At 58.6% G+C, this 115343-nt stretch carries 99 protein-coding genes; 38 read left to right on the plus strand and 61 right to left on the minus strand.

Annotated elements, in window-relative coordinates; translation table 11 throughout:
* Positions 1-132 precede the first annotated feature (132 nt).
* The 4 genes from ABIQ96_RS22130 to rpsM form a co-directional block, all read right to left on the minus strand.
* Positions 133-1311 (minus strand): FtsW/RodA/SpoVE family cell cycle protein, encoded by a 1179-nt coding sequence (locus ABIQ96_RS22130; protein WP_348216823.1) that lies wholly within the window; start codon positions 1309-1311, stop codon positions 133-135.
* A gap of 251 nt (positions 1312-1562) precedes the next feature.
* On the minus strand, positions 1563-2174 hold the full coding sequence (rpsD, locus tag ABIQ96_RS22135) for a 30S ribosomal protein S4 (protein WP_348216824.1): 612 nt from the start codon (positions 2172-2174) through the stop codon (positions 1563-1565).
* A 24-nt stretch (positions 2175-2198) separates the two neighbouring features.
* Positions 2199-2762 carry a 30S ribosomal protein S11 gene (gene rpsK / locus ABIQ96_RS22140; RefSeq protein ID WP_348216825.1) on the minus strand — a complete coding sequence of 188 codons (564 nt, stop codon included), beginning with the start codon at positions 2760-2762 and terminating at the stop codon, positions 2199-2201.
* A gap of 11 nt (positions 2763-2773) precedes the next feature.
* Positions 2774-3142, minus strand: a complete 369-nt coding sequence (gene rpsM / locus ABIQ96_RS22145; RefSeq protein WP_348216826.1) for a 30S ribosomal protein S13 — start codon at positions 3140-3142, stop codon at positions 2774-2776.
* Positions 3143-3397: 255 nt separating this feature from the next.
* On the opposite strand from rpsM, the gene ABIQ96_RS22150 reads away from it, so the two are divergent.
* The 13 genes from ABIQ96_RS22150 to ABIQ96_RS22210 all read left to right on the plus strand — a co-directional run bounded on the left by ABIQ96_RS22150 (position 3398) and on the right by ABIQ96_RS22210 (position 22376).
* Positions 3398-4420, plus strand: a complete 1023-nt coding sequence (locus ABIQ96_RS22150) for an AAA family ATPase (RefSeq protein WP_348216827.1) — start codon at positions 3398-3400, stop codon at positions 4418-4420.
* Entirely contained in the window at positions 4417-4851 is a 435-nt protein-coding gene (locus ABIQ96_RS22155) for a four helix bundle protein (RefSeq protein WP_348216828.1), read from the plus strand. Before ABIQ96_RS22150 ends, ABIQ96_RS22155 begins: the two co-directional genes overlap by 4 nt.
* Positions 4852-4874: 23 nt before the next feature.
* Positions 4875-5765 carry a DUF58 domain-containing protein gene (locus tag ABIQ96_RS22160; RefSeq protein WP_348216829.1) on the plus strand — a complete coding sequence of 297 codons (891 nt, stop codon included), beginning with the start codon at positions 4875-4877 and terminating at the stop codon, positions 5763-5765.
* A gap of 46 nt (positions 5766-5811) precedes the next feature.
* A complete protein-coding gene (locus tag ABIQ96_RS22165; RefSeq protein WP_348216830.1) occupies positions 5812-6081 on the plus strand; it encodes a type II toxin-antitoxin system Phd/YefM family antitoxin in 270 nt (89 codons plus the stop codon).
* Between the two features lie 4 nt (positions 6082-6085).
* Positions 6086-6400, plus strand: coding sequence for a type II toxin-antitoxin system RelE/ParE family toxin (locus ABIQ96_RS22170; RefSeq protein WP_348216831.1), 315 nt, complete (start codon positions 6086-6088; stop codon positions 6398-6400).
* Positions 6401-6480: 80 nt separating this feature from the next.
* Entirely contained in the window at positions 6481-8460 is a 1980-nt protein-coding gene (locus ABIQ96_RS22175; protein WP_348216832.1) for a BatA domain-containing protein, read from the plus strand.
* 25 nt (positions 8461-8485) lie between these two features.
* Positions 8486-9031 carry a GNAT family N-acetyltransferase gene (locus tag ABIQ96_RS22180; RefSeq protein ID WP_348216833.1) on the plus strand — a complete coding sequence of 182 codons (546 nt, stop codon included), beginning with the start codon at positions 8486-8488 and terminating at the stop codon, positions 9029-9031.
* A 20-nt stretch (positions 9032-9051) separates the two neighbouring features.
* On the plus strand, positions 9052-11250 hold the full coding sequence (locus ABIQ96_RS22185; RefSeq protein ID WP_348216834.1) for a hypothetical protein: 2199 nt from the start codon (positions 9052-9054) through the stop codon (positions 11248-11250).
* 672 nt (positions 11251-11922) lie between these two features.
* On the plus strand, positions 11923-15450 hold the full coding sequence (locus ABIQ96_RS22190; RefSeq protein ID WP_348216835.1) for a hypothetical protein: 3528 nt from the start codon (positions 11923-11925) through the stop codon (positions 15448-15450).
* A gap of 33 nt (positions 15451-15483) precedes the next feature.
* Positions 15484-16164 (plus strand): hypothetical protein, encoded by a 681-nt coding sequence (locus tag ABIQ96_RS22195; RefSeq protein ID WP_348216836.1) that lies wholly within the window; start codon positions 15484-15486, stop codon positions 16162-16164.
* A gap of 619 nt (positions 16165-16783) precedes the next feature.
* The gene (locus ABIQ96_RS22200; RefSeq protein WP_348216837.1) at positions 16784-20482 is read left to right on the plus strand and encodes a hypothetical protein; all 3699 of its coding nucleotides are present in this window, start codon (positions 16784-16786) and stop codon (positions 20480-20482) included.
* 31 nt (positions 20483-20513) lie between these two features.
* Entirely contained in the window at positions 20514-21203 is a 690-nt protein-coding gene (locus ABIQ96_RS22205; RefSeq protein ID WP_348216838.1) for a hypothetical protein, read from the plus strand.
* Between the two features lie 93 nt (positions 21204-21296).
* Positions 21297-22376, plus strand: coding sequence for a M42 family metallopeptidase (locus ABIQ96_RS22210; RefSeq protein WP_348216839.1), 1080 nt, complete (start codon positions 21297-21299; stop codon positions 22374-22376).
* Positions 22377-22400: 24 nt separating this feature from the next.
* Here the strand turns inward: ABIQ96_RS22210 and ABIQ96_RS22215 are convergent, their stop codons facing one another.
* The 17 genes from ABIQ96_RS22215 to ABIQ96_RS22295 all read right to left on the minus strand — a co-directional run bounded on the left by ABIQ96_RS22215 (position 22401) and on the right by ABIQ96_RS22295 (position 44284).
* Positions 22401-23342, minus strand: coding sequence for a LamG domain-containing protein (locus ABIQ96_RS22215; protein ID WP_348216840.1), 942 nt, complete (start codon positions 23340-23342; stop codon positions 22401-22403).
* A 205-nt stretch (positions 23343-23547) separates the two neighbouring features.
* Positions 23548-25038 carry a DUF1501 domain-containing protein gene (locus ABIQ96_RS22220; RefSeq protein WP_348216841.1) on the minus strand — a complete coding sequence of 497 codons (1491 nt, stop codon included), beginning with the start codon at positions 25036-25038 and terminating at the stop codon, positions 23548-23550.
* Positions 25035-27821: a PSD1 and planctomycete cytochrome C domain-containing protein gene (locus ABIQ96_RS22225; RefSeq protein ID WP_348216842.1), complete on the minus strand. Its 2787-nt coding sequence runs from the start codon at positions 27819-27821 to the stop codon at positions 25035-25037. Before ABIQ96_RS22225 ends, ABIQ96_RS22220 begins: the two co-directional genes overlap by 4 nt.
* Before the next feature lie 113 nt (positions 27822-27934).
* Positions 27935-28786: an endonuclease/exonuclease/phosphatase family protein gene (locus ABIQ96_RS22230; RefSeq protein WP_348216843.1), complete on the minus strand. Its 852-nt coding sequence runs from the start codon at positions 28784-28786 to the stop codon at positions 27935-27937.
* A gap of 40 nt (positions 28787-28826) precedes the next feature.
* Positions 28827-30176, minus strand: a complete 1350-nt coding sequence (locus ABIQ96_RS22235; RefSeq protein ID WP_348216844.1) for a C39 family peptidase — start codon at positions 30174-30176, stop codon at positions 28827-28829.
* Between the two features lie 186 nt (positions 30177-30362).
* Positions 30363-31256, minus strand: coding sequence for a hypothetical protein (locus tag ABIQ96_RS22240; protein WP_348216845.1), 894 nt, complete (start codon positions 31254-31256; stop codon positions 30363-30365).
* A gap of 102 nt (positions 31257-31358) precedes the next feature.
* Positions 31359-33116, minus strand: coding sequence for an alpha-L-rhamnosidase C-terminal domain-containing protein (locus ABIQ96_RS22245; protein ID WP_348216846.1), 1758 nt, complete (start codon positions 33114-33116; stop codon positions 31359-31361).
* A gap of 32 nt (positions 33117-33148) precedes the next feature.
* On the minus strand, positions 33149-33313 hold the full coding sequence (locus ABIQ96_RS22250) for a DUF4250 domain-containing protein (RefSeq protein WP_348216847.1): 165 nt from the start codon (positions 33311-33313) through the stop codon (positions 33149-33151).
* Positions 33314-33384: 71 nt separating this feature from the next.
* Entirely contained in the window at positions 33385-34143 is a 759-nt protein-coding gene (locus ABIQ96_RS22255) for a hypothetical protein (RefSeq protein WP_348216848.1), read from the minus strand.
* 84 nt (positions 34144-34227) lie between these two features.
* Positions 34228-35889, minus strand: a complete 1662-nt coding sequence (locus tag ABIQ96_RS22260; RefSeq protein ID WP_348216849.1) for a beta-xylosidase — start codon at positions 35887-35889, stop codon at positions 34228-34230.
* Between the two features lie 19 nt (positions 35890-35908).
* Complete coding sequence (locus ABIQ96_RS22265) at positions 35909-38095, minus strand: glycoside hydrolase family 3 C-terminal domain-containing protein (protein WP_348216850.1); 2187 nt, start codon at positions 38093-38095, stop codon at positions 35909-35911.
* A 9-nt stretch (positions 38096-38104) separates the two neighbouring features.
* The gene (locus ABIQ96_RS22270) at positions 38105-38977 is read right to left on the minus strand and encodes an NAD(P)-dependent oxidoreductase (RefSeq protein WP_348216851.1); all 873 of its coding nucleotides are present in this window, start codon (positions 38975-38977) and stop codon (positions 38105-38107) included.
* A gap of 4 nt (positions 38978-38981) precedes the next feature.
* Entirely contained in the window at positions 38982-39983 is a 1002-nt protein-coding gene (araD1, locus tag ABIQ96_RS22275) for an AraD1 family protein (protein WP_348216852.1), read from the minus strand.
* Positions 39980-41158 (minus strand): L-rhamnonate dehydratase, encoded by a 1179-nt coding sequence (locus ABIQ96_RS22280; RefSeq protein WP_348216853.1) that lies wholly within the window; start codon positions 41156-41158, stop codon positions 39980-39982. The genes araD1 and ABIQ96_RS22280 overlap by 4 nt, the downstream gene beginning before the upstream one ends.
* 8 nt (positions 41159-41166) lie before the next feature.
* The gene (locus ABIQ96_RS22285) at positions 41167-42060 is read right to left on the minus strand and encodes a hypothetical protein (protein ID WP_348216854.1); all 894 of its coding nucleotides are present in this window, start codon (positions 42058-42060) and stop codon (positions 41167-41169) included.
* Positions 42057-43301, minus strand: coding sequence for an MFS transporter (locus ABIQ96_RS22290; protein WP_348216855.1), 1245 nt, complete (start codon positions 43299-43301; stop codon positions 42057-42059). The genes ABIQ96_RS22285 and ABIQ96_RS22290 overlap by 4 nt, the downstream gene beginning before the upstream one ends.
* Positions 43298-44284, minus strand: a complete 987-nt coding sequence (locus tag ABIQ96_RS22295; protein WP_348216856.1) for a PQQ-binding-like beta-propeller repeat protein — start codon at positions 44282-44284, stop codon at positions 43298-43300. The genes ABIQ96_RS22290 and ABIQ96_RS22295 overlap by 4 nt, the downstream gene beginning before the upstream one ends.
* Positions 44285-44436: 152 nt before the next feature.
* Here ABIQ96_RS22295 and ABIQ96_RS22300 point away from each other — a divergent pair, with 152 nt between their 5' ends.
* A complete protein-coding gene (locus ABIQ96_RS22300) occupies positions 44437-45189 on the plus strand; it encodes a GntR family transcriptional regulator (RefSeq protein WP_348216857.1) in 753 nt (250 codons plus the stop codon).
* Between the two features lie 12 nt (positions 45190-45201).
* On the opposite strand, the gene ABIQ96_RS22305 is transcribed toward ABIQ96_RS22300, so the two are convergent.
* On the minus strand, positions 45202-45699 hold the full coding sequence (locus tag ABIQ96_RS22305; RefSeq protein ID WP_348216858.1) for a hypothetical protein: 498 nt from the start codon (positions 45697-45699) through the stop codon (positions 45202-45204).
* Positions 45700-45808: 109 nt separating this feature from the next.
* A complete protein-coding gene (locus ABIQ96_RS22310) occupies positions 45809-46057 on the minus strand; it encodes a hypothetical protein (RefSeq protein ID WP_348216859.1) in 249 nt (82 codons plus the stop codon).
* Positions 46058-46391: 334 nt separating this feature from the next.
* Here ABIQ96_RS22310 and ABIQ96_RS22315 point away from each other — a divergent pair, with 334 nt between their 5' ends.
* Both ABIQ96_RS22315 and ABIQ96_RS22320 read left to right on the plus strand, forming a co-directional pair.
* On the plus strand, positions 46392-48572 hold the full coding sequence (locus ABIQ96_RS22315; RefSeq protein ID WP_348216860.1) for a PQQ-dependent sugar dehydrogenase: 2181 nt from the start codon (positions 46392-46394) through the stop codon (positions 48570-48572).
* Positions 48569-49978: a glycosyl hydrolase gene (locus tag ABIQ96_RS22320; protein WP_348216861.1), complete on the plus strand. Its 1410-nt coding sequence runs from the start codon at positions 48569-48571 to the stop codon at positions 49976-49978. The genes ABIQ96_RS22315 and ABIQ96_RS22320 overlap by 4 nt, the downstream gene beginning before the upstream one ends.
* A gap of 9 nt (positions 49979-49987) precedes the next feature.
* On the opposite strand, the gene ABIQ96_RS22325 is transcribed toward ABIQ96_RS22320, so the two are convergent.
* From ABIQ96_RS22325 to ABIQ96_RS22340, 4 genes are all read right to left on the minus strand, one after another.
* Complete coding sequence (locus tag ABIQ96_RS22325; protein ID WP_348216862.1) at positions 49988-51586, minus strand: hypothetical protein; 1599 nt, start codon at positions 51584-51586, stop codon at positions 49988-49990.
* A gap of 35 nt (positions 51587-51621) precedes the next feature.
* The gene (locus ABIQ96_RS22330) at positions 51622-52827 is read right to left on the minus strand and encodes a hypothetical protein (protein ID WP_348216863.1); all 1206 of its coding nucleotides are present in this window, start codon (positions 52825-52827) and stop codon (positions 51622-51624) included.
* A gap of 101 nt (positions 52828-52928) precedes the next feature.
* On the minus strand, positions 52929-53342 hold the full coding sequence (locus ABIQ96_RS22335) for a hypothetical protein (protein WP_348216864.1): 414 nt from the start codon (positions 53340-53342) through the stop codon (positions 52929-52931).
* A 254-nt stretch (positions 53343-53596) separates the two neighbouring features.
* Positions 53597-54712 carry a DEAD/DEAH box helicase gene (locus ABIQ96_RS22340; protein ID WP_348216865.1) on the minus strand — a complete coding sequence of 372 codons (1116 nt, stop codon included), beginning with the start codon at positions 54710-54712 and terminating at the stop codon, positions 53597-53599.
* Between the two features lie 151 nt (positions 54713-54863).
* Here ABIQ96_RS22340 and ABIQ96_RS22345 point away from each other — a divergent pair, with 151 nt between their 5' ends.
* Both ABIQ96_RS22345 and ABIQ96_RS22350 read left to right on the plus strand, forming a co-directional pair.
* Positions 54864-56171 carry an amino acid permease gene (locus ABIQ96_RS22345; RefSeq protein ID WP_348216866.1) on the plus strand — a complete coding sequence of 436 codons (1308 nt, stop codon included), beginning with the start codon at positions 54864-54866 and terminating at the stop codon, positions 56169-56171.
* Positions 56172-56206: 35 nt separating this feature from the next.
* Positions 56207-57316: a hypothetical protein gene (locus ABIQ96_RS22350; RefSeq protein ID WP_348216867.1), complete on the plus strand. Its 1110-nt coding sequence runs from the start codon at positions 56207-56209 to the stop codon at positions 57314-57316.
* Here ABIQ96_RS22350 and ABIQ96_RS22355 read toward each other — a convergent pair.
* The 4 genes from ABIQ96_RS22355 to ABIQ96_RS22370 all read right to left on the minus strand — a co-directional run bounded on the left by ABIQ96_RS22355 (position 57306) and on the right by ABIQ96_RS22370 (position 61222).
* Entirely contained in the window at positions 57306-58277 is a 972-nt protein-coding gene (locus ABIQ96_RS22355) for a serine hydrolase (protein ID WP_348216868.1), read from the minus strand. The two genes, ABIQ96_RS22350 and ABIQ96_RS22355, sit on opposite strands and share 11 nt — an antisense overlap.
* A 104-nt stretch (positions 58278-58381) precedes the next feature.
* On the minus strand, positions 58382-59308 hold the full coding sequence (locus ABIQ96_RS22360; protein ID WP_348216869.1) for an AEC family transporter: 927 nt from the start codon (positions 59306-59308) through the stop codon (positions 58382-58384).
* A 15-nt stretch (positions 59309-59323) separates the two neighbouring features.
* Positions 59324-60439 carry a DUF5009 domain-containing protein gene (locus tag ABIQ96_RS22365; RefSeq protein ID WP_348216870.1) on the minus strand — a complete coding sequence of 372 codons (1116 nt, stop codon included), beginning with the start codon at positions 60437-60439 and terminating at the stop codon, positions 59324-59326.
* 6 nt (positions 60440-60445) lie between these two features.
* Positions 60446-61222: a ThuA domain-containing protein gene (locus ABIQ96_RS22370; protein WP_348216871.1), complete on the minus strand. Its 777-nt coding sequence runs from the start codon at positions 61220-61222 to the stop codon at positions 60446-60448.
* 126 nt (positions 61223-61348) lie between these two features.
* On the opposite strand from ABIQ96_RS22370, the gene ABIQ96_RS22375 reads away from it, so the two are divergent.
* Entirely contained in the window at positions 61349-62035 is a 687-nt protein-coding gene (locus ABIQ96_RS22375; protein ID WP_348216872.1) for a DUF1080 domain-containing protein, read from the plus strand.
* Positions 62036-62085: 50 nt separating this feature from the next.
* Here ABIQ96_RS22375 and ABIQ96_RS22380 read toward each other — a convergent pair whose 3' ends face one another.
* Positions 62086-62280 carry a hypothetical protein gene (locus ABIQ96_RS22380; protein ID WP_348216873.1) on the minus strand — a complete coding sequence of 65 codons (195 nt, stop codon included), beginning with the start codon at positions 62278-62280 and terminating at the stop codon, positions 62086-62088.
* A gap of 524 nt (positions 62281-62804) precedes the next feature.
* Between ABIQ96_RS22380 and ABIQ96_RS22385 the strand changes: the two genes are divergently transcribed.
* Positions 62805-64871, plus strand: a complete 2067-nt coding sequence (locus ABIQ96_RS22385; RefSeq protein ID WP_348216874.1) for a CAP domain-containing protein — start codon at positions 62805-62807, stop codon at positions 64869-64871.
* On the opposite strand, the gene ABIQ96_RS22390 is transcribed toward ABIQ96_RS22385, so the two are convergent.
* From ABIQ96_RS22390 to ABIQ96_RS22425, 8 genes are all read right to left on the minus strand, one after another.
* Positions 64868-66016 carry a pyridoxal phosphate-dependent aminotransferase gene (locus tag ABIQ96_RS22390; RefSeq protein ID WP_348216875.1) on the minus strand — a complete coding sequence of 383 codons (1149 nt, stop codon included), beginning with the start codon at positions 66014-66016 and terminating at the stop codon, positions 64868-64870. The two genes, ABIQ96_RS22385 and ABIQ96_RS22390, sit on opposite strands and share 4 nt — an antisense overlap.
* 75 nt (positions 66017-66091) lie before the next feature.
* Positions 66092-66370: a hypothetical protein gene (locus ABIQ96_RS22395; RefSeq protein ID WP_348216876.1), complete on the minus strand. Its 279-nt coding sequence runs from the start codon at positions 66368-66370 to the stop codon at positions 66092-66094.
* Positions 66371-66481: 111 nt separating this feature from the next.
* Complete coding sequence (locus ABIQ96_RS22400; protein ID WP_348216877.1) at positions 66482-66745, minus strand: hypothetical protein; 264 nt, start codon at positions 66743-66745, stop codon at positions 66482-66484.
* 50 nt (positions 66746-66795) lie between these two features.
* Positions 66796-68205, minus strand: a complete 1410-nt coding sequence (locus tag ABIQ96_RS22405; protein WP_348216878.1) for an AMP-binding protein — start codon at positions 68203-68205, stop codon at positions 66796-66798.
* A gap of 692 nt (positions 68206-68897) precedes the next feature.
* Positions 68898-69335 (minus strand): hypothetical protein, encoded by a 438-nt coding sequence (locus ABIQ96_RS22410; protein WP_348216879.1) that lies wholly within the window; start codon positions 69333-69335, stop codon positions 68898-68900.
* A gap of 39 nt (positions 69336-69374) precedes the next feature.
* A complete protein-coding gene (locus tag ABIQ96_RS22415; protein WP_348216880.1) occupies positions 69375-69947 on the minus strand; it encodes a hypothetical protein in 573 nt (190 codons plus the stop codon).
* A 172-nt stretch (positions 69948-70119) separates the two neighbouring features.
* Entirely contained in the window at positions 70120-70485 is a 366-nt protein-coding gene (locus tag ABIQ96_RS22420) for a superinfection immunity protein (protein ID WP_348216881.1), read from the minus strand.
* Between the two features lie 336 nt (positions 70486-70821).
* A complete protein-coding gene (locus ABIQ96_RS22425; RefSeq protein ID WP_348216882.1) occupies positions 70822-71547 on the minus strand; it encodes a class I SAM-dependent methyltransferase in 726 nt (241 codons plus the stop codon).
* Between ABIQ96_RS22425 and ABIQ96_RS22430 the strand changes: the two genes are divergently transcribed.
* On the plus strand, positions 71546-72358 hold the full coding sequence (locus tag ABIQ96_RS22430; RefSeq protein ID WP_348216883.1) for a threonine/serine exporter family protein: 813 nt from the start codon (positions 71546-71548) through the stop codon (positions 72356-72358). The two genes, ABIQ96_RS22425 and ABIQ96_RS22430, sit on opposite strands and share 2 nt — an antisense overlap.
* Positions 72355-72846, plus strand: coding sequence for a threonine/serine exporter family protein (locus ABIQ96_RS22435; RefSeq protein ID WP_348216884.1), 492 nt, complete (start codon positions 72355-72357; stop codon positions 72844-72846). The genes ABIQ96_RS22430 and ABIQ96_RS22435 overlap by 4 nt, the downstream gene beginning before the upstream one ends.
* On the opposite strand, the gene ABIQ96_RS22440 is transcribed toward ABIQ96_RS22435, so the two are convergent.
* Genes ABIQ96_RS22440 through ABIQ96_RS22455 form a run of 4 tightly spaced genes read right to left on the minus strand, consistent with a single transcriptional unit; the run spans position 72830 to position 79626 of the window.
* Positions 72830-74056 (minus strand): class I SAM-dependent RNA methyltransferase, encoded by a 1227-nt coding sequence (locus tag ABIQ96_RS22440; RefSeq protein WP_348216885.1) that lies wholly within the window; start codon positions 74054-74056, stop codon positions 72830-72832. The genes ABIQ96_RS22435 and ABIQ96_RS22440 overlap by 17 nt on opposite strands.
* Positions 74057-74102: 46 nt before the next feature.
* Complete coding sequence (locus tag ABIQ96_RS22445; protein ID WP_348216886.1) at positions 74103-74744, minus strand: PEP-CTERM sorting domain-containing protein; 642 nt, start codon at positions 74742-74744, stop codon at positions 74103-74105.
* A gap of 20 nt (positions 74745-74764) precedes the next feature.
* On the minus strand, positions 74765-78763 hold the full coding sequence (locus ABIQ96_RS22450; protein ID WP_348216887.1) for a PQQ-dependent sugar dehydrogenase: 3999 nt from the start codon (positions 78761-78763) through the stop codon (positions 74765-74767).
* Entirely contained in the window at positions 78760-79626 is an 867-nt protein-coding gene (locus ABIQ96_RS22455) for a thrombospondin type 3 repeat-containing protein (protein ID WP_348216888.1), read from the minus strand. The genes ABIQ96_RS22450 and ABIQ96_RS22455 overlap by 4 nt, the downstream gene beginning before the upstream one ends.
* A 272-nt stretch (positions 79627-79898) precedes the next feature.
* Here ABIQ96_RS22455 and ABIQ96_RS22460 point away from each other — a divergent pair, with 272 nt between their 5' ends.
* The 6 genes from ABIQ96_RS22460 (at position 79899) to ABIQ96_RS22485 (ending at position 85725) form a co-directional block, all read left to right on the plus strand.
* A complete protein-coding gene (locus ABIQ96_RS22460) occupies positions 79899-81389 on the plus strand; it encodes an MBOAT family O-acyltransferase (RefSeq protein ID WP_348216889.1) in 1491 nt (496 codons plus the stop codon).
* 4 nt (positions 81390-81393) lie between these two features.
* On the plus strand, positions 81394-82239 hold the full coding sequence (locus ABIQ96_RS22465; protein ID WP_348216890.1) for a hypothetical protein: 846 nt from the start codon (positions 81394-81396) through the stop codon (positions 82237-82239).
* A gap of 90 nt (positions 82240-82329) precedes the next feature.
* Positions 82330-83619 (plus strand): histidinol dehydrogenase, encoded by a 1290-nt coding sequence (gene hisD, locus ABIQ96_RS22470; protein ID WP_348216891.1) that lies wholly within the window; start codon positions 82330-82332, stop codon positions 83617-83619.
* Positions 83616-84230, plus strand: coding sequence for a TPM domain-containing protein (locus ABIQ96_RS22475; RefSeq protein WP_348216892.1), 615 nt, complete (start codon positions 83616-83618; stop codon positions 84228-84230). The genes hisD and ABIQ96_RS22475 overlap by 4 nt, the downstream gene beginning before the upstream one ends.
* 5 nt (positions 84231-84235) lie before the next feature.
* Positions 84236-84991, plus strand: coding sequence for a TPM domain-containing protein (locus tag ABIQ96_RS22480; protein ID WP_348216893.1), 756 nt, complete (start codon positions 84236-84238; stop codon positions 84989-84991).
* A 2-nt stretch (positions 84992-84993) separates the two neighbouring features.
* Complete coding sequence (locus tag ABIQ96_RS22485; protein ID WP_348216894.1) at positions 84994-85725, plus strand: hypothetical protein; 732 nt, start codon at positions 84994-84996, stop codon at positions 85723-85725.
* 80 nt (positions 85726-85805) lie between these two features.
* On the opposite strand, the gene ABIQ96_RS22490 is transcribed toward ABIQ96_RS22485, so the two are convergent.
* The gene (locus ABIQ96_RS22490) at positions 85806-86306 is read right to left on the minus strand and encodes a PEP-CTERM sorting domain-containing protein (RefSeq protein WP_348216895.1); all 501 of its coding nucleotides are present in this window, start codon (positions 86304-86306) and stop codon (positions 85806-85808) included.
* A gap of 169 nt (positions 86307-86475) precedes the next feature.
* Positions 86476-87348 carry a dihydropteroate synthase gene (gene folP, locus ABIQ96_RS22495; protein WP_348216896.1) on the minus strand — a complete coding sequence of 291 codons (873 nt, stop codon included), beginning with the start codon at positions 87346-87348 and terminating at the stop codon, positions 86476-86478.
* 86 nt (positions 87349-87434) lie between these two features.
* Here folP and aroC point away from each other — a divergent pair, with 86 nt between their 5' ends.
* The 3 genes from aroC (at position 87435) to gatB (ending at position 90972) form a co-directional block, all read left to right on the plus strand.
* The gene (gene aroC, locus ABIQ96_RS22500) at positions 87435-88514 is read left to right on the plus strand and encodes a chorismate synthase (protein WP_348216897.1); all 1080 of its coding nucleotides are present in this window, start codon (positions 87435-87437) and stop codon (positions 88512-88514) included.
* A 97-nt stretch (positions 88515-88611) separates the two neighbouring features.
* Positions 88612-89403 carry a hypothetical protein gene (locus ABIQ96_RS22505; protein WP_348216898.1) on the plus strand — a complete coding sequence of 264 codons (792 nt, stop codon included), beginning with the start codon at positions 88612-88614 and terminating at the stop codon, positions 89401-89403.
* Positions 89404-89520: 117 nt separating this feature from the next.
* Positions 89521-90972, plus strand: a complete 1452-nt coding sequence (gatB, locus tag ABIQ96_RS22510) for an Asp-tRNA(Asn)/Glu-tRNA(Gln) amidotransferase subunit GatB (RefSeq protein WP_348216899.1) — start codon at positions 89521-89523, stop codon at positions 90970-90972.
* A gap of 243 nt (positions 90973-91215) precedes the next feature.
* Here the strand turns inward: gatB and ABIQ96_RS22515 are convergent, their stop codons facing one another.
* Positions 91216-92040, minus strand: coding sequence for a DUF475 domain-containing protein (locus ABIQ96_RS22515; RefSeq protein WP_348216900.1), 825 nt, complete (start codon positions 92038-92040; stop codon positions 91216-91218).
* A 181-nt stretch (positions 92041-92221) separates the two neighbouring features.
* On the opposite strand from ABIQ96_RS22515, the gene ABIQ96_RS22520 reads away from it, so the two are divergent.
* Positions 92222-93124 (plus strand): AraC family transcriptional regulator, encoded by a 903-nt coding sequence (locus ABIQ96_RS22520; protein WP_348216901.1) that lies wholly within the window; start codon positions 92222-92224, stop codon positions 93122-93124.
* 15 nt (positions 93125-93139) lie between these two features.
* On the opposite strand, the gene ABIQ96_RS22525 is transcribed toward ABIQ96_RS22520, so the two are convergent.
* The 5 genes from ABIQ96_RS22525 to ABIQ96_RS22545 form a co-directional block, all read right to left on the minus strand.
* Positions 93140-93943, minus strand: a complete 804-nt coding sequence (locus ABIQ96_RS22525; RefSeq protein ID WP_348216902.1) for a type II secretion system protein — start codon at positions 93941-93943, stop codon at positions 93140-93142.
* Positions 93940-95055, minus strand: coding sequence for a hypothetical protein (locus tag ABIQ96_RS22530; protein WP_348216903.1), 1116 nt, complete (start codon positions 95053-95055; stop codon positions 93940-93942). Before ABIQ96_RS22530 ends, ABIQ96_RS22525 begins: the two co-directional genes overlap by 4 nt.
* The gene (locus tag ABIQ96_RS22535; RefSeq protein WP_348216904.1) at positions 95048-95683 is read right to left on the minus strand and encodes a PEP-CTERM sorting domain-containing protein; all 636 of its coding nucleotides are present in this window, start codon (positions 95681-95683) and stop codon (positions 95048-95050) included. Before ABIQ96_RS22535 ends, ABIQ96_RS22530 begins: the two co-directional genes overlap by 8 nt.
* Before the next feature lie 23 nt (positions 95684-95706).
* The gene (locus tag ABIQ96_RS22540) at positions 95707-96624 is read right to left on the minus strand and encodes a DUF6607 family protein (RefSeq protein WP_348216905.1); all 918 of its coding nucleotides are present in this window, start codon (positions 96622-96624) and stop codon (positions 95707-95709) included.
* Between the two features lie 112 nt (positions 96625-96736).
* On the minus strand, positions 96737-97645 hold the full coding sequence (locus tag ABIQ96_RS22545; protein WP_348216906.1) for a hypothetical protein: 909 nt from the start codon (positions 97643-97645) through the stop codon (positions 96737-96739).
* Between the two features lie 80 nt (positions 97646-97725).
* Here ABIQ96_RS22545 and ABIQ96_RS22550 point away from each other — a divergent pair, with 80 nt between their 5' ends.
* The 3 genes from ABIQ96_RS22550 to ABIQ96_RS22560 all read left to right on the plus strand — a co-directional run bounded on the left by ABIQ96_RS22550 (position 97726) and on the right by ABIQ96_RS22560 (position 101944).
* Positions 97726-99528: an Hsp70 family protein gene (locus tag ABIQ96_RS22550; RefSeq protein ID WP_348216907.1), complete on the plus strand. Its 1803-nt coding sequence runs from the start codon at positions 97726-97728 to the stop codon at positions 99526-99528.
* A 63-nt stretch (positions 99529-99591) separates the two neighbouring features.
* A complete protein-coding gene (locus ABIQ96_RS22555; RefSeq protein WP_348216908.1) occupies positions 99592-100806 on the plus strand; it encodes a hypothetical protein in 1215 nt (404 codons plus the stop codon).
* 10 nt (positions 100807-100816) lie between these two features.
* Entirely contained in the window at positions 100817-101944 is a 1128-nt protein-coding gene (locus ABIQ96_RS22560) for a hypothetical protein (RefSeq protein ID WP_348216909.1), read from the plus strand.
* 4 nt (positions 101945-101948) lie between these two features.
* Here the strand turns inward: ABIQ96_RS22560 and aroE are convergent, their stop codons facing one another.
* From aroE to ABIQ96_RS22585, 5 genes are read right to left on the minus strand one after another with little or no spacing between them, the layout of a single operon-like run.
* A complete protein-coding gene (gene aroE / locus ABIQ96_RS22565) occupies positions 101949-102851 on the minus strand; it encodes a shikimate dehydrogenase (protein ID WP_348216910.1) in 903 nt (300 codons plus the stop codon).
* Between the two features lie 22 nt (positions 102852-102873).
* Positions 102874-104184 (minus strand): glutamate--tRNA ligase family protein, encoded by a 1311-nt coding sequence (locus ABIQ96_RS22570; protein ID WP_348216911.1) that lies wholly within the window; start codon positions 104182-104184, stop codon positions 102874-102876.
* A 54-nt stretch (positions 104185-104238) separates the two neighbouring features.
* Complete coding sequence (locus ABIQ96_RS22575) at positions 104239-104970, minus strand: spermidine synthase (RefSeq protein ID WP_348216912.1); 732 nt, start codon at positions 104968-104970, stop codon at positions 104239-104241.
* A 45-nt stretch (positions 104971-105015) separates the two neighbouring features.
* Positions 105016-106065 carry a thiamine pyrophosphate-dependent enzyme gene (locus ABIQ96_RS22580; protein ID WP_348216913.1) on the minus strand — a complete coding sequence of 350 codons (1050 nt, stop codon included), beginning with the start codon at positions 106063-106065 and terminating at the stop codon, positions 105016-105018.
* A gap of 21 nt (positions 106066-106086) precedes the next feature.
* Positions 106087-106644: a sugar O-acetyltransferase gene (locus ABIQ96_RS22585; RefSeq protein ID WP_348216914.1), complete on the minus strand. Its 558-nt coding sequence runs from the start codon at positions 106642-106644 to the stop codon at positions 106087-106089.
* 56 nt (positions 106645-106700) lie between these two features.
* Between ABIQ96_RS22585 and ABIQ96_RS22590 the strand changes: the two genes are divergently transcribed.
* A complete protein-coding gene (locus ABIQ96_RS22590) occupies positions 106701-107225 on the plus strand; it encodes a GNAT family N-acetyltransferase (protein ID WP_348216915.1) in 525 nt (174 codons plus the stop codon).
* On the opposite strand, the gene ABIQ96_RS22595 is transcribed toward ABIQ96_RS22590, so the two are convergent.
* The gene (locus ABIQ96_RS22595) at positions 107209-109737 is read right to left on the minus strand and encodes a CapA family protein (RefSeq protein ID WP_348216916.1); all 2529 of its coding nucleotides are present in this window, start codon (positions 109735-109737) and stop codon (positions 107209-107211) included. The genes ABIQ96_RS22590 and ABIQ96_RS22595 overlap by 17 nt on opposite strands.
* On the minus strand, positions 109694-111007 hold the full coding sequence (locus tag ABIQ96_RS22600; RefSeq protein WP_348216917.1) for a hypothetical protein: 1314 nt from the start codon (positions 111005-111007) through the stop codon (positions 109694-109696). The genes ABIQ96_RS22595 and ABIQ96_RS22600 overlap by 44 nt, the downstream gene beginning before the upstream one ends.
* Positions 111008-111093: 86 nt before the next feature.
* Here ABIQ96_RS22600 and ruvA point away from each other — a divergent pair, with 86 nt between their 5' ends.
* Together ruvA and ABIQ96_RS22610 are read left to right on the plus strand one after the other, a co-directional pair.
* On the plus strand, positions 111094-111690 hold the full coding sequence (gene ruvA, locus ABIQ96_RS22605) for a Holliday junction branch migration protein RuvA (protein ID WP_348216918.1): 597 nt from the start codon (positions 111094-111096) through the stop codon (positions 111688-111690).
* A 136-nt stretch (positions 111691-111826) separates the two neighbouring features.
* On the plus strand, positions 111827-113272 hold the full coding sequence (locus ABIQ96_RS22610; protein WP_348216919.1) for an MFS transporter: 1446 nt from the start codon (positions 111827-111829) through the stop codon (positions 113270-113272).
* On the opposite strand, the gene queG is transcribed toward ABIQ96_RS22610, so the two are convergent.
* On the minus strand, positions 113269-114303 hold the full coding sequence (gene queG, locus ABIQ96_RS22615) for a tRNA epoxyqueuosine(34) reductase QueG (protein WP_348216920.1): 1035 nt from the start codon (positions 114301-114303) through the stop codon (positions 113269-113271). The genes ABIQ96_RS22610 and queG overlap by 4 nt on opposite strands.
* Entirely contained in the window at positions 114300-114851 is a 552-nt protein-coding gene (locus ABIQ96_RS22620) for a shikimate kinase (protein WP_348216921.1), read from the minus strand. The genes queG and ABIQ96_RS22620 overlap by 4 nt, the downstream gene beginning before the upstream one ends.
* Between the last annotated feature and the right edge of the window lie 492 nt (positions 114852-115343).

Below are 115343 nucleotides of genomic sequence, written 5' to 3' on the forward strand. Positions count from 1 at the left end.
TGAGCCTCGTTTCGCTGTCCGGAGTTCAATCTTTAGATTGCCTCTTCAAGAGCACGGTAAACCGTGAACTCCGGACCGCTCTCGGGTGGCACGCGTCCAAGTGAGTTTCGGAAATGACTTCTGGCAATCGGTCTAAGCTTCGGCCTTTTTCACCTTGGGTTCCGGTTTCCAGTTCCGGTGAATCCAGACGCTCTGCACCAGACCCAACAGGAACATACAGATCACCACGAAGGTTCCCGAGTAGCTAATCAGCGGCAGCGGAATGCCCGTCACCGGCATGATCAACACGCACATGCCGATGCTTTCGAAGATGTGCGCGAAGAACAGCGCCACCACCAGACAGACCAGCAGCCTCCCGGTCAGATCACGGCTATAAAACGCAATGAATAGTCCCTGGATCATCAAAAGCGCAAAAGCAGTTAGCAGGAGCAGACTGCCGCGGAAACCCAGTTCCTCGCCGATCACGCCGAAAATGTAGTCGTTGTGCGCTGTCGTTTTCGAGCCGAACCCCTTCGCCAGCAACCCGCCGTTCTCAACGGTCGCTTTGTAGCCGACGCCTTTCCAGCCAGCCTTTCCAACGGCCATCGAAATATAATAAGGCGCATAGGCATCTCCGAGAATGTCCACTTCGCGGCCTTCCATCATCCGCAGCCAAGTGTCGATCCGTTCGGGCCCGCGTTTCGACACCAGCGGCAGAGCCACGAAATATAACAAGGGCAGCATCCCCACACCGATCAACGTCATGCAGGAGAGATAGCGGAAAGGAATTCCGCCGATTAGAAGTGCGACGATTGAAACCGGAATCCAAACCAGCGCCGATCCCATGTCGCCCATTTTCATCACCATCAGGAACGGAATCGCAGCCACCACCCCGATAATGCCAATGCGGATGAACGGCGCGCCAAACCATCGATGCAGCTTCGGCAAATCCTGCATCAGCCATGCGATCATCAGAATCCCGGTCATGATTCCCAACTGAGCCGGTTGGAAAACAAGACCGCCAGGAAGCGTCAACTGGTAAACGTCCTTGTCCTGCCCGGTCACCATCACCACCGCCATCAAGCCAAGACTCAGCAGATAGAACGGAATCCCCAGCCATCGGATCCACCGATAGTCCACGAAGGCTGCCGTGAAATACGCGATGCTTCCGATCAGGATGAAACTCTTTTGCTTCGAGGCGAAATAGGCCCCCGCGCTGCCGAATTGATCCATGGCCGCTTTCGACACAGTGAGATGCCGCGCCGCGCTTTCGATCATGAACACGCCGAAGACCAGGAGCCCGTACATCACCAGCACGAGCACCCAATTCATCCCCAGGATTTTCCTTAAAAACGGCGTCATGACTGGCTCGGCGGCGACCATACGCCGTCCGCATCCCATAGCAAGGAAGGCGTGAAATTTCCTCGTGATGAATGTGGAGGTCCGGATCGGAACAATTCTAACACAGCTCCATTTTCCGTTTTAGATTTCGTTGCGTTTGCTACCAAATTTCACCCGGAAAACAAAAAACGCCCGGACTTTCGTCCGGACGTTTTTGAAAACCAATTTCGGCGAATGCCGGATCAGCGGGAGTAAAGTTCGACGATGAGCTGCTCGTTGACGAGCGGGTCGATGTCGGAACGCTCGGGGACACGGGAAACCGTGGCTTCGAGCTTGTCCTTGTTCGTGTCGAGCCAATCGACACCCGGGGAAGCCTGGGTGAGGTCGGTCATGCGAAGCACGAGCTGTTGGGAAGAAGGCTTGCCACCGACTTTGATCACGTCACCTGGCTTCACTTGGAAGGAGGCGATGTCAACGGTGCGGCCATTCACGAGGATATGGCCGTGGTTGACGATCTGGCGGGCGGATTGGCGGGTGTTGCCGAATCCAGCACGATAGACCACGTTGTCGAGACGGGTTTCAAGGAGTTGGAGAAGGATGACACCGGTCACACCACGGCGACGGGCGGCTTCTTCGTAGTAACCACGGAATTGCTTTTCGAGCACACCGTATTGGAAACGAAGCTTCTGCTTTTCACCGAGAGCGACGGAATATTCGCTCTTCTTTTTGCGACCGGCACGGACACCGTGCTGGCCTGGTGGGAAATTGCGGCGTTCAAATGCCTTGGAAGGGCCAAAGAGGGAGACACCGAAGCGGCGGCTGATCTTTGCGCGAGGTCCTGTATAACGTGCCATATAAGAATTTCTAAAAAGGTTGGATTAGACGCGGCGAGCCTTTTTAGGGCGGCAACCGTTGTGAGGAATCGGAGTCACATCGCGGATCGAGAGGATTTCAAGACCGAGACCTTGGACGGCACGCACGGCGGATTCACGGCCGGAGCCGGGACCTTTGACACGCACATCAACTTCCTTGAGACCGTGTCCCATGGCTTGACGGCAGGCGTCTTGCGAAACCACCTGAGCGGCGTAAGCCGTGCTCTTGCGTGAACCCTTGAATCCCATCTTGCCGGCGCTGGACCATCCGATGGCATTGCCACTGGCGTCGGTGACGCTGACGAGGGTGTTGTTGAAAGTCGCGGTCACGTGGACGATACCGCGGGTGATATTCTTCGAGCCTTTGGCCTTGTGAATCTTAATTTCTTCCTCGCCTCCGCCGATTTCGGCGAAGATGTCGCGCTTCGCTTCCTTTTTCGGCGCGCCTTCAACGGCGGCGGCTTCAGGAGCGGCTGCTTGCGCAGCGACAGGAGTGGTGGCGGGTGCTGGAGCTTCTTTCAGCTCAACCGCCGGAGTTTCGGCGGAATTTGGTGTGGTTTCTTCAGACATGATTCAAAAAATTACTTCTTAACGCCCACGGTCTTTTTCTTGCCCTTGCGAGTGCGAGCATTGGTGCGGGTGCGTTGGCCACGAACCGGCAAACCGCGCTTGTGGCGGATGCCACGATAGCAGTTGATGGAGGTGAGGCGCTTGAGCTGCGATTGGCGTTCACGGCGGAGGTCACCCTCGACAATGATGTTTTCAGCCTGGATCACCTGGGAGATGCGAACGAGTTGGTCCTCGCTGAGCTGGCCGGTGCGGATGTTCGGGTCGATCCCTGCGTGTTCAAGGATCTTCGCCGCCGTCGGGCGACCGATGCCAAACATGTAGGGCAGAGAAGCTTCGATGCGCTTCTCATTGGGAATTTCAATGCCTAGGATACGTGCCATAATGTGCGTGATTTCGCGTGACCACGCGGAAGTCCGGATTTCTCCGAAGACTCCGCGGGGCGGGTGATTTAGCAGAGTGCCGGGGGCTGGCAAGCGGTAAATGGAAATTTTCTCCGAACTCCGGCGGTTTCGGACGTCAATCGCCCTGAAAACTCCCCATTCCCCGCCAAGTATGGAATCCAGCCTCTTTGCCGGACTTCCCTTCTGGACAAAACAGGGACGCTTCATAGCTTCGCTTGCACTTGCAGATCACCCATGGATTCCATTCAAGACCCCGGCCATCAACTCCCACCCGATGACGTCGCCGCCATCGACGAACTTGGAAAAACCTACCAATCCTTCCGCGCGGAACTCGCCAAGGCGATTGTCGGCCAGGAGCAAGTGATCGAGCAACTCGCGATCTGCCTTTTCGCACGTGGCCACGCCCTGCTAATGGGGGTTCCGGGCTTGGCGAAAACCCTGCTGGTTTCCTCGGTGGCCCAGACTTTCGATCTCTCGTTCAACCGCATCCAGTTCACGCCGGACCTGATGCCTGCCGATATCACCGGCACCGATATCATCCAGGAATCCGGTGTCGGTGGACGGCGTGAGTTTGAATTCATCAAGGGCCCGGTGTTCGCGAACATCGTCCTCGCCGACGAAATCAACCGGGCTCCGGCAAAAACCCAGTCGGCGATGCTGGAGGCGATGCAGGAAAACAAGGTCACGGTTCTCGGCAACACCTATACACTACAGCCGCCGTTTTTCGTCCTCGCCACGCAGAACCCGATCGAACAGGAAGGCACCTATCCGCTGCCGGAAGCCCAGCTCGACCGTTTCATGTTTCTCATCGAGGTAGGCTACCCATCTGCTGCCGAGGAAAAGGAAATCGCCCGCGCCACCACCGGCACCGCACGCCAGGTCCTCGGCCATTTGCTCGACGGCGAAAAAGTCATCGCTTTCCAACAACTCGTTCGCCGCGTCCCGGTTCCCGAACACATTTATGACTACGCGGTGAAGATCGTCCGCATGACCCGTCCCGGCGAGCCTGAGTCTCCGCAGTGGATCAAAGACACCGTCGGCTGGGGAGCAGGTCCACGGGCGGTTCAGTATTTGATCCTCGGTGCGAAATCCCGTGCGGCATTGCGTGGTGCGTACATGGCGTCGCTTGAAGACTTGGAAGCCATCGCCTCGTCCGTCCTCACTCACCGTGTCATCACGAATTTCTCGGCGGAGTCGCAAGGGATGACGTCGAAGAAAATCGTCGAGCGCCTGATCAAGGAGATGCGGGAGGATTGAGATTCAAGAAGCAAGAGTCCAGAATCAAGAAAGACGAAGAGCTCCCCATGAATCATAATTTCGAGAATCTGGAAGTTTGGAAGCGTGGCTGTCGGTTGGCGGTCAATGTCTGTGTCGCTTCGCACAAATCGCGGGATTTTGCGCTGAAAGATCAGATTCACCGATCCGCCATTTCAATTCCTTCCAACATTGCGGAAGGGGCAGAGCGATCATCCGAAGCCGATTTCTCAAGATTCCTGAGTTACAGCAAAGGCTCCTGCGGAGAACTTCGCACCCAACTGATGATCCATCGGGAAGTCTGCCATGAGTTAGAGATCCAACCATTCACCAACACCGATGCCATGATTGAAGAAACTCGGGAAATTTCCCGAATGCTCAGTGGCTTCATCGGCCACCTGAAGCCACCGTCTTCACTCTCTCTTGATTCTTGATTCTGGCCTCTTAACTCTAAATCGTGCACGATTTCCTCGACAACACTCTGCTTTCCCGCCTCGGCTCGCTGCCCATCGAGTCGCGCAAGCCGATGATGGGAAATGTCGCGGGCAAGCATCGTTCGCCTCACCGCGGGTCATCCGTCGAGTTCGCGGAGTATCGGAAATATGTTCCCGGCGATGACACGCGCCGGTTGGACTGGAAGGCCTTCGCGCGCTCGGATCGATTTTACATCAAGGAATTCGAAGCGGATACCAACCTCCGCGCCTACTTCGTCGTCGATGCTTCCGGATCCATGAACTTCGCAGGAAATGGTGAGGCGAAAATCCAGGTCGCGCGCCGCATTGCAGCATCGCTCGCCTACCTGCTCGTCAATCAGGGCGATGCCGCCGGGCTTTCGATTTGCACCGACAAGCTCCACATCGAAGTCCCGCCCAGCCGCCGCGCCGCCCACCTCGAACGCTTCTTCACCACGCTCGGCAGCATCCAGCCTTCCGGCGAAACCGGTTTACTAACAGCACTGCATACCATCGCTGAGAAAATCAGCCAGCGTGCCTTCGTCGTGATTCTATCCGATCTCTTCACCGATACCGCCGCCCTCGGCGACGCGCTCCAGCACCTTCGCTATCGCAAGCACGACATCTCGGTCTTCCACCTGATGGATCCGTTGGAAATCGGTTTCGAATTCGACCGCCCGCATCGTTTCGTCGATCTCGAGGATGGCACCGCCCTCGTCGCCGAACCCAACCTCATTGCCGACGAATACAAGGCAGCCCTCCGCGATTTCCTCACCGCGGTCCGCGCGAAATGCCACGACGCCTCCGCCGACTACCAACTTGTCACCACTGACACGCCGTTGGAACCGCTACTGCGCGAGTTCCTGACGGCTCGACTGCCTAAATCAAAACACTAACCTTGCCATTTCATCCGTTTCGTCCATTTTGGATCAAACCGAAGCCATGAAAACCGTCACCGCCAACACCGCAAAACAGCAACTCGGCCAAGTCCTCGACAGCGCCCTCACCGGTCCCGTTTCCATCACGAAACACGGTCGCCCGGCCTTTGTGCTCACCTCCAAAGAGGACTACGATTCCTTGGTGGCGCTGAAATTCGAGCACTTGAAACGCGAGGTCCAAACAGGCTTTGATGCGTTGGACCGGGGAGAATTTTCCGACAAAACCTTCGAGCAAATCGCCGCAGAAGTGATGTCGGAGATCAAACAAAGCTGATTCCGTGGGCAGTTACTGGCTATCCAAATTCGCGGAACGGGATCTTGCCGAAATCCTTCGCTACACCATCAAAACTTGGGGAATGGAACAAGGAGCCGTTTACTTTCAACTTCTTGCAACCGCCAAAACCCGCATCGTGAACAACCCAATCCTCCCCGGCAGCAAAACCAGAGACGATCTAGCCAATGGCTGCCGTGTATTTCGGGTCGCCAAACATCTGATCTTTTATCGAGTGAACGGGAACAGCGTGGAAATCGCCCGCATCCTCCACGAGTCCATGGACTTTTCCCGACACGTCGACGAGGAAACCTTCCCGTAGCCACCATTTCCATGACAACCCACCTTGCATCCCCCTCGCGGCCCTTGGCGATCTCGCCTTTGCGGTAAATCCAGCCACCCATGCTTTTTCTCAATCCATTGTTGTTATGGGGTCTGCTCGCCGCGGCGGTTCCCATTGCAATCCATTTGCTGAACCGCCGCCGCCACAAGACGATCCAGTGGGCGGCGATGCAGTTCCTGCTCAAGGCGACCCGCGAATCACGTGGCAAGAAAAAGCTGCGCCACATCCTGATTCTAACGTGCCGCGCGCTGGCCATCGCCGCTCTAGCCTTCGCCGCCGCGCGGCCGATCGTTTCCGGCCTCATCGGCTGGGGCGGTGGCTCCATCGATACCGTCGTCCTGCTGCTGGACCGATCCGCATCGATGGAAACCAAACCCGGTGACGGTCTGGATTCACGCCGCCAGATCGTGATCGAAAAAGTCCGGGATGCGATGAAAAGCCTCGGCAGTGCCCGGCTCGTGCTGATCGACAGCGCCAGCAAGATGCCGCAGGAAGTCCCATCGCCCGACATCCTTGCGGACCTTTCCTCCACTTCACCCACCGACACCGCCGCAGATTTCCCCACACTGCTCAACCGTGCCGCGGATTTCCTGGCGGACACGCCCGGCCGCGCCGAAGTCTGGCTCGCTTCCGATCTTCAGGCATCCAACTGGCATCCGGAAGACGAACGCTGGGCCGCCGCCCGAGCCAGCCTCGCCATGCTCCCGCAGAAACCGGCGATCCGGGTGCTCTCCCTCACCGGCCCCGCCGCGCCTAACACCGCTGTCCGAGTGCTCGGCTCGCGCCGGTCCGGCGATGAAATCCTGCTCGATCTCGAAATCCTCCGCGCCGAGGACGCACGGGGCACCGCCACCATTCCTCTTACCACCAATCTCAACGGCAGCCGCACCACCGAGACGCTGACCCTCCCCAGCCAGTCCCTCCGCTTTCAAAAGCGCGTGACCCTGCCGGCCGGCAGCGAAACCGGCTCCGGCTGGCTCTCCATCCCCGCCGATGGAAATTCCCGCGACAACTCCACCTTCTTCGCCTACGGCCCCGCCCGCCCGGTCAAATCGATCGTCGTCGCCCCCGCAGGCGAAGCCGCCGATTACCTCGCCCTTGCCGCCGCACCGCCGGGCTTCGGCAATCAAACGGTCGAACGTGTCGATCCCGCCAACGCGGCCACTCTCAAGACCGGAGACGTCGCCACCATTCTTTGGGCCGCTCCGTTGCCCACGGGAACCGCGTATGACATCCTCAATCGTTTCCTAACATCCGGCGGCCACGTCATCTTTTTTCCACCCGGTATTTCGTCCGACGCCACTTTCGTCGATCTGAAATGGTCCAACGCCACCGAAGCTCCCGCCGGGAAATTTTTCATCCTCAAGGATTGGAACCACAACGACGGCCCGCTCCGTGACGGCATCGACGGCACACCCATCCCGGCCGAGCGGTTGAAGTCCATCCGCCGCCAGATTCCCCAGGGAGACGCCGCCGCCCTCGCCCGCTGGGAAGATGGCGAGCCGTTCATCACCCGCCGCATCGTCGATCACGGCACCGCGTGGTTCATCGGCTCGCTGCCCGACTATACCTGGTCTAACATGGGCGACGCCGATGTCCTCCTGCCAGCCGTCCAACGCATCGTCGCCGCCGGAGCCGACCGCTTCGACGCCTCCTACCTGACCACCGTCGGCAGCGATGCAGCCCAACCACTTTCCGGCGAAACCCGCACCCGCCTCGACGACTACGGCACGCCGGATCCCGCCAACGCCGCTTACGAAGCCGGCATCTTCCGCCTCGGCGAGCGGCTGTTAGCTGTCAACCGCCCCGCTCAGGAAGACAACTTGGAAATCATCTCGCGCGAGGCGCTCGACGACGCGCTCGAAGGCACCCATTACACGTTGCTCGACCAAGCCGGCCAAGCCAACGACCCCTCCCTCTCCCGTGACGCATGGCGGGCGTTTCTCATCGCCGTCCTGTTTTTCCTGATCTCCGAAGCCCTCCTCTGTTTACCGAAGAAAACGCATCCGCAGGTGCTGCCGAAAAAAGCAGTTGCCTAATTCCACTCATTGTTAGCCCACGCAAATGATTCCCACCCTGAGTGCCGAAAAGATCATCCTGGCCCCATTTTCAATGGCTGATGCTCCGCTTGTGCAGCTGTATGTGAGTGATCCTGAAATCGCCCGCGTGACGCAACACATCCCGTCGCCCTATCCGAATGGATTGGCGGAAAAGTGGATTTCATCTCACTTGCTCGCTTTTCTGGAGCAGCGCAATGTCGTGTTTTCCATCCGCTCGAAAGAAGGAGAGCTCCATGGTGCCATCAATCTCCATCTGGACGTCAAAAACAAATTGGGAACTCTCGGCTATTGGATGGGACTGCCGTTCTGGAACAAAGGCTATTGCACCGATGCGGCGAGACGGCTGATGCGCTATGGCTTTGAAGAACTGCTTCTCAACAAAATTCACGCACGCCATCTCGCCGCAAATCCCGCCTCCGGACGTGTCATGCAGAAATCCGGCATGACGCAGGAAGGATTTCTCAGACAACACGTCATCAAGGATGGCGCGCCCATGGACATTGTGGAGTATGGCGTCTTCAGAGACGAATTCCTCTCCTCTTCCGTTTAGAATTTATTGCTTAAAATTTAGTGCTCCACCTCTCACCCACTCCCCTCACGCTCTGGATCGGCATCATCGCCTTGATCCTCGTCGGCGTGCTGTCCGTGATTTCATGGAAACGCAGTCCACATCGCGGTCGCACCGCCGTGCTGGAATGCCTGCGTTTTCTAGCAGCGCTCGCGGTGGTCATCCTGCTTTGGCAACCGGAGTGGCTCACCACGCTTCATCCGAATACCAAGCCGCAGATCGCGATCCTCTGGGACGATTCCAAGTCGATGACCACCATCGACGCCACCCTGCCACCGGATCTATCCGAAAAGGCCGAGGTCGTCTCCCGCGCCGACTGGGTGAAGAAGGCCCTTGCTTCCGATCTGTGGAAACCGCTTGAAGCCAAAGGCGCGAACGAAGTCACCACCACCCCTTTCGCCACTCCGCCAGCGGTTGACGGAGCCACCGCCGGCACCGATCTCGAACAACCGCTCGCCGATCTGCTGGCCAAACAAACCAACCTCCGCGCTGTGGTCATGCTCAGCGACGGCGACTACAACTTCGGCCAGCCGCCGGTCGCCGCCGCACAGAAACTCCGCCTTCGCGGCGTGCCGCTTTTCCCGATCCCTGTCGGCAACAAGGTGCGGTTGCCTGATCTCGATCTTCTATCAGTCACTGCGCCGACCTATGGCATCGTCGGGGAAAACGTGCAGATCCCCTTCACCATCCGTTCCTCGCTCGACCGCCAGGTCCGCACCATTGTCCGTCTGCGCGACGAAGCCGGACATGAACGGACCAAGGACATCGTCATCCCGCCAAACTCGGAGACCTACGAATCCATCCTCTGGCGTTTGGAAAAGGAAGGCACTTCCACCTTGGAACTGTCCATCCCCGTGGCCGATGGCGAGTTGGTCGCATCCAACAACTCGCGGAAATTCAACATCGCCGGACGCCCGGAAAAAATCCGCGTCCTGCTGATAGAAACCCTGCCTCGCTGGGAATACCGTTTTCTGAGAAACGCGCTTTCCCGCGATCCCGGCGTCGAGCTTTCGTGCCTGCTGTTCCACCCAGCGCTCGGCATGGGCGAGGGGAAGGATTACCTCAAGGAGTTCCCCGCGAAGATCGAAGACCTCGCCAAATACGACGTCATTTTCATCGGCGATGTCGGCACCGGCCAAATCACCAAGGAACAATGCACCCTTATCCGCGGGCTTGTGGAAAACCAGGCATCCGGCCTCATTTTCATGCCCGGATCGCAGGGCAACCAATTCACCCTGCTGGACACCGATCTAGCGGATCTCATGCCGGTCATCCTGGACGATGCCAACCGAAAAGGCATCGCCGAGTCCATCCCCTCGCCCCTCACCCTCACCACCGAGGGCCGCGCGTCGCTGCTCACCATGTTAGGCGACAATGAGGAGGAAAACCCGGAGATCTGGCGCCGCCTGCCCGGCTTCTACTGGCACGCCGCGGTCATCAAGGCCAAAGGCGGAGCCGAAGTCCTCGCCGTCGATAACAACCGTCGTGGGAAATACGGTCCTACTCCGCTGTTAGTCACCAAGCCCGCGGGGACCGGCAAGGTTCTGTTCATGGGCATCGATTCCGCATGGCGCTGGCGGCGGGGTGTCGAGGATCTCTATCACTATCGGTTCTGGGGCCAGGTCGCCCGCTGGATGTCCTATCAGCGGAACATGGCCGCCGGCCACCGCGTCCGTTTGTTTTTCAATCCGGAGCGGCCGGAACCCGGCGCCACCGTCACCCTCAACGCCAACGCTTTCGATCCCAACGGCGCGCCGCTCAAGGAAGGCAGCGTCACCGTGGACATCACCTCACCCGACGGGCGCTCCCAACGCGTCGAGCTCCAGAAAAATGAAACCGCCTGGGGAGCGTTCAGCGGACGCTTCAAGGCCGACATCCCCGGCGCGTGGAAACTCCGCGCCACCGCCACCGGAGCCGAGGACAAACCGCTCGAAACCACGATCCTCGCCCAGGGCGCGGAACTCGAAAAAACCGGCCAACCCGCGCGACCGGAAGTTCTTGAGGAAATGGCCAAGGTTTCGCGCGGCCGGATCATCCAGCCCGCGCAGCTCGCCGATCTCATCAAGGAAATCACCGCCCTGCCCGAGCCACGTCCGCTCGAAAACCGCATCCCGCTCTGGTCCCACTGGGCAACCGTCGCGGCGTTGGTCATCTTGCTCGGCATTTTCTGGATCGGCCGCAAGCTCAACGGAGCGTTCTGACTTGGCATCCCTCCCCGAGCGTCCGGGGAGATTCTCCATCACTTATTCACGTGATAGGCCATTGCCGGGGAGTTCGGGTCATTTATTTCCCGGATATCCAATCCGTGCACGCTAACCTGGGGCGAATCCCGGTATTAATAAGCAGATCAAGGAACGGGAAATTTTCGCATGCATGAAAATGACGTGTCGGGTTTTGCCAGAGAAACTCGCCATACACTAGGGAGGCGAGTTCCATGCCGCCCTGGACCCACAAAAACACCCGCTCCCATGGATGAAACCCAAAGAATTCTCACCCTTGTCCGCCGGACTCACCTCGCTTCCCACCACTGCGAGTCCGCATGGGAATTAACCTGAATGGGGAATAGTAAAACAATAACGATTGGCTTTTGATGGTTACCTCATCCTGAGAGTTTCGTGCTGTCGAAAAATCCGGGCGGGTAACAATTTGGCTTTTACCATGTAATTACATTGACTCCCGCTTTGATTTATGGATTTGTCCATGAGTCATATTTCATCCGCGGGGAAGGGAGTTGAAAAAAACCCATCGGATTCCGCCCCCCACTTCACGGCTTTCAAATCTGATACCCGTCTTCATTCCACAAAACCCACCTGAGGCTTTTGCCCCTTGGGACCCCTGAATTTCTTTTCCCTTCTTTGGAATCTTCCAAACCCATGAAATCCAAAAAAATCCGCACGCGCTTTCCTCTGCCACCCACTGCGGTTCGCCGCCATCCACGTGGCTTCGCACTGATCGTCACCCTGTCCCTGATGATCCTGCTCACGGTGATTGCGGTCGGCTTGCTGACGCTTTCCAGCATCAGCCTGCGCTCGTCTTCCCAAAATGATGCCATGCAAACCGCGCGTGCCAATGCGCGGGTCGCCCTCATGCTGGCCATCGGCGATCTGCAAAAGCAACTCGGCCCGGACACCCGCATTTCCGCCACCGCAGATCAAGTCACCGGTTCCGATCCATCGGTTTCCACCACCCCTCAGACCCAGCGCCAATGGGCGGGAGTTTACAATTCCTGGCTCACCGCGCTTCCCAATGCGCAACGCCCGACGCCTCAATTCCTGCAATGGTTCGTCTCCGGTGATCCGACCAAAGTGACCAACAAGGACTACGCGGGCACTGCGATCAGCACCAATTCCAAGGACTCCGTCGAAATCGTCACTGCCAACAGCGTGGGCCCCGACAGTGACCCCGTCCGCGTGCCCCTACTCACCCAGACCACCACCAACGGCGTGAAAAGCAGTTACGCCTGGTGGGTCAGCGATCTTGGCACGAAGGGGCTGATCGCTCCAGCCAATGCCATCCCGACGGCAATCGCGGACGCCCGCTTCGACCAGCAAGCGGTGCCCTCCTACAATCTCAAGGCCGCCACCACCGGCAAATCCACGCCTTTTGGAAAGGTCGTCGCCACCGATCCGTTGCTGGCAAATGTCGTCTCGCTGCAAAGCAGTTCGCTGCTCGCGGACAAACCGACAAACGTCCGTGGCTTCTATCATGACTTCACCGCCCAGAGCCGCGGCCTCATCACCAACGTCCGCAAGGGCGGCTTCCGCAAGGATCTGTCGATGGAACTGGAACGGCCTACAAACAGCAGTCAAACGCCCCTGCCCCTCACGAACGCCAACAACGTGCTTTATAAGGTTCAGGGGGAGAACGGGATCAACCTTCAGGAACTATGGGCTTATTACAATCTCTACTCGACCAGCAATACCGCCAACAAGGGCATGAGAAGAGCTGGAACCGCGAACTTCACCACCGGCGGGTCGATGACTTCGGGCACTCCTTACCTTCAGCTTGAAGGCTCAGCCGCAGCCTGCCGGGAAGACGACTGGTTCTATTTCAAACAACCGGTCATCATCAGCTATCAGTTGGTGCTGTCGTTCCAGACCCGTCCCACCAGTACGGGTGAAAATCTTCTCCACATTGTCGCCGATCCGATCATCACCTTTTGGAATCCCCTCGATGTGCCGGTGGTGGTGCCTCAAGGGGTGGTTTTCACGGTCAAATACTGGAGCGTTCCTTATGATCTCAGCATCAAGAAAAATGGCCAGGTGCTGGATTGTCCGATCGCCAGCATTTCAAAGGCCGACAGCAATTTCCTCAGCCTCGAGGTCGGTGCCTTGCAGCAGCTCGTTTTCAAACCGGGAGAAGTCATCAAGATGTCGCAGAGCGGGAACATTCTCGCCAAGGGAACTGACATCCACGCACTCGCGGGCAGCAAGGGTTTCCTTTTCGGCAATGGCGTGGCCATCGAGGCAATGACGCGCGACGGAGTCAAGGTGACGATCGCCGCCGGGGATACCTTGACCTACGCCTCGGCCAAGCCTAACAACCTCACCGCAGGTGCGACGGGATCCGACGGCCATGTTCTGTCAGGTGGAAACATGCACACCCGCCATTTTTCGCTCACCCACCATGAATACTATGTGGGCAAGGATCGTGGAGCCGATAGCCTCGGCATCGGCGGGATGTTTCTCGACTGGGATTTCGGTAACAAGCGCCTGAAGTTCAGTGACCCCATCCGTCTGGAAAAGAAGGAGGAGACGCCCGGTACGAAATCGCCGGGTGATCGCTATTATGCCGACCAACGGCCAAACATTTTCAAGCCCTTCACGGATGGCCGCACGATCCCGACTTCCGGCGCGAAAATGCCGTTCATGTTGTTTTCCTTCAACGCCAAAACGGAGGCGAACTCGGGACTCGGGACCCGCGGTCTGTCACGCTTCAATCCCAAGGCATTGCATGTCGATTTCTACGACCTCAAGGACCCCAAACCCGCCGAGCGGGACTGGCTTCCGTATGAGTATACCGTCGAGGCACTCAATGGCTGGAAAAGCCAAAACGACAGTCTTCAAGTAGACACAACCGGCCGCGGCTACTTCGGTGGCGCGATGAATGCCTCGGATGGCACCAGCTTCGTGACCACCCACTCCGTGCCGCGCGAACCGATCGTTTCCCTCGCCGCCTTCCAGAATTCATTCGCGAATGGCTTCGAGGTGCAAAGACCGAGGTACGGCTACGCCACCCTCAACGCCCGCGAACCATTGCTGCCGCAGATTTCCCACGCCATCGGCAATTCGATGGCCCCGTCGATGATGCCCAAAGGTACCACGGAAGGCACGCTTCCCGGCGGTCGCCCGATGGCAGATCATTCCTACCTCGCGAACCAAGCCTTGTGGGACGATTGGTTCTTGTCCGGCATTGCCCCGCAGAACGTGAACACCTTCAGCAAACCGCGGCCCCAGAAGCAGGTCGCCAAAGATTTCTTCGAGGGTACCACCAAACTCCCGGTCGCCCGTTACGTTGCCGATCTGCGCGGACAGGATCCGACTAAACTGGCCGCCACTTATTTCTCCTCCACCATTCCCACCGCCGCCGCCACCAACAACATCGCCAGCCTGATTCGCGTGGATGGGATGTTCAACGTCAACTCCACCTCCGTCGAAGCGTGGAAAAGCCTGCTCGGCGCGCGTAAGGACCGCCCGGTTCTGGTCCGCGATGCGAACGGCAAGGAATCCGTTCAGGCCGCCACCGCCGACGTCACGCCGGTCAGCGCTCTCCTAGGTCCCCTCGACAAGTCAGTAGCCCAAGGAAGCGGCAATTTCGCCATGAATGACGCCGCCCAGTGGGTCGGACGCCGGGCCCTGAAGGATGACGAGATCGACCGGCTCGCCCGCGGGATCGTGAAAGAGGTCCGCAAGCGCGGCCCGTTCCTTTGCCTTTCCGACTTCATCAACCGCCGCGTCGGATCGGATGTGGATCTCGCCCGCGCCGGAGCAATCCAGAACGCGCTCGACTCGGCGGATACAAAAATCAACGACGCCTATCAGTCCGGTGGCCGGGGTACCAACGCGAGTGCCCGCTTCCCCTTCCCGGAGGCCGAGCAAGGTCCGATGTCACAGGGCATTCCCGGCATCGTCAAACAGGCGGACATCCTCACGCCAATCGCGCCAATTCTATCAGCACGCTCGGATTCCTTCCTCGTCCGCGCCTATGGCGAGAAAACCGACGCCACCGGCAAGGTCATCGCCCGCGCCTGGTGCGAGGCGGTGGTCCAGCGATCCGCCACATTTATTGACTCGGCGGACGCGCCGGAAAAGACCTATACCACTATCAGCACACTCAACAAAACCTTCGGTCGTCGCTTTGAAATCGTCTCGTTCCGCTGGCTGAACGCCTCGGAGGCCTGATCACCTCCTTAACCCAATCCGCACCGGTCTCCCATGTCCCTCCGCCTCTTCATTTTGCTCCTCGCGCTTCTCTCGCCCGCCATCGCCCAGGAAAAACCACCCTCCAAGTCCGCCGCCGGAAATTTGCAAGTCCGACTGTTAGCGGAAGTCGTCCCCGAAAACCTGGGCAAGGTGTTCCTGCTCCTGGGCGAGACCAAATCCGCCGAGTTCGAGCTGCCGGCGAACTTTCTATCAGACCCGGTGGCGGTTTCCTCGCGCGCGATGGTGCTTAAGACGATCAACAAGGAAGTCTCGCTCTGCACCATCGCCCTGCCGGAGCAAGGGAACTCATTCGCCGTCATCCTGGTGACGGCCAAACCTGCCGGTTACAAGGCCATCGTCGTTCGTACCGACGACCCCACGTTCAAGGCCGGCGACGTGTTTTTCATCAATCGATCCGAAAAAACCGTGCTCGGGAAATTGGGAACCTCCCCGCTGATTCTCAAGCCCGGCGAGACCGAAAAATCCCGCCCCACCGGAGCCATAGACAACACCTACTACGACATCGCTTTCGCCACCCGCGAGGAAAGCGGCGACAAGCTGCTGAGCTCCAGCCGCTGGCCCATCGACAATCAACTGCGCAGTTATCTCTTTTTCTTCACCAACGCCCAAGGAAAAACCACCTTCCGCGCCGTTGACGAGTATCTCATCCCCGCAGCTCCGGCCAAGCCGTGACTCGGGACAGAAGGACAGATTGGGTGAGTACTCGGACGACGCTGTGATCACCGTCTGACCGTCGGTGTATTTAGACCGTATGCGAGAATAGATTGCCGAAACCTGTTCCCGGTGATGAGCCTCGTTTCGCTGTCCGGAGTTCAATCTTTAGATTGCCTCTTCAAGAGCACGGTAAACCTTGAACTCCGGACCGCTCTCGGGTGGCACGCGTCCAAGTGAGTTTCGGAAATGACTTCTGGCAATCGGTCTACGCGGAAAATTCAGGACCGGGTTGCAACCGCGCGAGTCGGTCGGCGAGCATGAATCCGGGGAAATCGGCCTGATGATCACCGGTAAAGCCGCTGATTTAAGCGAACTACCGGTGCGGGTAAATTGCCTGATTATCTCTATTTACATTTTTGAGCCGCTTGTTATGTTGCATTTAATTGCAACGAACTGAAGCCCATTTGCCGTAAACAGGATCACCTCATCGGCACCGCTTGCCGACAAAAACCAAGTATCAGCATTTTAGATCCTGTTACCGGAATTTTCTTTACTTTGTAATTACGACTTGCTGCATTTTACATGAACTCGGATTCCTTTTAAACGGTTGAGGGTTCACAAGACATATTTCAAACCCATGAAATCCACGAAACAGTCTAACGTTGGACTCGCATATGACAAACAGCTCCAACCCGGCTTCGCGCTGATCGTGACCTTGTCGCTGATGATCCTGCTGACGGTGATCGCGGTCGGATTGCTGACGCTGTCGAGCATTTCACTGCGTTCGTCGAGCCAGGGAAATGCCATGGCGGTGGCCCGGGCGAATGCGCGTGTGGCGTTGATGCTGGCCATCGGCGACCTTCAGAAAAATGCCGGGCCCGACCAGCGGGTCACCGCGCGGGCCGACGTGATCGATGAAAAAATCGCGAACCCGCGGCTCACCGGTGTTTGGGATTCCTGGGAAATCAAACCCACCACGCAGGCTTCCGACTATGTCAAGACCGCCCGCGATGGCCGGTTCCGCAGTTGGCTGGTTTCCGGCGATCCTACGGAAAACGCCAGGATCGGATTCGCCGGGCAGGCACCGCTCTCCACCAGCGCTCCCGCCAGTTCGCCGCTCGCGGTCACGCTTTGGGGCAAGGGTACGTTAGGGGATGCCGCGGCGGCCGAGGCCATGGTCACGGCGAACAAAGTGCCGATCACCTCGTCTCCCGGAGCCTTGGCGTGGGCGGTGATGGATGAGGGCGTGAAGGTCCGCATCAACACCCACTATGCCGACAACGCCGTCACCAATGCCCAGAAAACCGTCCAACTCGGCACGGGCGAGCGCCCGGGTGTGGAGTTCATCGCCGGGCTCAACGGCCTCGACCGCAAGCTCTTCGAAAAGAGCGCGCCCGACGCGGCAGCCTTGGACAAAGGCATTTCCCCTCTCAATTTCTCACTGGCAGCAGAGCGGCTTGCGGGCAAGACCATCCCGGCCGCGTTGAAGCCTCTCGCCCACGATGTCACCACCGTCTCCAACGGTTTGTTTACCGACACCGCCCGCGGCGGCCTCAGGCAGGACTTCCACCTTATGACCAATATAGCGTTGCCTGCGGAGTATTCGGGAAAAGGCGTTTACGCCTCACGGCAGGTGTTGCCATCCGGAGTTTGTCCGTCCGACCCGCGCTGGGAGTCATTGCAGCAATTCGCCACCGTTTACAAGGACATCGCCAATCTAACTCGTGTGAACAACGTGCCCGTTCTCAAGGCGAAGGCACCTCCCAGTTGGAGCGCGACAACCTTGACGGGAAATCCGCCGACCACCTTCGTAACCCGCGCGCCGCCCGCCGGAGTGGTGCTCATGCCCACCATCGCCAAGGTCCAGATGCTGTTCAGCCTGATCGGCCGCGATATCTATCCGAACCTGCCGGGCAACATCCAAAGACCGCTCACCACTGCCGAGAAGACACCTAACATGCATGGCCCGCAGGACGGATGGTTCAGATCGACAAAGTATAACTACGATCTGCACCTCCTCTACACTCCGATTGTCACGCTCCACAACCCCTACAATGTGGCGATCTCATTCAACTCCCTGCGCCTGGAGTTCATCGGCGTGCCCTTCGCGATGCAGGTATTCCGCAATGATGTGCCGCTGAGCAAAGGCCTCGTTCCCTTCGAATCCATGACCGACGACAATCAGGATTCCCAACAAGGCAAGGTCTTCGGGATGGAACTTAAGACCAAAGTCAACAACCAGGTGGGCGGGTCCCTCTTCACCATGTTACCCGGCGAGGTCATCCTGTTCTCCCCTTACCTAGATCCCAAACGCACCTACGCGCAAGACCTGACGGACCGGAAATTCTGGGATATCCAGCTTGCGACAGGAATCACCACAAAAATGGATTCCATACCCGGCTGGCGAGGCTTCGGAATTGGCTATGACTGCGACTGGCTGGCGGGCAATCAACCCTCCATCGGAAACCCCAGGTCCGAGGACCCCGCAACCGCACAGCCGCCTTACGGAATTTGGAAAGGCTGTTATGGCTTGGCGTGGGATGACAAGATCCACGTCCTCTACGCTCCGTTGAGCATCCCGCCTAACAAAAACAAATTCATCATCCAGATGTCCGCCACGGTGGCGGGGAGCGCGGCTGGCAAAAAGGTGGCCGCCATCGAAATGGATTATGATAAACCCACCGGACTTCAGGAATTCCTCAGCCCGACCGGAGGTCAAACGACCCTGCGCTATCCCAAGGACACCGCCACTAACAAATATGTCATGGGATACCAACTCAGGGATAGTTCCACCACGCCGATCGGTGGCATCCTGAATGCCAAACCCTTCGCCTTGCTGACCGCACAGGCCAAGACCACCTCGGGCGGCAGGGATAGCACGAACAAGGAAGGCCGCTACAGCGGAAAGCCCTGGTCATTTGCCCACGGCATCATCGGGACCTCCTCGCAAAAGGTCATCACCGAGCACCCCGCCAACCACTCGCATGAAATCGATTTGCTGCCGGTGGATGAAAACGACGCGACCCAACTCCTGTCGATCGACTCCCAGGACCGCTCGGTTTTCATCTCCGGCGCCACCAGCACCAACGGCACGAAATTCGGCACCGTCTATGATATCCCGCTGGCACCGGTCCAGACCTTGGCCAGCCTGAATGGCGCGAATCCCGGCGGTTCTTCCGGATACCTCCCGCGTTTCGCCCAACCGATCGGCAATTCATGGGCCCACCCGCTGATCAGTCCCGACAAGATATCTGAAAGCGGACCGACCAGCTATAACTACCTCGATCACTCGTTCCTGCTCAATCTCGCGCTCTATGACGGCTTCTATTTCTCCGGCTTCGCCGACCAGTCCGGCAATTTTGGAACTGCCGGAAGACTCGCCAAAACGGTCGCCGACGACTTTTCCAAAGGCATCCCGCTCGACGATCCGCGACTCACGCTCCGGCTGCCTAACGGAAAATTGGCCGCCGACCTGTCCCCCGCCATCGCCCTGCTCACCGCTTATAAAACCATCGCCGCGTGGGAGACGATGAACGGCGCTTTCAACATCAACTCCACCTCGGTGCAGGCATGGAAAGCGATGCTCGCATCCATCCATGATTCCCAGGCCCTCGTCAACCAACGCTCCACGGCGGCAGCCATCGCCACCAGCCTCGTCGCGCTGAAACCCACGGCCACCACCAAAGTCCGCATCAGCCGGATGCGCCTCCCGGACTCCTCCTCCGCGGCCGATGGTGCCGCTGTTGCCGATGGCTATTGGCTTGGCCCCCGCGAATATTCGGATGCCGAGTTGCAGACCCTGGCGGAAAACATCGTCAAACAAGTCCGTCTCCGCGGCCCGTTCCTTTCGATGGCGGAATTCGTCAACCGTCGTCTCGGATCCGATGAAATGGCCCAATGCGGCGCGCTCCAACAAGCCATCGATGATTCAAATCTTAACAAAAAACTTGCCGACGCCGCCAACGCCGGTTTCGAAATCCCCACCGGCTCGACCGCCAAATACAAATACAAAAACTCCAAGGCCGGCGAAGGCCCCAGCTATCAGGGAGCTCCGGGCTACCTCACCCAGGCCGACATTCTCAATGTCCTGGGAAATGCCGCCACCGCCCGCTCCGACACCTTCACCATCCGCGGTTACGGCGAGTCCCGGGACCGGTCCGGCAAGCTCCTCGCCAGCGCCACCTGCGAAGCGGTCATTCAACGCATCCCGGATTGGATCGACCCCGCCGATGCCGTGGAAACTCCGGTCGCCTCCCTGGTCAGCACCGCCAACAGAACCTTCGGCCGCCGTTTCCAGGTCACCTCATTTCGCTGGCTTAATGCCAACGAAATCTGAATCCTGTCCCGCGACTCCCTTCCGTTTCTCCATGCGCACACTCTCGCTTTGCCTGTTGTTTCTCTATCCGGTTTTCGCCAAGGCCGAGGACGGCCGCAAGGTGGAATGCCGCTTTGTCAGCCTAAATGCCGAGGTCCCTCCGCCCGCCCTGCTAACAGCATCCGCCGACGGCGCCGAAAGCTCCGTCACCGTGCCCACCGGCTCGCTCTCCGCGGCATCCCCCTGTTTCTCCAAGACCAACACCTTCAGCTTCCTCTCCGCCGCCGACCGCACCCCCGCCGCCACCGCAACGATCCCGGCCGACGTGAAGTCCGCCATTCTGGTTTTCGTCGCAGCCCCTAAGACTCCCGGCACCCTCCCGTGGCGGGTTTTCGTCATCGAGGACTCCCCAAAAAATTTCCCGGACGGCGGCGCCTTCGTCGCGAATTTCCACAACCAGGACATCCGTTTCGTGATCGGCGAAAACAAAATCATGCTTCATGCCGCAGGCTCCCACGGAGTTTCACGCCCTAACGAACGCGACGAGTTCAACATGGCCCCCGTGGCATTCCAATTCCTCCAAGGCGACTCCTGGAAAAACGCCAGCGAAAGCATGATGCGCTTCCTCCCCGGCATGCGCTACCTGATGTTCGCCTTCGTCGATTCCGCCTCGGGCCGCCCCCGCGTCGTCACCTTCCAGGACCAGTCCACCAAAGCCGTGGCCCCGGCGCCAACTCCCTGACCCGGCCTCCTGTTTTCGACCCGGCCATTCCGCACGGTTGCTTTTTGCTCCGCCAGACGGAATAAATGCGGCGCACCATCCGAGCGCCTCATCATGAAAAAAGAAGACCGCGATTTCCTGTTCCACCTGCTGGAAACCCCCAGCCCCACCGGTTTCGAAATGCGCGGCCAGCAGGTCTGGGCGGATTGGATCAAATCCTACGCCCCGGAAGTCACTTGCGATTCCTACGGCTCCACCTGGGCCAAGCTCCCGGGAAAATCCGAACGCATTGTCATGCTTGAAGCACATGCCGACGAGATCGGCTACATGATCAAGCATATCGACGACCGCGGCTTCCTCCGCATCGACCGCGTCGGCGGATCGGATGCTGCCACCGCCCGCGGCCGCCGTCTCACCATCCTTGGTGACAAGGGCAGCGTCTCCGGCATCATCGGCAACACCGCCATCCACCTCCGCCGCGACGAGGCAGGAAGTGAAAAATCTCCCGCCGTCCACGACCTGTGGGTCGATGTCGGGGCCTCCAGCGCCTTCGAAGTCGCCACGCTCGGCCTCCGCGTCGGCCATCCCGCCATCTATCAGGACGGTCCGATGGAGCTCGCCAACAAGCGGCTCATCGGGCGCGCCATCGACAACCGCATCGGCAGCTACATCATCGCCCAGGTGATGAAACGCATCGCCGCCGGCAAAAAGAAACCCGCCTTCACCCTCATCTGCCTCAACGCCGTGCAGGAGGAAATCGGCGGCAACGGCGCGATGATGGCCACCTACCGCCTCAAGCCCGATCTCTGCATCTGCCTCGACGTCACCCACGCCACCGACACCCCCGGCATCGATCCCGCTAAATTCGGCAGCGTCAAACTCGGCGAAGGCCCCACCATTTCCCACGGCACCGCCAACCACCCGCACGTCGTGAAGCGCCTCATCGAAGTCGCTAACAAAACCAAGGTCCCCGTCCAGCACGAAGCCAGCAGCCGCTTCACCGGCACCGACACCGACAAGATCTTCCACTCCCGCGAAGGAGTCCCCAGCGCCCTCGTCTCCCTCCCCCTCCGCTGCATGCACTCCGTTGTCGAAACCGCCCACCTCGACGACGTCCAGCACACCATCGACCTCCTCACCGACTTCGTTCTCTCCCTAACCGAGAAAGACGAGTTCGCCCAAAAGCTGAAATAACGCCCCCTCGGACATCTATCAGAATCAGCGGTGCGCCCGGAAAAACAATTTCGGTGTCGCCGGGATCGGGGTCACGGTGTAAGGGCTTGTGACGCTCAAATCCGACCACGATCCCGCCGCCAATGTTTCCGACTGGGATAGAATCCCGGTGAAGGTGACGATCTGATTCAAACCGCTCTTTGCGATGCTGGCGAACGGTGGGTTTTGCTGCAAATACTCCAGCGCGCCGTCCCCGATGACCAAGGCGCTGTAGGTCCCGGCAGTGGGACTGGAGGCAGCGGTGTAATGATCATGGATTTTGGTTTCCGATAGAGCCGAGCCGTAGAAAGCCACCTCGTCCAACAGCCCGTTGTAACCGCTGCTCAATCCATCGGCAATGATCGCCAGAGAAAGCACCGCGGTGGTGCTCGCATTGTAAACCCCGGTCCCGGAGTTGGTGGAACTGGCGAGGACCCCATTCACATAAAGCTTCGCACTGCTGCCATCCCAAGTCGCCACCACATGGCTCCAAGCATTCAGAGTGCTGGTTCCTCCGGTGAGATCCCATCCCAAACCGCTGCCAGTTCCGTTATACATTCGGAAATTCCATCCCGTTCCCGCGACCCGTTGGAAAAATACCCAGCCGGAACGGTTGCCCGCGCTGATCCGGTTGCTCACGGGAGCATCATCGGTGTCCGAACTCGACGGCTTGGCCCAGAACTCAATGGTGAAAGGACTCCCCACAGCCGGATTCAGGGGGGCAAGAAAAGGAACCGTGGTATAGCCGTTCAACGTATAGCCCGACGCCATATCGCCACCCGCGGCAATAGCTCCTGGCTGGTCCAGGACAACAGCATCGGTGTTTGTCCCGTTACCGGCGACACCAAGGCTGCCGGTGTTGTAGGATAGCGTAGTAGCGCTGGCAACCCGTGTCAGATTCGGCAATAGAACGGCGGCGATCAAAAGGGATGAAGCATGCTTGTTCATTGTTGTTTTCAAGGTTGAAGGTCCCTGAAAGATGGGTTTTTGATCCGATTTCACAAGGAAAACCCTAGAAAGGTGAGCCCGCAGCCAATCAAAACGTCCGCTGGTCTTTTCGCCAGAAATTAGCGCCTTCTGTGATTCTATTGGCTCTGAGGAGCAGCCTGCGAGCTGGCAATTTGATTCGGCAAAATGAATTTCATGATCCGGCTCAGGCAATCACGCCTTTAACAATCTTACTGCCGGGCTTGGTGATATTGGTGAGACGCTGTGGAGCACCATTGGATGGGAATGTCAGCTTCTCGTGATCGAAGCCCATGAGGTGGAGCATGGTGGCGTGGAGGTCGTGGATGGAGACCTTGTCCTTGATGGCTTCGTAGCCGATGGGGTCGGTTTCGCCGTAGGAAATGCCGGGCTTCACGCCGCCGCCGGCCATCCAGAGGGTGAATGCGCCGGGGTTGTGGTCGCGGCCGACGAACGGGCTGTCCACACCGCCGCGGTTTTCCTGCATCGGCGTGCGGCCGAACTCGCCGCCCCAGACGACGAGCGTGTCCTCTAGCAGGCCGCGTTGCTTGAGGTCTTTTAAAAGCGCGGTCATCGGCTGGTCCACTTCCTTGCATCGGTCGGAGAAACCCTTGTTGAGAGCCTCGCTGGCGGCGGAGCCGTGGGAGTCCCAGCCCCAGTGGAAAAGCTGGATGTAGCGGACGCCGCGTTCGGCGAGGCGGCGGGCGAGGAGGCAGTTGTTAGCGAACGATTCCTTGCCGGGCTGCGTGCCATAGAGCTGGTGGGTCGCTTCCGATTCCTGTTTCAAATCAAAGGCGTCGGTGGCGTGCATCTGCATGCGGTAGGCCATTTCGTATTGGGCGATGCGGGTGACGGTCTCCGCGTCGCCGACGTCCTCGGCGATCTTCTGGTTGATGCGGTCGAGCGCATCGAGCGAGCGGCGGCGGATGTCGCGGGAGATGCCATCGGGATCGCTCAGATAAAGCACGGGGTCGCCTTCCGACCGGCATTGCACCCCCTGATAGACGGACGGCAGGTAACCCGCGCCCCACACGGATTTACCCGCGTCGGGATTTTTCCCACCGGACGTTAGAACGATGAAACCCGGAAGGTTCTGGTTTTCCGAACCAAGCCCGTAAGTCGCCCATGCACCGATGGACGGTGCTCCGAGGTTCTGGCTGCCGGTGTGGACGAGGAGCTGGGCAGGGCCGTGGTTGAACTGGTCGGTGTACATCGACTTGATAAAACACACTTCATCGACCACGGAGGAAAAATGCGGCAGCCGGTCGGACAACCACGCGCCGGACTGGCCATACTGCTTGAACTCGAACTGCGGACCTAACATTTTCGGCACGCCCTGGATGAAGGCGAACTGCTTGCCTTCGAGGAATTCCTTCGGGCATTCCTTGCCGTTCAGTTTGAGGAGATCCGGCTTGTAGTCGAAGAGCTCGTGCTGCGAAGGCGCGCCGGCCATGTGCAGATAGATGACCCGCTTCGCCTTGCCGATGAACTGCGGCGTCGCCGGTGCCAATGGGTTGGCCGGATCCTTCTGCAAAACACCGGACGATCCCCAGGCGCGGTTCGCCGCGCTGGCGAGCCACATCGCGCCGAGGCCGGTGCTGCACTTCGCGAGGAAATGACGGCGCGTGAGGTGTTCCAATTGCGCATGCTGGAGCCGGGCGAAATGTTCGGGTTTCATCGGGTGAGCGCGGAGTCGAGGTTCAGGATCGTGTTGGCGACGAGCACGAGTGCTGCAGCTTCAGGAGTTTCCCCGAGCTTGGCCGACTCGGCAGGAGCTTGCTGATAGTCGGCGACACAGGAGGCGTGGAGCGAGACAAGTTCGCTGATCGTCGCGGGCGGCGCGCCTTGCTGGGTGGCGAGCAGCATGCCGAAGCCGATTTGCCCGGGCAGATCCGAGGAATGCGCGGCCATGCGTTTCGCCAGCCCACGCGCGGCTTCGATGTGCGCCGGATCGTTCATCGTGACGAGCGCTTGCAACGGTGTGTTGCTGACGATCCGCCGGGCGGTGCAAAGATCGCGGGCCGGCGCATCGAACGTGAGAAATCCCGGAAAGCCGCTGGTGCGCTTCGAATACGTGTAGATGCCGCGACGGTAGCGGTCCTCGCCCTGCGATTCATTCCACTTCGCGCCGTTATAAACCGAGCGCCACACGCCTTCAGGTTGTGGCGGAAAAACCGGCGGGCCGTAGGATTTCTGAGAGAGCAGACCGGCGGTGGCGAGCGCCTGGTCGCGGATCATCTCGGCGGAAAGCCGGTTGCGAGGGCCACGGGCGAGAAGGCGATTGTTAGGATCTTTTTCGACCAGCGATTTCGCCGCATTATGGGTTTGGCGGTAGGTCGAGGAAAGGACGATTTCGCGCAGCATCGATTTGACCGACCACTTGTCCTCGTTCTCAAAACGCAGCGCGAGGTGATCCAACAACTCGGGATGGCTCGGCGGCGTACCGGAGGTGCCGAAGTCTTCCATCGTCTGCACGATGCCGATGCCGAACAGCTCGCCCCACAGGCGGTTCACCATGACGCGGGCGGTGAGCGGGTTTTCCGGACTGGCAATCCACCGCGCCATGTCGAGGCGGCTCATGCCGTCCTTCGACGTGCTGCTGGCTAACAATTTCGGCACGCCGGGAGTAACCACGTTTTCCTTCATCAATCGATTGCCACGGGCGAAGACGCGGGTCTCGCGTGCGGGGCGCTCGGTCATGACCGGGACCATCGGGCCATCGAAAGATTTGTATTGTTTAGCAAGCTCGTCCCGGGATTTCCAGATCTCGACGCGCTTCGGGTCATTGACCAAGGAAGTCCATTCATGACGGTTGGAAACATCGAGCGAGAAGCGTCTCACCGGCGTCGCTTGTTCGCCGGCGGTCTTGCCTTTTTGCTCCATCGAGATTTCCAAGCGTGATCCGGGAATTGGCTCAATCGCTTTTTCCGGCACGAAGACAAACCAGCGAGGGCCATCGAGTTTCGGGAATCCGCCGACGTCGCCGTTAGGATTCGGATCGTTGGGATCGCCGAGATGATCCGCGAAAACCTCCTTCATCGCGACCGGCGTCGCGGCTCCGGCGGCATCGATGAGATTCACATCGAACTTCGTGACCAGCGAACCACGCTCCGGCCATTTTTTCGGGTCGTCGATTTCAGGGAGAATCTTCAATCGCAACGCGGTGAATGCCGCAGCGGGGCCGGAGACCTTGTGCACATTGCCAACCGGAAAAGTTCCCTCGCTTCGGACCGTGCCATCGGTTGATAGAGCAAGCTTGCCGTGGCTCGGCGCGAACGCGTCGGGAGTGAACGGTCTCCAATCGTCTGTGGCTTGTGCGAGTGTGAGTCCGGCTCCGTTGAGTTGTTCGCGGAGGACGCGCAGGGTGATTTCCATGCCGGATGCTTCGGTGCATTTCGCAGGATCTGCAGAGACTTTCATCTTCGGAAAATCATTGTCCTGATCGTAGTCTTCGGTGCTGTTGAAGAAAGCGACGAACTTGTAAAACTCGTCGTGCTCGATGGGATCGTAGGGATGTGAATGGCACTGCACGCAGCCGAACGTCGTAGCCTGCCAAGTCGTCCAGGTGGTGCTCACACGGTCGATCACAGCGGCCATCCGGAACTCCTCGTCGTCGGTGCCGCCTTCGGTGTTAGTTTGGGTATTGCGGTGAAACGCCGTGGCGAGGCGTTGGTCGGCGGTGGCGTTCGGAAGCAAATCGCCGGCGAGTTGCTCGATGGTAAATTCATCATACGGCATGTCCGCGTTGAAGGCACGGATCACCCAATCGCGGAACGGCCAGATGTCGCGGCCGGGATCTTTTTCAAATCCATAGGTGTCCGAATAACGCGCGAGGTCCAGCCAGACGGATGCCCAGCGCTCCCCGAAATGCGGTGATGCCAGCAAGCGATCCACGACGGCGGCGCGGGCGGAGGCAGGATCTTTCGCGAGATCCGTCTGATAGGTGGCGAGTTCCTCGGGCGACGGCGGCAATCCAGTTAGATCGAAGGAAACGCGCCGCAGCCATTCCTCGGGCGGAGCTTCGGGGGATGGTTTGAGTTTTTCGCGGTCGAGGCGCTGGAGGATGAAGCGGTCGAGCGGCGATGACGGCCATTGTTCGTTAGAAAGGCCGGTGACCGGAGTTTCCTTCGGAGGGACGAACGACCAATGATTCTGCCATTCCGCGCCTTGGGTGATCCAGCGTTCGATCAACGCGATTTCATCTTTCGGCAGCGGCGGCCCGTGCTTCGGCTTCGGCATGACCTCGTCGGGATCGGTGCTGCGGAGGCGGCGCAGCATTTCCGATTCGGCGGGCTTGCCGGGAACGATGGGAATTTTTCCCGACTTGCCGGGAGCGAGCGCTTTTTCCCGATAGATGAATGAGATTTCACCCGCCTCCTTCACACCGCCGTGGCAGGCGGTGCAGTGCTTGGTCAGGATCGGCCGGATGTCGCGGTTAAACTCCACGTGCTCCTCGCCCATCGCGAAAGACGAAAGGAGAAGCGGAAAAAAAGAGAGCGGGCGAATCATTGGACGGAGCGACAGTTTACGCTACCCGAGGTATCCCAGCTATCACCCACAAACGGAGTATTGCCCTACGGAATCTTGAAATCCCGGACGACAGCCATGTGCTGCATCATCGGCACGCCACTGTCTTCCTTGCTCACCGGGGCGAGTTTTTCCAATGGCTCGAACACGCGACTGTCGAACACCAGCCCGTGCGAAAATTCCGCATCTGCGAGTTTCACGGGGACCGCGGCCTGATCGAGGGATTTGCTGGCGAGCACCCAGTCGTAAGGCTTGTTGCGCGGGGCGTTGGTGTTGATTTCCCCATGCTGATCGGCAGGCGGGTTCTTCGGAATGACGACGACGTCCGCGATTTCCTTGAAACAGGATTCACCGGTCGAGCGGGTGTTGAAATCGCCGCCGATGAGAAGCATGGCGTCCTTGGGAACCTTGTCGGCGATGAATTTCGCGAGCGCGGCGGTCTGGATTTTCCGCGAAGCGTCGCCTTTGGAATGAAGGTGGACGCTAACCACCCAGAGGTCGCGTTTTTCCGGCAAGCGGAGGTGCGCCCACGCAAATTCGCGGTTGTTCAGGACCGGATCATCCCACGATCCAGACTCGGCGATGGGAAACCGGCTGATGATCCCGTTCGGGATTTGCATGCCTGTTTCCTGAACGAAAACGTATTCCTCGCCGAGCGTCCCATTGATCCACTGCCGCACGGGCACGGTGGTGTTGAACTCCTGAATCATCACGATGTCCGGCTTGAGCGCCCTGAGAATGCGGGCTCCGGCGCCTTCCGGATTGCTGTGATTTCCGTTGTCGGGCGAGTAGGACTGCTTGTTGTCCGAGGTCAGATTCGCCGCAACGGCGCGAATGGCGAGCGGTTCGGCGCGGGCGATGCCGAGGACGAGAAGAACTAGCAGAAAACTCCGGATCACGCCCGAATCATGCAGTTGCGGGGCCAAACGGCGAGCGATTTTAACGCACTGTCGGGAACATCGCGAACAGCCCATGGGTCGCCTTGTAGGCATTGTCCATGGTCATCCGCTTCAGCTCGTGTCCGGCACCCCATGAATCACTGAAGAGGACGCTGCCCGTCTTGTCGTTGTAGCCGATGATCATCCGCATGTGACTGCCGCCCGCCTGCTGGGCGATGGAGGGTTCCTCAGGATACTTGCCGAGTGTTAGACCCCACAGCAGCGGGATTCCTTCGTCGATGTAGTGGTGAATGTCCTTGGCGAACTGTTCCTCGCCGACGGGTTTCCCGACCGTCATTTTGCGCTCGTCCACTTCCACGAGTTCCTGTGACGACGCCATGCAGAGGATCTTGAAACGTGTCTTGAAACGGAAATCGATTTTCCCGAGAGCTTCGGCCATCGCGAGGGAACTCGTGCCCTTCTGCGCATCAGTGCCGGCCACCTGGGCGATCTGATGTTGGTCCGCGGGAATGCCGTAGTATTCGAAAAGCCGTTGTGCCGAAGCCACCACGCAGTAGCCCTTCGGCCCCTGATCGACCATCGGGATGCCCTTGATAAAAGTATCGCCGTTAGGAGTCTTGGTGAGGTTTTTCGGAAGATCGGAAAGTTTCACCGCCGACGACCGGCCTTGGAATGAGGCGGCAATGGTGCCCTTCGCATCGCGCGGGGCGATCTTGAGCCGGAGAAATTCGACCTCGCCCGTATTCGCCTCGGGGTTGTGCTCGAGGGCCGCCATGCCTTTTTGCGAAATCCAGATCCATCCCTCCGCAAGCAATCCCTCGGTCGGAGCGGCCTTCCTCGAACTCGGTTTGACCTGCAACAGCTCGCTCACTTTCTTGCCGCAGAGTTTGAATCTGGTTTGGAAATCCGCCGTGCTGATTTCACCCGAGTCGCCTTTGTTATAAAGTGAGAAGGTGATGCCGTTGAGTTTCCCGTCGAGGAAATCCACCACCACTTCCTCGACCGGCATTTCGCCGCCGAACAAGGTCAGGTTCACCTCCAAATCGGAATAAGGATGCTTCATGAAAACCGCCCGTGTCCGGTCGGTGGTCATCCATTCAAAAAACGGATTCTTCTTCAACTCCACGCCTTTCGGAACGACGAACGCGGCGCTCAACTGATCCGGCGTGAGGCTCCACACTTTGGGAATGTCCATGAGCATGTCGAGCGGGCAGGCCAGTTTGCCGGTTCGCAGTTGCTCGACAAAGGCAGTCGCCGTCAGCTTGGGGTCCGCCGCATTTCCCGGTTTTTCCTGTGCCTGTAAATGGCTGCAACCGATCCATGCGAGACCGAATGCCGTGCGGCAAAGGAGCGAAATCGGATGGGTAAAAAAGCGGGACGATTTCATCATGGCGACCTCGAAGAAACACTTTTCCACCACTTTCATGCAACCCTCAAATTCGGCGTTTCGCAGCACCGAAATATCCGCTAGAGACGATCTCGAAATGTGGTTCTGGATTCCGGAAAACCGGTTCGAGGTCCGGAGATGACAATTGTGAAATCGCCAACTCAACCGAACTGCGGTCATGCCCTCAGCTCACGGCTTTTTCAAGAATGCTTTTTCGGTAATCGTCGTCGGCCCCTCAATGTGGATGGAGACATTTTGTGCAGGTGAGCCACTGATGGTCATGGTTCCGTTGACCTCCACATCAAGGTCAATCATGTCGGCGATGGACCGGTGGGAGAAGGCCTCACCAACGAGGTGCATATCCATGGGAGTTCCACCGTCCTCAGACTCGGAGGTTCCCTTGAAGTCGAATTTTGCTTTAACCACGGCACAACGCACACCTTGAAAATCCGCCACTTCGATCAACTCCACATCATACGTCCCGGTAACGTTTTCCGCATTGCCGAAGTTCAGGAGTTTGCCAGGATCGACGGACCATTTGTCGCCGATTTTGCGCGGAGCATCTCCGTAAGTTTCAAAATCCGAGTCCCTGTCCATCTCCTTGGTGATCTTGCCAAAACCCTTCTGTTGGTCCGGAGTCGGCGTTTCTCCGCTTTCCAAAGTCGCGGACCACTTGCCGCCCTTGCGTTCCACGATCACGGGAATCCCTTCCAGCGGGTCCTCCTTTTCAGGAGTCTCCTGATCCTTCCCGTTCACGGTCATTTTACCGGTGGTTTTCCTGCTAGAGATGACACGCCTGACCTTATCTTTCGCGAGAGTCTCGATCGTTTCCTTATCACTCGTGGTCTGGGTGGCAGTGCCTTCAAGCTCCCGAGGGCCGGCCTTCACCGTCATCGGAGCATTCAACATTTTCATCGTCGTCTCCTTGGTCACGACCGTCCCGACCGGTGGAAGAAAGTGCTTTTCCGCGAGGACGATCGATTCGGCCCCTGTTTGAACTGGCGGTGGATTGACTGCTTTTTTGCCGCAGGCGGTGACAAGCAAGGCAAAGCCGGCGAGGATCGGGAGAGTGGGAAATTTCATAATGAATTCTGGAAAAGTGAACAGATGATAGAGAAATCCGGGATCGGTCGATGACTAATTCGGCTTTTGTGCGTGATGTCGCCGCCATGCTTTCCCTAACTTCTATCGAACCTCGATTCTGGCCGTTCCTGAAACGTCCTTATCGAGTATCCACCAGGCGCCATCGCGGTGAGCGGCGACCGGCTTGCCATTGATCGTAACACCGCCCGATTCACCAACGGCAGGAAGTTCCACCTTCGCGCTCATATCGGACGGCAGCTTGAGGGAAATCGAAAACGACGTGCCGCTTTTCCAATCCACCAGAATCGGACCGCGCGGCGTCGGGATTTTTCCGTTGGCAAAAGTCAGGCCGCCGGGATGAGGCCGGATTTTCGCGCGTTTCCAGCCGGGTGACAACGGCTGCGCGCCGAGGACGAAACGAGGCAGCAGGTTGGCCGGAGCGGCGCCCCAGGCGTGATTCCAGTCCTGATTCGGCTTGTACTGCTGGTCCCATGCCTCCCAGGTGATGGTGGTGCCGCTGTCCACCATGTGCTTCCAGCTCCGGTCGTTAGAGGCGGTGATCAGCCGGATCGCCTGCACGTCCGCTCCATTTTCAAACAGGCCTTCGAGGAGATACTGCGCCGCGTAAACAGAGCAGCCCATGCCGCGACCGGCCACCCAGTCGGTGATGGCTTTTTGCTTTTCGGCAGGTACGAGATTGAACGCGAGAGGGAACAAATTCGCATGGAGGGACGAGTGATTGGTGCCGACGCCGTCTCGATAGAGTCCGGTGGACGAGTCGAAGAGGCTGTCCTGGAATCTGGCTTGAGCCATTGTGACGTTCTCGGCAAATTTCGAAGCATCCGCATTGTTTCCGACGGCCCGCGCGAGCTCCGACATTTTCATTAGGGATCGCAAATGGAACGCGTTGACCACCGTGTTGGTTTTCGTAAACACGTAACCGTCGCGCTCGTCGACGGGCCAGTCCACAATGTCATCCCGCTTGATCTGCTGCCCATTGCTCATCACGAGTCCGCCATCCCCCACCCTTCCTAGCAGAAGCTTCTTCTTGAGCGGCTCGTAGCGCGAGGCCAGCCACCTGGCATCGCCGGTGTGCATCCAATCGGCGTAGGCCATGAAAACCATGTGCGATGCCCATTCGGTCGGCCAGGTCGGGAGCTTCATCAGCCGGTCGAACGTGTCGCGCGCCATCTGAATGTCGTTACTGGTCGCGTAGTGGCTGAGCTGGTTCAGATAGGCGTCGCCCTCGTAGGAAATTCGTTCGCGATCGCCATCGACATACACCCCGGCGAAGGTGGTGGCCTTGATTGAATAGCGGCACAAATCCCAAATCCGGTTGAGCATTTCATCGGACGAATGAAACGCCGCATCGCCGTCATTCCAAGTGGCGGAAAAAGCGGATTGCCTGATGATTCGGGCGGGATCCAATTCGCCGGGCCAGCCTTCGATTTCCACCCAGCGGAACGGCGTCAGCACTCCCCACCGCTCGGGTGTGAGAACGGCTTCCGGTTGCTTGGTATTCCTAACATCGGCTGGCGGCGCGATCACCATCGGCTTGGTGCCTTTGGGTTGCATTTCCACCGACGCATAGCGAACGGACCCCGGAGGATTGCGATCGATCCTGCCATTCCGCAGGGCTTCGCCGAAATGAATTCTGATAGGCCCGGTTTGGCCGACAGGAGGTGTGATCAGCAGGTTGCCGAATGCGACCTTGTCGAAATCCACGAGGATCACGCCGGGGGCGACGGTGGTGATTTTTCCGGGCTTTTCCGGAACGAGGCTGACGGGTGCCGCCGGGAGCCAGGCGGAACCGAGGATGATCACTAACAGAAGCGCGGGAAAATTCACAAAAGCGGACACGATTTCAGACGGGTGGGTTTTTCCAAGCGGGATCAGCGGAATTGCTTTTGCTCCGGCATGTAATCGTAGCCCGCCTCCGCGAGCTTGCCGACGAGCGCGTCGATTTCCAAATGGTGGGTCTTCACCAGATCATCGAGCGACTCGCTATGGTTCCGCAGCTCGGTATTCACGAGCCCCACCAGCAAGTGGGGATCCATGCGCAAGTAATTCGAAAGGTCCATCGCACGCAACCTGCCAAGACGGGCGCTTGCGGGCAAGTCTCTCGAAATTATTTATCCCACTCGAAGGAATCGCCGGTTTTCGCGACGGACTTATCGACCGGCTTGCCGGGTTTCTTCGCAGCATCCGCTTCGGCCACCGCCGCGGCGGCATCCGGATGTTTCGCCAGTTTGCCCAGAGAGTCCTGCAGGCGTTTGTTGCGGGCACCCATATCGACACCTTCGACCTTCATGACGTCCTTCGTTTCCTCCGTGAAATATGCGTCCTCATTGCTCACCTTGGTGGGATCGACCCCCATCGCGACGGATGCCTGGTCGATCTGTTGGCCACGGGCGGCGACGCGGTCCAGCGCCTTCTGATATTTCGCCACCATGCCCTTGATATCACCCACCGAGCGGATGTCCTTCATGGCATCGCTGAAAGCCTGGACCCTGGAGGGAGATTGGATGAACCAGCCGTAACCGCCGCCGGTCAGGCCGAAACAAACCACCAGGGTCATGACCAGCTCACGCCGACGCCTGCGCGCCTTGCGTTTGATCTGAGCATCAAGAAGAGCTCCCAATTCCGTCGCAGTCTCGTGGTCGAGCCCGGCATTGGGCATCGGCTGGACGAGCGGCTCGATCGCGCGGGGGGCAGGAACTTCCACAACTACTGCCGGTTGAACCGGCGCGGGGGATGGGCTCTGCAGAACCGGGGGAGTGACAACCGCCGGCGCCGTTGGGAACGCCCGGGCCAGCGGCTTGGTGCCGTGAGAAGAATCCTGCAGAGCGGCTTGGAAGAGTTGCTGGAGCTTTTCTTTGTCAGTCATGAAAAGACAAATAGCCTGATATTTAAGAAATATGTATTACGTGTTTGCGTAGTTTTTTCAAATTCAGGACATTTTCTGACTGAGTCACTTCCAGTTGAAGACCAGTAGTTCCACCGCTTGTCGCGGCAGCTTCACCTCGACTTTCGCGTGCCCCTGCGTGACGGGAAGAATTTTGGCCGGGCCGAACTCTGCGAGTTGTCCCGCTTTGACAAGCGTGGCGTATTGGTCGGCGTCGGGGGCGGCGGGGGAGCCCATCACCTGCCATTCGATGAACGCGTTGCTGTGTTCGTTGTCGATGCGGTATTGTGTTAGCGTGACCTCGCCTTTTCCGATGGGTAAGCTTGCGAGGGACAACGACACCTGTGCGTCCGGGCCGGGAACATCGTCGTCATGGTAGTGCCAGACAAGCACCCAAAGCTGCTTCTCCGAACGGCTTGCAAACGCGGCGACGTCCGGTTTTCCGCGCACGCCGTTTTTCATCATGTCATCCAGTGACACCGCGCCCGTGCTGTTAGCCTCGACGCGCTTCCCGCTCATTTTTGAGAACATGCGGAAAACATTCATCACCGGCAGGTCGATACCTCGGCTGGCCAATACCCGTTGTCCGGCGAAGAACGGCTGGTCCTCGAACTCGAATGCCCAAGTGAGCGCTGCATCCAGATTCACGCCGTGCCGTGCCGCGAGATCGTATTTGCGGGCGAAACTCGCCGCGGTGTAGCTTGAATACATGTTGGTGTTTCGATAGCCAAGCTGCGGTCCCTGGCAGGCGGCGCAACCGTCCGGATCGGACTCGCCGATCACGATGGCCTTATCCTTCAGCTCGGGAATTTTCCGGATCATGCCGAAGCCGGAATTGATCGCGCGAAGCTGATCGGCAATCCCCATTCTAACATAACCATCCACGAATCCCGGCGAACCCTTCGCGTGAAACGACAGGAAATCCGTCGGCGTTCCGGTTTTGCCCGTGGCGTAGTTCTTGCCGCTGGTGACGTGCTTCATGAAATCCTCCATGAACTTGCCGCCGCTGCCTGCCACGTCCGGCCCGCCCACGCGCGCGGTGGGAAGCGCCCGGCGGACCGCGTCGATGGCATAGTCGTGCAGTTTGAAGAACTCTTCCGGCTTCGCTTTCCAGTAAGCGCCATTAGGTTCGTTCCAGACTTCCCAATACCATTTCTCCACTTCCTCACGCCCGTAGCGCCCGATGCAATGCTTCACCCACTGGAACACGAGTTCCGACCATTTCGCGTAATCCTTCGGCGGGTATGCCCAGCCCGTCTCAATGTCGCTGTATTTCGTGCCCGGCTTCCATTGGTGCTGATAGGGCTGCGGATGAATGGACATCGCCTCCGGCATGAAACCAATCTGGGCATAGGGGTGGACGCCTTTGGCCAGATAGGTGTCGAAAATCCCATCGAGGATTTTCCAATCGTAGATCGGCTTGCCGTCGGCGTCCTCGGAGTAAACACCGGTCGAACCCCACTTCAGCGCGGGCGTCCCGTCGCCGGAGCAAAGCAGGTTGTGCGTTCGGAAGAAGACATCCTTCGGCCGCAATTCGCCCAATTCGCCGATGAGCTTCGTGCCGTCCTTCATAGTCGCATAGTTTGGTTCGTCGGCACCGAACATGCGCCAGATCGGTTTCAAATCGCCGAGGGACTTCGCCGCGTCCACGTCTATCGTGACAGGGAACGGCTCGGTTTGAGCGGCGGCTGATAGGGCCAGGAGGCCGAGGAAAAGTATGGGTTTCATTGGGAGCTGTATTGCGGGACTACGGAGTGACAATCAATTGAGCCCTGGAACGGACGTCCCCGGATGACGCGCCGACCATCACGTCGTAAGCGCCCGGTTCGGTGAGGAAGCCGTGAGTCTTCTCGTCCCAGAACGCCAGCTTCGCGGCTGGCAGGGTGAATGATACGGTTTTCGTTTCCCCGGGCTGCAAGCTGATGCGTTGGAATCCGCGCAGTTCCTTGACCGGGCGTTTCACGCTGCTCTTCTCCGGGTGAACGTAAAGCTGCGCAACTTCATCACCCGCTCGTTTGCCTGAGTTCGTGATGTCCACGCTTACGTCCACACTGCCGTCGGCTTTGGTCTTTTCCGAAGACAGCTTCAGACCACCGTATTTGAAACTGGTATAGCTCAGTCCGTGGCCGAACGGATAGAGTGGTTCGCCGTTCACATACATGTAGGTGAAACCCTTGGTGATATCATATTCGTCCATCGGCGGCACTTGCTTTTCGGAAGCGTAAACAGTGTGGGGCAAACGGCCCGCCGGATTCACGTCGCCGAAAATCACGTCGGCGATGGCATGTCCGCCTTCCTCGCCCGGCCACCACGCTTGAAGCATTGCTGGAACTTTCTCTCTCAACCCCGGCACGGTCAAAGGTCCGGCGCTCATCTGCACGACGACGGTGCGGGGATTCGCGGCGAGAATGGCTTTCACAAGCTCCTCCTGATTACCGGTTAGGCCAAGTGTCTTGCGGTCACGACCCTCCTGTTCAATCGCTGCATTGGTGCCGACGCAGACGATGGCGACATCCGCCGCTTTCGCCATCGCAACCGCCTCTATAATTGCGGTATTGGAATCAATCTTCGACTCGTCGGGGACCTTTGCCCAAGCCCCTCCTTTTCCGCCGATCACGCCGCCCACTGCGTATGAAACTTCCGTGCCCGGCGCGGCGCGGTCTTTGATCCCTTGCAATGCGGTGATCACTTTGCCGGGTGTGCCATTGTAGTTGTTCATGATCACAAAGTCGGCCAACGGTCCAATCACGGCGATGCTCTTGATCTTGGCCTTGTCGAGTGGGAGAAGCTGGTTGCTGTTCTGCATCAGCACGATGGATTGTTGCGAAACCTTGAGCGCGATAGCGCGGTGCTCGGGGCAGCCAACCACACCGGGTGAAATCTTGCTATAAGGCACGGCATCGAACGGGTCGAACTCACCCAGCCGCATCCGTACGCGCAGCACGCGGGTGAGGGCGTCGTTCAGGCGTTCCTCAGTCAGCTTCCCCTCGCGCACGGCGGCCGGGATGTTTTCCTGAAACTCCTTGTCGGAAAAATCACAACCCGCAATCAGCGACTGGGCGACGGCATCGACGTAGGTCATCTGCTTTTTCTCGTGTCCTTCAACCATGGTTTTCACACCACCGAGATCGGAGACGACGAAGCCTTCGTGCTTCCACTCGTTTTTCAGAAGATCGGTAAGTAGCCAACGGTTGATGTTGTTAGGTGTGCCATTGATGGCGTTGTAGCTGGCCATCAGCGAGCATGCCTTGCCTTCGACCACCGCGTCGCGGAAGTGCGGCAGCCAGTATTCGCGGAGCATGCGCTCGGAAACGTTCGAGTTCAGCTTCGTGCGATCCGTCTCCACGTTGTTGACCGCATAGTGCTTCAGTGTCGCCGCGAGTTTCAGATAGCGTGGATCGTCGCCTTGCAAGCCTTTCACATAAGCCACCGCCATCCGTCCGGTGAGGAACGGGTCCTCGCCCCATGCCTCGTGGTTGCGGCCCCAGTAGGGGTTGCGCTCGATGTTGATCACCGGGGCCCGATAAATCAGCCCCTTGTGTTCGCCGGCGGCCTTGGGATCGAGATGCCAGCCGTTGTAAATGGCGCGAGCCTCGTCGGATAGAACCTTGGCGATGTCGTTCTGGACCAGCTCGGTGTTCCAGGTTGCCGCCATTGCGATGCAGGAGGGAAACAATGTCGTCGGGCGGTCCCACTTCACGCCGTTCAGACATTGGTTCCATTGGTCGGCGCGGATATTGAAGCGCTCGACCGTCGGTCCCTTGTGATTCAGTAGCGTGGCCTTCTCTTCCAATGTAAGGCGCGAAATCAAATCCGCGACGCGGGTTTCTACGGGTTGCTTGGTATCGAGATAAGGTGCGTCCTTGGGAATTTCCTGGGCGGTGAGGCGGGCGAGAAGCAGCAGCGCCGCGGTTGCGAAAGTGGAGTTTTTCATGGGGAATTTTCAACGATTTCTAAAAGGCTCGATGATGGCGGAAATGTCCTTTTCGCCATGCCCGCCGGTGATTCCTTGTTGGAAGAGACCGAGTGCCGCCTTGGCTGTCGTGAGATCGACAGAAAGGTTTCCTCCTTCAGCGATGGCGTAATCGAGATCCTTGGCCATCAGGCGCAGCAGAAAATTCGGCGTGAAGTCAGGCGTGGTCATGCGGGTGGAGACCGCCTTGACCAACGGGCTTCCCGGCGCGCCGTTGGTGAGAACTTCGAGCGCAGATGTCCGGTCTAGGTTACTGCGTTCGATCATCGCCAGCGCTTCAGCCAGCGAAGCGATCTGCACGCCGCAGACGAAATTGTTAATGAGCTTGATCAATGCACCGCTGCCCGCAGGGCCGAGATGGGTGACGGATTTACCCATCGCCATCAGGACCGGCCGCGCCTTTTCCAGTGATTCGTTAGATCCGCCGACGAGGAAATTGAGCTCGCCGGATGCTGCCTGAGTCTTGCTGCCGGTGACCGGAGCGTCCAGAAACTCACAGCCCTTTTGCACGACGGCCTCAGCAAGTTCCTTGACCCATTCGACCGTGACCGTGCCGCACTCGATGCAAAGAGTTCCTGGTGCGGCGTTCGCAAGCGCGCCGTTTTCGCCGAGCCAGAGTTCGCGCGACGCGATGTTGTCGGCGAGCATGCTGATAATGACCTTTGCGTGTGTTGCCGCTTCCGCTGGAGTGGCAGCGACGTGGGCGCCTTCCTTGCCGAGCGGCTTTGCCTTGTCCGCATCGCGATTGAAAACGGAGAGCGGATATCCCTTGGTAAGAAGTTGCCGGGCCATGCCGGAGCCCATCAGGCCGAGGCCGAGAAATGCGATGTGGGGTTTGCTCATTGGATTATTTCAGAGATTGGATGTGGATCAAAGGGGCTTGTTCTTTCGCGACATGCAGTGGATTGCGGAGCGCGCGGCCGAAGCCGTTGAACGAAATTTCCATCAAGTCCTTGTCGGCAAGTTCGATGCCGTCACCGAAACTCAAGGCGCAGGCTCCGTAATAATGGACATGCAAGTCGCCGGGCCGGCGGTGGGTTTCGAATTTGAAATGATGCTGCTCGATGTTCCGCAGGCTGTGGCACATCTCGTCCTCGCCGGTGAGGATTTCCTTCGACCACAATTCGCTTCCGCCGCGCTTGAGCGTTACTTTGCCTGCAATCGATCCGAAGTCGGGATCGATGACCATTTCCGGCCCGAGAGAACAGGTGCGGATTTTTGATCCTGCTAGATTCAGGTAATTCTTTTTCTCGAACTTGTGGTCGGAAAACTCATTGCCGATCGCCATGCCGATGCGGTGCGGTTGCCCGTTTGCATCGATCAGATAGACTCCGGCAATTTCCGCTTCCTCGCCGCCGTCGTCGGCGTAAGGCGGGACATCAAGCGGGTCGCCATGGCCTCGCAGGATCGAACCGTTGCCTTTGTAAAACCATTCCGGCGGAATGCCGATTTCTCCGTCTGCGGGTTTGCCGCCTTCGACGCCCCAACGGAACATTTTCATGCTGTCGGTGAGTTGTTCGTCGCCGCCGGTGTGCATGGACTGGCGATTTTTCGCGCTGCCGAGATGGGTGAGTCCGGTACCGGAAACCAGACAGCGCGCCGGATTTTCAGGATGATCGATCGGCAGGAGCAATTGCCACGGTGAGCTTCCCGAGTAAATCGCGTCGTAGTCTAACAGTCCGCCGGTCGCGCGTTCCCGGATCAGTGCGAAAAGGGAGGTTTCGCTTTCGATGGCTTGTTGTGCAAGTTCGTAAATTGACGAGACTCCGGCGAGGATGTGCAAATGGGGTTCTTCGACGAATGCGACGTGGCGGGTCGAACCATTCTGGATTTGGACGAGGCGTTTCATTCGATGACTTCGAAGTTTTTCAGGCTTTCCTCGTTCACCGTTAGGCCGAGTCCTGGGGTATTTTCGTCAAGATCGATGTAGCCGTCTTTAGGAATCGGTTCGCCGTCGAAGCAATACCAGAACAGCTCGTTTCCAACTTCCACATCGACCTTCGGGAAGAACTCGGCCATCGGCGAGTTCAGGCTGGCCATGACGATGTGATAGTTGTGCATCTGCCCGGCGTGGGGGATGACGGGGATCGAATGCGCCTCTGCGAGCGCGGCGATTTTCTTCGCTTGCGTGATGCCGCCGACGCGATTGGTGTCGAACTGGATATAGTCCACCGCACGAGCTTCGATCAGCTCGCGGAAACCGTAGAGAGTAAACTCGTGCTCGCCACCGGCGATGGGAACGCGGCCGTGTTTTTTCAATTCCGCATAGCCGTGGATGTCGTCGGGAATCACGGCTTCTTCGAGCCAGCGGAGGTTGTACTCTTCGAGTCGGGGAATCATCCGTTTCGCGTAATCGAGATTCCAACCCATGTAGGCGTCGGCCATGATGTCCACTCCATCACCGACGGTTTCGCGCACGGTGCGAACGAGATCGAGGTTCTTTTGCATCCCCGCCGCGCCGTCGGTCGGGCCCCAGCCGAAACGCATCTTCATCGCCTGATAGCCTTCGTCCTTGTAGCGCTTCGATTCGCTCGCGAGTTCGTCGAGTGGCGTCGAATAGAGCCGGCTGGCATAGACGGGGATTTTTGGTTTTGTTCGACCGCCGAGAAGTCGATAGACCGGTTGTTTCGCGGACTTGCCGAGGATGTCCCACAGCGCGATGTCCACCGCGCTGATTGCGACCATGCCAATGCCCTTGCGTCCGAACGCCATGGTCTTGCGATACATGTGCTGCCAGAGAAATTCGATGTCCCACGGGTCGGCTCCGATGAGCAGCGGCTTCAGATAGAGATCGATGACCTGCTTGGTCACGCGCGGCGACAGCGCGGCATTGCCGATGCCGACCAAGCCGTCGTCGGTGAAAATTTCCACGATCAGCCAACTGTGGAACGTGAAGGTGCCCATCGTCGATTTGCTCAGCATCGGCGAAACGGCGTCCATCGGATTCGTGCAGAAATGCGGTGGGAGCGGGACGGTTTTGCCGCGCCATTCGATGACGCGGGTGCGGATTTCCTTGATTTTCATGATGTTTGTTAGCGGAGAACTTCGCCCTTGGTGACATCGCCGGGGACGTCGAGCAATTGGATCTGATTGATGGATTTGAAGTTCGCGTGGTCAGCGGATTGCCAGACGATTTTCTTGTCGGGCGTGAGTTCGAACACCTGCGGCTGCTCACCGAGGTGGCCGTGACCGAGGTAATTGCAGAAGACGGTATTGCCGTTAGGAAGACGCTGGCAGCCCGCCATGAGGCGCAGCGGATTGCCCGGCAGATCATTTTCGTTCAACTCCCAAACGATCTTTTCTTCCGCGTCCAACTCAACGACCTTGTGGCCGTCGCCACAGGTGACTAGCAGATGGTGATCGGGCAGTGGCACGACCTCGTGGACGTCGCCGGGCACCTTGATTTCGCGCAGTGATTTGCCATCGCCATCGAGTTCCTGAACCACATGCTCGCCTTTGCGGCAGACGAGATAATGTCCGTCCTGTGTTTTCCGGACACCGCGGAACTGGTCGTGAAGTTTCACGGACTCCGGCGGAGGAGTGAGTTTGATTTCCTTGGCGATTTTGCCGTCATGTCCGATTTCCAACAGCCGGCAGGGTCCGCACTCGACGACGAGCACGAGACCGCAGGGCAAAGGCTGGCAGGCGTGGACTTCGGTATTTGCGCCGGCTTTGTATTCCCAGACGGTTTCCTTGCCGGTTGTCATTTCCAACGCGCCGCCGCTATGGCTGAAGAGATAGTTACCACTCGGCAGCCGCCAGCAATCCTGAGGATGATTGCAGGAATGTTCCCACTCGATTTTTCCCTCCGCGGATACGACGCAGACCTTTCCGGCCACGGAATCGGTACACAGGAAAGGATGATCGGCCCGGGCAAAGGGAGCGACGGAAAGGAGAGCCACTAACAGGATTGATATCGGTTTCACGGATGGGTTTGGATGGGTTGGATTTTGGGGACCAGCAGGCAAATGAGAATGAATGCGGCGACGTGCATCGACCCGGAAATGACCAGCGCGGGCGTATAGCTGTAGCCGTGGTCGCGAAGCCAGCCGACGACCTGACCGAGCAGGACTCCGCCCATCGCGCCGCCGAAGCCGACGAGTCCGGCAAGCGTGCCGACGGCTTTTTTCGAAATCATGTCGGTGGGTAAAATCATCACCAGCGTGGACCATGATTGTTGCCCGAAAAACGCGAGGCTGAAAATGAAAATGACCCAGCCGACGGAATGCAACTGCGGCACGAACATCACCCATGGCATCAGCGCCGCACTCGCACCGAGGGCGATCTTGCGCGAGGCGTTCACCGAAAGCCCGCGCCCGAGCAACCAGCTTGAAAAACTGCCGCCGACCAGACAGCCGACGCCGGATGCGGCGTAAGGAATCCAGCCGATGCTGCCTGCGGTTTTGATATCGAGTTGGAACGCGTCGAACAAATACTTCGGCAGCCAGAACAGATAGAAATACCACGCTCCATCGCTGAGAAATTTCGCACCAACGATTGCCCACGTTTCACGATGCTTCAGCAAACTCGCGAGTGGAATACGGACCTCGCAAACAGGAGCGGAGGAAGGCTGATCCGGTGTTCGATAACCACGCCACCACCAGATCGTCCACAGCAAGCCGAGCCCGCCGGTTAAAAAGAATACCCATCGCCACGGAGCCAGTCCGAGCCAATGACAATGCGTCAGCACCAGTGCGATCAGCGGCGGAGCAATCACCGCGCCGACCGCCGTGCCTGCGTTGATGATGCCCATCGCCGTGGCGCGGTTGTTTCCCGGAAACCACTCCGCCACCGCACGCGTCGCAGCGGGAAATCCACCGCCCTCACCAACTCCTAACAACAATCGGCTCGCAGCCAGCATCACCACACCGCCAGCCAGTCCATGGCTCGCACAAGCGAGCGACCAGAAGATCATGATGACCAGAAATCCCCGGCGCGTGCCCATTTTATCGAGTAGCATTCCGCCACCGACATACATCAGCCCGTAGGTCACCAGAAACGCCGAGTCCAATCCGGCCTTCACCTGGTTGCTGAACGGGATGTCCGCCTGGATTGCCTTGATCGCCCATGGCAAGGTCTGCCGATCCAGATAACTGATCGCGATCGCCACGCTGACGAGAATCGCGATTTTCCAGGCTGCGGATGATGGAGCTGCGGCGGTCGTCATTGTTGCAATCCACCGGTTTCCACCACAACTCCATCATCCAGCAATTGGATGGAAGACGCCGGTCCGAGATCCGGGTCTTTCCATTGGCTCAACGCCCAAACCACTTTTTTCGCCGGTGTTACTTCCAACACCTGCACCGAGCCCGGCCATTTTTCAGGATCTTTCAAATCGACCGGGCACCAGTTGCAGATCACCGTGTTTCCGTTAGCAAGGCGGCGTGCTTCCTGGAAAATGAAACATTGGATGTCCGGCACATCCTTTCCGGAAAACTGCCAGACGATCTTTCCCTGCTTGTCCACCTCGATGACATTCGAGTGATCTCCGGTGATGAGCGTGTTGCCGTTGTCGAGCCGGCTGGCCGACCACGGATCTTTCGTGGCATAAGACCACAGTTCCTTGCCCTCTTGGTCGTATTCGACAACCTTGCGATCATCCAGGTGGGCTGCTAGAAACGTGCCTTCCTTCGTCTGCCGGACGCGGCGGAACTGCAAATGCGGGCGCTCCGGATAAGGAACTGGCAGGGTGATCTCCTTCTCGATTTTTCCGGTCGCCTTCTCGATAACCATCAGCTTTGCAGGATCGCCGTTTTGGGTCACCAGCACCCGGTCGGGTCCGATCGGTTGCACGGAATGGATTTCCGAGCCTTTCGGCGCGGCGAGATCCCAGACAATTTTCTTGTCCGGTGTGACTTCGCTGGCACCCGTTTTGCGGCAGAAGATGATGTTGCCGTTAGGAAGCATGGTGGCGTCGCCAAGCTCCTGCATTACACCGTCGGCGTCCTTGATCGGGATGTCGTAGCTCCACGAAACCTTGCCGTCGCGCACGACAAAAATCGTCTGCGTCGCTTTCCGATGATCCCATTCGCCCGTGTAAAGAAACGCATGCCGCGACAGGCCGGTATCGGCCGGAGCATCGGCGACAGCACGCGTCAGTGGAGCAGCGGCTCCGATGGCTGCAAGAGCCAGCAAAGGAATATTCATCATTGGGTTTAGAATGAAGCCACTGATATATCAGTGATGGACCGTGTCAAGCAGTGATCTGAATCTGGCCTGAAAGTGCTGATTCTTGACAATTGGGGCGGGAAAATTGTTATTTCCCACTGATATTTCACAGCCCGACAAAGTTCAACGAATCCGTGAACAAGAAAACCGCCAAATCCGTTTCTCCCGCTTCTTCCGCCGCGCGAACCCACTCGCTGGCTGAGCGGGCATATTTGGAAATCCGCAACCAGATTCTCAAAGGTGAACTCCCTGTCGGCATGGCGCTGGCCCGGAGGAAACTGGCCGCGGCCTTGGACATCAGCGTGCCGCCTGTCAGCGAGGCATTGCAGAGGTTGGAGCGCGAGGGACTGGTCGAAAGCAAACCACGTGTCGGAACGCGGGTGCGAATTCCGACGCGACAGGACATCGAGGACCGCAGCTTGGTGCGTGAGGCGCTGGAAACCCAAGCGGCGCGGCTTTTTTCCGAACGGGCAACTCGTGATGAAAAACAGGAGCTTCAACAAATGGGACGTCGGGTGGACCAACTCTATGCCGCCAGCGAGGGCTGTGCCGACGACCGTGAATTTTTGTTCTCCGTGAACTCCTATCACATGAAGCTGCATCTCCACATCGCGGAATGCGCGCGCTGCCCCGCCTTGCGGGATGCCATCGAGAAGGAACAGGTGCTGATTTTCAACTGGCTTTATGACACCGCAGTGGAGCGCCGCACGCTTGGCTCCGATTTCCACGCCCGCCTTACCGACACGCTCGCCGACAGCACTCCGGTTCAAGCCGACGAAGCCATGCGCGAGCACATCCGCCGAGGGTTGCAGGAGGTTCTCAGCGGGCTCGAGCGGATGGACGAAAGCACGAACGGCTGGCGTCACAAAAAACCTCCGTCTCTTTGACGAAATACCAATCTATTGGTCCGCACCACCCGGCGGCCGCCCGTCGTCATGCTCCTTCAGACCGAACTCGGACGCCAGGTTGTCGTGGGTGTGATTGACAAAAACCGACGAACCTAACGGACGATGATCACCCATCACCCGGCGAAAGGCACGCCGATAGAGATCCACCACTCTGGCCCCCGCCTCGACCGCCAACCCCATGGACGACGGCGCGGCAGAATGAAGGAAATCCGCATCGCGCTCCATCGAGGATTCCTCGCGCTCGATGTGGTGAAGCAGCGCCTCGATTTTTTCCATCCTGACGGAATCGGGCTCGCCGCGCAGCCGGGATTCCTCGAAATTGCGCTTCAACGCCTTCTCCTCGATTTTCAACATCTCCAGCCGTCGGAGAAGTTCCTGACCGGCAGGTTGACCGATTTCATGAATTTCCTGCTCCAGCTTTTCGAGCTTCGCATCCACCACCGCGATTTTTTCCGCGAGTATCGTTGATTCTTCGGGCGTCGATTTCATAGGTCATTGAAGTTGTTGCTACAGGCTGATTACCACCTTTCACGCTAGCTGACGCCGGGGAGCTTCGCAATTTGTTTTTCCGATCCGGCAAGCCCTCGTCCCCGGGAAATCAATAAACGTCGCCGGACACGCGGAAAGCCGGAGCAACCGTTCTCGGCACCGGTGCGGCACCCGACACGGAACTCCAGTGATTCGACGCAAAAGTTCCCTCCAAATCCGTGTTCTCCGAGGTATCCGGCAACTCGATGGCATTCCGCATTTCATGCAGAATGAAAATCACCGCGACCATTGATGACAGAGCCAGAGAGCCTCCGATGATCCAACCCACCGTGCTGGAGAGCCCCAAAAAATACACCATGGCCAGAGTAATTCCTCCGGTCCACATAAGGCACGAAACGCCCACCACCAAACATGCGGTCAGTGATGGAGACGGGGTTTTCATAATTATAAAGTAAACACAGGCTGCGTTTTTATCAAGATGGAGAATCCAAATTGAAAGGGTCCATGGGTTGGGTGCAGATCGGTAGAAATGAGGGCGCGGTGCCATCAAAGACAAGGTAAAAAACAGAGCGCCTAAGCCCGAATGAGTAACATTTTCCAGCTCTCCCCATTTGGGGGGGTAACAATGATGACACCTGCCGGAATCCAATATTCGATTGACCAAAAATCAACGCAAGCCATCCCTAGAAAGCATGCAATTCCCGAGTCCCCGCCAAGTTCCAATCCGGAGATCACTTCTGGCGTTGATCGCGGTTTTGATCCACTCCCATGCTCTGGCTCAACCTTCCCGAACGTCGGGCCCCGACGGGTTCCGGGAATTCGCTACGGAACACGACGGAAACATCGCCGCCGGCCGAACCCTTTTCACCAGCATGTCCTGCGTGCAATGCCACTCGGTCGATGGCAGCGCCAACAAGGCGGGACCCGATCTATCAGCCGTCGGCGACAAATTCCGGAAGGCAGATCTCATCACCTCGGTTCTTGATCCGTCGTCCATGATCGCCGTTGGCTATGACAACACGGTCCTCACGCTCAAGGATGGCTCGATGGCTTCCGGCGTGATCAAACAGGCCACTGACGATTGGCTCGAACTGATGGGAGCCGATGCCAAGCCAGTCCGCATCGCGACCAAAGACATCGCGAAACGGGAAACCACTCCGATCTCGCTGATGCCCACGGGCCTGCAGGCCGCGGGCTCGCCAGCCGATTTCGCCAATCTCATCTCGTATCTCGGCAGCCTTCACATGAACAATGCAGGGATCGAGCGCGAGGAAATCCCCAAGGCGGGAAATCCGGTTAGACTCGATTCGTTCTTCGACGACGGGATCACACTGAACGAGCCCTTGTGGTTCGGCGAACTGCCTGGAAGGAAAGACGCCCATGTGGTTTTGGAACATCGCGGGATGTCGTGGATCATCGAGAAAAAGCCAAGTGGCGATGTTCAGACGCCTTTCCTCGACCTCACCAAAGTCATCCGCGCCGGTGGTGCGACCGGTTTGTTATCAATGGCATTTCACCCGAAGTTTCCCGAGGATCTCCGCTATTTCCTGAAGTATCAAATCGTCGAAGACGGCAGGATTTCGACCCTCATCATGGAGCGGAGATTCTCGCCCGATCTGAAAGGAGATTCCGGCGCACCCCCACGCCAGCTCTTGAAAATTCCGAGCACCACCCAGGACCACAACGGTGGCTGCGTCGCCTTCGGGCCTGATGGATATTTTTACTTCGGCATGGGCGACACCGGACCGCAGCGGGATCCGCAGGGGCATTCCCAGGACATGAGCCTTTTGTTAGGGAAGATGCTGAGGATCGATGTCGATCATCAGGACGAAGGACTGCCCTACGCGATCCCCAAGGACAATCCTTTCCGCAACCTTGATGGTGTTAGGCCCGAGATCTGGGCCGTCGGTTTTCGCGAACCATGGCGCTTCGGTTGGGATTTGCAAACCAAGGATCTGTGGGTGGGCGATGTCGGGCAGGATCAATACGAGGAAGTTGGGATCGTCCGCATCGGAGAAAACCACGGATGGAACGTCATCGAGGGGTTTCATCCCTACTCGGAGCGCTATCGCCGCGTGGGAGAATTTCTGGTGCCGCCCGTGTGGAGTTATTCCCATCGCCTCGGAAGTTCCGTGACCGGTGGTTTCGTTTACCGCGGAAAGAAAGCCCCGCAAATGTTCGGATGGTATGTCTTCGCAGATCACGAGAGCCGCCGGATCTGGGCGCTCACGCAGACCGACCGCAGGTTGGACAAACTCGTTGAAATCGGCCAGGCGCCGACCCGAGCCGTTTCCATTTCACAAACCCGCGACGGCGAGCTTTACCTTGTCGGCTTCAACTCCGGAAAAATCTATCACCTCGCGCTCGATGTGGTGGATCCCGTTCCACTGGAAATCCACGTGCTCGCCGCGACCGCCGAGAAAGAACCACACACCGCGAAATACACCACCGAACGCCCGGACGAAAAATGGGCAGCCATGCCATTTGACGACTCCGCGTGGAAGGAATCGGTCGGCGGATTCGGAACCCAGGGAACACCCGGCGGCGTAATTCGGACCGAATGGAGCGAGCGCGACATCTGGCTGCGGCGCGAGTTCACGATTTCAGAATCCGGCCAACCGGACCCAAAGTCCCGACTCGCCCTGCGAATCCACCACGATGAGGATGCCGAAGTCTATCTGAACGGAATCGAGGTGGCCAATCTCCCACGCTGGACACAGGGCTATATCGAAGTCCCCTTGCCCGCCGAAGCCGCACAATCCCTGCGTTCCGGCAGGAACGTGATTGCCATCCACTGCCACCAGAATACCGGCGGACAATTCATCGACGCCGGGCTGTTGGAGTACGTCAGCCGCAGTCCCGCAAAACCATGATTGCGAAAGCGCTTCGCTCCATTTTCCTGCGATCCTCTCTCGCCCTAACAATCATTGCAACGGCCTGCGGGCAGACCACGCTGCGGATCGATCCCGAGAGCCGTTTGCAGGAATTCCAAGGAATGGGCTGCGGCGTGATTTTCTACGAAGGCCATGTCACCAGCTTCGCCGCACGTGAAAAACCGGATCTTCAGTCGCAACTTTACGACGACATGTTCAAGGATGTCCGCACCGATTTTCTCCAACTCATGATCCGCCATGATCACGAACCGGAGAACGATAACGACGACCCCATGAAACCCCGCTTCAAGCCGGAATGGTTCGCCTACGCGGAGCAGACCGTCGCCATCTGCAAGGCCGCACGCGAGCGGAACCCGAAAATCCGTTTCTATGCCACGCTCTACACTCCGCCGCCATGGATGAAGACCAACAACGACCCGTCCGGCGGCGGCAAAGACAAGGCGACCATCAAGCCCGGTATGGAACTCGAACTCGCGGAATACTGCTGGGCATTCCTCGCCTACATGCAGCGCGCAGGTTTCCCGATCGAGTTCCTCAGCATCGCCAACGAGCCCGACTGGCCTCACGATCAACCGGGCTACAACCTCGATCCGGCCTCCCATGCGAAGCTGATCAAACAGGTCGCCGGCTATCTCGATGAAATGGCCCGTCGTTTCCCGAATGTCCCGCTGGCAAAACTCGTCGGGCCTAACACGCTGAACGCTCTTAGCGCCGGACCATGGATGCGGGAGGCGGATTCGGTTTCCAAGAACGCCATCGCCGTGGTGGGAACCCACGACTACGACCGCCGCGGCGAGCGATTCGAAGCCTTGCGGAAAATCGCGGGGACCCGTCCGCTCTGGGTCACCGAATGGTCTGTGAACGGTGAAGACAAATCACCCGACCTCATCAATTCCGCCGGGAATTACTGGCTCGCGATGACTGAAGCCTTCAATCAGGGCGTCAACACTTGGATGGCCTATGACTGGGTCTATCCGCCGCGCGAAGGTGGTGAGGCGCTGATTCATGTCGATTGGGGAAACAGCTATCACAAAACGAAAATTTACGAGGGCTTCCGCCAATGGTGCGCTCCGCTGGCTGCGGGAGTGTGGGTCGTGAAATCCAGCCTCAACGGCCCCGGTGCCACCGGCATTTCCCAGCCGGGCGTGAAAGCCTGCGCCTTTCTATCCGCCGACGGCAAACGCCTCGTCGCCCACGTCGCCAACGTGCAGGACAGCGACGCAACCTTCGCCATTGATCCCGGCCCGAAGTTCGCGGCCGCCCGATTGAAACGAACCCGCACTTCGGGTACGGAAAACATGGCTACCCTTCCAGTGGTCGCGGGCGGCTATCCGGTCAGCCTGCCGGCGCGTTCCATGAACACCTGGGAATGGACGCTCGACTAACAGCGAGTTTCACCAACCCGCCATTTGCAGCTTCTCCGCCACCGCTTCGAGTTTGGAGTAATCCTGCCGCCACGTGGTGTACATGAATCCCTTCATGCGTTTCACGTTCTTCGCGGATGCCAGCCACGCATCCACATCGGACAAATCGCCATCGTAGAATCCGGCGATGAGCTGCGGGTGGCCGAGCTTCGAAAAGAACGGGAGGCTGTCATCGCGCTTGCCGAAGTTCCAGTTCATGATCTCCACGCCGGGTGTGAGTCCCTCCCATGATCCCTCGAACGAACCGTTGGCCAGATAGTAATTCTTCACCGCGTTGTGATACGGATCAAAGATGTCGTTCCAAACCAGGATCCGACCGCCCGCCACCTGCTTGCGGAGGATGTCGGTGCAGAGCCGGAGATTGTCCGCAGCGATCTTCCCGGGAGTCTTGCCGCTTTTCACGCAGGCGGGATCCCAGCCGAGCAACCGCCATTCGTCGTGGCTCATGAAATGCGTTTTCGTTTCCCACAGATCCGCCACTTCCTTCGCCTGATTCCGCAGCAGCATCTGGAACGCGGGTTCCTCAACACAGCCACAAACCTGCTCGTCGTAAATGATGTGGGCGTGGTAGTACGAGACGCGTAGTTTTTCGCCGTCGGGCATGCCCTTCACCCGCAGCACAGGCGGTTCATGCCATGGTTTGAAGGCACCGGGCCACGGCGTCGTTCCGGTGAGTGGATTGGTCACCGGTTCGAAATCTTTTTCTTCCACCAGAATCTTCCCACCGACGGACTTTATCGTTAGAAATTTCCCGTCGCGTCGCAGAAGATTGACCGGACCGCATTCCCCAATGCCGGCATCGCGCCACCAAAGCGTCCCCCGATGTCCGCCCCATACGCCCAAATAGAGAGTCAGCTCGTCATTATTGAGGGAATTGAAAGTGACATCGTAACGGGTCCACGGTTGATCCGCTTTCGCCGCAAGGTTGGTCCATTGAAGCGATCGCCCGTCCTTGCCCAAGGCCTTGATCTCCGGCTTCCCTCCAGCCAATCCTTCAGTGCGAATCTCGACCGACACGTGATACTGGCGGAACGGCGAGACTTTGAGTTTTTTCATCAATCGGGCATTCTCCGTCATCGGCTTGCTCCGCATGGCACCGTCATCGGGGACGATCGTATCATCCACAAATCCCCAGCCTTCCTTCGATGTGGTGGAGGGCAGAGAAACCGGCGGATCGGAGACAATTCCTGCAACTCCATCCTTCACCACGAACAACGCGTCCCTGACCGGCAAACCTTCCGCCAGATTCGGATCGTGAAAAAGGATATCGTTCGAATAGCCGACGGGGAAAACTGCCGGCACCAGTTCGATGCCCAGACGCTTCGCCGTCGCCTTCACTTTTTCCACGTTCGGACGGTATTCCGTCGTGACAGTCGCCAACCGGGAGAACTTGGAATCCTGGATCAACGCATGGGTGTAACCCGCCGCGACCGCACGGACTAACAAGCCGTCCACCCGCTCAACCTCTGCGCCCACCTGGAAATTCGCCGGCAGATAGATCCAGCGTTCCATTTTCTCCGCCCCATGCACGGAGCCGATCATCGCAAAAATCACCAACCAGGTTTTCATCACCGGACCTGAACGCGTGATTCGCGCGCCATCATTCACCAGCCGGGCAATGTTTCGGAGAGAATCGCAGTGATCTTGTCTCGTTCCGGCGCTTTCAACCAATCGATTTTCGAGTTCTCGCCCTCCAGCGCCCGGTGCATTTTTTCGAGCACACTCCACTTCACCCGTGGTGGCAGGTCCCGGAACGCGGCCGAATAAACCATGAACGAGCAACGATGCTTGAAGAGTCGGTGAAAGAGCTGGAAGTCCGCCAGCGAACGACCATCCGAGGTCTTTGAAAACCGTGCGGTGAAGGACTTCTGGAACGCCTCGCCGCCCTCGATGTTTTCACCGGGATCGGCTTCGTCCTTGAAGAACAAACAGTCCACGATCTGATCCGCAGCCCCGTCCGCGACGCGGCCCGCAGAGCCACCGTCAGGATCGGCAGCCGCATCCATTGCATGCCCGAGATAATAGGCCCGCCGGTAATTCATCGAGGCGGTGGTCAGCAAATTGTGCATCCGGCATTGGTGTTCGAGGACCATCAACGCAACAATGTCACTGGTCGGACGCGGATATTTCGAAACCTCGAGCCTTGCGCTCAAATTCGCCAGGTCACTAGGCAGCGGTTTGGGAGAACCTCCATCCTGATAGGTCCGGTTTCCCAAGTGAGGCAATGAACTACGACCCGTGACATAGTAGCCGCCCCATCTCGCAGCCAGCGGCGTTTCATGATTCACCTGACTGGTGCCCATGCCCAGCAGCGGATCGCCATCCTCATCCGGAAACACCGAACGCACCTGCAAGCCGGGAACGTTTTCTGTCGCCGTGGTTCCGTGGCAGGAAATGCATGTGGACAGGTCGCGTTCGATTTTCAGCCCGCCCTCCGATCCGGCACCGATCAGATAGAACACCGGACCTAACACAGAATCCTGCGTGATGACCTCGATCTTCCCGCCGGGCACATAGCCGACGTAGGCGTTCGGAGAAAAATACAATGCGCGCGGATTATCCGGTCGGATCAGCGAATTCTGATGGCTGGTTTTTGAAAACACCAGCACCTGCGAATCCTCTGAAACATCCAGCGTTTTCAAAACGAACCGGAGTCGCTCCAATCCCGTTTCCCCCTCGACCTTCTTTTTCCCGGATGCGAGATCCGCCGCCAACGACGACATCGCATCCTTCGGCACCGTGTCAGAATAGCGGATCGGAGCGAGATCCCAAAGATCCTCCGCCGCCGATGCGCCACACGCCGTAAACATGAACCAAATCAGACATCTCATACCAAGTCGCGGGCCAGCAAACGCCAAAGGCCGCGGATTGACCACGCGTTTGTTTGGATTGTCAGCGCGTCGATTGTCATTCAGTAGTCATTCGGATCCGCGCGGTGGAGCACCACCTGATAGTTCGCACGCTCGAAAATAACGCCATTCTGGGCGCCCTTCATTTTCCAAACACCTTTCGCCACAGCGTTGCGCGAGCCTTCGGAATACGGATTGCCGATCACCAGACTTCCCTGCTGCGGGAAATACTGCCACGCCATGATCCGCACTTTAACGCTTGGATTCTCGCGCATCGACACCGCCACGCTGCCGCTGAGTTTTCCCATCTGCACGCCCTTGCCGAAATCGAGGAAATATTCCCTCGTCGCGGTGGCTGGGAAAATCGGATCGTTGCTGGCAATCACCTTGTAGATTCCACGGAACTGACCAGCCGTTGATTCCTCAACATCAGCACGGGCGAGACCCGATGCGGAAAGGATGGCGGCTCCGACCATCGCTGAAATTTGAATGAGCCTTCTGGAAACGCGATTCTGGGATCTTGTCTTCATACATCACCTCCTAGCGTAAGGTGTACCGCTAGCACGGATCCGCGTGGTTGCAACGAATCGCCCGGCAAAAGATCGCCGTCCCGGATGCAATTTGCCCGAAAACGAGTGATTATGCGTCTTGGAAAGTTCCCCGGCTGTCGCAGCCGGTTTCAAAGCCTCCACATCCGGCTGAGAAAGCCGGAACACAATTCGTTAGCCTCCTATTTCGCCTCCGTGAACGACAGCCCGAGTTCGTTTTCCAGCCCAGTGATCTTCGCCCGCTCGCGGGGTTCGATGAGTACGAAAGAGGTCCCCTTTTTCCCGGCCCGTGCGGTGCGGCCGCTACGATGCGTGTAGTATTCCGTTTGCTCAGGAAGCTGGTGATGAATCACGAACGACAAGCCCTCGACATCGATTCCGCGCGCGGCGACGTCGGTGGCGATGAGAAACTGGACGCGCTCCTTTTTGAACGAGCGCATGATGGTATCGCGCTCTTTCTGAGTTAGATCACCTTGCAGCACGGCCACCGGAAAACCACGAGTCGTCAGCTGTTTCCCTAACACGATAGCACCCGCCTTGGTCCGGCAGAAAATCACACCGCGATTTTCCTTCTGGCGTTTGAGAAACTCGGCGATGAAATCCGTTTTTTCATCGCGACTGCAAATCACGAACTTGTGGTCGATGTCGCGGTTGACGACATGACCCTTGTCGATCTTCAACTGGTGCGGCTTGTCCGACATGCAGTCCTTGATCAAGCCGTGAATCGCATCCGGAATGGTCGCGGAAAACAACCACGTGCAGCCCCGGCCGCGGGTGAGTCCGAAGATCTTGATGAGCTCCTTCTTGAATCCCATGCTCAACATTTCATCCGCCTCGTCCAACACCAGATACTTCACACCGATAAGTGTGAGCGCCTTCTTCTGGAACAAATCGAGAAGCCGGCCCGGGGTCGCGACGACGATGTGGGTCGGCCGTTGCAGCGCCGCCACCTGACGGTCGAAATTGTCACCACCGGACAAAACCTCGACGAAGATTTTCTGCTCGGAATACTTCGTGAAGCGGAAAAGCTGCTTGCCGATCTGCTTTGCCAGCTCCCGAGTCGGCGCGATGACCAGACCTTGGATGGCATTCGATTTCGGATCGATCTTCATCAGCAGCGGCAGGCCGAAAGCCGCCGTCTTGCCGGTTCCCGTCTGAGCTTGGGCAATGAAATCACCGCCGCTTTCGAGCAGGTAAGGGATCGCCTTGTCCTGGACATCCGTCGGATGGACGATGCCGAGTTCCTGGATGCCTTTGACGAGATCCGCACGGACTCCGAGTTCTTTGAAGGTTTTCAATGGTCTAAATGGCTGATGATTCGTGCCCGCCTCTTTCCGGCGCGGCGGTTTCTGAAGCCACCTTGCCCGTCCCGATGCCGGATGACGAGCCATGAAATTCGGGTTCATGCTCGATCTTTTGTCGAAGGGCGGTTATGGCTCATGCCGCCCCATGAATCAATCCAGCCCCTCGAAAATCGGCACGGTGCCTGCGGCGGCTTTGGTCGTGTCGAGCATGGTGGGCACCGGGGTGTTCACGAGTCTCGGCTATCAGTTGCGGGATATTCCGTCGGGGCCGGGAATTTTGCTGGTGTGGGTCTTGGGTGGGCTGGTCGCGCTTTGCGGGGCACTGTCGTATGCTGAGTTGGCGGGAGCGCTGCCGAGGTCGGGTGGGGAGTATCATTTCATCGGCAAGCTCTATCATCCCTCGCTGGGTTGGACGGCGGGGCTGCTGTCGGCGGTGGTCGGTTTCGCCGCGCCGACGGCGCTGGCAGCATTGGCGTTGGGGAGTTACGCCCATCGGGCGTTTCCAGTGGTTCCTCCTGTGGCGGCTGCGGGAGTGGCGCTGGTCGCGGTGACGGGCGGGCATCTGATCAATTTGAAAACGAGCGCAAGGCTGCAAACAGTTGCCACGGCACTTAAGCTGTTGCTGATTCTGGGATTCATCCTCGCAGCCTTCATCAAAACCGGCCACGGCGACATTCGTTGGAAAATTCAGCCACAAACAGACCTACAGATCATCGCCAACCCGGCGTTCGCGGTGGCGCTGTTATTCGTTTTCTACGCCTACTCGGGATGGAACGCCGCGGTTTACCTGCTAGAAGAACTCAAGGACGAGCGGCGGACGGTGTCGCGCTCGCTGGTTTGCGGCACGCTGCTGGTGATGGCTCTCTATGTGCTGCTGAATGCGGCGTTCCTGAAAGCAGCGCCCGTCGCGGATCTAACGGGCGTGACGGAGGTTGGTCACGTCGCGGCCAAGGCGCTCTTCGGCGAAGGAGCGGCGCGCTGGTTCAGCGGGCTGCTGTCGCTGGGCCTGGTCGCGACGGTGAGCGCCATGGTCTGGGCCGGCCCCAGAGTCCTGCACGTGATGGGTCGGGATTTCCATGCGCTGCGAATTCTGGCGGCGAAAAACCGTCATGGCATTCCGGTGGCGGCGACGTTGATTCTATCAGGCGTGGCGTTGGTATTCGTGTTGACTGGAAACTTCGGGCAATTGCTCACCTACACCCAGTTCGCGCTGACCTTATGTGCCTTCCTGACGGTATTTGGAATTTTCATCGTGCGGCGTAGGCCGGCGACAGAAGGCGCGTTCCGCTGTCCGCTTTATCCCCTGCCACCGCTGGTGTTCCTGGCGATGACCGGCTTCGTCATGGTGCGCTCGCTGGTCGCGGAGCCGGTCCCGACTTTGGCTGGAATGGCGACAGTGCTGCTGGCCTGGTTGTGCTATTTTCCGCTGCGCAAGGCGGGTATTTCCGGATAGAAAAATTCCAACCCCAGTGTAAAAACACTCCCGTCATGAAATTTCCACTCCTGCTCCTGCCGATTGCTCCAATCCTATTGGCCCTCACCGCCTGTGGTCCGTCCAAGCCACTCGCAGTGCAACCGCAATATCTGGATCAGCCGCCTGCCAACTTCCCGGTGGTCACCGGCGAGGCGGGACCGGATGACGTCGGGCTGTTCCTGGCAGGCAAGCCGGTGCGGCACGGGGCCATTTTATCACGACTCCAACAAACGGTGGAGTATCAGGAGCACCAGCGGGAAATCGGCCGGATCTGGCGCGAAACAGGCCGCCAGCGCATCCATCTGATGGAAGCCTGGGCTGGCGGTGAAGTGGCACCGGTAGTGGGCGGCGGGGGGACGGTTTACTATCCGTTCGGCGGACCCGACCTGCTACACGTCAGCGCGATGTTCGGGCAGGTGCGGAACTACGCGTTGATGGGGTTGGAACCGGTGGGCGACGTGCCGGCGCTGGAATCGCTGCCACCGGGCGAAGTGTTGGCGGCATTACCGGCCTTCCGTCAATCGGTGAAGACCCAGTTGTTAGTCGGCTACTTCGTGACCAAGGACATGAAATCCGATCTGGAACGCAGCGCCTTGCGCGGGGTGACACCGATCCTGCTCGGCACGGTGGCACTGATGGGCGGCGAAGTGGAATCGGTGAACTCTCTATCAGCGGGTGGAAATCCCGGAGTGGAAATGCAGTATTACGATGGCGGCGGGATGCGCCACACCGCGTATTACGTGGCGGGCGATCTTTCCAACGGCGGATTCAAAGGCGGCTACCAGCAATGGCTTTCAAGTCTAGGCGGCAAGGCAACCTATTTCAAGGCGGCGTCTTATCTGATGTACGACGACCGTTTCTCGCAGGCCCGCGATTTTTTCCTGAGCCAGTCGCATGCGGTGCTCCAGGATGACGCGGGCATTCCGTTCCGTTATTTCGCTCCGGACACCTGGACATTCCGGTATTATGGAAACTACGAAAAACCCATCGAACTCTTCGCCCAGTATCAGCAGGACGACCTGAAGCAGGCATTCGCGACAAATCCGAAAACGCCGATCGGTTTCGGCTCCGGCTATCACGCGAACTATTACGATGCGAACCTTCTGTTAGCTATCAAGCGCTGACCGCCGCCCTCAGGAACGCGGCGTCATCCCAACTGGCGGAGCGACCGAGCCTGACGATGACCCAATCCCGCGACGGCAGCACATAAACCCGCTTGCCGCCGGAGCCGACCATGGCCAGCCAACCGGGATCGACAGAGGTCGCGAGGCAGGCGTGTTGCCAGAACGAAGGCGGACTGACCGCGTCAAGGTGGAGTTCCGGTTCGATGGCAAAGGCTCCGGTTTTGGCCGCGTTGCGATTCCACCAGAAGCCCGCGGCAACCATCGGGTTTGCTGCGTGAGGTGAGGCGAGATCGCGGAAAACTCCCCCATTGAGATCAACGGCGTTGCTTCCGTTAGCGAGCTTCGCGACGACCTGCCCGAGACGTCCGAGATCCTGAACGCTGAACTCCGCACCGGTGGAAAGATAGAATTTTCCCATACCGTCCTTGCGCCAATTCGGACTGGAAATGCCGATGCGGCCCATGATCTCACGCAGGAAACTCTCCGTAGTCGATCCACGTTCCCGCAGAACACGACGCAGGACTTCCGCCAGGATTTCCGATGATGCCGGACCATAACGAAATTGTTCTCCCGGTGGATTTACCAATGGCAACGAGCGCGCCACCCTGCCCTTGTCCGGGATCGAACCCCGATAAAGAGCCTCCACGCCGGACGGAAAACCCGCCGTTTGATTGACCAGCATGCGCACCGTGATGCGGCGCTTTCCGGCGTCGCTTCTCCACTCGGGAAGGATATCGATCAGCGACCGGTCGAGGTTGATCCAGCCTTGGCCCGCTGCTTCCACCACCGCGAGCGCGGCCAGCGATTTGGTGATGCTGAATGAAGGCATTCGTCCGCCAAGATTGCGGCCGGCAATAAAGTGCCCGCGTTGCCAGATTCCATAGCCATCACCGCCCAGACGGGCGACCGCATCAATGTTGATTTCCCCGGCAGGAGTAAAAGGAATGGAACAGCCAGGCATCAGCGCGATCAAACCCGCTCGGCTTGCCAGACTTATCCATCGCCGACGTTTCATCGACAGCTTTCATAGCACATCACAGGCAGATCAACAATAGAGATGGAGCATCAGAGCCACAATTTCAGGATGTATAACAGAACTGTGGTCGTGAACATGCTGAACAACGTGCTGTAGTAAACAGCGGAGGTCGAAAATGAAATGTCTCCGCCGAATTCGTGGGCGAGCAACGCCGTATTGACCGCCGTCGGTGCGGCAGCAGCCAGAATGAGTGAGGCGGATGCGTCTTTCGAAAATCCAAGGGCAAGCGCCAGGGGCGCGGCAAGAATCGGTGCGATGACGAGCCTCAATGCGATGGCCGACCACAACGGCGCTCGGAATGGCGCAGGCTTGGTTTGCGACATCTGCACGCCGAGGGTGACGAGAGCGAAGCCGATCAGGCCGGATTGCAGGAGATCCAGTGGTTGCGAGAGCCAGATCACCTCCTTCACCGGAACCGCGAAGGTTTTGCAAATCACTCCGGCAAGCAGGGCGTAGATGGTCGGCTGGCGCAGGACTTTGTTGAGTGCCTTGCGATGCGAGCCTGCGCTTTCTCCATGCGATTGCGCGAGGAAAAGCCCGATCGTGTAAGTGGAGACGTTCATCGTCGCCAGGACGTAGATCTGCACTGCCGCCGCCTGGTGACCGAACGCAAGGGTGACGAGTGGGAGGCCGTAGTTTCCGCAGTTGTAGAACATCGTCGCCAGCGAAAGCGACTGCCGCTGCCGCCCGTGCATTTTGAAAATCTTCGCGGCGATCGCGCTGCCGATGAACATCAACACGATGGTCGAAAGCGTGAACGCCACGATCCGCAACGCCTCGCGACCGGCGAGCTCCGTATCCAACACGTGGGTGAAAATGAACGCCGGAACCATCAGATAGATGTTCAGCTTCACCAGACTCTCCAGATGAAGATGAAATTTCCGGTCCAGCAGCCAACCGAGGCCGACGATCAGGAAGATCGGCGCGCAGACGTTGAGGAAGAGTTGGAAAAACACGGGACGTCTTGGGAATCACACCCGCAGGAACCATTGCCTGCGATAGAAGAAATAAAGCACCAGCCACTCCAAAACCAGAACCCCGCAAAGGATGATCAATGGACCGGCATCACCAAAAACACCCGCCACCCGGCCGAACAAAAAGTCCGACATGTCCGGGAATGAAACGAGCTTCGATCCCAGATAAATCGTCAGCGAGTTCATACCGATCACCCGCAGTGGAAAGCTCCACGATTGGAGACGCGCCACATCGATGATCCCGAAGAAGAGCGCGAACAGCAGCGTGGAAATCCCGATCGCAAACAGATTGAATGAAGCCGTCCACAGCGCCTTGACCGGCGGATACCCGAGCTTCCAACAAAGACAGCCGCTCAACACCGCGGCAGCTCCGGTGGCGACCAGAGTGCCGATGAATTTCCACGAATACGCGGATCTATTCTTCAGCGCCGTACCAATCAAAGATCCCGCCATCGTCACCGAAGCGGCTGATAGAATGCACAGCAGGCCTTCCGGATCAAACGTCCCGCCGTGCAGGCGGCCGGGTAAAATCATCCGATCGAGCCAGGTGTTGATCGCACCGGTTTGCGTGAGTACTCCCGCGCCCACGCGGGGAACAGGGACCAATAGCTGCACCACGGCAATTGCTATAAGCCAACCTGCAAGGATCCCCAGCCGAATGCGGGTTCCTTGGACGACGAGCTGCAACGACGCCGCGATGGCCCATGCGATTCCAATCTGTCCAAGCACGCTGGCAAACCTCGGCTCCACCGGCTTTCCGGAAAGCACTCCGTTGTAAATCATACCTAACAAAACGAGCAGCCCACCACGCGTCAGGATTTTCCGCCACAATTTCCACTTCGAATCCCCACGTTCGATCCGCGCGTCCATCGACAGCGGAATGGCCACCCCTGAAAGAAACATGAACAGCGGAAAAATCAGATCGTAGGCATGCAAGCCATCCCACGGCACATGCTCGAACTGTTCTGCCAGCGATTCCAACACGGGCGTTTTCCACCAACGAGCCAGCTCGCGGATCACATCCTCGCCACCCATGATGCAAAGCATGTCGAAGCCGCGCAGGGCATCGAGCGAAAGCAATCGCGGTCTTCGGGCGGAGGTCTCGTCGGACATGATCGATCAATGGTCGGGCTTCGGCAGCGCCTTGATTTCCTCAGGCTTGCAGAACTCGTCGAGATTCTTGAGTTTCCCGGCCCAGGCGATGCCGCGCAGAAGGATCGCTCGGTAGTTCGGCCGTTCGAATGTTCCGTAAAGATGACCGGGAATGGTAACGAAGGCGCGATAACCATCCTTTTCGTAGGTCCACATTTGCGTCTGGATTTTGGGATCGCCGTCGCCGGTGTCGGAGGTGGCGAGGACGTGGACGTCGGGTGACATATCGAGATTGTAATAGATCTCGTCGTCCATCTTGAAATCCGCAGCGCCGGCGGTGATACCGTCCGGACCTGCGGACTTGTTGCTGGCCGTGTAATGAAGTTCCATCGGGCCTTCGCGCCATTTTGTTTTCCCCTGCACCCACGCGCCGCCGATGACGGACTTCCACCAAACGGGATCATTGCTAACAGCGGCAGTGTGGATGACGACGATGCCGCCGCCGCGCTGGGTGAACTTCGTAAGGTTTTCCTTCTGCTCGGGTGTCGCGTTTCCGCCGTCCTGGGCATACATGACGAGCACGTCGGTTTTCGAAAGCTGCATCGCGTCCGGCCAATCCTTCGCGCCGTCGGCCTTCATACCACGCTCGGTTAGAAGAACCTTCCAGTCGTTGAGAAAGCGCTCGTGCTCGTGAGCGTTCGGCCCGTGGGTTTTCACTCCACCGCGGATGAAAACCCGGAGCGGTGCGGCATGCGCGGCAAGCGGGAGAGAAGCAAAGAGCGCGAAAAGGAGCAGACGTTTCATGGGTTGTCGATTGGCGGATTGTTCGCTGCCGCTACGTGGAATGGCCAGCGGGAAATTTCATCGAAGCTTGATGTGATGCCTGAAAAACAAGCTCGTCGGCGGAAGTTTTCACCTTAGGGTTCGGGGATGAAAAAGCTCTTCGTAATTGCCTGGATTTTGGTATTTTCCGCCCGGGCCTGGTCGGCGGAGGATGGATTCGTTTCCATTTTCGACGGGACGCTCAAGGGCTGGGACGGCGATCCGGTTTACTGGAAGGCGGAAAACGGCGTGCTCGTGGGCGAGGTGAGGCCGGATACCCTGCTCAAGCAAAATTCCTTCATCATCTGGCGCGGCGGGGAGACGGGCGATTTCGAACTGAAGCTGGAATACCGCGTTTCCGCCGAGGGTAACAGCGGCATCAACTATCGCAGCATCGAAGTGCCCGGAACGAAATGGGCGCTGCAGGGCTATCAGGATGACATCGACGGCAAGGACCAGTGGAGCGGTCAGAACTACGAGGAACGCGGCAGGACATTTCTCGCTTACCGAGGACAAAGCGTGGTCATCCCTCCAGGAGGGAAACCCGAAGTCTCCCGTGAGCTGGGAGACCGTGCGGAGCTTCAGAAAAAGGTGCTGAAGGAGGATTGGAACCAGGTGCACATCATCGTGAAGGGGAATATCCTCCAACATTTCACCAACGGAGTGCTGATGTCGGAAGTCCGGGATGAGGATCCCGAGAAGCGCATGGCGACCGGATTGTTAGGAGTGCAGGTTCATGTCGGCCCGCCGATGAAGATCGAGTTCAGGAATATCTACCTGAAGCAGCTCAAATGAAAAACCGCCGGACGAACGGCTGCGCGTTTCGTCCGGCGGTGTTGAACCGGTTATTTGCCCAAAGCCTTGTCCACTTTTTCGCCTGCCTTTTCGACAGGACCTTTCGGATCGATGGCGTCGCCCACTTTCTCGACCGCCTTGTCGATGCCTTCGCCTGCTTTCTCAGCGGGGCCTTTCTTCTTGCAGGACACGGCGGAAACGACAAACGGCAACAGGAATAACGACATCAATGTGGTGAATTTCATGGCTTGATAGGTTGGATTGACAATCGCGAACGGAAAATCCTCCGCGATTGTCTGTCAATTTCGCACACAGGACGACAATTGCCACCGGCTTCGAAAAAAACTTCGGCGGCGTTTGATTGTTGTCCAACAGCCTTCCGACTCTCGAACGAATAGTCCCTCATGATGCCGGTTTCTCCTTAGTCACCGGCGCGACTCGTGCAGACAAGTAGAGCCGCAGAAGGATGGTTTTCGACAATCCTCCGACGCGGGTATTTTCGGGAAATTCGTGTAGGAGTGCCGAAATGAGCATAAACAATTTACAGATCACCCTGCAAATTATGCAGGATTTCCCATTTCTCGCGGGGTTTGACTGGGCACCCTGATACTATTTTTCTTTTAATAGTCAGGAGTTTCTAATCAAAAAACAACAATGGCACAAGAGATGCCGCTGACAATGCACTACGCGCTAACAAGTAAAGGCCGTGGCCTCGGAATCGAAAACCGGATTCCGCCTTTCTCCGTGGATACAACAACCCAGCAGCCCGATGTTAAAAAAAGCAAGCCCCAGCCGCATTATCTTCCAGAGTCTTCCACTTGGACTGCTTACCATCGGGATCGGATATGCCGTGACGCCCTATCAATTCGGCAACCCAACCGCCGCCGAGCAATCCTACATCGAGTTAATCAACCGCGCCCGGGCGGCTCCCGCCGCTGAAGGTGCCCGGCTCGCGGCCACCACGGATCCGGATGTGCTCTTTGCTTATTCCTATTTCAGCGTGAATCTGGCGACGATGCAAAGCGAGTTCAATGCGATTCCCGCCGCCCAGCCGCTTGCACCGAATGCCAGCCTAACCACCGCGTCCCGCAGCCACTCTCAGTGGATGTTGGCCAACGCCACACAATCTCATGATGAAACGAACCCTTCGAATGATACTCAAACCCGGATCGAAGCCGCTGGCTACGATTGGTGGTATTATGGCGAAAATATCTCTTTCCAGGTCCAAAGTGTCTGGTACGGCCATGCCGGGTTCGAAGTCGATTGGGGCGTTGGACTAGGTGGCATGCAAAGTGGCCGCGGGCACCGCCAGAGCATCCATTATGCGAATTTTCATGAAATCGGTGTGGGAATCGCCAACGGGACCAACGGTGCTGCCGGCCCGCAACAGGTCACTCAGGATTTCGGCGAGCCTTTCGATGAGCAGACCTTCGGAACCGGAGTCGCTTACTATGATTTGAACAGCAACAATTTCTACGACATCGGCGAAGGAATAGCCGGTCTAACAACCAATATCAGCGGAATCGCGGATTTTTGCACCACCGCGATCGGCGGCGGTTGGGCAGTCCCGATTCCCAACACGGCAACCACGCGCACGGTCACGTTCTCGGGCCTCGGTATCAGCCAGACACGTAGTCTGATCGTGCCCGCGTCCACCAACGCAAAAGTCGATCTGAAGCTCACCTACGCGGCTCCGACTATTACCAGCGCAGCACCAACGGCACCGGGAGCCGTCCATACCCTCGCATTCACCGCAGTCGGCGGAGCCTCCGGTTATAAATGGAATCGCTGGATCAGCTCGGCCGCGCCGGCGGAAAACTGCAATGCCCTGACGAACGTGACGGTCGCCACCACCACTGCCTACGCCGTCCTCAACACAAACGTCAAACAGGAGGGAAGCGCATCATTTCATCTGGCCAATCCCGGAGGTGCCGCAGGAAACCAGATCGTCGAACTCAATTCGCTCTTCCACGGGCTGGCATCACCTTCGCTGGCATTTCAAAGCCGCCTGAGAACCTCCACGGCGTCCGAGCATCACAAGGTCCAGGTCAAGGAGGAGGGTTCCACCATTTGGCAGGACGTAAGCAATCAGGACGGCGGCACCGCAGAGACCTCCTTTTCAGCCAAGACGGTTTCTCTAACCTCCATGGCGGGCAAGGAGTTTCGTGTCCGTTTCTTACTCAACTTCACGAGTGGCAGCACCTATGCGAATACCGGGGACACCTTCGGTTGGTTCATCGACGCCATTTCCTTCACCAATATCACGGCACTTTCCAGCAACGTATCTCAAACCCTTTCGGGCACCAGCGGCACCTTCACTCCAACGGCCGGAAGCTATCTGATGTCGGTAGCTCCTGTTATTTCCGGAATCGAGTTTCCCAACACCGATCAGATATTCACCATTTCCGCACCAGCCCCGACTTTCGCGACGTGGGCATCCTCTTTCGAATCCGCCAACGGCCTAACTGCTGGCACGATCGCCAACAATCCGAACGCCGATCAAGACAAGGACGGTCGCACGAACCTCGTCGAATATGCATTCGGAACCTCGCCTGTCAGCGGAAATGAAGCGGCTCCCCGCATGCCAACTCTCCAGGCAAGTGCCAGCCATTGCGTCGTCCGCTACATCCGCGACACCACGCTGGCAGATCTCACGCTGGTCCCGGTGGCGAGCTCCGATTTCGCCACATGGAAATCCCCAGGTCAGCCGGGTGCTCCTGCGGGCTTCACGGATTCAATCGTCTCGACGGCGGGGAATTTAGAAACACGCGAGGCGAAAATCCCGCTCGGTTCCGGAGGCCGTTGGTTCCTCCGCGTGCAGGTCAACAAGCCCTAACGGAGTTTGAGCAGCCGTTCGCCCGCCGCTTGGAGCGTGCTCGCGTTTTTCGCGAAGTGGAAGCGGATCAAATGATTCACCGGTTCGCGGAAAAAGCTGGAACCCGCGACTCCGGCGACTCCGATGTCGCGGATCAACCATTCGGACGCTTCGGTGTCGGTGGCGAAACCGAGCGAGGAAATATCCAGCATGACATAGTAAGCACCCTGAGGCTCGGTGAACGGCAGGCCGGTCTGGCGCAGGAGTCCGAGGAACAAATCCCGCTTTTCCGTGTAGAGATCGCGGAGTCCGGCGTAGTAGCTATCCGGCAGCTCCAGTCCGGCGATGGCGGCTTCCTGCAACGGAGCCGCCGCACCTACCGTTAGGAAATCATGAACCTTCCGTGCCTGCGCGATGACCTTGGGCGCGGCCTGGACATAACCTAACCGCCAACCGGTGATCGAATACGTTTTCGAAAGTGAATTGCAGGTGATGGTCCGCTCGAACGCCCCGGGCAGCGCGGCGAAATACACGTGTTCGTGCGGAGCGAAAACGATGTGCTCGTAAGGCTCGTCGGTGATGACGAAGGCATCATGTTCCTCGGCCAGCCGGAGGATTTCCATCAGCTCCTCGCGAGTGAAGACCTTGCCGGTCGGATTCGAAGGATTGCAAACAACGATGGCTTTCGGCTTTTGCGCGAATGCTTTCGCGAGTTCATCGGGATCGAACCCGAAGCCGGGCGGCCTCAGCGGCACGTAGATGGGCTCGGCTCCGGAGAGAATCGCATCGGCCGCATAGTTTTCATAAAAGGGCGAAAAGATGATCACCTTGTCGCCCGGATTGCACGCGGTCATCATCGCCACCATCATCGCTTCGGTGCTGCCACAGGTGACGACGAGGTTTTCGTCTGCGTTGATAGGCAGCCCGGTGAAACGCTGGATTTTCCTCGCAAGTGCTTCTCGGAAACGCGGCGCGCCCCAAGTCACCGCGTATTGATGGTGCGGCCCGCGGGTGGCTCTTTCGAGAGCGGCGAGCAATTCTTCCGGTGGATCAAAATCGGGAAATCCCTGAGCGAGATTGATCGCGCCATGTTGATTTGCCAGACGCGTCGTGCCGCGGATGACGGATTCGGTGAATACGGAAAGGCGGCTCGCGGTTTCGGGCATGGTCGTTGAGGGCGTCGCCGCCGAACATGACCAGTCATTTCAGGAATGTCCATTCCCTCGCGCCACCCGCGCCGATCACGGATGGTAACCGCCGCGATAGTATCTCGGACCACCGCCACGATAGTAGCCGCCGCCACCGTAGTAAACCGGCCTGCCGTAGTAATAGTGGTCGTTGTGATTGTTTCCCGCAGCGTAGCCGATGAGTCCGGCGGCAGCCACACCGGCCACGGCAAGTCCGGGATCCACCGATTGCACGGGGTGACCGTTCGCATCGTAGGTGGTCATGCAGCTTGTGAACGAGGCCGCGCAAACGAGGACTCCAACTAAAACGGGGATTCGAAACAGCGATTTCATAATGATGGGGATAAGAACGACTTGGAAAGACCGGATATCAAACCTTCTTTTGGAAAAATTCACAACCGAGAGCGGGACATTGATTCGTTAGATAAAATCACAGGCCCGGAATCAATAGCAGCGGCGATACGGGCGATAGTATCCGCCACCGTAATAGCCCGGGCCGCCGTAGTAATAGTGATCATGATGGTTGTTAGCCGCCGCATAGGCGACGAGCCCCGCGGCTGCGACACCCGCCACGGCCAGTGCGGGATCGACGGTTTGCATCGGACGGCCGTTCACATCGTAAGTCGTCATGCAGCTCACGCTGGAGCAAACGCCGGCGAGCAATAAGGAAAACGACGCGACGCGCATCAACCGAAAGTGGCTTTTCATGTCTGGAGAGACGTGCCGCGACTTTGGATATTCAGAAAAATTTCACCCTCTCAAATCCGCCGGATCTTGCCACTCGCGGTCATCGGGAGTTGCTCCACGAATTTCACCCGTACCGGCACCTTGTAAATCGAAAGAATTTCACGGCACCACTCGATCAACTCCCGTGCGGCCAGCGATTCGCCACCTTGCAAAATCACCTCCGCGGTGGGCACCGTGCCCAGCACCGCATGGGGCACTCCGATGACCCGGCATCGCCGCACCGACGGATGACGCTCGATCACCGATTCCACTTCCTCGGGAAAAACCTTCATGCCGCTCACGTTCAGGACGCTCTTTTTCCGCCCGCGCAAATAGACCCGGCCCGCCGCATCGGTCACCGCCAGATCGCCCGTCGCAAACCAACCGTCCACGCAGATTTCATCGATCGTCTGCCATGGGAAAAGGTAGGCATCGAACATCCCCGGCCCTTTGATCCACAGCTCGCCGACACAGCCGACCGCCACGGGAAGACCTTCCTCGTTGCGCAGTTCCACGTCGAACGCGGGCAGCGGCCGACCCACCGCCGTGGGTGAATCCCCTGCCCCGCCGGTATTCATCAGCGGCAAGCCGATCTCGATGATCCCGAGACCCTGCACCAGAGGTTTGCCAAATCGTTTTCTGAAACCATTTGCGATTTCAGCCGTCAAGGGAGCCGCCGTCGTCACCGCCAGCCGCAGATCCGGCCAGGCGTATCCGCCCTGATCCGCTGCCAGCAGCGAGTGGTGAAATGGCGCGCCGTAAATCACCGTCGCCCGCGTCGCCCGCGCCGTTTCCAAAACCTGCTCCGCCAAATGGGAGCTGCCGATCACCGTGCAGGCGCCGTGGTAGAGATAAAGCACGATCGAAACCGCGAAATGATGCGCCATCGGCAGCATCCACAGCACCCGGTCGCCCGGGCCGATTTCCAGCGCCGCGTTCGCCGCGACGATCCGTTCGCGGAGTTTCGCATGGCTCAACACCACTCCCTTGCTCGCCCCCGTCGTCCCGGAGCTGAACCGGATGAACGCCGGATCCAGCGCGGAAAACTCCGCTTCGTTTTCCAACTCCGGCGTCTCCAAACACACCCACTCCGCACCGCTTGGCCGCCCGATGATCATCCCGCAAAGCGCCGTCTTGGTGACGATTTCCCGCCGCTCCACCTCGGTCAGCTCTTCCGCCAACGGTACCAGACAACCTCCCGCCTTTAAAATTCCCAGAGCCAAAACGATGTAATCCACCCCGTTTCCACACGCCAATCCCACCCGCGACACTCCGTCCCGGCGGAAGCCTTTGCAGCGGTCCAGCCACGCCGCCGCCGCCGACACCCGCTCCAGCAATTCGCCGAAGGTCAATGTCACGCCATCCGCCACCAGCGCCGGCCGATCCGCCGAAGCCCGCAGGAAGATTTGATCCACGATGTTCACGTCGCCATCTTCATACATGAAGAACCCCTCCGGGACAAGATTTTCGAAATCGAGTGGCAACGCCCGCCCCCCATTGACTCACGTCATCATCGCCGTCATGCGCAAGCGGCTCCACCCCATCTACGGAATTCTCAAATCCGGCATGTCCCAACCCAGACAATCGCGGCTTCGCCGGAACTTGAAACCAACTCGCCACCCACAAATCACTCCAGCCCTTTCAACGCAGCATCTTATTCTCTTCCTCTTTTGTTCTTAATCAGCATCGTAAGAAAAGATCCAAATACAAGAAATCCAGAAGCAACCATCCAATAGCCCGTGCCGATAAGGACATTCGGATCGGAAAAGGCCGCGAGAAGGATCCAAGGAGTCATGCAGCAGAAACTCAGGATTCCGAGAACAACGAAGAATCTACTCGAAGGGAGCAAGTCAAAATATGTTTTGGGTCGTGTCAGTAGAATCAAGACAGGTGGCAAGAAAAGGACCAGCGACGGGATGAGGCAAAAGATTAGCCCAAAAAATAGAAATGTACCGAAGCCGCCGAGAGCTAACGGAATCCACGCAAGAAATAGCGTCAGGAGGCATGTGCCTGCTACGAAGAGGGAACGGCTCATTTTCTAGCAAACGTCGAGTTCTCCTACGCCTGACCGGGGGCGAGGCTTGAACTCGGGGTTGAAGGTTTAGCGGTCATGGCGGCTGGAACTGGAGGCGGATCAGGTGTTAGGGCTGACGTCTTGTTCGGCGTTCTGGGTTGTCTCGCTTCGAACCGCTATCCGAGAAACCGACACTGTAGAAGCGCGGGCATCGCGGCCAGCCTGCTCGAATATCGGCTTTTCAAATCCCCGCAGATGATCAACTAAATCCCGCGCGACTTGGACATCCAAATGGCTGGGAAGGATTCGAAGTCGTCCCCTAAAATGCTGCAAACCATAGTGTAGTGCCGCGATCAATAGATCGTGTGAGTTCTCTGAGCCTTCGAACAGCTTCACTTCCGTATAGCTACTACCGTCATCAGCGGGCTTTGACCCTACCCCCGCGATCAACCCTTCGGAATTCAGGAACAGCTTGGTGTCGAAACCGAAGTCTCGCGACCCATCGGTAAACTTAAAACTGTCCACTGCTGCTAATAGTTGAATTTTCCTACTGAGCATGATTCTTTATTCTTGGCAACGTTTGAGGTCTGATACCCGCTACCGGGGACGCCCCTCCGTCTCAGGTTTCGGGTTCTCGTTACCGTCAGACTTCGACTCGGAGCGGGTAGCGGGGGGGCCAGCGCCGGCTTGTTTTTCATCTGCTAGTTTTTTGGCTGCCCGCATGTTCTCAAACCACGCATTAAGTTCGGGATGGAGCACGACACTGTCTTTGGGAATTACGTAATCAACCCACTCGTCAGAATAATGCTCCGGCATCTCGTCATGGATAACCACAAGGTATTGGATGGAAGTCTGGCGATCGTCCGATTTCTTCCCTCGATATTCCCCAATTCGAGGAATGGCATAAAATCCTTCGAGAAGACTCAAACCGTCAAGATAGGACATCTCGATTCGCTGAGGCTCTATCGAATTCTGACGAAGAAACGCACGATCTCCATTGAGTTCGACTCCAAGATCCCCGGTCGTGTCATTAAACCAAATGTAACGGATCATCGGCTTCTTCAATTCGATGCCCTCAGATACGGAGGTGGTGGCAGAAGCATCCTTCGACCGCCGTTCGCAGCTACAGAGAGACACAAAGGCAATTGCTAGGATTAGTGCAGTGCGCATTTTCTTGCAGGACGTCAAAGCGCACGCACCCCAACCAGCGAGGGGGAGCGTTGAACGCGGGGATAGGATTGAAGTTACGGAAAAACATTGTAACACGGCGGCTGGTAGGGGTTGTCATGAAGCGGCTTGTTGGAGCTGAATAATTAGCATGTCTATGCCCGAGAAACCGAATTTATGGATTCTGTCTTTCTTGTTGTTTAATAGGAGGCGGTGGTTGGGGCGTAGTGTACATGTGCTGAATTATCACCTGAGGTGCCTCCTTTTTGGTGTCAACGAAAGACCAAATTAGTGTTGCTATCCAACCAAGGCCGGTCCAGCCAGCAAAGAGATTAAGTCCAAATATTGACGAAAATCTCGGAGCATTGCGAAAGGCGGCTATATATCCTGGAAGTAAGTAAGCAAATCCACCAAGTCCAACAAAAATAAAAACTAGCGCAATACCTGCGCCTGGTGTGTGCGACTGGCTTTCCATTATGATCGCTGAAAGCAGAAAGGCCGCACCATGCAATATACCCATAATTGTGAGTTTTTGTATCATATGTTTTTTTATTATGCCGAACACTGTGTTGGTTCGGTGCGGGACGATATCGATTCGAGTTAGCCCATGCAAGCCTGCGGAAGTCCCATGTTGGAGGGATTGGAAGTGAATGGGCGGCGGGTTTGTTTCGGTTTCATGGAAGGATCGGATGGGAAAGAGATTCTGGGATGGAGAGCCATCAGATATCGCGGTAGTCGGCGGGGTGGGAGGAATTCCGTCCTGAAGGGGCGCGGAATCAGATGACGGGATCTCCGGCACCGCGTGCCGGGCTTTGATGAATCGTCCGGTAGGGACGGAAGACCGATGCTTTCGTCATCCTATTTCCGGCAATAGGCTTCAAGCGTTCCGAAAAATCGCGAGATGCCGGTCCACGGATTTTCCCGGTGCGTCGGAAAGCGGACGCGAGGCCGGATGCCGGACGTCCCAGAGGATTTCCGCACCGCGGGTCTTGAGGGCGGCTTTCATCAGCTCGTGCTCGCGGTCGAAATAGGAGGTGCAGGTGAGCACACCGCCGGGAGCGAGCGCGGCGAACGCATTTCCCAGCAACCGATCCCACGTCCCGGGGTCGTTCCAATAATTCTGATGCCGGATGAAGATGAAATCGAACGCCGGGAGCTGTTTCATCCGGTCGATCGCGGAGGCGTCGCCACAGCGGAACTCGATGAGGCCATCCGTTAGCTGCCAGCGTTTCGCCGCTTCGGCGATGGTGTGCGCCCGCAGGTCGATGCCGAGGTAGTGTCCGATTTCCGCCGGGGCGAGTGCGGCGGCGAGCGCGCCGGTTTCATCGGCACGACCGCATGCGAGATTGAGCACGGCGAGTTTTCCGGGACGGTGGAATCCGACACCGGTGAGCGCCTCCCGCAGGAGGTCTTGCAGACGGGCCACATCGGAGGCGGTGGCGGAATGTAGGAATGGAAGCCGCTGGATCACGCGACACCGGTTATTCCACGAAACGCCGATCTTCAAGCTCCGCGATCCCGGCGGACTGGTGCTCGTCTTTAAGCAGAACATGCGTTGCAGGATGGCAGCCGGACCACTAGCCTGCCCGCGTGGATGTTTCATGATGTTGATAGAAGACAAAATATCGGATGAGGCTCCCTCGCCGGTCCATAGGGTGGCTGACTTGCTGCTGGACATCGGTTTGGTTCTGCTCGTTTCGGGGGCTCATTGCGGCAGGGTCAGCCGGAATCTCGAACGGGTGGCGAAACACTGGGGCTACCAGATGGAGTTGTTCATGTCGTTCACCGGACTGAGCGTCCACATCTGGCACCGTGAGCATCCCGACCAGCAGATCGACCGCTTCCGGCGTTGTCCCTTGCCCGGGGTCCACTTCGGCATCGTCACCGAGATCAGCCTGCTGACCTGGCGGGTGGTTGAGGAAAACCTGGCAATCGACGAAGTAGAGACGCGCATGGCCGGGATCAGAAAGCTGTCCCACCATCCGAGGTGGCTGACGCTGTCGGGCACCGGCTCCGCCTGCGCGTGTCTCTGCCTGTTGACGGGAGGGAACTGGGTGGATGGCGGCATCACCTTCGTCGCGGCGGTCTGTGGCTTGTTCCTCCGGCAGGAGGTGGTGAAAGCCCGCTTCAATCCGTTGATTTCCTTCATCGTCGCATCCTTCGTGACCACGCTGATCGCTTCGGGCGACGCCATCTATCAAATCGGACAATCGCCGGAAAAGGCGCTGGCGACCTCCGTGCTCTATCTGGTCCCCGGAGTGCCGTTGATCAATTGCATCATCGATTTGATCGAAGGCCACCTTCCCACCGCCATCGCCCGCGGGGTCTTCGGCGGGTTGATCCTGCTCTGCATCGCGGTGGGGATGGCGCTGGCGATTTTGTTAATCGGTGTCCATCATTTCCGTCCCCAATGAACGTCCTCCTGCTGATCCTCCGTGATCTCTGCCTCGCGTCCGTCGTGGCCGTCGGCTTCGCGATTCTCTTCAACACTCCGCGGCGGGTTCTCTACGTGGCCGGCGTGCTGGGAGGACTGGGTCACGGCATCCGGTTCGTGCTGCTGCAGCAGGACGTGGGGCTGGTGACCGCGACGCTGGCCGGGGCGGTATGCATCGGCCTGGCAGGGATCATCTGCGCCCACCGGGTGCACGTGCCACCGGTGGTTTTTACGATGCCGGCGTGCATCACGATGATTCCGGGGCTGTATGCCTATCGGGCGATGCTGGGCTGCATCCGAATCACCGACTTGGAGGTGGCGACGAAAAATCCGCGCCTGCTGCCGGAGACCGCACATTATTTCGTGCTCACCGCGTCGCTGTTGTTTGTCCTGGGAATAGGGATCTGCAGCGGCACTTTGTTTTTCCGTAAAAACAGCGTGAAATCGCTTTTCAAGAGGACGCTTTGAGCAATGTCATCACGCACTCCAGATGGCGGGTGTGCGGGAAGAGATCGAACGGCTGGACGTCGGCGAGCTGATAGCCGCCTTCGCTGAGCTGCTTGAGATCGCGGACCTGCGTGGCCGGATCGCAGGAAATATAGACGACACGCGACGGGCCGAATTTCACAAGCTGGTCGATGAACTCCGGCGTGCAGCCCTTGCGCGGCGGGTCGATGACCACCGCGGTCTCGGCGGCGGGAAAGCTGATGGAGTCGAAGATGGCCTCGGCGGATGCGGTGAGGAATTTCGCGTTCGAGATCTTGTTAGCCGCCGCGTTCTTCCGCGCCCATTCGCAGGACGTTTCGGAAACCTCGACTCCGGCGACCTGTTCGAAATCCCTTGCCAGCGTTAGAGAGAACAATCCGGAGCCGCAGTAGGCGTCGACGAGGAATTTTGCGCCGCCCGCCGCCGCCTGTTTCGAAACATAGCCGGTGAAGGCGGGCAGGATGAAGGGATTGTTCTGGAAGAAATCCCCAGCGAGAAACTGGAATTTCAAATCACCGACATGTTCGGTGGCCACCGCCTTGAAATCGGTTTCCACACGGTCCTCGGTCGCGCGGAGCAGGACGGTGGCTCCGCGTTTGAAGCTGTTAGCGCGTTTGCGCAGACCTTCGCGGATGGCGGGCAGCTCGCGGTTGATGGTGTCCATGGCGATGGGACATTGAGGAACATCGAGGATCCGCGAGCGCGTGCCGTTGGCAAGGAAGCCGATAGGCCCGATCTCACCATTTCTCGGCTGATCGAAATGCGGCGTGATCTTGGACCGGTAGTTCCATGTTTGTTCCGACGAAAGGCAGTCGTTCACCGGATAGATGATGGCGGCCATGTGCTTCATCAGCTCGCCGACCTGACGGGTCTTCCAGGCGAGCTGTTTGTCATACGAAAGGTGCTGATATTGGCAGCCGCCGCACACGCCGAAGAGCGGGCAGCCGGGCTCGATGCGATCGGGCGAGGGCACGAGCACCTCGACGAGGTCGGAGTGGGAGCAATTCTTGTCATTCCGATAGACTCTCGCCCTAACAATTTCTCCCGGCAGCGAAAACGGCACGAAGACCACCCAGCCATCAATCCTGCCGACGCCCGCGCCGAGATTGGTCAGGGCGTCGATCGTGATTTCGATTTCCTGATGATACTCGAACGGCGTGGGGACAAACTTCTTCGGCGGGCGTGGAAACATGGCGGGCGGGAAGAGTGCCCGGTGGAATCGCCGCGGGCAACCGATTTCAACGCCTGCGCCGCCAAGCCAGACCGAATACCGCCGTCGCCGCGAGCAACGCGCTGGAAGTCTCGGGGACCGCGACGTAGCTGAACTGCATGTGATACGAGCCATCACCCGGATTGACCGAACCGGTGATGGCATCCATCGCCACGGCATCACTCACGGAAAACGTGGTAGGCAGGGGCGAGTTCGCATCGGGCCATTTCCACGCCGGTGCGGCGAGGAGAATCCACTGGCTCTCGGGATCCGTGTCCTTCGATGTGAAGCCCCAGATGTAAGCTTGGGCATTCAGCCCGAAAGGAGACGCGTTCGACGACAGGGTGGCCGTTTCAATGACCTGCTGATCGCCTGTGTTATAGTCGGCGCCCTGCAGGACGATCCAATTCGCCACCCAATCCGCCTGACTCGCCGTGCGCGGGTCGAAGCCAGTCGCGAAAGTGCCGAGCTCGAAGCGGATCGTGACACCGTTGTCTGCTACGGCTTGCTCGAAAGTAGTGACGCCATCCGCCATGTAGTTGGTGGCGAAGGCCTCGCTCGCCCAACCGATTTGTGTGCCGGGCGGCTGGCTGAGGTCCTGTCCGAACGCCAGATCCGCAGCCGCGACAAATGCGATGCCGAAGATGCAGAGGGTGCGGAGATTCATCATTTGTCAGTGAGGGAGCAAGCTTACGGCGGCCAAGCTAGCGGAATTCGATAGCCGGGGGAAGCTTGATTTCTCCTGAAAAACGCGGCCTCCACGGGGCTGAAAATTGGCAGATCGTTGTAGTTCGGGCTGCCGGAAATCACCTCGCGCCACTGGTCCGCTTGCGTCGGATGATCGAGAAGGTAAAACACACGGAAGGCCCCGTTTTGATAGAGCTGGAACTGGTCAGCGGCGTTGATGTTGGTGGAGGCCACAAACGCAGAGGACGGATCCAGAGTCCCGCGCTGCCGCGGAGTGAGCGGAATGGGGAAAGGTGAGGAAACGAGGTTCACTCCCGATTGCAGCACCTGGGCAAAAGGATTCGCACGGACCTGGCCGGTTAGAACCAGCCTCGCCGTGGTGACGTTCGCACCGCGTTTTACGAAGACGCCTTCACCCGGAGCGATCGCGCGGGAACCCTGATCCCCGCCGCCGGGAAGGAACGCGCGCCACTGCCAGGTTGGATTTCCCGGTCTCGCATCGAGCAGATAGTAGAGCTGGAATTGACCGGGATTCACGCCGTCGTTGATGAAAAACTGGAGTTGGTCGGCATTCGCGGGATTGGTCGAGCCGTGGAATTTATCCTTCGCGAAAGTCCCGCCCAGAGTGTGATAGGCGCAAACCACGATGCGCGAGCCGGTCAAATCCGGCATGGGAGAGAGCGTTCGGAGTCCGGTGGATTTCAGGAGAATCTGCCCGTTAGCCGCGCTGTCCACTTCGAACCGGTGGCCTGCGTAGGTTCCTGAAATAACTTCGACAAAGCCCTTGAAGCCGGTTCCTAACCGCGGGGTGCCGTAAACCCCGAGCGTCGATCCCGCCGACGAAATCACGCTGGATGAAAATACCGGAGTCTCGCGGAAAGGGATGCCCACTGTCATTGATCCGGCGCCGATGCTGACAGCCCGCCATCCCAGCGGCAGCGACGTCACCGATTCCGCGGAACCCGCCAAGCGGATGCGAAGACGGGCAAATCCGACGTCGGCCGAAAGTCCCGGCCGGCTCTGGAGACTGCTGAATGTTAGAATTCCGGCACCCGCCGTGCCAGCCGGAGCGGTTTGCCAGGTCGTGAGATCCGCGCTGGTTTCCAGCTCGTAAGTGAGGTCCGTGAATCCCGCTGGGCGCTTCACCGTCACCGAGATTTGTCCGCCGTTTTCCGACAGCACGATTGAATCCGCGAGAGGGGAAGCACCGTCACCGGGCAATCCTCCGAGGGCATATTCAAGGAGATCGGGCATGAGGTCGCCATCGCCATTTGATGTCGGTCCGCTGCCGGCACCGGGCGTGTTGGCACGCCACGTCGCGAAATCCGCGGGGATTGATAGATTCACCGTCGCCACATTCGAGGCGGCACCTTGCGGATCGGTCACCTGGTAGGTGAATGAATCGCCAGTCACTCCGGAGCCGTCGTTTTGATAGATCAGCCGCTTTTCAACACCGCTGATGGAAATCGTTCCATGCGAGGGCGGGGTGACGATGGAGACACCGTGAATTCCGAGCGGAGCATTGGCATCTGTATCGTTGGAAAGAACATTCAGCCGGGTCGCGGCGGCATAGGTCACGCTGAAATTGTCATTCGCCGCCACCGGCGCGGAGTTGACGGTGACATTCGCGAACTCGGCGGATGCCATTCCCTGGATCCAATCCGTGAGCATGGCGACCGCCTTGTCGTCCACCACGTTTTTTCCGATCGGCGGCATCTGGTTGGCCCCGACCACCGACATCCGCGAGTGCATGACCGAGAACGGGAAATTGTTAGGTATCACCACGCGATCGGTGGAACCATGCAGCGGGCGGTTGATCAGGCCCTCGATGATGCCCTGGCTGGCGAGCGGGATTTCAAAAGACGCATTGAAATTGGCCGATACGCCGGAAGGCTGGTGGCAATGCGAGCAATTCGCCGCGAGATACGATTTCACCCGCAGATCCAGCGAGGCGTGGGGATTGCGCGGATCCACAGCGGCGGGCACCGTCAGCGGATTCCGGCCACCGAACGAACCGCCGAAGAGGCCGAGGGCGTTCCAGGTTTCCAATTGGTTCGAACGCCGTCCGGTGAGCGGATACGTCATGTCTTTCGCTAGCTGATAGGAACGCACGCCGAGAACGTTGTCCGCGCCCTCGGTGTGGCAGGTCCGGCAGTCCGCGCGACTCGGAAAATCCCATTGTTGTGTCCGGGTTGAGCCGTCCGTCTGCGTGATCGTCAGGTCCCGGGACGCACCTCCCGCCAACAATTCGGCATCGGTTCCGGCATCGTTCCATTTGTAGGTCACTCCATAGTAAACTCCGTCCGCTCCATGGACAAAGAAGCGTGTTTCCAAAGGCTTCGTGATCGACGGATTTCGCTCGTCCACCGGCAGCGCGAAGTGTTTTACCAAAACGGTCCCGACAGGAAACGACCACGCGCCGGTATCAGCATAGGTCACTTGTTCAGAGCCGGTGTTATGCGTTCCGTCGTTCGGCACGGCGATCCACCGCTTCTTCTCCGCACCATCACTCCATAGCGGCGAGTTCACTTCGTAAGGCATCACGCCCGCAGACGGAGCGAGAGTTGCTAGATTGGAGAACGCACCCGTCTGGGAAAGAAATTGCGGTGGATCGGCGATCGGCTGGCCGGCACGCGCGAGTCGATAGATTTTCCCGCTGTCCGTGCCGTTTTCCCCAAGCTCCGTGAAATAGAGTTCCTTGTCAGGACCCTCACAGATGCCAGAGAGACCCTGCTTGTTTCCACCATAGCGATAAACGGAGGTCAGGTAGTCTGCCGTCGCCGCACCCGTCTCGGGGCGGGTCAGAGCGTAAATCGCACGGGTATTGTGATCGCCGAAGATATACTTTCCGGTGAGCGCCCCGGCATGAAGCGACCCGCGGTAGACCACACCGCCGATGACGCAGCCACCCATGCCCCGCGGATAGTCGAAAGTCGGCGGCACCTCGGAGCCGATGAGATTGGCCGGCTTGAGCTTCGGGCCCGGAGCATTTCCCTCCATGTACGGCCACTGGTGATTTCCTCCCTTGCGGGCCACCGTGATTTCCTCGCGGGTGGCCTGCCCGACCTCCGCGATCCAGATCTCACCGGTGGTGCTGTCAAACTGCATCGAGTGCGGGCTTCGCAAACCGATCGTCCAGAACTCTTCCAACACACCACCCGCCGGATCAAGCCACGGATTGTCATCTGGAATCGAGTAGCCCTGAGTGAAGCTGTTAGCCCAGCCATTCGGCATGGGAACCTGAGCCGGCTGGCGGCGGACAGGATGGGAGCGGGAGGGATTCTGATCCACGTCGATGCGGAGAATTCCTGAAAACAACCGGCCGCTGATCGTCTGCGTTACGTCCGAATAATCATCAGATCCTCCTTCATCTCCGACCGCAAGATGAAGGAATCTGTCGGGACCGAAAAACATCTGACCTCCCGCGTGCCAATTGTCCCCGTCGAACTGCTGAATCATCACCAGTTCGGAGTTCGGATCCGCTGTCTGTTGGCCGTCGGGAATCGTGAACCGGGAAAGCCTCAGATAGGACGGAGTGGCTTCCGCATAGTTGGAACCCAAGTTCGGTGAATATTGATAGAAGACATAGAAATAGCCGCGGTTGGGATTTCCAGCGACTCCGAAATCCGGATGAAACGCAATGGAGAGCATCCCGGTGTCCCACCTGCCCCATGTGTGCGCCCGGAGGTCCAGCACTTGGACTTTTTCCGCACTGGTTGCGGTTTCGGAAAACGGGATGCGCCAGACCTCGCCATCCCGGCAAACCACATACACACGGGAGGAACTCGTCGGATCCTTCACCATCCGAACCGGATCAACGAAGGTTAGATTTGGAAACGCCTCGACCACCGCCCAAGTGCCGCTGGGGCCTGGCGTGGTGGCGGGAAACGCGCCATTCAAAAACGGAGCCATTGCTTGGAGCGCGTCCAGACCCGGCGTCGCCATCAGATTCGCACCACACGCGAGCCAGCTAACAACCAACAGCGAAAACAAATGCTTCATGGCTGGCTGTCCTGGAGTTTGATGCGGAAAAACGAAGACTTCGCTGCGGGATCGCGGGGAACGCGGACTTCGATCAGGTCCGGCCGGTCCTGAATGGTTTCCGGATCCGTCGCGGACCAACTGACGAGGTTCGCACTGGTTTCAACGGCAAAGCCGGAAGCTGCGTAGGGATTTCTCTGGAGGGTCAGCGTCGTGCCATTACCAGCAGTGCGGATTTCCGGGCAGATTCTTGATGATCCGTCGTTGGGATTGCTGCCGAGGAAATATTCGAGCCGGTTGCTCAGGCCATCGCCATCCGGATCGGCATCGGGATTTCTATCGGAAGCCGGATTGGGAAAATATCCGGCGAGCCACTGATCAAGCAACACCGGCACCGGCACGACCCGGGCGCTAGTTAGATGAAAGCCATTCGCACCTATTTCACCGAGAACGGGAGATGCCGGAGCGCCCGTTGTCCAAGTGATCGCCGGGCTGCCCACGGCGGACAATGCGGGCCATTTCCACTCGGGCCGCGTCAGCAGCAGCCACTCGGGGCCTTTCGTCAGATCATTGCCGTTTTTCGCCCAGAAATAGACCTGCGAATCCACACCAGCAGGCAACGCTTGGGAAAGATCGACGACGCCTGCGAATCGCGCTTCCTGCGCATCAAATTCCGCAACATCCAGCTTGCTCCATTTTTCATTCCACTGATCACGGTTCTCGAATGTCGGGACAAATCCTTTTTCAAATACCCCGAGCTCCATCGAAAAATCCGAAGTCCACGGCCGACTGTGGCTGTCCGCGTTTTCCACAAATCCCTCACTACCCCAGTAAGCCAAGCCAGCCTCGGCGGGAACCGTTCCGAGAAAAACAACGAATGCCATCGCAGCACGGCTGATGGGAGTTGATTTACGAAAAAGGGAGAATCTCCTGATCCAACAGGAAATAAAATCCTTCTCCGCCGGGGGGACGAGGAGGGCAAACATGGCTGGGGGGACAGACTTCTTGGGATCCTTATGGTCAAAAATCGCCCCGGTAGCAAGGTTCCGAAGTTACGCGATCGTGTAGGATCAGGAGACTTGAACTGTTTGGCGAAATCCGGATCATGTTCGCACTCAAAGCCATCCATGGCTTTCCGGCGTTAGCCCCCCCGCGGATGCTATTCAACTCCTTCCAGTTCCTCGTCCTGCTGGCGGTCACCCTGCCGCTGTATTACCTTCCCCTCGCGGGAGACCGGCGTCGTGTCTGGCAGATGAGCCTTCTGCTTGCAGCGAGCGCAATTTTCTATGCATGGGAGATTCCGCAGCTGCTCATTCTGCTAGGAGTTTCCTGCGCCTTCAATGCTCTCGCGGTCGAGCGCATCCTGTTTCACCAGCGGACGGAAAACGACAACCCATCCCTAACTAAACGCTGGTTGGTCAGCTCGGTGACGCTGAACCTGGCATTTCTCGCCTTCTTCAAATACGCGGGAGTCCTCACCAGCGTGGTGCCTGCCGGATGGATTTCGCCAGAGGCGCGTCATTCGATCCGCTCGATTCCGCTGCCCATCGGAATTTCATTCTACACCTTCCATGCGATCAGCCTGATCGTGGACGTCTATCGCCGCACCGTCAGTGAGGAAACCCGGAGGCGGCTCGGGCATCAGGGCTATGGCCGGGTATCCGCGCTCGGCGATCTATCACTTTACATCGTCTTCTTTCCGCAACTCGTTGCGGGCCCCATCGTCAAGGCGCGGAATTTCATCGATCAGATCCGTGCGAAGATGTGGCCCGACATCGAGTGGAAATCCGTCCGGCGCTGCCTGATCACCGGCTATTTCCTCAAGATCTTCGTCGCCGACAATCTCGCGGAACAAACGGCGATGCTCACCATCGGCAAGGAATCGCTCGCAGCCAGCGGTCCGGTCAACCTGATGGCGCTGCTCTATGCATATGGATTCCAGATCTTCGCCGACTTCGCCGGCTACTCGCTGATCGCCATCGGCCTCGGGCTGATGTTCGGCTACCGGCTGCCGGAGAATTTCAATTTCCCCTATCTCTCGCTGAGCATCACGGAATTCTGGCGGCGCTGGCATCTTTCGCTTTCCGCATGGTTGCGCGACTACCTTTACATTCCGTTAGGAGGAAATCGAAAAGGCTCGGGACGCACCTACCTCAACCTCTTCCTCGTGATGTTCCTCGGTGGTCTATGGCACGGCGCGGAATGGAAGTTCGCACTGTGGGGCACGCTGCACGGCGTGCTGCTGGCGTTGGAGCGCTTCATTTTCCGCAGCCGCGCGGGAGATCTCTGCAGCTCGCCTTCCCCGCTCCGTCTGCTGCGCGATGGCTTTCGATGGGTCTATGCCTTCCATGCGGTGACCTTCCTCTGGCTCACCTTCCTGATGCCGGATCTCGCGAACATCGGCGCGTTTTTCGACGGACTGACCCACGGAAAACTCTCGTTCCCCGGCCAACCGCTCTTCGCTCTCTTCATCTACGGCGGAGTGGTCGTTCTCTATCACCTCTGGGGACTGCTCCGCGAAACAAGGCCCGCGCTGGCGGTAAAAATGGCGCATCCGCTCGTCGAGGGAGCCCTCCACGGCCTGATGATTTTTCTGATCCTCACCAACCCCGGCGCACCGCGGGGATTCATCTATTTCCAATTCTAACACCATGACACTCCGCTACATTATCGGTCTGTTGGGCATGTTCGCCGTTTGCTTCGGCGCACAGTCGTTCGCCCTGCGTGTCAGCGGCGGAAAAACGGTGAAGAGCGAATCGAACTATTTTTCCTCCATCGCCCGGATCCAGACGGAATCCCAAGGCAAGCCTCGGATCATGATGTTAGGATCATCGATTACCGGGCGGCTCGGTGACAGGGCCCAACATTTTGACGGCGTCGCCAATCTCGGCTGCGACGGAGGCAGCGCGGTCGTCACCCTCCGCGCGATGGACCGGGGAATTCTACCGACGGCTGCGCTGCTGATCATCGAGGCGAATTCGCTTTCATTTGAGTTAGAAGGACGCGGCAAGGAAATCGGCGCAGCCCTCGATTCACATTGGTTCGATGTAGGAATCAAGACTCCCAACCTCGGCGCAACGGCGCGTCCCTCGGCATTCGCCTACTCATGGCTGATGGCGCGGTCGTCCGGAAGCGCTCCCAACAACGACCAGGAATTCCTGCCGATCTCCACGAAGCCCGTCACGCTCGATCCCTCGATTTCACCCAAGCTCAATTCCAAGGAAACCGCGCTCGTCGATGAAGTCGTCGCGATCCTCGGCCGTTTGAGAAAAGACGGCAGTAAAATCCTCCTCGTCATGCTGCCACCCGGCGCCGAAACGGACTCCGAGCAAATGAAGATCGCCTTGGGGGTCGCCGCGAAATCCGGAGTTCCATGGTGGAATCTAACCGAAGACCTTCCGCCCGACTCCGTGGGATTCTCCGACGGACTTCACCTCGACGCCGCAAGCGCGCAGAAAGTGATGCTCACTTTGATGCGGGAAGTGAGAGACCGATAATCGGACCAATGTCCATCCCTCCAAGTTTCCCGCAGGATCAGGCTTGGCGAACCGGTGATCCGTGATCATGTTCCCCGACAACCGTTCGGCATGAAGATTCTCAGCTACCTCGATTCCGGCTACACGCCGTTTGTCCGCCGCCTCAACCGCCGTGCTTTGCCGGAACCCGGCGTGCGCGATCTGGTGACCTCGATCATTGCCGAAGTGGCGAATAAGGGCGACGAGGCATTGTTTACTTTCACCAAGCGCTTCGACGGCGCGACGCTCACGGCGAAGACGCTTTTCGTCAGCGAAGCGGAATTCGCCGCTGCGGAAAAAGCCGTCACCGCCGGAACGAAGACCGCGGTCGCGCGGAGTTTGAAAAACATCCATGCGTTCGCCAACAAGAGCCTGCGGAAGGATTGGTCCACGAAAAACGCAGAGGGTGCGACGGTGGGCGAGCGGTTCACGCCGTTCGACCGGGTGGGCGTTTATGTTCCCGGCGGCAAGGCTCCGCTGGTTTCGACCGCGCTGATGACCGCCGGATTTGCCCAGGCTGCCGGCGTTCCTGAAATTCTAGCAGCGACTCCCTGCGGTGCGGATGGCACGGTGAATCCCGCATTGCTCTACGCACTGAAAGCGGCGGGCGTGACGGAAGCGATCAAGGTCGGCGGGGCTCAGGCCATCGCGGCACTCGCCCTCGGAACACGCTCGATCAAGCCGGTGGACCGGATTTTCGGACCGGGGAACAGTTTTGTCGTGGAAGCGAAACGCCAGCTTGTCGGCGCGGTTTCCATCGACCTGCTGCCGGGTCCGAGCGAGATCCTGATTCTATCCGACAAAACCGGGAACGCGGATTTCATCGCCGCCGACATTCTCGCACAGGCCGAGCACGGCGGCGACAGCGTGGTGGGATTCGCGACCGACTCGAAGGCGCTGTTAGGAAAGGTCGTGAAAGCGATCGACAAGCAGCTTCCCGCTCTTTCCCGCTCGAAAATCATCAAGGAGGTCCTCAAGCGCGGCACTTTCCTGCTGCATTTGAAATCGTTTGCGGACGGAGTCGCCCTCTGCAACACCTTCGCGCCAGAGCACCTTTCGCTGATCACGGCGGAGGAGGATCGATGGCTGCCGTTGATCCGGACCTGCGGAGCGATTTACCTCGGGAATGATTCGCCGGTGGCGGTCGGGGATTTCCTGGCCGGCCCGAGTCACACCCTGCCGACGGGCGGTTCCGGCCGTTCGTTTTCGGGAATCCGCGCCGACCAATTCCAACGCCGGACAAGCATCGTGCGGCTGGACAAAAACTCGGTACGCAAATCGCTTTCCGTGGTGGAGGAATTTGCCCGCATCGAGGGCCTTGACGCGCACGGCAGATCCACTGCCATCCGTTTGGAAAAATGAGTGATCCATCAGAAACGACACGCCGCAGTGCCCCCCGGCGCGTGACGTCCGGCATCATTACGTGTCCCGCTTGCGCCGGTCCGCTGAAGCCGGATGCCCAGTGGTGTCCGGCGTGCAATTTCACCGGCGGCGACTCGATGGTGATTTTCCCGGATCCACCGCCACCCCTGCTGCCGATCCTCGATGCGGCGGGGATTTTCAAGGACCGCGATCTGCGGAAAATCGAAAGCGCCCGCGATGCCGTGAGCCGTCGTTTTCCGCAGTTTCAATGGCGCATCTGCAGCGTCGGCCTGCCGCGCGAGACACGCCTTTCGCTGTTCGGATTCTGGCTGCTCAACGCCTGCCCGTTTCACGAGAACGAAACTCTGGAAGAACGCGCGTGGACCATCCTGCTACTCGTCAACGCGGACACCGGACAAGCGGCGGTCATCCCCGGTTACGCGGCTGAACCATTTCTATCCGACGATGAGTGGAAGACGATTTTGGCCACCATGGCCGAATCCTGGCGGGCCGGAAAACCCGCGGATGCCATCGTCCGCTTTTTCAACGGCAGCCGTGAACAACTGAACCGCGCGTGGAGGAGATTCGGCTCGCGACACGCCGCCAAGTGATTTCCATGAACGTCAAAACCGTCATTTTCCTGTTGGCAATTCTTCTCGCCGTTCCGGTTTCCGCCAACAGTCAGGGGGCGTTCGAATACGGTCCGCGTCCGGCGCTGTCGGTGTTCGATCCCGATGAGTTTCTGGATCCGGCGGTGGTGAAGGAGATTGCGGAGCCACTGGCGAAAAATTTCAAGGAAGAGAATGTCGACGTCATCGTGGTGGTTCTGAAGGACACCGGAAGCGCGCCGCCAGAGCATGTGGCCCGGCAGTTTGCAGAGGCATGGTGCCGATCGCAGATTCATTGCGTCGTGCTGCATGTACCCGGCAATCCTAACAGCCCGTGGATTATCCCTGCCGGCCAGATCATCGATCACATCCGCCCGGAAAATGTGGAGCAGGACGTGAACGACCGACAACGCCGGGCACGCGCGGAACCGGATGAAGCCCACAAAGTGAAAGCCGCCGCCAGCGAATCGGCCGACATGCTGCGCTACTGGATGAAAAACGCCATCAACCACACGGAGATGCTCCAGACGGCGACCACTCAATTTCGTCTGGAGCAGGAAACCAACGCCCGCAAAAAGCAAATCGCGCTGTTAGCGACGCTGGCCGCGATTTTACCCATCATCGCCGGGATCACGGTATGCATCGGGATCTTACGGAGACGCGGGCCTGCCTTTTTCCCCAACCACCTCTGGCGGCTTCGCCTCGGAGCTCCCCACGCGGGAGGAAATCACGCGGTCTCCAACCTCGGCCCACCCCTGCCCTGATCATGAAAAACTCCTCGCTTTTCATTTCCGTCGCCGTCGCCTTGTTAGCAACGTCGTGCGATTCATCAAAAAAACCAGCGGCCCAATCACCGTCGGCAGAAGCAACAGTCGCCGCGGAAAAAGACATTCCCTTATTGCCAGTGACCAAAGGTGACACTTGGAATTACAAGGTCCACTTGGAAATCCCGGCAGGTGTTAGCTCCCCCGGCGCGGCGGAAGTGGACGAGAGTTTCCAACGGACGCGAACCTACCTCGGCAAGGTTTCCGCGGCCAACGGGCTTCCCGAAGTCGATTGCTTTGAGGTCATCGTGCCTGGCTCACCGCACGAACGCGAGTTCGTGGAAATCCGCGACGACGCGATCCTGATGCGTGGATCGATGATCATGCGCCCGGACACCACCCAGCCGATGTGGCTCAGTCATCCGGTGCCGTTCGTCGTCGCGGGCATGAAAGCCGGCACCGAATCCCCCGACATCAGCGCACCCAGCGGCAGCCTCACCCGAAAGACCCGGGTAGTCGCCCGCGAAGTCATCAAGGTGCCCGCCGGGGAATTTCCCACCATCCGCCTGCTGATGACCGGCATGGACGGAGAACTCGAACTCCGCCGCACCACTTGGTTCGCGCCAGGAACCGGGATCGTTCGCGAGGAAAAAACCCGCTACCGCGACGGCAAGGTCATTTTCCGGGAAACGCAGGAACTGACGGCGACCAGCATCAAGCCGACGAAACGCTAATTGCCACGTTTGCTAAAAACGAGAAAGGCGTGGCCCCGGTGAAGGGACACGCCTTGGATTTTCGATTTTCCCGACGCGGTCTAACGACGACGGCGGAAGGCGAAAACTGCAGTTCCGATCAATCCCAATAACGCGGAAGCCGGCTCTGGAACAGCCTGTGTGTTCCAGCTGATCGCATACAAACCTGCTCCATCTCCGCCGCCTTGCAAGGTGACGAGAAATGCCTGGGGGGTGAACAGATCCTTCTGGACCACGAAACTTTCTCCAGCCGATACTCCGACAAAATCAAAGTCCACGTTCAACGGTTCGAGGCCGTTGAAGGTGATTTTGATCGAATCGTTTTGATCGAAATTCAGTGACGGACCTCCGAATCCATTGTCGTTTTGATAAGCGGAATTGACTACTATTGAGGAGCCGACAGCCGCTTGGAATACCAGTTCACCGTAACCGGGAACAAATACCGACACTGGATTGAGTGATAGCTCGGAACCGCCGTAACCGACGGCATCGAGCGTGAATCCGCTGGAGATGGCTGGCATCCCGACGGCAAGAGCCGCGATGAGCGGAATCTTCATTTTCATGTGGGGGGTGGGTGGGGGGGAATCTGCAATGCTGGGTGCATCACATTGCAGCATTCATAGTAAATTTCCCGACCCCGACAAGACAATTAAACTCCCTTAAAATGAATAAGTTACAATTATTTAAATTCAACATTTGCTGAATAACCGGCTTTTCAAATCACTCGGTTTTTCAGGAAATCCGCAGGACGGCATTGAGCGTTTTCACCGCCTGCCAAGCAGCCTCGACATGATGCACGCGGAACATTTGAGCCCGGCGCGACATCGCGGCGCTGATGCAGGCGATCGTTCCGGCATCTCTCTCGGTTGGATCGCGCAGGTCCAATACCTCGCCGATCACCGTTTTCCGCGAGACCGGCACCAGCACGGGACGCCCGAATCGCCGCAAACGCTCCAGCTCCCGATAGATCGTTAGATTATCCTCCCGTTGTTTGGCGAAGTCGATGCCCGGGTCCAGGATCACTGAATCCGCGGCAAGTCCGGCGGCGGTTGTCATCGCGATTTTCTCCTCAAAAAACCGCTCCAACTCCCCCATCACATCGGCCCATTGCTGTTGGAAATGGGGAATTTTCGGCTCGCCCACGCTGTGCATGATCAACAGCGCTGCTCCACTTCCGGCGCAAAGCCGTGCGTTCCGATCATCGGGAAGCGCGCTCATGTCGTTCACGATTTCGATTTTTCCGGATTTCAAAACGCTCTCGATGACCTCGCTCCGCCAAGTGTTCGCGGACAAAGCCGGTGGCCAGATTTGGGCGTCATCTTTCGGTTTTAGACCGTCCAAAGCATCCTCCCACCGCTCCAGAAATCCGGAAAACCGACGGATTTCCTCTTCGATCGACACGGCGCTCCGGTTCGTGCGCGCACTTTCCGCCCCCACATCGATGACATCCGCCCCGGCCGCCACCTGGCTTCGGGCTTGGGCGATTGCGATTTCAAAATCCAAAGTCCCGTCCCCCGAAAACGAGTCGTCATTCACGTTCACGATCCCCATCACCAAGGGACGCCGGGGAAATTCGATCACCCGGCCGGGCAGTTTCAAGCGCATGGATTCTTCTAAGTCCCCGGTGCTGAAAACTGAAACTAGAAACTCATCCCGCTTGCCCGCTGCCGCTCGCTGTTTACCCTGCCGCCATGTCTTCCACTTTCGGCCAGGTTTTCCGCATTCACACGTACGGCGAGTCGCACGGTGGCAGCGTGGGCGTCATCATCGACGGCTGCCCGCCGCGCGTTCCCGTTTCGCAGGAGCAAATCCAGCACGAACTCGATCGCCGCCGCCCGGGCCAATCCGAGATCGTCACTCCACGCAAGGAAGCGGACACCGCCGAAATCCTCTCCGGCCTACAAGACGGCCTCACCCTCGGCTCGCCCATTTCCATCCTCGTCCGCAATACCGACCAACGCCCCGGCGCCTACGATGAAATGGCCGTGAAATACCGGCCCAGCCACGCCGACTACACCTACGACGCGAAATACGGCATCCGCTCCGCATCCGGCGGTGGCCGTGCCTCAGCCCGCGAAACCATCGGCCGCGTCGCCGCCGCTGCTGTCGCCCGGCAGGTGTTGGACAAGCTTCATCCCGGCATCGAAATCCTCGCTTGGGTGAAATCCATCCAGGAGCTCAACGCCGACGTCGATCCGCAAACCGTTACCTACGACGACATCGAATCCAACATCGTCCGCACCGGTGACGCCGCGATGGCGGAAACGATGATCGAGCGCATCAAGGCGATCCGCAACGACGGCAACTCCGTCGGCGGCGTGATCGAGTGCGTCATCCGGAATTGCCCGCCCGGTCTCGGCGAACCGATCTTCGACAAGCTCGAAGCCGACCTTGCAAAAGCCATGCTCTCGCTGCCCGCAACGAAAGGATTTGAAATCGGCTCCGGTTTCGCCGGGACCTTACTAACAGGCCGCGAGCACAACGATCCGTTCCGCATGATCGACGGCAAGGTCCGTACGACCAGCAACCGCTCCGGCGGCATCCAAGGTGGCATTTCCAATGGTGAAAACATCATCTTCCGCGTCGCTTTCAAGCCCACGGCCACCATCATGACCGAGCAGGACACCGTGACCTCCAGCCACGAAAACACCGAGCTCAAGGGCCGCGGCCGCCACGACGCCTGCGTCCTGCCGCGCGCGGTGCCCATCGTCGAAGCCATGGCGACGCTGGTGCTTACGGATCATTTGCTCAGGCAAAAAGCCCTCGGTTGAGTGTGGATAGGCGGAAAAGAGTCACCATCCGGGACATCCCGATTCATCTCCACCTCTTCCCATCAACTCTCAACGCTCAACCATCAACTTCTTCACATTGTCTCCCGACTCCATCCCCCAAATCAGCCTCGGCACCGCCGCGCTTACCATCTTCGCGGTGTGCGCCGGGTTCGTGATGCTGCGCGGGATGACGCGGATGATCATCGGCACCGTCGCACTCAGCCTCAGCGCGTGGCTCGGTTTCCGGGTCTGGCAGGAAGCACCGACACTGTCCGTCGATTGGATGGGAAAATCCGTTCCATGGATCACCAACGGATTACCCCTCGTCGCATTTCTCGTGTCCTTTTTCGTGATCCGGAAGATTGCCAAGTCGATCTTCAGTCCCCACAGGAAGGACCATGAGCCAGCAAAGCCGCGATCCATCATCAGGACCGCTTTTCTGCTGCTGCTCGCATTGATCCCCACCTCGCTCCTGTGTTTGATCGGCGCGACATTCATCCATCACAATGGCTCGATCGCAGAAGTCCGTGCCTTTTCGGAAAAATCAAGCGGCTCACAAGACACCATCCCGGACGGCTTCAGCCAGCGGCTCAAAGCCTCCATCGAAGACGCCTTGCCCGAATCGTGGATCAAGAATCTCGACCCGCTCACCCAGCCCTCGCGGCTGACCCTCGCGAAATTGATCGCCGCCCAATCCGAATCCCCGCTCGTTCCCGTCATCAACCCACAGACGGGAAAACCCATCCCGCGCGCCATCATCGTCGATGACCCCGACCTCCAAAACCTTGCCCGCGAGGGAAAATTCAGCACACTCCTGCGCCACCCGCTGCTGACCAAAGCCCTCGCCGATCCGAAAATCCAGAAACTCCTCCGCGATCTGAATCTCTGAAGAAAGTTGAGGGTCATGGGTTGAGAGTTGAGAGTTAGAAAAACTCCGACTTTCACCACTTTCCTCGTCATCTTTCCAAACTCTCAACTCTCAACCTTCGACTCTCAACCTCTTCCCATGTCTTATCTCGTCACCATCGGCCTCGAAGTCCATTGCCAAGTCAACACGCGGACCAAGATGTTCTGCGCCTGCGAAACCTCGTTCGGCGACACGCCCAACACCCACACCTGCCCCGTCTGCCTCGGCCTGCCCGGCGCGCTGCCCGTGCTCAACCGCGAGGCCATCGAGAAAACGCTGCTCACCGGTCTGATGATCGATTGTGGATCGCCTGAAATTTCGAAATGGGACCGGAAGAATTATTTCTATCCGGACATGCCGAAGAACTATCAGACCACCCAGATGGACCTTCCCCTGTGTATCGGTGGCGGCGTGCCGCTTTACGAACATTGCTACCCGACCGATGTCCGCAAGAGCATCGCCAACCCCGGTAAAACGGTCCGACTCAACCGCATCCACCTTGAGGAGGACGTCGCGAAATCCACCCACCTCGGCAGCTCTTCGCTCATCGATTTCAACCGCGCCGGCACACCGCTGATGGAAATCGTCACCGAGCCTGATCTCGAATCCGGCGAGGAGGCCTTCGCCTACGTCCGCTCGCTCCAGATGATTCTCCAGCAAGGCGGCGTCTCGGATGCCGACATGGAAAAGGGCCAGCTCCGCTGCGACGTCAACATCTCGCTGCGCAAGAAAGCCGAAGAACCGTTAGGTCAGAAGGTCGAGTTGAAAAACCTCAACTCAATCTCCGCCATCCGCCGCGCCATCCATTTCGAAATCCAGCGCCAGACCGAGGAACTCGACCGGGGCATCCCGCAGATCCAATCGACCCGCCGTTGGGACGACGACCGCGGCGAAACCCAGATGATGCGGACGAAGGAAGATGCCCACGACTATCGCTATTTCTCCTGCCCCGACCTGCTGCCCATCGAAACCGCGCCGCTGTTAGCGAAGGTTCGTCCGCTCGTCCCCGAGCTGCCGCACGAGATCGCCGCCCGCTTCGAGAGCGACCTCGGCGTTACTGCCTACGACGCCTCGGTACTTTCCTCGGACAAGCATCTCGCCCTTTACTTCGAAGCCGTGAGCGACGCCGCCATCCCCGGCAAGAAGGTCGCCAATTTCATCATCAACAACCTGCTAGGCACCCTCAACGAGCGCTCGCTCGGCATCTCCGAATGCCCTGTCGTTCCCGAAAAACTTCGCGCGCTCTTGCTGCTGATGGAAAATGGCACGCTCGCCGCGAACCAGGCAAAAGAAGTCTTCACCGTGCTCTTCGAAAGCCCTGAAAAAGATCCCGCCGCCATCGCCGACAGCCTCGGATTCAAACCCGCCGTCGCTGGCGAACTCGAAGGGCTCGTTGAGCAAGTCATCGCCAACAACCCGTCCGAAGTCGAAGCTGTCAAAGGCGGTAACGAGAAGCTCCTCAATTTCCTAACCGGCCAGGTCATGAAGTCCGCCTCCACCAAGCCGAACCCGAAGCAGGTCACCGAACTACTGCGGGCGAGGTTGCTTTAATTCATCAATGATCATGTCCGCAAGCTGTGGGCAGCGATGACCGACGAAGAGATGCTTGCGGAGTGGATGCGGAACGAAGGCAGCCACAAAGAAGAATTGCCGGACTTCGGCGTATGCTGAAATAAGGAGCCATGACACTCCTGTCGTGGATGCCAATGGGCGGAGAAAGAAACCGAGCCAATCGCACTAACCTTTCGCATTCCATTGGCCGGGCGGACAGAAGTGTCCGCCCTCCTTATACATTCACGCTGGCTTCTGAAACAACCGGAAGGCGGCCTTGAACGGCCAGAGGAGAATCGCGATCAACGTGCCGGCAACCGCCGCGTAAGCCTTGATCGGCAGCATCGCCATCTTGAAGAGCGGATCGGCTACTTTTTGCACCGCCGGGGTCCGGTCGTAAAGGAATGAGAGCCCCATGATGATGACGATGCCGATGAATTTCTGGAAGGCGGAGATGTGGATGTGGGTGTGGAAAAAGTAATCCGCGGACAACTCCGTTAGAAGAATCATTCCGACGTAGCCGATGAGAAGGAACGCCGTGTGCTCCAGGATTGGAAATTTCTCCACCAGTTTCAGGCTGACAGAAGCAAACATCCACAACGTCAACATGCCCAGTACCACCCCGAGGCACACGATCCGGATGTCCGGACTCATGGCCACAGCCGCGACGACATTGTCCACGCTCAGGCTCAGATCCATCAACTGGATCGAGATCACTGTCGGCCAGAAAGTAAAAATTCTCTGGGCCTTGGTCTCGGGATTTCCATCGTTCTCGTTGGAATGATCCCTGAAGTGCTCCGCCATCAGGTGGATCAGATAGAAGGCTCCGAGGAACTTCACCCACTCGTTGGCCATGATGAAGCCGGCGAAGAACAACGCCACAATCCGGAAGAAATAGGCACCGCCGAGCCCGAGGCGCAGCGCGGTTTTCTTCTGCTTTTCCGGCAGTTGGTTGGCCAGCGCGGCGATCGCCAACATATTGTCCACCGAGAGCAGCCCCTCGATGATGATCAAAGAAATGATGATCGGAGCGGCGTCGTGGAGGCTGGGAAGGTTATCGAGAAGCATACGAGGTCTAACGAAAATATCGGCGGATTGGGGAGGTCGGAAGAATGGTGACCACCGACGCCGACGCTGCAACGTATTTCCGCCCGGAATCGAGCTAACACCACTCCCACGCCATCGCAAACTTGCCAAATCCCGCCGAACGCCCTTGACTATTGAGAACGATTCTCAATAAAATACTTGCGTGAGCAATCCGGTTATACCCGCCAGGAACCACGGGGCAAATGACAATCCCGTGGCGGAAATATGGTGGGGCGAGGCCGGCGATCTTCGTCGCGGTAGGGTGGCTGGCCGGATTTCCTCGGGTGGCTGGCGGTGGAAAGTTTCATCGGAGGGCGCGATCTGGCTATGGCTGAACCGTGAAGGCAGCGGCCTCGTTTGGGGGGAAAATGACCGGTTCGTCCTCAAGCCGGGAATGTATGCGATGACCGGCGGAGGCAAGGCAGGCGATTGGTCCTGTGTGCGTTATCCCGGTTTACACACCCTGGAAGTCGTGGTCATTTCCCGGGAATGGCTCTTCGGACGGCTGGGAAAAAACATGGAATGGCTGCACCCGGATCTCGGGAAATGGCTCCGCGATGGTGGCCCGGTCGCATTTTGCGGGCTGATGGGTGTTTGGGAGCGGGATCTGTGCGAGGCGCTGGCTGCTGTTGAAGCAGGACCGAGTCAGTTAATTGCCGAAGCGCGCGTCCTCGAATGGGCGGCTGTCCGCCTTTTTCGTGGAAAATCCAATGAGAGCGGTGGTTTCTGCACCTTGTTTCGTGACCGCGATCCGGTGAAACGGGCCATCCACCTGCTCCGCGAGCGCCTCGACCAACCGTTGGATCTCACGGCCATCGCAAAGGAAGTCGGCGTTGCACCCCATCATCTCTCCCGACGGGTCAGCTCCGAAACCGGAACCACCCTGCAACGCCACTTGCGCCGACTGCGGATAGAAAGAGCCTGCGAAGCGCTGGACTCCGGCAAGATGAACGTCACAGAAGTCGCTCTCGAAGTCGGCTACCAGAGCCTCAGCCACTTCGCCAAGGCGTTCCGCGAGGAAACCGGCGAGTCTCCCAGCAAGCGGTTGGGAAGGAACGACGCGTGATTTCCCTCTATCCAGTCACTGGCGGGTGATCATGAAATCGGGATCGTTCGCGCGGGCCGCTTGGTGGGACCAGCGGCGCATGTCGCGGAGCTGGGTTTCGTCGAGCAATTCCACATTTCCACCGAGCATCGCTGCGACGGCCTTGCCTCCCCAACGGAAATCGACGAAGCCATGGGTGGGAGCCTGGCTTTCCGCTGTGAATTTCGCCGAGGACCAGACACGACTCGTTAGATTCGGTGAGCGGACCTCGAAATAGCCCGGTTGGTTTTTCCCCGATCTGGCGGACGCGAAGACCACCAGCTTCCCGGGATCCTCGGATTCGGCAAGATGGCTGAGGTAGAATTTTCCATAAGCGGCAATGATTCTGGGTGTCGGGGCCAGCGGGCTGCCGCCGCCGAAATGTCCGCCGACGAGGGTGGCATTGATGCCCATATTCGGATGGACACTGACGAGGTAGTCTCGATTCTCCGCTTCCAGCGCCGACTCGGTTCCGTTATATAACAGAACCCCTTTCACTGCGGGAACACTTGGCGCGAGGCGCCACGGATAACGGGCGTTCATCGGGTCGGCCAGCAGTTTTCCTTCGAGGTTGGTGGCGGCCGGATCGTTCTGATAGCCCGCGATGACCTGTCCGTTGTTTTCGGCGGCATTGCCGAGATAACCCGTGATCAGATTCCGCGCGGCATTGATCTCCACAATGGTTTTCGCTTTCTCCCTCGCGCTCCGGACACCCACCATGCCGATGGTGGCGAGCACCGCGATGATGGAAATGGTGACGAGTGTTTCGATCAGAGTGAATCCTGAATGGCGATGTTTCATGGCTGTGAAGTGCGGGCGATGCGGAAGAAGGTGCGGGGCAAGGATGCGTTTCCGGACCATGTTAGAGTTACGGGTGTGGCGGTGGTGAACGTGCCGAGCGGCGACCAGACGCCCGTCGCGAGATTGCTGGTTCCTTCGACGACGTATTTGAAACCGGGCGAACCATTCCAAGTTAGATTCGCGGTATTTCCCGCTGCGGAACGGCTGAACGACGCGACACGGAGCGGCAGGGAAAACTCGGCGTCCAGAGTCGGTGCGACATCGCCATATAACGCCTGCTCGGGATGATTAAGGGTAAAATAGGCTGGAAATCCACTGCTTCCCGGTCCCGTGACAGGATGAAAAGAGCTGAGACTAAACCACAAGCACCCCTGATGAAGTCCTTGCCGAACGTAGTCGGCGACGCCCGGCAAGGCGAGATTGATCTCGAAGGTGACGTGGGAATAAAGCGGGATCACCTCGCCCGGCAGCAACGGCACGTAAACCACGGGATTCGCATTGATATCAACAGGTGCGGAGATTTTCCCGATCGCCCAGGGATAACTTTCGTATCCCAAGGTAATGCTGTTAGTCACATCCCGCGCGACACCGGCGGCATCGAAGCTCGATGCGAAGGCATTCCTCGATCCATAAGGTGAGGTCTCGTTGAACGTGGTGGCCGTGAAACCTCCGCGGAAACCGGTGCCGTGGAGTTCGAGCGGCCTCCCCGCATCCGGATCGGCGATGGTAGGCGCGGATCCGAGGGATGCGCGGGGATCCTCCGTCGGGTCGTAGGGAAGACTTTCCTCGGATGCATAAACCGCGGTGAAAACCAACCGGTGGATGTCATAATTGGACGAACCCAGCCCGGCGGGAATGCCAGCCGCGACCGTGTTGAATTTGACGACAAACTGGCCGTAGCGGTCATCGACGCCGGTGAACGGCAGATAGGAAAAGGTCGAGGCCGTCGTCCGCGTCCCGGGCGTAGGAGTGTTAGGATACATCCAGAGATCCGCCGCAGGCTGCGGGGCGTGGGCGGTGTATGGCCCGGTGCCTCCGGCGGTCAGGCCGGAGACACCGAGCAGCAGCGACACCCCAACACGTTTCAGGGAACAGGAAATGGGCTCAAGCACGACGGCGGCGGATGAGGGTGAGGCCTATTGCGGCAATGCCTAACAAACCAGTGGAGGGCTCCGGGATAACCTGGAGGTAGCTGTCACTGGTATCGATCGTCAGCGAGGTGGCTGCGAAATGTCCGGAGAACTGGATTTCATAACTGGTAATCGGTCCGGCGATGGCACTCAGGTCCCATTGCCAAACACGATCCGGATAGGTTGATCCCGTAAAGACGGAGAAGTAGTCCGCCGCAATCGCCTGACTGCCGCCATTGTAGTTGAGAACCGGAATACTTGCGAATGGATCGCTGATGCCGCCCTGGAGAACGATGGTTTGCAGCGAAGCGAGCGGGCTGCTGTCAGTGATGCTGAAGAACCCCTCCTCGCCGGCGGTGTACATGAAACCGGAGCCGGACATGTAGCCGTAGCCGGAGACTTTATTGAACACAGCGCTGGAGGTGCCGGACGTAGGCGCGGCCGGTGCGCCCCATGCGAGGTTGGCGGTGCCGAAAGTCCGATAAGTCGCGGACGGATAGTTGGTGCTGTTCAGTATCCACGTGGATTTCTCGGTGGAGCCGGGAAGGCTGTAGGTAACTGCGGCTGATAGAGGAAGACAGAGAGCGAACAGGCATATGAAGGATTTCATGATCGGATGCGATGGGTGGTATTTCACCGGGAAACGGATAGATAGGGAGTCAGCGCCTCGGTGACGGCTTCCGGAGCGGGTTTGGCTTTCTCGAGTTCGTCGAATTTTTTCTTCAGGGTCATGCCGTCCTTCTTAAGCTCGAAGGAGAACGTCGGTCCCGGTTGTTGCCCGGCATCGATCCAGAAATTGCGAATCGAATTCCAGACGGTGGCGTTTTCCTTCCACCAATCGATCGCCTGCACTGCGAGCGGATCATCGGTGCGGGAGTACTGGTTCAACCCCGTTTCGCGGGAGAGGGTGTATTTTTTCCCACCACGATCGACCACCTTGCGGCTGTCCTGCGAGTGAGCCCAACCGGTCTGAGTAAGCGAGTAGCGGGTGTTCATCATCAGATAGTCGTAGTCATCGCGGACTTCATACTCGCGGCGTGGCAGCGGCCGGCGTGTTGGCTCGCTGGTCCAGTAGGACTCGCCGAATTCGTGGGTCCAGCGGCCGAGGCTTTCGTAGCGCGGAGTGTCATCCACGCTGGTGACCAGCTCCGACCATTGGCCTTTCGCGTGCTCGGCTGTGATTTCGGGGCGCAGCCAGACTTCCTTTCCGTCGCTGCCGGCATAGTCGAGAATGCGCGTGTCCTGCCAAGTCCAGACCTGCGCCCAATGTTTGATGACACGGGATTTGCCCTCCTTGCCGACAACTAACAAATGCTGGAGCGCAATCCGCTCCGGGGTATCTTCTACCAATGTGACGACCTCGACGGCCTCCTCATGGTAATCCTTGCTCAGCGGCGTGTAGCCGGGAGCGATCGGAAAGGTTTCCTTGAAGTCGAAGGTGACCTTGAAATTTCCCGCCATCGAAAGGATGGCCTTGCGGTCTTCTTCAGGTGGAGCGGCCAGCGCGGTTGCGAAGCTGGCGAGGAGGATGAGTGCGAGACGGCGTTGCATGACGCCGCGAATCCTGTGCCGTTCTCCGAAATCCCGCTAACGGCTGCTTGCGCGAAATGGACGCAAGGTTGCGCTCATCATGGCGGGGCGGAGTTCACCGCGGATCCACCGATTAGATCTGCTCCGGAACGCCGGAAAATTCCGTCCACTTCTCGGAAGCCGTCGGTCTCCGCCGTGATCGACGGGGAAATGCGAGTTCGAGGAGATAGGGTGCCAACAACGCCAAGGCAAGTCCGGTTGCAAGCGACTGGAGGATCACCGTGCCCATAGTTTCGTCCGTTTCTCCGGAAACAGGCCGATCCGAGATCTGGGGAATCGAATGCACAATCACCCATTTTCCCGGATTCGGGAGCTGAAGCTTGGTCTCTCCGATCCGCGCCTGTGTGGCGAGAACCCGGCTGTGGGCATCTTCCCAATCGCGACGGGCCGCATCGACATCGAGCCTCGCGGCCGGATCCGTCTCCTGGTCGCCACGGATCGTGAGGAGTCTGGCGAGATTCAGGCGTTTCAATTCCACCTCGTCACCCGCATCGGTTAGGGAATTTTCCAAAACATTCACTTGCGCCAGAATCGTATGACTGAGAAGCGTGGATTCGTAGGAATCGAGGGCTTTGGGAAGTGCTGCCGCGAGGTCGCGGGCGAGTTCCTTTTGCACATCCGTCACCTTCAACTCGATCATTCTGCTGGCGGCGTTCACGGAAATTTCGAGACGCTTGGAAAAGCTTTCGAAGGCAGTACCTCTAGACACCCCCATGCGCTTGGACATCTCCGCGGAGTCATCGGCGATCTCAAAAACATTGTTGGATTTCAGGAGTTCCACCACTTCGGGAAGGGGCCGGGTTCCCACATATTCGAACACAACCGTGCTCCGGTAGCGGCCCGGTGCGAGATAAAGCGCCAGGGCACCGGCGAGAAATAGGACCAATGGCACCACGCCAAGCCCGAAACGCACGGTCCACTTCCAGCGGGCATAAACCCGTGACGGCAGAAATCTGCCCGCGAGACGATTCTTTTTGTTCACCCTGAAGTTTAAACGAATTCAGGCCCCGGTCGTCAACGGCGGAAATCCGCTTCACGGCGTTGACGCGGTCCACACCGGCCATGAAGCTCGCCGCGATGAGCGAAATGATCTTGGGAATCGATTTGGGGACAACGAACTCCGCCGTGGGCGTGGTGGACTCGGGGTTTCCCATTTTGTTAGCCAACGAAGACGGCAAACGCATCACGCCTAGCGCGGTTTGGATCGGTAAGGATGGCTCAGTGGAAATCGGAGCCAAAGCCCTGCGCCGCCGTGCGCTGGAACCGGAGCGCGTGGTGACGAGCATCAAGCGGCTGATGGGGCGGCGGATGAACGAGGTGGAGGAAAATTTCCCGGTGCCCGTCGATGCCGGAACTGATGGGTTTCCCCGCGTGCTGGGCAAAACCCCGGAGGAAATCAGCGCGGAGATTTTAAAGGAAATGAAGCGCGTCGCGGAGTGGCGGATGGGCGCGGAAATCCGGAAAGCGGTGATCACGGTGCCCGCTTATTTCCACGATGCCCAGCGCGCCGCGACGAAGCGCGCCGGCGAACTCGCCGGGCTCGAAGTCGTTAGAATCATCAACGAACCGACCGCCGCCGCGCTCGCCTATGGCCTGGACAAGCTCGGAGAGAAGGCCCGCGTCGCGGTCTATGATCTCGGCGGCGGGACCTTCGATCTATCTATTCTGGAAATGCAGGACGGCGTGTTCCAAGTGCTCGCCACCCACGGCGACACGCGGCTCGGCGGTGACGATCTGGATGCATTGATCCTCGCTCGCATGATGGAGCGGGCCGGCATCGCGGAAATCGACGGTGCTGCCAGAGTCCGCCTAACCGCCGAGGCGGAGCGGGTGAAGCTTTCTCTATCGGAAAATGAGCAGGCGGTCTTCCGCGTGCCATTCTACGACGGCAGCCGTAGTTTGGAGGAAACGATCACGCGCGTGGAGTTGGAAAAACTCGCGGCACCTTGGATCGGACGAACTCTTCATCTTTGCCGCAAAGCACTCGCGGATGCCGCGTTGAAAGCGGAGGACCTGAGCGCGGTGGTGGTCGTCGGCGGCAGCACCCGTATGCCTGCCGTCCGCCGCGCGGTGGCGGAGCTTTTTTCACGCGAACCGGATGTTTCGCAACACCCGGACGAGGCGATCGCCCTCGGAGCGACGATCCAAGGCGGCGTGATGAGCGGCGCGCTGGGACAGATGATTTTGTTAGACGTGACACCGCTGAGCCTTGGCATCGAAACGTTTGGCGGGTTGATGAACGTGCTGATTCCGCGCAACACGACCATCCCGTGCAAGGCCGGTGAAATGTTCACCAACGCAGCCGACGGCCAAGCCACGATGCGGGTCCGCGTGCTCCAGGGCGAACGCGAGATGGCGAAGGACAATTGGGAACTCGGCAGCTTCGATGTGGCGTTTTCCCCCTCTCCGAAAGGTCGGGCGAGAGTGGGCGTGCAGTTCAAGATCGATGAAAACGGCATTCTGGAAGCGCTTGCCCGGGATGTTTCCACGGGAACCGACATCGTGGTGAGGATCGAGAGCGCCGCCGTGAACGTGGACGACGCGGCGGTGGAAGCGATGGTCAGCGAGTCGGTCGAGCATGCCTTCACGGACATGGCCGAGCGAATTTTTACTGAGGCGAGATTGAAAGCCGAGGAACTGCTCCCTGCCGTGGAATCCGTTCTAAACCAAGGACTCGCAAAAGACGATGAACGAGAGGAAATCGAATCCGCCGCCGCCGCCGTCCGCGCCGCGCTCGCCGGAGGAGCTGCAAATCCTCTGAAAATCGCGGTTCAACGCCTCGATGCCGCCACCGAAGCACTCGCCGCCCGGCTGGTCGAGCAGGCGATGGATGCCGCACTGGATCGCCAGCTTGGCGGACAATGACCGCCCGAACCCGCTTGCAAGCCGACGGAATCGCCCCCATCCTGTGCCGCCTCCATTTCTCTCATGAGTTCAGGTTTTTCCGATCCCAACAACCACGTCCCCGAGGTCACTCCGGACGATGACTGGGGTGATTCGGACGGACATGTCGGGGAAATCAATGTCGCAGTCAGCGTTCTGCCTCCACGACGATCCGTTGCAGACAGAGCGCCCACCGTGGCCGCCAGTCCCGAAAACGGCCTGCGGATTGAATCGAGCGTGATTCGAAATGACACGTTCGAAACGCCACGACAGTTGAAGGTTCAGGAAATCAACGGCAGCGTGGTAAGGCTGGAACAGGAAGATTCCGCTCCTCCCAGAGTAGAACGCATCGTCACCTTCCACGAAAAACCCGCTCGTCTGGATGGCGGGAAAAATCCACGGGGAGAAGGCAGGGAATGGGGACGCGTTCATGGCAGTTCGCCGAGATGGCTCATCGGCACCGGTGCCGGAATCGCCGCCCTGATCGTTTTGGGAATGTACCTGCTGCCAAAAATCAACGCGACGAACGCGGCACGGAAAACTCCGGGCAGCCAAATGCCGTTGCTTGAAGAGGACGAGAGCCCGAAAGTCTCGGAGCAGTTGAACTGGCTTCTTGAGCGTCAGCCCGAGGCCATTCGGATTTATCGCTCGTTCACTCAAGCCGCTCATTTCGATGAAATCATTCCGATGATCCGGGACGGTGCCGTTATGAAAGACACGCTGGCCAAGAGCTGGCAGCCCATGACGGTTTCAAGCCAATGGGCTCCTGCCGACGATTCCTCGTGGATCGTAGTGGAGCTGGCAGGACACTCCTGCGGCTTGCTGGAGGGCAACCTTCCCGACCACTCGAAATTCGCCGCCTATTTCATCAACGATCACAATCGGCTGCTGCTAGATTGGAAAGCCACCACAGCCTACGGCACGGCCACCTTCAAAGAACTCGAATCGGGTCCTTGCGACGGAAGCGAAATCCGTGGTGTGCTTTCCATCTCGACCTTCTACACTGCCAATTTCCCGGAGGCGGACTATCAGAGTTTCAGCTTGGCTTCTCCCGACGAAGAAACCGCCATTTGGTGTTATGCGTCCCGAAGCTCGCGGGATATTGGAAAAATCGCACAGGAGCTCCAGACGGGCTCGATCATCACGGAGCCGAAAGGACCGAAGAAAATGACTCTCCGTCTCAAACGTGGCCCCGAAGGCGCATTGCCAAATCAATGGCTGATCGAAGAGATGCTCCATGTCGACTGGGTGTCACCGTAACAATCGAACCGTGAACGCCAACAACACATCCTGGTTTCATTGCGGTCGCTGCGGTTCGCTGTTTCTATCCACTGCCGGAGAGCCCGGCGACCGGTTCTGCACTTCCTGCGGCTGCAATCCTTCCCTCGGAATCGATCTACCATCCCCGGATTCCACGGACATCGCACCGCTTCCCCTAGCGGATCCCCAGGAATCCGCCGCCGAGCGCAAGAAGCCCTCCCACAAGAAGCGGAAACAAAGCTTTTTCATGCTGAAACTCATGACTGGCTGGGTGGTAGTATTGGTTGCGATTGTCTACGGAGCAAAAACCCTCTGGCCGGACGATCAACCTAACATCACCAGCGTCAAAAGCACGCTTCCCGCAAAGCCGTCCGTCTCCCCGGAAGACATCCAGCTACTGAACGACGCCGCCCCCCTCTGCCTGGAAGCCCTAACGGGATTTCTCAGCGCCGCCACTCCCGAAGAACGCAACCAGTTCGTAAGCTCGCCCGTCACCACGGCCGCCCGCATGGCGCTGTTCTACAGCATGAATCCGCTGACCAACGTCGATCCGCGGAATCTGGGGATTCAGGGATCATCCATTTTGCACCTGCCCAACGGCAATGCTGTTGAAATCCATCTTTCGTCACCCGACGGACGCCTTTTTGACGTCGTTTTCGTCCGGGAAAACGACGAATGGCGGATCGACTGGGATCATTACGCACGTTACAGCGACTCGCCATGGGCGCTCTTTCTGGCTGGCAGCGGCGAGGTGGAAGGAGAGTTCCGGTTGTTAGCCCGCGAGCGTCTCGCCGATGAACGCAAGAGCGAGGATTCTATCAGCGTGGTGCTTTACGCCCCGCGTTTCGGCTACGCCAACGACACCGGATTCCAATCTCCGGAATTCATCGTCAAGCGCGACACCCAAAATGGCCGCCTGCTCGATGCCGCATTCAAACTCGAACGCAGCGCCAAGCAGCCTTTTGGTCTGAATCTTCCGAGCATCAATCCCGAAGGACTCATCCGGGTTCGCGTGAAAATTCGTCGCTTCGAAGTCAACATGGAGCGCCGTTTTGAAATCGAAAACGTCATCGCCTGCCATTGGTACTCCGTCGATGAGCCCGGAATGGAGATTCCGGATGCACCTGCTAAGAAATAGCAGTTCAGTCCGCGTGAAGCGCCCGTTTCATCACGGGCAGCGGCTCGGAACCGGGAAACCAATGCTGGAACGCCAGCGCTCCCTGGTGAATGAGCATCGATAATCCATTCGCGGTCCGGCATCCCGTTTCCGTCGCAATCGCTAACAGAGGTGTGACCGCCGGCTTGTAAATCGTGTCATAAACGAGGTGCTCTTTTTTCAAACAGCCTGCCGGCAGGATCGACGGATCACCCGGTTTCAAACCCACCGATGATGTGTTCACGATCAGGTCGCAGCTCAGGCATTGCTCTTCCAGCGCGACATCATCGAAGGAAAGCGCGACGATTTCCGATTCGGGCCGGATTCCACCAAGACGCTCCGTCAGCGGGACCAGTTTTTCCCGCGTCCGGTTCACCAGGACGAGCTTGCTCACGCCTGATAGACAGCCTTGCGTGGCGATCGCCCCACCCGCGCCGCCACCCGCGCCGACGATGGCGACCCTTAGCGATGCGAACTCCACCTGGAACTCATCCTCGATCGCCCGTGCAAACCCGGGACCGTCCGTATTGAAACCACGCGTCATGTCCCGGTCGAAACGGACGGTATTGACAGCACCTAACACCCGCGCCTCGGGATGCACCCCGCCACAGGCCGCCATCGCGTCCAGTTTGTGCGGCACCGTCACATTGCAGCCGATGAAACCCAGCTCCCTCATCAGCGCAAAGGCCTCCCCCACCCGGCCGGGCTCGATTTCCAAACGGATGTAGCGCGCGTCGATGCCCGCCGCATCGAGCGCGGGTTGATGCATTTGCGGCGATGCCGAATGCGCCACCGGATAACCGATCACCGCCAGACGCGCGGGCTTGGCGGCACCCGCGTCCAACAGATCGCGGGATGACAGATCCTCGAGTGTGTAAACTTCCTTCATCTGATTCGATTCCGCGATTCAGTTACAGCATCCCGGCGAATTTGCGAACGCGCCCCACACACCGGTCCTTGCCGAGCAAATTCAAAACATCCCCGAGGTCCGGACCGTGCGCCCGGCCTGATAGAGCGACCCGCAGCGGGAACATGAGCTGCCCCGGCTTCGCGCCCGCGGCGACAGCGGTATCGTTCAAAGATGCTTTCGCAGCATCTGCCGACCAATCGGAAATCGCTTCGAACGCAGTCGCGAGCGATGACACAAGCGCTCCGGCAGCCACGTTTCCACGGACTTTCGTAAGCGTCTCGTCATCGTAAGAAAAATCGTCCTTGAGCAGGAAATCCACCGCCGCCGGAACATCGCCAAGCAGGCGCACTTTGTCCTTCACCGCAGCAATCACAGACACGTAGTTTTCCGGAATCGGCAGGCCTTCAGCCTCGACGAACGGTTTCGCCGCTGCCGCAAAATCCTCGACGCTTACGGCTAGCAGATGCTGCTGGTTCACCCACTTGCATTTCTCCAAATCGAAACGTCCGGGCGAGCGATTGACGTTTTCCAACGTGAAAATATCCGCGAGTTCCGCGAGGGTGAAGATTTCCTGCTCGGTCTTCGGATTCCATCCTAACAACGCGACAAAATTCACGACTGCGCTCGATAGGAAACCCTGCCGCGGGTAGTCTCCCACTGCCGCCCCTTCATCGCGCTTCGACATCTTGGAACCGTCCGGATTCAAAATGAGCGGGATGTGCGCATATTGCGGAGCCTTGCCACCGAAGGCTTCGATGAGCTGAAGATGCTTCGGCGTGTTCATCAAATGATCTTCGCCGCGAATCACGTGGGTGATCTCCATTTCCAGATCGTCCACCACGTTGACGAAGTGGAAAACATAGGAACCGTCCGAGCGCTTCACCACCATGTCCGGCGTGTTCGACTCGTCGCAGTAGTCGATGGTCACCTCGCCGCAGACGAGGTCATTCATCGTCACCGGCTTTCTATCAAAACGAAAACGCCACGCGCCGCCGTCCTCGTAAACACGATCCGCCACCACCAGTTTCGCGAACCAGGTGTCGTAGATTTCCTTCCGCTCGCTCTGATAGTAGGGGCCGAAGTTTCCGCCTTTTTCAGGACCTTCGTCCCAGTCCAGCCCGAGCCAGTTCATCCCGTCGAAAATCGCCTGCCGCGCCGCTTCGGTGTTCCGCGCCTCGTCGGTGTCCTCCACCCGCAGCACGAAAACCCCACCGTGTTTGCGGGCGAACAGCCAGTTGAACAAAGCAGTGCGCGCCCCGCCGACGTGAAGATAGCCGGTGGGCGAAGGAGCAAATCGGGTGCGAACGGTCATGCGCGAGGTGTAAGCGGCCAAATCGCCCGCGTCCAGCCCCACGGACCGCGGAATTCAGTCCGCAGCTCGTTTCCGCGCCACATACACCGTGCTCGCCGACTCCTTATCCAGCAACGGATTGAAAAATTTTACCACATGCGTCTGCGGCGCCTCGAAAACCTCGGCAAGATGGCTGAGGAAAACTTCATCCGGCGGATCGTCCGACCACAGCGCGAACACGCCGCCGGGATGCAGTTGCGCGGCGAGGCGGCGCAGGCCGTCCGCGCTGTAAAATGCCGCGTTCCGTTCGTGCAGCAGATTCTGTGGCGAATGATCAATGTCCAACAGCACCGCATGAAATTTCCGCCCCGGCCGGGTGGGGTCGAATCCCACTTCCGGGGCAGCGGCGAGCGCGAAGAAATCCCCGAGGATCAACCGGCACCGCGGATCGCCGGTTAGCGTTTCACCGAGCGGCACCATCCCCTTCTCATGCCACTCGATGACCGGAGCCATCACGTCCACCACCAGCAACTCCGCCACCCGCGGATCCTTCAACGCCGCGACCGCCGTGTAGCCGAGGCCGAGTCCACCGACGACCACATCCAGCATCTCACCTTCCACCGCAGCCAGTCCGAGATCCGCCAACGCCTCTTCCACTTCATGAAACAAACTGGACATGAGATAGCCGTTTCCTAGCAGGACTTCGTAAACGATCAGATCGTCCAACATCGCCATCCGTCGGCGGCGCAAAATCAGGTCGCCCAGCGGCGTCGGTCGGAAATCCAGTTCTTCAAACAGCGGCTTCATTGATGAGCATAGCCGGAGCATCCGAGGCACCGCGACGTTATTGTCTCAATCATTGAAAAAATGCCGTCCGATCTTCGAACTTTCGGTGGCATGGTCGGTTTCCCAATAAACGTCGCTGCAGATGTCGGAGACCACCGGCGGCGCACCATTTTCCGCGAATGCGACGGCGGCCAAGGCTTCTGCTTTCGCCTGCCGGGAAATCTCCTCCAACCCCGCCTCATCGAGAAGCCCTTCATTTATCAGCCGAAGGCCCCACAACATCATCGGATCACGGGACTTCTTTTCTTCGATCTCTTCCGGCGTCCGGTATCTCTTATGATTGGCGTCGGCAACATTAGATCCGAAATACCGATAAGTGGAAATTTCCAAAACCGTCGGCCGTTGATGTTCACGCGCCCGATCGATGGCAGGCTGAATTCTCGCCCTCATTTCGTAGGGATCGGCATCGCCGATCAAATCCCAATCAATGCCATAAGTCTCCGCCCGCCGCGCCAGGCAATCCTTGAAAACCGAGGAGCGTGACACGGATGTTCCCATCGCGTAGCCGTTATTCTCGATGATGTAAATCACGGGCAGTCCGAATAGTCCCGCGAGATTCAGCGACTCGTGATAGACTCCCTGATTTACCGAGCCCTCGCCGAGAAAACAGAAGACCACCCCCTTGATCTCCCGCTGCTTCAATGCAAACGCCAGTCCCGCCGCGAGTGGTGTTTGCGCGGCAGCGGTCGCATGGCAGCCCCAGTGGTGTTTCGCGGGAGCATAGAATGAAAACGCCCCGCTCTTGCCCTTCGAGCAGCCGTTCGTTTTGCCAAACAACTCCGCCATGCACGGTCCCATCTCCATTCCGGCGGCAAGCGCATGGCCCATTCCCCGCCAGCCGCTGATAGAGTGATCATCCGGCCCCATCAGGGAACGAACTCCCGTCGCTACGGATTGCTGCCCGATGTTGAGAACCAAAAAACCTGCCATTTTCCCCGCATTGTAATGCTTCAACGCCGCTTGCTCGAACCTGCAAATCCGCATCATCTGCCGATAGAGATCGATCTTGCTCTCGGCAGACCAAGTCCGGTTGATGTCATGTTCCTGATCGATCATGAGAAGTTCGCGAGGATAGTCTCATTCAGCCAGCGACCGCAGCACCCGGCAAGGATTCCCTGCGGCGATCACATCCGCCGGGATCGACTTCGTCACCACACTGCCTGCGCCGATCACGCTGCGATCTCCAATGGTGACGCCGGGGCAGATGATCGCGCCGCCGCCGATCCAGACATCGCTGCCGATGGTGATCGGCTTGGCCGACTCCAGCCCGCCGCGGCGCTCCATCGCATCGAGCGGATGGGTGGCGGTGTAGATTTGCACGGCGGGACCCAATAGCGTGTTGTCGCCGATGACGACCGGCATCACGTCGAGCACGATGCAGTTGAAATTGAAATAGACGTTGCTGCCGAGGGTGATGTTCGTGCCGTAGTCGCAATGGAACGGCGGTTGGATCGTGGCGTCGGTCGCACAGCAGAGGAGTTCGGATAAAATCCGGCGGCGCTCGTCCTGCTGGTTCTCGGTCGAGTCGTTGAGAAGTTTGCAAAGATCCCGGCACCGCGCCCGCTCGCCGATGAGCTGCGGATACTGGGCATCGTAGAGCTCACCCGCTAACATTTTTTCCTTTTCGGATTTCATGGATTGGCAGATCGGAGGATTGACGGAAAAAATGAATCCGCCAAGCTTGATGAATCATGATGGAGCGCCTCATCATCCGCAATTTCCAGGAGAGCGACTCCATCCCGGCGATCACGCGGTTGCTGCACGAAGCCTACGCCCCGCTCGCGGCGATGGGCCTGCGTTATACGGCCACCCATCAGGATGACGAGGTGACACGCCGTCGGCTCGGCAGCGGATGGGCGTGGGTGGCGGAGCTGGATGGCGAAATCGTGGCGACCGTCACCCTCTATCAAAATTCGTCGGGCAGTGAGGAGTGCGCGTGGTATCGCGACCCGAGAGTCTTTTCGCTCGGCCAGTTCGCCGTGCGCCCGGATCTCCAGTGTCTCGGACTTGGCGGACGGCTGATTGCGATGTTAGAAACTGAGGCCTCCGCACGAGGGGCCAGGGAACTGGCGCTCGACACGGCGGACGGCGCGGACCATCTGATCCGCTGGTATGAAAAACGAGGATTCCGTTTCATCGAGCATGTGGGCTGGGGCAACACGAACTACCGCAGCGTGGTGATGTCGAAAACGTTGAGAGTCACCGCACGGCTTTGATCGGGGCGCCACCGATTTCCATCACCCGGATCACTCCCGAATCCGCCCCTTTCAAACCGCGCGGATAGATCGCGTTGCCAAGCGAGTGGAGAATCACCGCGCCACCGTGAATTTCCTCCCGTTGGATCACGTGAGGATGTGCGCCGACGACGAGAGCAACTCCACGTGCAGCCAGCCAGCGTGCCCAATGCCGTTGATCGTCGTCCACCCGCGGGTCATATTCGTTTCCGCCGTGGACCATGACGATCACCCGCTCGCCTGCTGCACGGGCCATTTGGATTTCCTGTTCAAGGATCTCACGGTGAAGCGGCAACACCGCGACTCCGGCGTGATTGGGTCCGGCGGCACCCGTTTCGAAATAGCAGATGCCAAACACGGCCATCTTCACCCCCTTGCGCTCCATTCGCCAAGGGCGGCAGGCTTCCACCTCGTTTTTGCCAGCTCCAAAACAGGCCATGCCGGCATTTTCCAAGGCCTTGATTCCTTCGACAATTCCATCCGCCCCGGCATCGGCGGCGTGGTTGTTTGCCAGGGAAACGGCATCCACTCCCTGCGACTTCAGCCAACCTAACCTATCCGGTGAAAATCGGAAATCGTAGCGGGGCTTTCCGTCCGGCCCTTGCATCGAGGGAATGCCTTCCAAATTCGCTACAAAGGCATCGGCATCTCCCTTGCCAAAACCTTCGATCACCTCGCGGTCTTCACCTGCCAACGCGACATCGCCGGCGAACGCGATCCGGCAGGTCGGCGGAGAAAGCGGCACGCGCAGGGAGAAGACCGGACGCGTCTCCGCGAGTTTCGCCAGCTCGATGATTTCGGGAAACCCGCCGAGGTGATGCACGACGAGATCATTCCCGTCTAACACGCCGAGCGGCTCGCGGTCCTGCCAGACCGCGGCGACGTGCTGGCCGAAGTCGATGACGATGCCGCGCTCAATCCCGGTGGTGGTGATTTTCACTCCATCGGCCAGCCTCACATTTTCCGCCTGGGTTGCGAGTTGCGCGCGCAGGCGGCCGGGATCGCCCCAGGTTAGAGCGATGCCGTTCCGCCGCCAGGAATGGATGAAGAGATTCGCGCAATCGCTGCCCCAGCCGGTTTCCACGCCGGACAGATCGCCCGCCGTCACCCCGGCGATGCCGAAAACATAAGGCATTCCGCCGCATTCGGAGACCGAACCACGGAAGCCCTCCGCCGTGCGGATGCGAAGCTCGATGCAGGCCGCGGGAAGCCAGCCGCGCGGAGTTTCGATTTCCGCCTCGATGAGAAACCGCCCGCCGGTCGCGCGCCGCCAGGTCGCGGGATCGAGTTGGAAATCCGTGGTTTCTCCCAAACTGCGGCGTTTCTCGTAAATCCAGCGGGCCGGGGATTTCGAAAAGCTTTTTCCAAGCCCGGTCTCCGGCAGCAGGTCATATGCCTCCCGCGCAGGCTCCAACAGAAACCAGCGGGTCCTGCCGGTCGCGTCCTGCGTGGCCTCCGCCCGCAACACGGGTTCCTTGCCGAGCGGAAATCGCCACACGCCATCGCTGTCAATCTCACCGCTCACCGGGACAATCCCGGACGTGCCGAATTCCTCCTGCCAGAGAGAAGGCAGCCATACGCCGTTCCGGTCCTTGATCGTTAGGGTTTCGCCGAGTTCGCACAGTTTCATCCGCGTTCCCGGCGAAGCCTTGGCAAGTTCCCAACGCGGAATTTGTTTTTTCAACTCAGCCGCCTTCAAAGAGGCGTCAGGCCGGTCGTCGAGCGACGCGTCCATCTCCATTCTCGCGCCACGGGTATGACGCACGGCATCGATGGCGAGCGCGACCAGCGCATCGGCTTCGGCATCGTCTGTTAGCCACGGGCGCGACACGGCGAAAGCCACTCCTGCCAGTCCGGGCCAATCCATGGCGCGTTCCCAGATCGCTTCAAAATTCGCGGTGCGGTCTTTAGGCTTCATCCCCGCGAAGAAATCGAGATCGATGGCGAGGATGATTTTCCGCGCTCCCGGCTGCCATTCGCGGAAACCATTCAAATCGCAAGTGTCCCAGCGTCCCGCAAACGATCCCGCCGAGCGCGGCTCGACTTCCAACCTGCCGTCCAGTGAATCCGTGGCTTCCAGATTTTTCACCTCACGTTCCTTGTTTGCGAGCACCGGAGCAGCCAGCCACAGCACGCGGTCCAACGGCCGCGGCATCAGCGACTCGATCCAGTTGAAAACTTGGACACGGCCGTTCTTCCGCCAATTTTCCACGCGGATCTCGCGTTCTCTTTCCGATGGCACCCGTCGCATCTCCTCGCGGATTTCCTCGGACCGCTCCGCCGGCGACGCATCCGAATGGGCATCTACCAGAACGAGGACATGCGGTTCATCGAGATCGAAATTCCGCGTGATCCAGCCGGCCGTCTCGGCGTGGTTGTCCGCGATGAACACCGGCAGCTCCTGCCCGGCATGGACGGGAACCGACAGGACGACAGCCGCCAGCAACGATCTAACGAACCGGTTCAAGCTTCGGTTTTTTGTCGAGCCGGACATGCAGGCGGATTCCGCTGACGCAAAGATCTTCAAAATGCTTGCCCGGCCAAACCTCCTGGAAGGTCAGCCGGATTTTCTTCACCGGCTTGGCATAATCCCGGACAGCGATGAAACAGGCGGTGCGGGCATCCGAAACGGAAGCGGTGAAAGAATATTCGCCATTCAGCTCGACAAGCACTTTCTTAGGACGGGCATTGGCTTGGAACAATTCCTCGCTCTTGAAATACCCCGGATTCATTTCAATGGCGTCGAGCGGCTTTGCCACCGCGGGAGTTAGTTCGAGCCACTCGCCGATCCCCGGTCCTGTCGCTCCCTCGCTCCAAGTTTGCCGTTCACCCGGATCTTTCACATTCGCAGCGTCATAGGAAAGCCCGTTCGCAGGAGAAAGCGTGGTGCTGGCGGTCACCTGATAGTTCACGTGAGACATCGACCAACGATCGCCTCGCTGCACATATCGCGAGTGGTCGGGTCCGTTAAACTTTACGGGAGTGCTCTCAACCTTGGGCCGGGCTTCGATTTCCAAATCATCTGCCATCGTGGGTTCGAGGTTCTCGAATTCCCACACCCAGTTTTCGCCGGATTTCTTGAAACGGTTCACCGGTTTGAAGACTTTGAGGTCCTCGGCGGAAATTCCGTTCGGCTTGAGCATGATTTTGCCGGTGCCGATGGTCCCAGCCCAAACAGCCGCCGTCGAAAGACGGTATTTAAAAACCGCCGGACCAGCCGAAACATCCTCGCTCACGCTCCATTCTTCGAGTGGATAGCCGCTCCGGAAGCGGATCTGCACCGGCTTCTCCTCTCCGGCGGCAAATGTGATCTCGGAAACCAACCAGCCAGCGATCCCGGCGAAACGCTTGTCATCGGAGGGCTTCTTTTCTTCCTGCCATTTCGCCGCAATGCCCTTCCCCGCTGAAGCGATCGTGTAGTCCTGGCAGTATTTCAGAGTATTGGTCTTCTTCGAACCGTCCTTACCTATCTCGGTCATCAACTCGCGATCAAACGATTCCTCCACCGGAAACCCGAACCGGACCGTTACCTTTTTGTCGGCCTCATTGTGCATCAAATAGCGCACCTCGACATCCGCCGCGGCCGCCCCCAGTTCGACCGTGAGTTTTTCATCCAGAATGCGGATTTTTTCCGTCTCCTTTGGCTCGAAACCCGCGACATCGCCCATATTCTCCACCCCGCCGCGGAAGTAGCCGCCGCCGTTAGCGAAAGCCGGCTGCGTCAGCACGGTGAAACCGATGACGAGCCACGTGTTGATTCTCATGTCCTCATGCTCCCTAACCAAGTTACGGAGTCAATTTCCAAATGGATCGGCATTGACGCGTCGGACGGCACGTCCAAGCTCACCACATGATAGCAAGACTGCGGGGCAAGGTGATCGAGGCGTATCCAAACCGGCTGGTGGTGGATGTGCATGGAGTGGGCTACGAGGTTTTCATCCCGCTTTCGACCTTCGACCGGTTGCACGCAGCGGAGGGGCTGGACGTCGACCTGCGGACGCACCTGCATTTCAGCCAGCTCGGGCAGAAATTGTTTGGATTCGCGAGCGAGGAGGAACGGGATGTTTTCCTGCTGCTCATCGACCGTGTGAGCGGCGTGGGGCCGACGATGGCGGTCTCGGTGTTGAGCGGGATGGATGTGAACCAATTCAAGAAATGCGTGGTCGCGGGCGATGTGGCGGGGCTTTCGAGACTCAAGGGTGTCGGGAAAAAGACGGCGGAGCGGATCGTGCTGGAGCTGAAAGACAAGGTCGGCGTGACGGAAACCTGGCAGGATGCGGCGGCAGGCCAGGTGAGTGCCGGGGCGGCGGATGCGGAGCTGGCGTTGATCGCGCTGGGCTACAAGCAGGTGGACGCACGCAAGGCAGTTAGAAAAGTGCTGGATGCGGATCCGGCGGCACCCACGGAAGCTCTGGTGCGCGGGGCATTGCGGGCGCTCCAGGGATAGAAATGCGGAAATGCCCAAACGGGTGACTGGCGCAAATGAGTGATATTTTGTTTCTTGTCAGCAGTATTTCACCCGCACAACCTCGACAGCGGATTGGGAAAACATTTTTTCCCGCCATCCAAACCCTTCAATCTGAATGACCGCCACATCCGTCCCGGCCACCCGCTACCGCTGGTCAATTTGCGCCCTGCTGTTTTTCGCCACGACCATCAACTACCTCGACCGCCAAGTGCTGTCGCTGACGTGGAAGGACTTCATCGTGCCGGAGTTTCATTGGACCAACTCGGACTACGGCACCATCACGTCACTGTTCTCGATCTTCTACGCGTTCGGCATGCTGATCGCCGGCCGTTTCGTCGACTGGATGGACACGAAAAAGGGATTTCTCTGGGCGATCTTCATCTGGTCCATCGGCGCTTGCGTGCATGCCCTCTGCGGCATCGCCACCTCGGGAATTCTAACAGGTCATTGGTTGGTTGGCTTCGAAGGGGCGCGGGAAGCCGTGAGCCATGTGGACAATATCGCCAAGATTTCCTCGGTGAGCGTTACCCTTTTCATTTTCGCGCGCCTGGTGCTGGCCATCGGTGAAGCCGGCAACTTCCCCGCCGCGATCAAAACCACGGCCGAGTTCTATCCGAAAAAGGACCGCGCCTTTTCGACCAGCCTGTGGAACGCCGGAGCCACGGTGGGCGCGCTGGCGGCTCCGCTGATCATCCCGCCGCTGGCGCTATATTGGGGCTGGGAAGCGGCGTTCGTCGTGATCGGCGCGCTCGGATTCGTGTGGATGGGATTCTGGGTGTTGATGTATGACAAACCGGAAGTCCACCCGCGGGTGAATGCCGCAGAGCTAACCTATATCCGGCAGGATATGGATCATGATCCGGTCCTGAAAGCCGGTGAAGCCCGCGCCAAGACCTCGTTCCTCGCGTGCCTGCGCTATCGCCAGACATGGGCATTCGCGCTCGGCAAGCTGCTCACCGATGGTGTCTGGTGGTTTTTCCTGTTCTGGACGCCCGCTTACCTCAGCGCCGTCTATCATATCAAGTCGTCGGATCCCGCGGGCAAATGGGCGCTCTTCACTCTTTACGCAATCACGCTGCTTTCCATCATCGGCGGTTGGCTGCCATCGTATTTCGTCGGTAAGAAAGGCATGAATCCATACGCCGGCCGGATGAAGGCGATGTTGATCTTCGCCTTCTTTCCCCTGCTCGCGCTGCTGGCCCAGCCGTTGGGAACCTACAGCTACTGGTGGCCGGTCATCATCATCGGCATCGCCGGCGCGGCCCACCAGGCATGGTCCGCCAACCTGTTCTCCACCGTTGGCGACATGTTCCCGAGAAAGGCCATCGCAACCATTACAGGCATCGGCGGCATGGCGGGCGGGATCGGAGCCTTCGCCATCAACAAGTCTTCCGGCGTCCTATTCGACTACGCGAAGAAAGTGGATATGACGGTCCTTGGCTTCAAAGGAGAAGAAGCCGGCTATTTCATCATCTTTTCCTTTTGCGCGGTCGCCTATCTCGTCGCCTGGATCGTCATGCGCACCCTGGTGCCCCACTACAAGCCGATCACCGATCTCTAACTTCCCATCCGCTCATGAATCCGCCGGACCGCCCATGCGGCGTGTTCGGCGATCAGCGGGTCGGGATCGGCGGCGGCTCGCTCCAATGCCGGAAGGTCGTCGGGCCTTCCGGTATTACCCAGCGCCACGCAAACGTTTCTCAGGAACCGCGGGCGTTTGATGCGCTTGATCGGCGATTTCGCGAACAAGGCGCGAAAGCCTTCGTCGTCGAGATCGAGGAAATCGCGCAGGCGTTTTTCAAAAACCGAGGTCCGGGCGTGGAAGGCCATTTCCCGGGATTCCGCGGCAAAGCGGTTCCACGGACAGGCGTCGAGGCAATCGTCGCAGCCGTAGATCCGGTCTCCCATGGCGATGCGGAATTCCTCGGGAATAGGTCCCTTGTGTTCGATCGTTAGATAGGAAATACAGCGCCGTGCATCCACCCGTCGCGGGGCCGTGATGGCTTGCGTGGGGCAGGCGGTGATGCAGGCGGTGCATTTCCCACAATGGTCGCCGAAGGGCGCGTCGGGCGTTAGATCGAGCGTGGTCAGCAGTTCCGCGAGGAAAAACCACGCGCCCAGATGGCGGTGGATTTGCACGGTGGACTTGCCGTTCCAACCGAGCCCGGCATCGCTGGCAAAGTCGCGTTCGAGGACAGGACCGGTATCCACGTAGAACCGTTGGATGCCGCCGAGCGTCTGCAGTTTCACATCGAACTCGCGGAGGCGCTTTTCGATTAGATCGTGGTAGTCGTCATTCCAGGCATATCGGGCGATGCGGTAGCCACCGTCATGTCCCTCGGGAAACGGGCTGCGGCCCGGGTAGTAGTTGAGGGCGAGGCAAACGATGGATTTGCAATCCGGCAGAACCTCGCGCGGATCGCAACGGCGGTCGGGAGTGCGCTCGAGCCAAGCCATCTCGCCATGTTTCCCTTCGGCGATCCAGTCACGGAAAAGCCCCGCATGACTGGCTTCCTTGGCCCGCGCGATGCGGCAGTCGTCGAATCCGAGTTCCGCCGCCCATGCTTTGATCTGCTCCACGGTCGCGTTCACAAATGGCCGGTGAAAAAGTAACGCGCGCTTTCCAGAATGCCGGTCGCGAGTTCGCCGCAGTCGAGTCCGCTGGTGTCCACTTTCAGATGCGCGGTTTCGGCGTAAAGCGGTTTCCTAACCGCCAGCAGCGCCTCGATCCGCGCTGCGGGATCGTCGGTATGAAGCAGCGGCCGATCGCGGTTTTTCGAGGTCCGTTCGAGGATGACGGCCAACGGTGCCTGGAGCCAGACGACGTAGCCGAGGTGCCGGAGCAGATTCCGGTTTTCCTCCCGGCCCACCACACCGCCGCCGGTCGAGATGATGCGCCGGGGCGCGGCGGGATCGACCAACTCTCCCAACAACGCGGTTTCCATTTCGCGGAATTTATCCTCGCCTTCATCTGCGAAAATCGCGGCGATGGATTTCCCGGCGCGTTGCTCGATGACGTGGTCCATGTCCACCAGAGGGTAGCCGAGCCGCTGGTGCAGCTCGCGTCCGACGGTGGATTTTCCACTCCCCATGAAGCCGATGAGAACAATGTTCTTCGGCGGGGTTTGCGACTCGTTCATGCGGGCATCCTAGAGTGAAGGCGGCGGAGGGATAAACCGTAAAAGCGGACCGCAAGCCATTTTGGCAAATTGGCGGTCTCCCGCGCAACCAAAAGAGCGATCCGTCTCCAGATTGCCTTTGATGGTAATTATGCCAGAAAGGCCCGCAACATTCGCCACAAGGAAGATCCAACTGCTGATGTTCCCGTCCACATCCAAAACTCCGGTGTTGACCCCGATTTCATTCGTAAATGGGGGCAAGCTGGTTCCAAAGGTCCCCCAGCCGTCATTCCGTTAGACGACCGTAAACGTCGGGAAAGATTTTAGGAGAACCGACATCGAACCCCCGTTTCCGACTTTACGGATCACGCCCCATTGACGTTCAACTTCCCGGTGCTCGTCTGCCTGCCGACGACGCCTCGGTTGCTGAAATCGATGGAGGCCCTCGCCAGGACGCAACGGTTCCACGGTTCTGGACAAATTCCCCGATCGAATTGCCCCCGCTGTCGTCAG

The organism is Luteolibacter sp. (assembly GCF_039920825.1).
Taxonomy (GTDB): domain Bacteria; phylum Verrucomicrobiota; class Verrucomicrobiia; order Verrucomicrobiales; family Akkermansiaceae; genus Luteolibacter.

Bases quoted from the DNA above. Each gene is read 5' to 3' on its own strand.
- ABIQ96_RS22590 (WP_348216915.1), top strand. From the start codon at position 106,701: ATGATGGAGCGCCTCATCATCCGCAATTTCCAGGAGAGCGACTCCATC.
- ABIQ96_RS22515 (WP_348216900.1), bottom strand. From the start codon at position 92,040: ATGCTTCTCGATAACCTTCCCAGCCTCCACGACGCCGCTCCGATCATC.
- ABIQ96_RS22365 (WP_348216870.1), bottom strand. From the start codon at position 60,439: ATGTCCGACGAGACCTCCGCCCGAAGACCGCGATTGCTTTCGCTCGAT.
- ABIQ96_RS22390 (WP_348216875.1), bottom strand. From the start codon at position 66,016: ATGCCCGAAACCGCGAGCCGCCTTTCCGTATTCACCGAATCCGTCATC.
- ABIQ96_RS22415 (WP_348216880.1), bottom strand. From the start codon at position 69,947: ATGCGCACTGCACTAATCCTAGCAATTGCCTTTGTGTCTCTCTGTAGC.
- ABIQ96_RS22490 (WP_348216895.1), bottom strand. From the start codon at position 86,306: ATGAAAATGAAGATTCCGCTCATCGCGGCTCTTGCCGTCGGGATGCCA.
- ABIQ96_RS22535 (WP_348216904.1), bottom strand. From the start codon at position 95,683: ATGAAATCCTTCATATGCCTGTTCGCTCTCTGTCTTCCTCTATCAGCC.
- ABIQ96_RS22175 (WP_348216832.1), top strand. From the start codon at position 6,481: ATGCTTTTTCTCAATCCATTGTTGTTATGGGGTCTGCTCGCCGCGGCG.
- ABIQ96_RS22265 (WP_348216850.1), bottom strand. From the start codon at position 38,095: ATGAAAAACTCCACTTTCGCAACCGCGGCGCTGCTGCTTCTCGCCCGC.
- ABIQ96_RS22180 (WP_348216833.1), top strand. From the start codon at position 8,486: ATGATTCCCACCCTGAGTGCCGAAAAGATCATCCTGGCCCCATTTTCA.
- ABIQ96_RS22215 (WP_348216840.1), bottom strand. From the start codon at position 23,342: ATGAACAAGCATGCTTCATCCCTTTTGATCGCCGCCGTTCTATTGCCG.
- ABIQ96_RS22220 (WP_348216841.1), bottom strand. From the start codon at position 25,038: ATGAAACCCGAACATTTCGCCCGGCTCCAGCATGCGCAATTGGAACAC.
- ABIQ96_RS22465 (WP_348216890.1), top strand. From the start codon at position 81,394: ATGACACTCCGCTACATTATCGGTCTGTTGGGCATGTTCGCCGTTTGC.
- ABIQ96_RS22210 (WP_348216839.1), top strand. From the start codon at position 21,297: ATGAAAAAAGAAGACCGCGATTTCCTGTTCCACCTGCTGGAAACCCCC.
- ABIQ96_RS22250 (WP_348216847.1), bottom strand. From the start codon at position 33,313: ATGGATCCCCACTTGCTGGTGGGGCTCGTGAATACCGAGCTGCGGAAC.
- ABIQ96_RS22455 (WP_348216888.1), bottom strand. From the start codon at position 79,626: ATGGCATTCGTTGTTTTTCTCGGAACGGTTCCCGCCGAGGCTGGCTTG.
- ABIQ96_RS22395 (WP_348216876.1), bottom strand. From the start codon at position 66,370: ATGAAATCGCTGTTTCGAATCCCCGTTTTAGTTGGAGTCCTCGTTTGC.
- ABIQ96_RS22555 (WP_348216908.1), top strand. From the start codon at position 99,592: ATGAGTTCAGGTTTTTCCGATCCCAACAACCACGTCCCCGAGGTCACT.
- ABIQ96_RS22165 (WP_348216830.1), top strand. From the start codon at position 5,812: ATGAAAACCGTCACCGCCAACACCGCAAAACAGCAACTCGGCCAAGTC.
- ABIQ96_RS22420 (WP_348216881.1), bottom strand. From the start codon at position 70,485: ATGATACAAAAACTCACAATTATGGGTATATTGCATGGTGCGGCCTTT.
- ABIQ96_RS22480 (WP_348216893.1), top strand. From the start codon at position 84,236: ATGAACGTCAAAACCGTCATTTTCCTGTTGGCAATTCTTCTCGCCGTT.
- ABIQ96_RS22380 (WP_348216873.1), bottom strand. From the start codon at position 62,280: ATGAAATTCACCACATTGATGTCGTTATTCCTGTTGCCGTTTGTCGTT.
- ABIQ96_RS22570 (WP_348216911.1), bottom strand. From the start codon at position 104,184: ATGACCGTTCGCACCCGATTTGCTCCTTCGCCCACCGGCTATCTTCAC.
- ABIQ96_RS22335 (WP_348216864.1), bottom strand. From the start codon at position 53,342: ATGGTCGGAGCCGCCATCCTTTCCGCATCGGGTCTCGCCCGTGCTGAT.
- ABIQ96_RS22580 (WP_348216913.1), bottom strand. From the start codon at position 106,065: ATGATCGATCAGGAACATGACATCAACCGGACTTGGTCTGCCGAGAGC.
- ABIQ96_RS22585 (WP_348216914.1), bottom strand. From the start codon at position 106,644: ATGAAATCCGAAAAGGAAAAAATGTTAGCGGGTGAGCTCTACGATGCC.
- ABIQ96_RS22400 (WP_348216877.1), bottom strand. From the start codon at position 66,745: ATGAAAAGCCACTTTCGGTTGATGCGCGTCGCGTCGTTTTCCTTATTG.
- ABIQ96_RS22130 (WP_348216823.1), bottom strand. From the start codon at position 1,311: ATGAATTGGGTGCTCGTGCTGGTGATGTACGGGCTCCTGGTCTTCGGC.
- ABIQ96_RS22355 (WP_348216868.1), bottom strand. From the start codon at position 58,277: ATGCCTGGCTGTTCCATTCCTTTTACTCCTGCCGGGGAAATCAACATT.
- ABIQ96_RS22485 (WP_348216894.1), top strand. From the start codon at position 84,994: ATGAAAAACTCCTCGCTTTTCATTTCCGTCGCCGTCGCCTTGTTAGCA.
- ABIQ96_RS22195 (WP_348216836.1), top strand. From the start codon at position 15,484: ATGTCCCTCCGCCTCTTCATTTTGCTCCTCGCGCTTCTCTCGCCCGCC.
- ABIQ96_RS22305 (WP_348216858.1), bottom strand. From the start codon at position 45,699: ATGAAATCGACGCCCGAAGAATCAACGATACTCGCGGAAAAAATCGCG.
- ABIQ96_RS22280 (WP_348216853.1), bottom strand. From the start codon at position 41,158: ATGAAAATCAAGGAAATCCGCACCCGCGTCATCGAATGGCGCGGCAAA.
- ABIQ96_RS22255 (WP_348216848.1), bottom strand. From the start codon at position 34,143: ATGACTGACAAAGAAAAGCTCCAGCAACTCTTCCAAGCCGCTCTGCAG.
- gatB (WP_348216899.1), top strand. From the start codon at position 89,521: ATGTCTTATCTCGTCACCATCGGCCTCGAAGTCCATTGCCAAGTCAAC.
- ABIQ96_RS22370 (WP_348216871.1), bottom strand. From the start codon at position 61,222: ATGAAACGTCTGCTCCTTTTCGCGCTCTTTGCTTCTCTCCCGCTTGCC.
- ABIQ96_RS22345 (WP_348216866.1), top strand. From the start codon at position 54,864: ATGAATCAATCCAGCCCCTCGAAAATCGGCACGGTGCCTGCGGCGGCT.
- ABIQ96_RS22225 (WP_348216842.1), bottom strand. From the start codon at position 27,821: ATGGGCGAGGAGCACGTGGAGTTTAACCGCGACATCCGGCCGATCCTG.
- ABIQ96_RS22330 (WP_348216863.1), bottom strand. From the start codon at position 52,827: ATGTTTACGGCGTGTGGCGCATCGGCGGCGGAGGATCTTTGGGATCTC.
- ABIQ96_RS22150 (WP_348216827.1), top strand. From the start codon at position 3,398: ATGGATTCCATTCAAGACCCCGGCCATCAACTCCCACCCGATGACGTC.
- aroC (WP_348216897.1), top strand. From the start codon at position 87,435: ATGTCTTCCACTTTCGGCCAGGTTTTCCGCATTCACACGTACGGCGAG.
- ABIQ96_RS22240 (WP_348216845.1), bottom strand. From the start codon at position 31,256: ATGAAATTTCCCACTCTCCCGATCCTCGCCGGCTTTGCCTTGCTTGTC.
- ABIQ96_RS22475 (WP_348216892.1), top strand. From the start codon at position 83,616: ATGAGTGATCCATCAGAAACGACACGCCGCAGTGCCCCCCGGCGCGTG.
- ABIQ96_RS22205 (WP_348216838.1), top strand. From the start codon at position 20,514: ATGCGCACACTCTCGCTTTGCCTGTTGTTTCTCTATCCGGTTTTCGCC.
- ABIQ96_RS22595 (WP_348216916.1), bottom strand. From the start codon at position 109,737: ATGTCCGGCTCGACAAAAAACCGAAGCTTGAACCGGTTCGTTAGATCG.
- ABIQ96_RS22460 (WP_348216889.1), top strand. From the start codon at position 79,899: ATGCTATTCAACTCCTTCCAGTTCCTCGTCCTGCTGGCGGTCACCCTG.
- ABIQ96_RS22290 (WP_348216855.1), bottom strand. From the start codon at position 43,301: ATGACGACCGCCGCAGCTCCATCATCCGCAGCCTGGAAAATCGCGATT.
- aroE (WP_348216910.1), bottom strand. From the start codon at position 102,851: ATGAAGGAAGTTTACACACTCGAGGATCTGTCATCCCGCGATCTGTTG.
- ABIQ96_RS22375 (WP_348216872.1), top strand. From the start codon at position 61,349: ATGAAAAAGCTCTTCGTAATTGCCTGGATTTTGGTATTTTCCGCCCGG.
- ABIQ96_RS22350 (WP_348216867.1), top strand. From the start codon at position 56,207: ATGAAATTTCCACTCCTGCTCCTGCCGATTGCTCCAATCCTATTGGCC.
- ABIQ96_RS22405 (WP_348216878.1), bottom strand. From the start codon at position 68,205: ATGTATGAAGATGGCGACGTGAACATCGTGGATCAAATCTTCCTGCGG.
- rpsD (WP_348216824.1), bottom strand. From the start codon at position 2,174: ATGGCACGTTATACAGGACCTCGCGCAAAGATCAGCCGCCGCTTCGGT.
- ABIQ96_RS22425 (WP_348216882.1), bottom strand. From the start codon at position 71,547: ATGAAACATCCACGCGGGCAGGCTAGTGGTCCGGCTGCCATCCTGCAA.
- ABIQ96_RS22295 (WP_348216856.1), bottom strand. From the start codon at position 44,284: ATGATGAATATTCCTTTGCTGGCTCTTGCAGCCATCGGAGCCGCTGCT.
- ABIQ96_RS22200 (WP_348216837.1), top strand. From the start codon at position 16,784: ATGAAATCCACGAAACAGTCTAACGTTGGACTCGCATATGACAAACAG.
- folP (WP_348216896.1), bottom strand. From the start codon at position 87,348: ATGCGCTTGAAACTGCCCGGCCGGGTGATCGAATTTCCCCGGCGTCCC.
- ABIQ96_RS22430 (WP_348216883.1), top strand. From the start codon at position 71,546: ATGATGTTGATAGAAGACAAAATATCGGATGAGGCTCCCTCGCCGGTC.
- ABIQ96_RS22270 (WP_348216851.1), bottom strand. From the start codon at position 38,977: ATGAGCAAACCCCACATCGCATTTCTCGGCCTCGGCCTGATGGGCTCC.
- hisD (WP_348216891.1), top strand. From the start codon at position 82,330: ATGAAGATTCTCAGCTACCTCGATTCCGGCTACACGCCGTTTGTCCGC.
- ABIQ96_RS22445 (WP_348216886.1), bottom strand. From the start codon at position 74,744: ATGATGAATCTCCGCACCCTCTGCATCTTCGGCATCGCATTTGTCGCG.
- ABIQ96_RS22320 (WP_348216861.1), top strand. From the start codon at position 48,569: ATGATTGCGAAAGCGCTTCGCTCCATTTTCCTGCGATCCTCTCTCGCC.
- ABIQ96_RS22235 (WP_348216844.1), bottom strand. From the start codon at position 30,176: ATGATGAAATCGTCCCGCTTTTTTACCCATCCGATTTCGCTCCTTTGC.
- araD1 (WP_348216852.1), bottom strand. From the start codon at position 39,983: ATGAAACGCCTCGTCCAAATCCAGAATGGTTCGACCCGCCACGTCGCA.
- rpsK (WP_348216825.1), bottom strand. From the start codon at position 2,762: ATGTCTGAAGAAACCACACCAAATTCCGCCGAAACTCCGGCGGTTGAG.
- ABIQ96_RS22435 (WP_348216884.1), top strand. From the start codon at position 72,355: ATGAACGTCCTCCTGCTGATCCTCCGTGATCTCTGCCTCGCGTCCGTC.
- ABIQ96_RS22385 (WP_348216874.1), top strand. From the start codon at position 62,805: ATGTTAAAAAAAGCAAGCCCCAGCCGCATTATCTTCCAGAGTCTTCCA.
- ABIQ96_RS22260 (WP_348216849.1), bottom strand. From the start codon at position 35,889: ATGAAACCCATACTTTTCCTCGGCCTCCTGGCCCTATCAGCCGCCGCT.
- ABIQ96_RS22620 (WP_348216921.1), bottom strand. From the start codon at position 114,851: ATGAACGAGTCGCAAACCCCGCCGAAGAACATTGTTCTCATCGGCTTC.
- rpsM (WP_348216826.1), bottom strand. From the start codon at position 3,142: ATGGCACGTATCCTAGGCATTGAAATTCCCAATGAGAAGCGCATCGAA.
- ABIQ96_RS22325 (WP_348216862.1), bottom strand. From the start codon at position 51,586: ATGAAAACCTGGTTGGTGATTTTTGCGATGATCGGCTCCGTGCATGGG.
- ABIQ96_RS22540 (WP_348216905.1), bottom strand. From the start codon at position 96,624: ATGCAACGCCGTCTCGCACTCATCCTCCTCGCCAGCTTCGCAACCGCG.
- ABIQ96_RS22315 (WP_348216860.1), top strand. From the start codon at position 46,392: ATGCAATTCCCGAGTCCCCGCCAAGTTCCAATCCGGAGATCACTTCTG.
- ABIQ96_RS22190 (WP_348216835.1), top strand. From the start codon at position 11,923: ATGAAATCCAAAAAAATCCGCACGCGCTTTCCTCTGCCACCCACTGCG.
- ABIQ96_RS22575 (WP_348216912.1), bottom strand. From the start codon at position 104,970: ATGAAGCCGCTGTTTGAAGAACTGGATTTCCGACCGACGCCGCTGGGC.
- ABIQ96_RS22410 (WP_348216879.1), bottom strand. From the start codon at position 69,335: ATGCTCAGTAGGAAAATTCAACTATTAGCAGCAGTGGACAGTTTTAAG.
- ABIQ96_RS22600 (WP_348216917.1), bottom strand. From the start codon at position 111,007: ATGAGAATCAACACGTGGCTCGTCATCGGTTTCACCGTGCTGACGCAG.
- ABIQ96_RS22440 (WP_348216885.1), bottom strand. From the start codon at position 74,056: ATGTTTCCACGCCCGCCGAAGAAGTTTGTCCCCACGCCGTTCGAGTAT.
- ABIQ96_RS22550 (WP_348216907.1), top strand. From the start codon at position 97,726: ATGAAGCTCGCCGCGATGAGCGAAATGATCTTGGGAATCGATTTGGGG.
- ABIQ96_RS22610 (WP_348216919.1), top strand. From the start codon at position 111,827: ATGACCGCCACATCCGTCCCGGCCACCCGCTACCGCTGGTCAATTTGC.
- ruvA (WP_348216918.1), top strand. From the start codon at position 111,094: ATGATAGCAAGACTGCGGGGCAAGGTGATCGAGGCGTATCCAAACCGG.
- ABIQ96_RS22525 (WP_348216902.1), bottom strand. From the start codon at position 93,943: ATGAAACATCGCCATTCAGGATTCACTCTGATCGAAACACTCGTCACC.
- ABIQ96_RS22450 (WP_348216887.1), bottom strand. From the start codon at position 78,763: ATGAAGCATTTGTTTTCGCTGTTGGTTGTTAGCTGGCTCGCGTGTGGT.
- ABIQ96_RS22310 (WP_348216859.1), bottom strand. From the start codon at position 46,057: ATGGTGTATTTTTTGGGGCTCTCCAGCACGGTGGGTTGGATCATCGGA.